Origin of the sequence: Rhizobium sp. Root1204 (assembly GCF_001424965.1) — a bacterium.
Classification (GTDB): domain Bacteria; phylum Pseudomonadota; class Alphaproteobacteria; order Rhizobiales; family Rhizobiaceae; genus Pararhizobium.
On record NZ_LMCZ01000040.1, the window covers coordinates 341,247 to 456,589 of the forward strand.

General features: G+C 60.6%; 105 protein-coding genes (2 of these 105 cut by a window edge). 26 read left to right on the plus strand and 79 right to left on the minus strand.

Annotation, left to right across the window (positions count from 1 at the left end; all coding sequences use genetic code 11):
* From ASC96_RS26025 to speB, 10 genes are all read right to left on the minus strand, one after another.
* A protein-coding gene (locus ASC96_RS26025; RefSeq protein WP_060505937.1) for a ring-cleaving dioxygenase crosses the window boundary here: on the minus strand, positions 1 to 658 show its 5' portion. Its footprint begins 296 nt before the window's first position; the window shows 658 of its 954 coding nt (coding positions 1-658); the start codon lies at positions 656 to 658; its stop codon lies beyond the left edge, outside the window.
* A gap of 177 nt (positions 659 to 835) precedes the next feature.
* Positions 836 to 1,618, minus strand: coding sequence for a carbon-nitrogen hydrolase family protein (locus ASC96_RS26030; RefSeq protein ID WP_060505938.1), 783 nt, complete (start codon positions 1,616 to 1,618; stop codon positions 836 to 838).
* Positions 1,615 to 2,415: an ABC transporter permease gene (locus ASC96_RS26035; RefSeq protein WP_060505939.1), complete on the minus strand. Its 801-nt coding sequence runs from the start codon at positions 2,413 to 2,415 to the stop codon at positions 1,615 to 1,617. Before ASC96_RS26035 ends, ASC96_RS26030 begins: the two co-directional genes overlap by 4 nt.
* The gene (locus ASC96_RS26040; RefSeq protein WP_060505940.1) at positions 2,412 to 3,266 is read right to left on the minus strand and encodes an ABC transporter permease; all 855 of its coding nucleotides are present in this window, start codon (positions 3,264 to 3,266) and stop codon (positions 2,412 to 2,414) included. The genes ASC96_RS26035 and ASC96_RS26040 overlap by 4 nt, the downstream gene beginning before the upstream one ends.
* Positions 3,263 to 4,300 carry an ABC transporter ATP-binding protein gene (locus ASC96_RS26045; protein ID WP_060505941.1) on the minus strand — a complete coding sequence of 346 codons (1,038 nt, stop codon included), beginning with the start codon at positions 4,298 to 4,300 and terminating at the stop codon, positions 3,263 to 3,265. The genes ASC96_RS26040 and ASC96_RS26045 overlap by 4 nt, the downstream gene beginning before the upstream one ends.
* 153 nt (positions 4,301 to 4,453) lie before the next feature.
* Positions 4,454 to 5,542 carry an ABC transporter substrate-binding protein gene (locus tag ASC96_RS26050; RefSeq protein WP_060505942.1) on the minus strand — a complete coding sequence of 363 codons (1,089 nt, stop codon included), beginning with the start codon at positions 5,540 to 5,542 and terminating at the stop codon, positions 4,454 to 4,456.
* A gap of 93 nt (positions 5,543 to 5,635) precedes the next feature.
* Positions 5,636 to 6,283: an amino acid ABC transporter permease gene (locus tag ASC96_RS26055; RefSeq protein WP_060505943.1), complete on the minus strand. Its 648-nt coding sequence runs from the start codon at positions 6,281 to 6,283 to the stop codon at positions 5,636 to 5,638.
* Complete coding sequence (locus ASC96_RS26060) at positions 6,280 to 6,948, minus strand: amino acid ABC transporter permease (protein WP_060505944.1); 669 nt, start codon at positions 6,946 to 6,948, stop codon at positions 6,280 to 6,282. The genes ASC96_RS26055 and ASC96_RS26060 overlap by 4 nt, the downstream gene beginning before the upstream one ends.
* Before the next feature lie 4 nt (positions 6,949 to 6,952).
* A complete protein-coding gene (locus ASC96_RS26065) occupies positions 6,953 to 7,759 on the minus strand; it encodes a transporter substrate-binding domain-containing protein (protein ID WP_060505945.1) in 807 nt (268 codons plus the stop codon).
* A 234-nt stretch (positions 7,760 to 7,993) separates the two neighbouring features.
* Entirely contained in the window at positions 7,994 to 9,055 is a 1,062-nt protein-coding gene (gene speB / locus ASC96_RS26070; protein ID WP_060505946.1) for an agmatinase, read from the minus strand.
* A gap of 64 nt (positions 9,056 to 9,119) precedes the next feature.
* On the opposite strand from speB, the gene ASC96_RS33035 reads away from it, so the two are divergent.
* Genes ASC96_RS33035 through ASC96_RS26080 form a run of 3 tightly spaced genes read left to right on the plus strand, consistent with a single transcriptional unit; the run spans position 9,120 to position 11,572 of the window.
* Positions 9,120 to 9,356 (plus strand): hypothetical protein, encoded by a 237-nt coding sequence (locus tag ASC96_RS33035; protein ID WP_156393926.1) that lies wholly within the window; start codon positions 9,120 to 9,122, stop codon positions 9,354 to 9,356.
* Positions 9,313 to 10,359 (plus strand): LysR substrate-binding domain-containing protein, encoded by a 1,047-nt coding sequence (locus ASC96_RS26075; protein ID WP_156397724.1) that lies wholly within the window; start codon positions 9,313 to 9,315, stop codon positions 10,357 to 10,359. The genes ASC96_RS33035 and ASC96_RS26075 overlap by 44 nt, the downstream gene beginning before the upstream one ends.
* A gap of 34 nt (positions 10,360 to 10,393) precedes the next feature.
* Positions 10,394 to 11,572 carry an aminotransferase gene (locus ASC96_RS26080; RefSeq protein WP_060505948.1) on the plus strand — a complete coding sequence of 393 codons (1,179 nt, stop codon included), beginning with the start codon at positions 10,394 to 10,396 and terminating at the stop codon, positions 11,570 to 11,572.
* 11 nt (positions 11,573 to 11,583) lie between these two features.
* Here the strand turns inward: ASC96_RS26080 and ASC96_RS26085 are convergent, their stop codons facing one another.
* The 7 genes from ASC96_RS26085 to ASC96_RS26115 all read right to left on the minus strand — a co-directional run bounded on the left by ASC96_RS26085 (position 11,584) and on the right by ASC96_RS26115 (position 18,843).
* Positions 11,584 to 12,429 (minus strand): DMT family transporter, encoded by an 846-nt coding sequence (locus ASC96_RS26085; RefSeq protein ID WP_112834582.1) that lies wholly within the window; start codon positions 12,427 to 12,429, stop codon positions 11,584 to 11,586.
* A 231-nt stretch (positions 12,430 to 12,660) separates the two neighbouring features.
* A complete protein-coding gene (locus tag ASC96_RS26090) occupies positions 12,661 to 14,094 on the minus strand; it encodes an aldehyde dehydrogenase family protein (RefSeq protein ID WP_060505949.1) in 1,434 nt (477 codons plus the stop codon).
* 17 nt (positions 14,095 to 14,111) lie between these two features.
* Positions 14,112 to 14,846 (minus strand): MBL fold metallo-hydrolase, encoded by a 735-nt coding sequence (locus ASC96_RS26095; protein ID WP_060505950.1) that lies wholly within the window; start codon positions 14,844 to 14,846, stop codon positions 14,112 to 14,114.
* Between the two features lie 2 nt (positions 14,847 to 14,848).
* Positions 14,849 to 15,943: an ABC transporter ATP-binding protein gene (locus ASC96_RS34470; protein ID WP_060505951.1), complete on the minus strand. Its 1,095-nt coding sequence runs from the start codon at positions 15,941 to 15,943 to the stop codon at positions 14,849 to 14,851.
* Positions 15,940 to 16,728 (minus strand): ABC transporter permease, encoded by a 789-nt coding sequence (locus tag ASC96_RS26105; protein ID WP_060505952.1) that lies wholly within the window; start codon positions 16,726 to 16,728, stop codon positions 15,940 to 15,942. Before ASC96_RS26105 ends, ASC96_RS34470 begins: the two co-directional genes overlap by 4 nt.
* A gap of 1 nt (position 16,729) precedes the next feature.
* Positions 16,730 to 17,593, minus strand: coding sequence for an ABC transporter permease (locus ASC96_RS26110; protein WP_060506092.1), 864 nt, complete (start codon positions 17,591 to 17,593; stop codon positions 16,730 to 16,732).
* 155 nt (positions 17,594 to 17,748) lie between these two features.
* Positions 17,749 to 18,843, minus strand: coding sequence for a spermidine/putrescine ABC transporter substrate-binding protein (locus ASC96_RS26115; protein ID WP_060505953.1), 1,095 nt, complete (start codon positions 18,841 to 18,843; stop codon positions 17,749 to 17,751).
* Positions 18,844 to 18,959: 116 nt separating this feature from the next.
* On the opposite strand from ASC96_RS26115, the gene ASC96_RS26120 reads away from it, so the two are divergent.
* Positions 18,960 to 19,586: a TetR/AcrR family transcriptional regulator gene (locus ASC96_RS26120; protein WP_060505954.1), complete on the plus strand. Its 627-nt coding sequence runs from the start codon at positions 18,960 to 18,962 to the stop codon at positions 19,584 to 19,586.
* 17 nt (positions 19,587 to 19,603) lie between these two features.
* Complete coding sequence (locus ASC96_RS26125) at positions 19,604 to 19,993, plus strand: nuclear transport factor 2 family protein (protein ID WP_060505955.1); 390 nt, start codon at positions 19,604 to 19,606, stop codon at positions 19,991 to 19,993.
* Between the two features lie 72 nt (positions 19,994 to 20,065).
* On the opposite strand, the gene ASC96_RS26130 is transcribed toward ASC96_RS26125, so the two are convergent.
* From ASC96_RS26130 to ASC96_RS26180, 11 genes are all read right to left on the minus strand, one after another.
* Positions 20,066 to 20,254 (minus strand): hypothetical protein, encoded by a 189-nt coding sequence (locus ASC96_RS26130; protein ID WP_060505956.1) that lies wholly within the window; start codon positions 20,252 to 20,254, stop codon positions 20,066 to 20,068.
* A gap of 132 nt (positions 20,255 to 20,386) precedes the next feature.
* A complete protein-coding gene (locus tag ASC96_RS26135) occupies positions 20,387 to 21,130 on the minus strand; it encodes a transglutaminase family protein (RefSeq protein ID WP_348270824.1) in 744 nt (247 codons plus the stop codon).
* 306 nt (positions 21,131 to 21,436) lie between these two features.
* Positions 21,437 to 22,708, minus strand: a complete 1,272-nt coding sequence (locus ASC96_RS26140) for a glycerate kinase (protein ID WP_156397726.1) — start codon at positions 22,706 to 22,708, stop codon at positions 21,437 to 21,439.
* Position 22,709: 1 nt separating this feature from the next.
* Positions 22,710 to 23,024, minus strand: coding sequence for a Dabb family protein (locus ASC96_RS26145; RefSeq protein WP_060505958.1), 315 nt, complete (start codon positions 23,022 to 23,024; stop codon positions 22,710 to 22,712).
* Positions 23,025 to 23,033: 9 nt separating this feature from the next.
* Positions 23,034 to 24,689: a GMC family oxidoreductase N-terminal domain-containing protein gene (locus tag ASC96_RS26150; RefSeq protein WP_060505959.1), complete on the minus strand. Its 1,656-nt coding sequence runs from the start codon at positions 24,687 to 24,689 to the stop codon at positions 23,034 to 23,036.
* Positions 24,690 to 24,912: 223 nt separating this feature from the next.
* A complete protein-coding gene (locus ASC96_RS26155; protein WP_060505960.1) occupies positions 24,913 to 25,686 on the minus strand; it encodes a 3-ketoacyl-ACP reductase in 774 nt (257 codons plus the stop codon).
* Complete coding sequence (locus ASC96_RS26160; RefSeq protein WP_060505961.1) at positions 25,683 to 27,182, minus strand: GMC family oxidoreductase; 1,500 nt, start codon at positions 27,180 to 27,182, stop codon at positions 25,683 to 25,685. Before ASC96_RS26160 ends, ASC96_RS26155 begins: the two co-directional genes overlap by 4 nt.
* Positions 27,183 to 27,190: 8 nt before the next feature.
* A complete protein-coding gene (locus tag ASC96_RS26165; protein WP_060505962.1) occupies positions 27,191 to 28,303 on the minus strand; it encodes an ABC transporter ATP-binding protein in 1,113 nt (370 codons plus the stop codon).
* Between the two features lie 4 nt (positions 28,304 to 28,307).
* Positions 28,308 to 29,189, minus strand: a complete 882-nt coding sequence (locus ASC96_RS26170; protein ID WP_060505963.1) for a carbohydrate ABC transporter permease — start codon at positions 29,187 to 29,189, stop codon at positions 28,308 to 28,310.
* Positions 29,186 to 30,067, minus strand: a complete 882-nt coding sequence (locus tag ASC96_RS26175) for a sugar ABC transporter permease (RefSeq protein ID WP_060505964.1) — start codon at positions 30,065 to 30,067, stop codon at positions 29,186 to 29,188. Before ASC96_RS26175 ends, ASC96_RS26170 begins: the two co-directional genes overlap by 4 nt.
* Before the next feature lie 171 nt (positions 30,068 to 30,238).
* The gene (locus tag ASC96_RS26180) at positions 30,239 to 31,462 is read right to left on the minus strand and encodes an ABC transporter substrate-binding protein (RefSeq protein ID WP_244482333.1); all 1,224 of its coding nucleotides are present in this window, start codon (positions 31,460 to 31,462) and stop codon (positions 30,239 to 30,241) included.
* A 374-nt stretch (positions 31,463 to 31,836) separates the two neighbouring features.
* On the opposite strand from ASC96_RS26180, the gene ASC96_RS26185 reads away from it, so the two are divergent.
* A complete protein-coding gene (locus ASC96_RS26185) occupies positions 31,837 to 32,880 on the plus strand; it encodes a LacI family transcriptional regulator (RefSeq protein ID WP_348270825.1) in 1,044 nt (347 codons plus the stop codon).
* Positions 32,881 to 32,971: 91 nt separating this feature from the next.
* Here ASC96_RS26185 and ASC96_RS26190 read toward each other — a convergent pair whose 3' ends face one another.
* The 5 genes from ASC96_RS26190 to ASC96_RS26215 form a co-directional block, all read right to left on the minus strand.
* Positions 32,972 to 34,483, minus strand: a complete 1,512-nt coding sequence (locus ASC96_RS26190) for an aldehyde dehydrogenase family protein (protein ID WP_060505966.1) — start codon at positions 34,481 to 34,483, stop codon at positions 32,972 to 32,974.
* Positions 34,483 to 35,262 (minus strand): enoyl-CoA hydratase/isomerase family protein, encoded by a 780-nt coding sequence (locus tag ASC96_RS26195; RefSeq protein ID WP_060505967.1) that lies wholly within the window; start codon positions 35,260 to 35,262, stop codon positions 34,483 to 34,485. Before ASC96_RS26195 ends, ASC96_RS26190 begins: the two co-directional genes overlap by 1 nt.
* Entirely contained in the window at positions 35,255 to 36,868 is a 1,614-nt protein-coding gene (locus ASC96_RS26200) for an acyl CoA:acetate/3-ketoacid CoA transferase (RefSeq protein WP_060505968.1), read from the minus strand. Before ASC96_RS26200 ends, ASC96_RS26195 begins: the two co-directional genes overlap by 8 nt.
* Positions 36,869 to 37,108: 240 nt before the next feature.
* Positions 37,109 to 38,110, minus strand: coding sequence for a Gfo/Idh/MocA family oxidoreductase (locus ASC96_RS26210; RefSeq protein ID WP_060505970.1), 1,002 nt, complete (start codon positions 38,108 to 38,110; stop codon positions 37,109 to 37,111).
* A complete protein-coding gene (locus ASC96_RS26215; protein WP_060506095.1) occupies positions 38,107 to 39,156 on the minus strand; it encodes a LacI family DNA-binding transcriptional regulator in 1,050 nt (349 codons plus the stop codon). Before ASC96_RS26215 ends, ASC96_RS26210 begins: the two co-directional genes overlap by 4 nt.
* A 332-nt stretch (positions 39,157 to 39,488) precedes the next feature.
* On the opposite strand from ASC96_RS26215, the gene ASC96_RS26220 reads away from it, so the two are divergent.
* Complete coding sequence (locus ASC96_RS26220; protein ID WP_060505971.1) at positions 39,489 to 40,652, plus strand: dihydrodipicolinate synthase family protein; 1,164 nt, start codon at positions 39,489 to 39,491, stop codon at positions 40,650 to 40,652.
* Between the two features lie 305 nt (positions 40,653 to 40,957).
* Here the strand turns inward: ASC96_RS26220 and ASC96_RS26225 are convergent, their stop codons facing one another.
* The 18 genes from ASC96_RS26225 to ASC96_RS26310 all read right to left on the minus strand — a co-directional run bounded on the left by ASC96_RS26225 (position 40,958) and on the right by ASC96_RS26310 (position 61,470).
* Positions 40,958 to 41,890 carry a TIM barrel protein gene (locus ASC96_RS26225; RefSeq protein WP_060505972.1) on the minus strand — a complete coding sequence of 311 codons (933 nt, stop codon included), beginning with the start codon at positions 41,888 to 41,890 and terminating at the stop codon, positions 40,958 to 40,960.
* A gap of 5 nt (positions 41,891 to 41,895) precedes the next feature.
* Complete coding sequence (locus ASC96_RS26230; protein ID WP_060505973.1) at positions 41,896 to 42,756, minus strand: TIGR01459 family HAD-type hydrolase; 861 nt, start codon at positions 42,754 to 42,756, stop codon at positions 41,896 to 41,898.
* On the minus strand, positions 42,753 to 44,042 hold the full coding sequence (locus tag ASC96_RS26235) for an FGGY-family carbohydrate kinase (RefSeq protein ID WP_060505974.1): 1,290 nt from the start codon (positions 44,040 to 44,042) through the stop codon (positions 42,753 to 42,755). Before ASC96_RS26235 ends, ASC96_RS26230 begins: the two co-directional genes overlap by 4 nt.
* A complete protein-coding gene (locus ASC96_RS26240; RefSeq protein ID WP_060505975.1) occupies positions 44,039 to 45,094 on the minus strand; it encodes a class II aldolase/adducin family protein in 1,056 nt (351 codons plus the stop codon). The genes ASC96_RS26235 and ASC96_RS26240 overlap by 4 nt, the downstream gene beginning before the upstream one ends.
* A gap of 15 nt (positions 45,095 to 45,109) precedes the next feature.
* Positions 45,110 to 46,624 (minus strand): glycerol-3-phosphate dehydrogenase, encoded by a 1,515-nt coding sequence (locus ASC96_RS26245; protein WP_060505976.1) that lies wholly within the window; start codon positions 46,622 to 46,624, stop codon positions 45,110 to 45,112.
* Positions 46,621 to 47,277, minus strand: coding sequence for a class II aldolase/adducin family protein (locus tag ASC96_RS26250; protein ID WP_060505977.1), 657 nt, complete (start codon positions 47,275 to 47,277; stop codon positions 46,621 to 46,623). Before ASC96_RS26250 ends, ASC96_RS26245 begins: the two co-directional genes overlap by 4 nt.
* 10 nt (positions 47,278 to 47,287) lie before the next feature.
* Positions 47,288 to 48,325, minus strand: a complete 1,038-nt coding sequence (locus ASC96_RS26255; RefSeq protein ID WP_060505978.1) for a 2-hydroxyacid dehydrogenase — start codon at positions 48,323 to 48,325, stop codon at positions 47,288 to 47,290.
* Positions 48,322 to 49,899 carry an FGGY-family carbohydrate kinase gene (locus tag ASC96_RS26260; RefSeq protein WP_060505979.1) on the minus strand — a complete coding sequence of 526 codons (1,578 nt, stop codon included), beginning with the start codon at positions 49,897 to 49,899 and terminating at the stop codon, positions 48,322 to 48,324. The genes ASC96_RS26255 and ASC96_RS26260 overlap by 4 nt, the downstream gene beginning before the upstream one ends.
* Positions 49,899 to 51,023, minus strand: a complete 1,125-nt coding sequence (locus ASC96_RS26265; RefSeq protein WP_060505980.1) for an ABC transporter ATP-binding protein — start codon at positions 51,021 to 51,023, stop codon at positions 49,899 to 49,901. Before ASC96_RS26265 ends, ASC96_RS26260 begins: the two co-directional genes overlap by 1 nt.
* Positions 51,020 to 52,138 (minus strand): ABC transporter ATP-binding protein, encoded by a 1,119-nt coding sequence (locus ASC96_RS26270; RefSeq protein WP_060505981.1) that lies wholly within the window; start codon positions 52,136 to 52,138, stop codon positions 51,020 to 51,022. The genes ASC96_RS26265 and ASC96_RS26270 overlap by 4 nt, the downstream gene beginning before the upstream one ends.
* Before the next feature lie 3 nt (positions 52,139 to 52,141).
* Positions 52,142 to 52,999: a carbohydrate ABC transporter permease gene (locus ASC96_RS26275; RefSeq protein ID WP_060505982.1), complete on the minus strand. Its 858-nt coding sequence runs from the start codon at positions 52,997 to 52,999 to the stop codon at positions 52,142 to 52,144.
* A 10-nt stretch (positions 53,000 to 53,009) separates the two neighbouring features.
* Positions 53,010 to 53,933, minus strand: coding sequence for a sugar ABC transporter permease (locus ASC96_RS26280; RefSeq protein WP_060505983.1), 924 nt, complete (start codon positions 53,931 to 53,933; stop codon positions 53,010 to 53,012).
* A 154-nt stretch (positions 53,934 to 54,087) separates the two neighbouring features.
* Positions 54,088 to 55,524 carry an extracellular solute-binding protein gene (locus ASC96_RS26285; RefSeq protein WP_060505984.1) on the minus strand — a complete coding sequence of 479 codons (1,437 nt, stop codon included), beginning with the start codon at positions 55,522 to 55,524 and terminating at the stop codon, positions 54,088 to 54,090.
* Positions 55,525 to 55,722: 198 nt separating this feature from the next.
* Complete coding sequence (locus ASC96_RS26290; RefSeq protein WP_060505985.1) at positions 55,723 to 56,688, minus strand: sugar-binding transcriptional regulator; 966 nt, start codon at positions 56,686 to 56,688, stop codon at positions 55,723 to 55,725.
* Positions 56,689 to 56,907: 219 nt separating this feature from the next.
* Positions 56,908 to 57,900 carry an ABC transporter permease gene (locus ASC96_RS26295; protein ID WP_060505986.1) on the minus strand — a complete coding sequence of 331 codons (993 nt, stop codon included), beginning with the start codon at positions 57,898 to 57,900 and terminating at the stop codon, positions 56,908 to 56,910.
* A 5-nt stretch (positions 57,901 to 57,905) separates the two neighbouring features.
* On the minus strand, positions 57,906 to 58,853 hold the full coding sequence (locus ASC96_RS26300) for an ABC transporter permease (RefSeq protein ID WP_244482335.1): 948 nt from the start codon (positions 58,851 to 58,853) through the stop codon (positions 57,906 to 57,908).
* A 52-nt stretch (positions 58,854 to 58,905) separates the two neighbouring features.
* Positions 58,906 to 60,402, minus strand: coding sequence for a sugar ABC transporter ATP-binding protein (locus ASC96_RS26305; RefSeq protein WP_060505988.1), 1,497 nt, complete (start codon positions 60,400 to 60,402; stop codon positions 58,906 to 58,908).
* Between the two features lie 84 nt (positions 60,403 to 60,486).
* Positions 60,487 to 61,470: an ABC transporter substrate-binding protein gene (locus ASC96_RS26310; RefSeq protein WP_060505989.1), complete on the minus strand. Its 984-nt coding sequence runs from the start codon at positions 61,468 to 61,470 to the stop codon at positions 60,487 to 60,489.
* A gap of 177 nt (positions 61,471 to 61,647) precedes the next feature.
* Between ASC96_RS26310 and ASC96_RS26315 the strand changes: the two genes are divergently transcribed.
* A complete protein-coding gene (locus tag ASC96_RS26315; RefSeq protein ID WP_060505990.1) occupies positions 61,648 to 62,724 on the plus strand; it encodes a LacI family DNA-binding transcriptional regulator in 1,077 nt (358 codons plus the stop codon).
* A gap of 83 nt (positions 62,725 to 62,807) precedes the next feature.
* Positions 62,808 to 63,671: an FkbM family methyltransferase gene (locus tag ASC96_RS26320; protein WP_060505991.1), complete on the plus strand. Its 864-nt coding sequence runs from the start codon at positions 62,808 to 62,810 to the stop codon at positions 63,669 to 63,671.
* A gap of 39 nt (positions 63,672 to 63,710) precedes the next feature.
* On the opposite strand, the gene ASC96_RS26325 is transcribed toward ASC96_RS26320, so the two are convergent.
* The gene (locus tag ASC96_RS26325; RefSeq protein ID WP_060505992.1) at positions 63,711 to 64,193 is read right to left on the minus strand and encodes a class I SAM-dependent methyltransferase; all 483 of its coding nucleotides are present in this window, start codon (positions 64,191 to 64,193) and stop codon (positions 63,711 to 63,713) included.
* Between the two features lie 194 nt (positions 64,194 to 64,387).
* Between ASC96_RS26325 and ASC96_RS26330 the strand changes: the two genes are divergently transcribed.
* Positions 64,388 to 65,578, plus strand: a complete 1,191-nt coding sequence (locus ASC96_RS26330) for a DUF3095 domain-containing protein (RefSeq protein ID WP_060505993.1) — start codon at positions 64,388 to 64,390, stop codon at positions 65,576 to 65,578.
* On the opposite strand, the gene ASC96_RS26335 is transcribed toward ASC96_RS26330, so the two are convergent.
* Positions 65,568 to 66,911, minus strand: coding sequence for a nucleotide sugar dehydrogenase (locus tag ASC96_RS26335; RefSeq protein WP_060505994.1), 1,344 nt, complete (start codon positions 66,909 to 66,911; stop codon positions 65,568 to 65,570). The genes ASC96_RS26330 and ASC96_RS26335 overlap by 11 nt on opposite strands.
* Positions 66,912 to 67,174: 263 nt before the next feature.
* Between ASC96_RS26335 and ASC96_RS26340 the strand changes: the two genes are divergently transcribed.
* The 8 genes from ASC96_RS26340 to ASC96_RS26375 all read left to right on the plus strand — a co-directional run bounded on the left by ASC96_RS26340 (position 67,175) and on the right by ASC96_RS26375 (position 78,405).
* A complete protein-coding gene (locus ASC96_RS26340; RefSeq protein ID WP_060505995.1) occupies positions 67,175 to 68,524 on the plus strand; it encodes an adenylate/guanylate cyclase domain-containing protein in 1,350 nt (449 codons plus the stop codon).
* A 236-nt stretch (positions 68,525 to 68,760) separates the two neighbouring features.
* A complete protein-coding gene (locus tag ASC96_RS26345) occupies positions 68,761 to 70,662 on the plus strand; it encodes an ABC transporter ATP-binding protein (RefSeq protein WP_060505996.1) in 1,902 nt (633 codons plus the stop codon).
* The gene (locus ASC96_RS26350) at positions 70,659 to 72,560 is read left to right on the plus strand and encodes an ABC transporter substrate-binding protein (RefSeq protein WP_060505997.1); all 1,902 of its coding nucleotides are present in this window, start codon (positions 70,659 to 70,661) and stop codon (positions 72,558 to 72,560) included. Before ASC96_RS26345 ends, ASC96_RS26350 begins: the two co-directional genes overlap by 4 nt.
* Positions 72,561 to 72,562: 2 nt before the next feature.
* Positions 72,563 to 73,561, plus strand: coding sequence for an ABC transporter permease (locus tag ASC96_RS26355; RefSeq protein ID WP_060505998.1), 999 nt, complete (start codon positions 72,563 to 72,565; stop codon positions 73,559 to 73,561).
* Positions 73,558 to 74,733 (plus strand): ABC transporter permease, encoded by a 1,176-nt coding sequence (locus tag ASC96_RS26360; RefSeq protein WP_060505999.1) that lies wholly within the window; start codon positions 73,558 to 73,560, stop codon positions 74,731 to 74,733. The genes ASC96_RS26355 and ASC96_RS26360 overlap by 4 nt, the downstream gene beginning before the upstream one ends.
* A gap of 72 nt (positions 74,734 to 74,805) precedes the next feature.
* On the plus strand, positions 74,806 to 76,026 hold the full coding sequence (locus ASC96_RS26365) for a glycosyltransferase family protein (protein ID WP_060506000.1): 1,221 nt from the start codon (positions 74,806 to 74,808) through the stop codon (positions 76,024 to 76,026).
* Positions 76,023 to 77,270 carry a glycosyltransferase family 4 protein gene (locus ASC96_RS26370; RefSeq protein WP_060506001.1) on the plus strand — a complete coding sequence of 416 codons (1,248 nt, stop codon included), beginning with the start codon at positions 76,023 to 76,025 and terminating at the stop codon, positions 77,268 to 77,270. Before ASC96_RS26365 ends, ASC96_RS26370 begins: the two co-directional genes overlap by 4 nt.
* A complete protein-coding gene (locus ASC96_RS26375; RefSeq protein WP_060506002.1) occupies positions 77,260 to 78,405 on the plus strand; it encodes a glycosyltransferase in 1,146 nt (381 codons plus the stop codon). The genes ASC96_RS26370 and ASC96_RS26375 overlap by 11 nt, the downstream gene beginning before the upstream one ends.
* Before the next feature lie 7 nt (positions 78,406 to 78,412).
* On the opposite strand, the gene ASC96_RS26380 is transcribed toward ASC96_RS26375, so the two are convergent.
* On the minus strand, positions 78,413 to 79,090 hold the full coding sequence (locus ASC96_RS26380) for a hypothetical protein (RefSeq protein WP_060506003.1): 678 nt from the start codon (positions 79,088 to 79,090) through the stop codon (positions 78,413 to 78,415).
* Positions 79,091 to 79,128: 38 nt separating this feature from the next.
* On the opposite strand from ASC96_RS26380, the gene ASC96_RS26385 reads away from it, so the two are divergent.
* The 3 genes from ASC96_RS26385 to ASC96_RS26395 all read left to right on the plus strand — a co-directional run bounded on the left by ASC96_RS26385 (position 79,129) and on the right by ASC96_RS26395 (position 83,050).
* Positions 79,129 to 79,728: a hypothetical protein gene (locus tag ASC96_RS26385; protein ID WP_060506004.1), complete on the plus strand. Its 600-nt coding sequence runs from the start codon at positions 79,129 to 79,131 to the stop codon at positions 79,726 to 79,728.
* 8 nt (positions 79,729 to 79,736) lie between these two features.
* The gene (locus tag ASC96_RS26390) at positions 79,737 to 82,454 is read left to right on the plus strand and encodes an ABC transporter ATP-binding protein (RefSeq protein ID WP_060506005.1); all 2,718 of its coding nucleotides are present in this window, start codon (positions 79,737 to 79,739) and stop codon (positions 82,452 to 82,454) included.
* Between the two features lie 125 nt (positions 82,455 to 82,579).
* A complete protein-coding gene (locus ASC96_RS26395) occupies positions 82,580 to 83,050 on the plus strand; it encodes a cyclic nucleotide-binding domain-containing protein (protein ID WP_060506096.1) in 471 nt (156 codons plus the stop codon).
* A gap of 62 nt (positions 83,051 to 83,112) precedes the next feature.
* On the opposite strand, the gene ASC96_RS26400 is transcribed toward ASC96_RS26395, so the two are convergent.
* Positions 83,113 to 84,894, minus strand: a complete 1,782-nt coding sequence (locus tag ASC96_RS26400; RefSeq protein WP_060506006.1) for a metallophosphoesterase — start codon at positions 84,892 to 84,894, stop codon at positions 83,113 to 83,115.
* A gap of 228 nt (positions 84,895 to 85,122) precedes the next feature.
* Here ASC96_RS26400 and ASC96_RS26405 point away from each other — a divergent pair, with 228 nt between their 5' ends.
* Positions 85,123 to 85,953 (plus strand): MBL fold metallo-hydrolase, encoded by an 831-nt coding sequence (locus tag ASC96_RS26405; protein ID WP_060506007.1) that lies wholly within the window; start codon positions 85,123 to 85,125, stop codon positions 85,951 to 85,953.
* Between the two features lie 7 nt (positions 85,954 to 85,960).
* Here ASC96_RS26405 and ASC96_RS26410 read toward each other — a convergent pair whose 3' ends face one another.
* From ASC96_RS26410 to ASC96_RS26445, 8 genes are all read right to left on the minus strand, one after another.
* Positions 85,961 to 86,719, minus strand: coding sequence for a polysaccharide deacetylase family protein (locus ASC96_RS26410; RefSeq protein WP_060506008.1), 759 nt, complete (start codon positions 86,717 to 86,719; stop codon positions 85,961 to 85,963).
* Positions 86,719 to 87,816, minus strand: coding sequence for a glycosyltransferase family 4 protein (locus tag ASC96_RS26415; RefSeq protein WP_060506009.1), 1,098 nt, complete (start codon positions 87,814 to 87,816; stop codon positions 86,719 to 86,721). Before ASC96_RS26415 ends, ASC96_RS26410 begins: the two co-directional genes overlap by 1 nt.
* A gap of 83 nt (positions 87,817 to 87,899) precedes the next feature.
* Positions 87,900 to 88,979, minus strand: a complete 1,080-nt coding sequence (ugpC, locus tag ASC96_RS26420) for a sn-glycerol-3-phosphate ABC transporter ATP-binding protein UgpC (RefSeq protein ID WP_060506010.1) — start codon at positions 88,977 to 88,979, stop codon at positions 87,900 to 87,902.
* The gene (locus ASC96_RS26425) at positions 88,976 to 89,908 is read right to left on the minus strand and encodes a PfkB family carbohydrate kinase (protein WP_060506011.1); all 933 of its coding nucleotides are present in this window, start codon (positions 89,906 to 89,908) and stop codon (positions 88,976 to 88,978) included. Before ASC96_RS26425 ends, ugpC begins: the two co-directional genes overlap by 4 nt.
* A 1-nt stretch (position 89,909) precedes the next feature.
* A complete protein-coding gene (locus tag ASC96_RS26430; protein ID WP_060506012.1) occupies positions 89,910 to 90,932 on the minus strand; it encodes an SIS domain-containing protein in 1,023 nt (340 codons plus the stop codon).
* Positions 90,929 to 91,774, minus strand: a complete 846-nt coding sequence (locus ASC96_RS26435; protein WP_060506013.1) for a carbohydrate ABC transporter permease — start codon at positions 91,772 to 91,774, stop codon at positions 90,929 to 90,931. Before ASC96_RS26435 ends, ASC96_RS26430 begins: the two co-directional genes overlap by 4 nt.
* The gene (locus ASC96_RS26440; protein WP_060506014.1) at positions 91,774 to 92,658 is read right to left on the minus strand and encodes a sugar ABC transporter permease; all 885 of its coding nucleotides are present in this window, start codon (positions 92,656 to 92,658) and stop codon (positions 91,774 to 91,776) included. The genes ASC96_RS26435 and ASC96_RS26440 overlap by 1 nt, the downstream gene beginning before the upstream one ends.
* Positions 92,659 to 92,772: 114 nt before the next feature.
* On the minus strand, positions 92,773 to 94,011 hold the full coding sequence (locus tag ASC96_RS26445; RefSeq protein ID WP_060506015.1) for an extracellular solute-binding protein: 1,239 nt from the start codon (positions 94,009 to 94,011) through the stop codon (positions 92,773 to 92,775).
* 237 nt (positions 94,012 to 94,248) lie between these two features.
* Here ASC96_RS26445 and ASC96_RS26450 point away from each other — a divergent pair, with 237 nt between their 5' ends.
* Together ASC96_RS26450 and ASC96_RS26455 are read left to right on the plus strand one after the other, a co-directional pair.
* Positions 94,249 to 95,475 carry an ROK family transcriptional regulator gene (locus ASC96_RS26450; protein WP_060506016.1) on the plus strand — a complete coding sequence of 409 codons (1,227 nt, stop codon included), beginning with the start codon at positions 94,249 to 94,251 and terminating at the stop codon, positions 95,473 to 95,475.
* 154 nt (positions 95,476 to 95,629) lie between these two features.
* On the plus strand, positions 95,630 to 96,283 hold the full coding sequence (locus ASC96_RS26455) for a VIT1/CCC1 transporter family protein (RefSeq protein ID WP_060506017.1): 654 nt from the start codon (positions 95,630 to 95,632) through the stop codon (positions 96,281 to 96,283).
* Between the two features lie 40 nt (positions 96,284 to 96,323).
* On the opposite strand, the gene ASC96_RS26460 is transcribed toward ASC96_RS26455, so the two are convergent.
* Together ASC96_RS26460 and ASC96_RS26465 are read right to left on the minus strand one after the other, a co-directional pair.
* On the minus strand, positions 96,324 to 96,806 hold the full coding sequence (locus ASC96_RS26460) for an anthrone oxygenase family protein (protein ID WP_060506097.1): 483 nt from the start codon (positions 96,804 to 96,806) through the stop codon (positions 96,324 to 96,326).
* Positions 96,806 to 97,645 carry an NAD(P)H-binding protein gene (locus tag ASC96_RS26465; RefSeq protein WP_060506018.1) on the minus strand — a complete coding sequence of 280 codons (840 nt, stop codon included), beginning with the start codon at positions 97,643 to 97,645 and terminating at the stop codon, positions 96,806 to 96,808. Before ASC96_RS26465 ends, ASC96_RS26460 begins: the two co-directional genes overlap by 1 nt.
* A 111-nt stretch (positions 97,646 to 97,756) precedes the next feature.
* Between ASC96_RS26465 and ASC96_RS26470 the strand changes: the two genes are divergently transcribed.
* Entirely contained in the window at positions 97,757 to 98,407 is a 651-nt protein-coding gene (locus tag ASC96_RS26470; protein ID WP_060506098.1) for a TetR family transcriptional regulator, read from the plus strand.
* Between the two features lie 74 nt (positions 98,408 to 98,481).
* On the opposite strand, the gene ASC96_RS26475 is transcribed toward ASC96_RS26470, so the two are convergent.
* From ASC96_RS26475 to ASC96_RS26515, 9 genes are all read right to left on the minus strand, one after another.
* A complete protein-coding gene (locus ASC96_RS26475; RefSeq protein WP_060506019.1) occupies positions 98,482 to 100,107 on the minus strand; it encodes a GMC family oxidoreductase in 1,626 nt (541 codons plus the stop codon).
* Positions 100,104 to 101,633 carry an FGGY-family carbohydrate kinase gene (locus ASC96_RS26480; RefSeq protein WP_060506020.1) on the minus strand — a complete coding sequence of 510 codons (1,530 nt, stop codon included), beginning with the start codon at positions 101,631 to 101,633 and terminating at the stop codon, positions 100,104 to 100,106. Before ASC96_RS26480 ends, ASC96_RS26475 begins: the two co-directional genes overlap by 4 nt.
* Before the next feature lie 198 nt (positions 101,634 to 101,831).
* Positions 101,832 to 102,674 (minus strand): class I fructose-bisphosphate aldolase, encoded by an 843-nt coding sequence (locus tag ASC96_RS26485; protein ID WP_060506021.1) that lies wholly within the window; start codon positions 102,672 to 102,674, stop codon positions 101,832 to 101,834.
* The gene (locus tag ASC96_RS26490) at positions 102,647 to 104,395 is read right to left on the minus strand and encodes a glycerol-3-phosphate dehydrogenase/oxidase (RefSeq protein WP_060506022.1); all 1,749 of its coding nucleotides are present in this window, start codon (positions 104,393 to 104,395) and stop codon (positions 102,647 to 102,649) included. The genes ASC96_RS26485 and ASC96_RS26490 overlap by 28 nt, the downstream gene beginning before the upstream one ends.
* A gap of 12 nt (positions 104,396 to 104,407) precedes the next feature.
* Positions 104,408 to 105,403 carry an aldo/keto reductase gene (locus tag ASC96_RS26495; protein ID WP_060506023.1) on the minus strand — a complete coding sequence of 332 codons (996 nt, stop codon included), beginning with the start codon at positions 105,401 to 105,403 and terminating at the stop codon, positions 104,408 to 104,410.
* Complete coding sequence (locus tag ASC96_RS26500) at positions 105,400 to 106,416, minus strand: sugar-binding transcriptional regulator (protein ID WP_060506024.1); 1,017 nt, start codon at positions 106,414 to 106,416, stop codon at positions 105,400 to 105,402. The genes ASC96_RS26495 and ASC96_RS26500 overlap by 4 nt, the downstream gene beginning before the upstream one ends.
* Position 106,417: 1 nt before the next feature.
* Entirely contained in the window at positions 106,418 to 107,410 is a 993-nt protein-coding gene (locus tag ASC96_RS26505; protein ID WP_112834580.1) for an ABC transporter permease, read from the minus strand.
* Between the two features lie 28 nt (positions 107,411 to 107,438).
* The gene (locus ASC96_RS26510) at positions 107,439 to 108,977 is read right to left on the minus strand and encodes a sugar ABC transporter ATP-binding protein (RefSeq protein WP_060506026.1); all 1,539 of its coding nucleotides are present in this window, start codon (positions 108,975 to 108,977) and stop codon (positions 107,439 to 107,441) included.
* A gap of 70 nt (positions 108,978 to 109,047) precedes the next feature.
* A complete protein-coding gene (locus ASC96_RS26515; protein WP_060506027.1) occupies positions 109,048 to 110,076 on the minus strand; it encodes a substrate-binding domain-containing protein in 1,029 nt (342 codons plus the stop codon).
* Between the two features lie 315 nt (positions 110,077 to 110,391).
* On the opposite strand from ASC96_RS26515, the gene ASC96_RS26520 reads away from it, so the two are divergent.
* Positions 110,392 to 110,955: a dual specificity protein phosphatase family protein gene (locus tag ASC96_RS26520; RefSeq protein ID WP_060506028.1), complete on the plus strand. Its 564-nt coding sequence runs from the start codon at positions 110,392 to 110,394 to the stop codon at positions 110,953 to 110,955.
* 38 nt (positions 110,956 to 110,993) lie between these two features.
* On the opposite strand, the gene ASC96_RS26525 is transcribed toward ASC96_RS26520, so the two are convergent.
* The 5 genes from ASC96_RS26525 to ASC96_RS26545 all read right to left on the minus strand — a co-directional run.
* Positions 110,994 to 111,698, minus strand: coding sequence for a class II aldolase/adducin family protein (locus ASC96_RS26525; protein ID WP_060506029.1), 705 nt, complete (start codon positions 111,696 to 111,698; stop codon positions 110,994 to 110,996).
* A complete protein-coding gene (locus ASC96_RS26530) occupies positions 111,695 to 113,176 on the minus strand; it encodes an FGGY family carbohydrate kinase (RefSeq protein ID WP_060506099.1) in 1,482 nt (493 codons plus the stop codon). Before ASC96_RS26530 ends, ASC96_RS26525 begins: the two co-directional genes overlap by 4 nt.
* A gap of 69 nt (positions 113,177 to 113,245) precedes the next feature.
* Positions 113,246 to 114,094 carry a sugar phosphate isomerase/epimerase family protein gene (locus ASC96_RS26535; RefSeq protein ID WP_060506030.1) on the minus strand — a complete coding sequence of 283 codons (849 nt, stop codon included), beginning with the start codon at positions 114,092 to 114,094 and terminating at the stop codon, positions 113,246 to 113,248.
* A gap of 4 nt (positions 114,095 to 114,098) precedes the next feature.
* Positions 114,099 to 115,094 carry an ABC transporter permease gene (locus ASC96_RS26540; protein WP_060506031.1) on the minus strand — a complete coding sequence of 332 codons (996 nt, stop codon included), beginning with the start codon at positions 115,092 to 115,094 and terminating at the stop codon, positions 114,099 to 114,101.
* On the minus strand, positions 115,091 to 115,343 hold the end of the coding sequence (locus tag ASC96_RS26545; protein WP_060506032.1) for an ABC transporter permease. 749 nt of this gene lie beyond the right edge of the window; 253 of the gene's 1,002 nt are visible here — the last part of the coding sequence; its start codon lies off the right edge, out of view; its stop codon occupies positions 115,091 to 115,093. The genes ASC96_RS26540 and ASC96_RS26545 overlap by 4 nt, the downstream gene beginning before the upstream one ends.

Consider the following 115,343-nt stretch of genomic DNA (forward strand, 5'->3'; position numbering starts at 1 on the left):
GGCGGGCCGTCGGCAGGCCGGGCTGAACAGCAACATGCAGTTCGGCGGCCGGGCCGCCTTCGCCCATCGAAAACACATGCACCTCGCCATTGCCATCCGGCGACGGGTACTGGCGCTGCTTCGTCATGTTCATCACCTGCTCCAGCACCAGTTGCGTATTGGTGATATCCGGAACGCTCATGGTGATTGGGCCAAGACCCTTGATCTGGTGTTCGGCTGGAACCGGGCTGCGATCCCAGGGATGCGACGGCGCAAGCCCACCATCGTCGATCAGGCGGAACCGCTGGCCCTCGCCGTCTTCAAAATCAAGCGACAGGCGGCCGTCGATCTCGATGACATCGCCGGACGCGACGCTCAGTTCGCCGAAGCGGGCCTTCCACCATTCGATGCTCTCCGGGCTGCCGACACGAAGACCGGTGCGCGAAACACTGTGAGTACCGCGGGTTTCGCGATTGACGGGCCAATCGAAGAACGTCAGGTCGGTACCCGGCGTTGCCTCACCATCGGCATAGAACAGATGATAGGCGGTGGTATCGTCCTGGTTCACGGTCTTCTTGACCAGACGCATGCCGAGGACATGCGTATAGAAACGCACGTTTTCCTTGACGTTCGCAGTGATCGCGGTGAGGTGATGAATTCCTGTCAGTTGCAAGCTCATGGCTGCCTCCATTCGTTATGTCTGGAGCGAATATCGGCTGCATGAGCTGTTTTATAAAGATGCCCTGCGCGGACAGAACGTTCACAATATGTGAACGATGATTTGGGCCTTGCTGCATCAAGCCGGTTTGGACAGGTGTCAGGCTTTTAACCCTGAGCCAAAACATCAGTCGCCGGATCAGGCGCGATGCGTGAGGTCGGTGAGATAGGTATTTTCGGTTTTCGAGACCTGAAAATCGGCAGGGTTGATGCTCGTGAGCATCAAGGCCTCGCCGTGTGGAAGTGCCTTTGCCAGCAGACTGCCATCGGGTGCTGCGATCCGCGACGATCCGGCGAATGTAAATCGGTCATCCGCACCGTGATGATTGATGTAGGCGACGAAAACCTGATTTTCGAAGGCGCGTGTCTGGATCATGTGATCGGCAATGAAGGTACCGGAGTAACCGGCCGGCAACGCCGTCGGCACCAGCACCGCATCCGCCCCCGCCAAGGCAAGACGGCGGACATTTTCCGGGAACTCGACATCGTAGCAGATCAGCATGCCGCATTTGACACCACGGTGATCGAACAGGACGGTGCCCGGTTCGGGAGCCGCAAACAGCCCCCGCTCGTAATCACCATAAAGATTGGACTTGCGATAGATGACGGGGGCCGCCGGACCATCCACATAAACGGCACTGTTGAAGACCGTGCCCTCTGCCCTCTCGGCGAAACCTGCAATGATCGCGATGCCAAGCTCCGTCGAGATCGACTGCAACCGCCGTACCAGAGGTCCGTCCACCGGCTCCGCCAGTTCGCGAATTATATCACCGGCGCCGTAGCCGGTAAGCCCGAGTTCGGGCGTGATCAGCAGGCTTGCACCTTTGGCCGCCGCGTCCCGCGCCGCCTGTTCGATGCGGGTGAGATTGGCGGCGATATCGCCGCTTTCCGATTTCATCTGCAAAGCGGCGATGGTGATCATGTGTCGTCCGATGACATGGCGCCGAGCAGTTTTGGCAGATCGCCGAACCGCGCGACAAGGGAGAAGATGATGGCGGCGGTCGCCACGAACAGGATCGTCACGGATGCCATGGTCGGCGTGTAGCCATAGCGCAGGGCATTAAAGATCTTGATCGGCAGCGTTTCCATGGTGAAGCCGACGGTCATGTAGGCAACGATATATTCGTTGAGCGACAGCACGAAGGCAAAGGCATAACCCGACACGATATAGGGCAGGATCAGCGGCAGCACGACCGTGCGGAAGATCGTCTTGTCATCGGCGCCCATGGTTGCGGCGGCCTCGACCAGCGAGCGGTCGATCGCGGTAAAACCGAGCGACAAGGTCACCAGCGGCAGCGTCACGAAGAAGATCGCGTGGCTGACGACGGCCGTCCACGGCTGGCCGTAAAAACCGGTCGTCGCCCAGAACGTCAAAAGGCCAAGGGCTGTGATCACAGGCGGCAGCGTAAACGGCGCGATGCCAAGAAGCTGAAAGATGTTCGCCCAAGGCGCGATCCGCCGCCAGAGAAACCAGGCGAGCGGCAAGGCGATCGCAACGGCCAGAGCCGCCGACAGGATGGCGAGCGTCAGCGAGGCAAACAGGGCGTTGCGCCACTCCGGATTGAGGAAGATTTCGCCGTACCAGGACAACGAAAACCCCTTCGGCGGGAAGGCCAGCGTCTGCTTGGCGTTCACCGACACACCGGCAACGACGATCATCGGCAAGGCCAGAAACAGGCCGATCAGGAAGAAATAGACTTTGCTGAGCGCACCGGTCATGCGGCTTCTCCCTTGCGTCCGGCAAGAACCGTTAACGCAACAAGGCCGAGCGTCACCAGCACCAGGAACACCGCCATTGCTGCCGCAAAGGGCATGTTCGACTGGTAGATCGCCTGATCGGTGATCAGCACCGACAGCGTCCAGTGCTGCGGCCGGCCGAGAAGCTGCGGCAGGAGGTAAGACCCGAGCGCGAAGATGAAGACCATGATCAGTGTTGCGGTAATGGTGTTGCGCAGCGCCGGAACGACGACCGTGAAGAACGCCTTGATTGGCGAAGCGCCCAGCGTGCGGGCCGCTTCGGTCAGGGTCGGGTCAAGCCGCACGAGGGCCGGATACAGCACCAGGACGGTGTAGGGAAAGGCCTGATAGACCATGCCGGTCAACACCGCTCCGAAACTCGGCAAAAGAGCTTTCGCCTCGCTCATGATACCCGCCATGACGAGCAGGTTGGTAATCCCGGCAGTCCGCGAAAACAGCGTCGACCACGCAAAGCCGATGATGACTTCCGACAGCGACAGAACCGAGAGCAAAGCCACCAGCCAGACGATCTGCACTTTCCGCGTCATGCGGGTCAGAAGATAGGTGAAGGGAACGGCAAGCAAGACGCAGCAGATCGCCACCGTCACCGCCAGCATCAGCGAGAAGCCGAGCACGTTGGCAAAGAACAGGCTGAGAAAGCGCTCATAATTGGCGAACTGGAAGGCAGGTACATAGAAGCCGCCCTGCTGGCGCTGGAAGAACGAGACGGCAATCATCGTCGCGAACGGCACGACGAAAAAAACGATCAGCATCATCGCCGGGAAGAACAACGGGCCGTAATCGCTAAGTTTTTGCGGGGCTTCGCGTCTCATTTGGCCAGCACCACGCAGACGTCCGGCAAAAGCACCACGCCGACCGGCTGACCGACGGTGACATCGGGGCGGGCGCGCGGCGTCGAGACTGCAACGAGCTGACGGCCGGCAATATCCACAAAGGTTTCGATCGTGCCGCCGAGATCGCGCACGAAGGTGACGGTGCCGGACAGCGCGCCATTGCCGGGTGCCGTCAGATGCACGTCTTCCGGCCGGATCGACAGCGTCGCTTTGCGGACACCTCCCCCGAGAGAAACGCCGGACACCGGCTGGCCAAGAACGGTGACGCCACCAGTGCTGTCGGCTTCCGCCTCGAGAAGATTGGTCGAGCCGATGAAGTCGGCAACGAACGTGTCGGCCGGACGGCGATAGATCTCGATGGGCGAAGCGGCCTGGCGGATTTCGCCGCCCTTCATGACGACCACCGTATCGGCCATGGTCATCGCTTCGCGCTGGTCATGGGTGACGACGATGGTGGTGATGCCGAGCTTCTGCTGCAGCTGGCGCAATTCTACCTGCATCGCTTCGCGCAGCTTAGCGTCGAGCGCCGACAGCGGCTCGTCGAGCAGGAAGAGTTTGGGCGAGATCGACAGTGCCCGGGCGATCGCGACGCGCTGGCGCTGGCCACCGGAGAGTTTTGCTACCGGCCGGTCGGCATAGCCGGAAAGGTGGATCATCGACAGAAGCTCATCGACACGCTTCTTCTGATCTTCCTTCGGCACGCCGCGAATGCGCAAGGGGTAAGCGATGTTCTCGCCGACGGTCAGGTGCGGAAACAACGCCAGCGACTGGAACACCATGCCGAGATTGCGCTTGTGCGTTGGAACATGGGTGATGTCTTCGCCGTCAAGCCGGATCGCGCCGCCGGTCGGCAGGTCGAGGCCGGCGATCATCCTGAGCAGCGTGGTCTTGCCGCACCCGGACGGTCCGAGCATGCAGACGAACGTGCCATGCGGCACCGTCAACTCGACATTGTTGACCGCGGTGAAAGTCCCGAATTCCTTCGTGACATTGTTGAGGGCGAGGCCTGACATTGTTTTTGCTTCTCAAACATGGTGGTTAGAAAAGCCCCTCACCTAACCCTCTCCCCGCAGGCGGGGAGAGGGGATGACGGAGCACTCCGCATATCCCTTCTCCCCGTAAACGGGGAGAAGGTGGCCGAAGGCCGGATAAGGGGCTTTCCCCCTTCAACCGACGATCAGTTCGGTCCATTTCTGGTTCAGCCAATCCGACTTCGTCTGGTAGAGATCGTAGCGCGGAATGATCGGCTCGATGTCGGACGAAACGGCTGCGAATTCCGCATCCGTCAGGTCCATCAGCTCGCGCTTCACCGTCGGCGACGTGCCGACCTTGCGCGACAGCAATGCCTGGATCGATGGCTGGCTCATGTAATCGATGAAGACATGTGCTTCCTCGACCTTCGTCGATGCGCGCGACAGCGCCCAGCAACCCGAGTCCTGAATGCCGCCTTCCTTCGGGAAGGTCGAGCGGACAGGATTGCCATCGGCAGCGGCAAGGCCGGTGACGTCATGGTAATACTGGCCCATCGGGATTTCGCCCGATTTCAGCGCCTGCTCGAACTGGGCTTCATCACGATACCAGAGGCGAACGTTCGGCTTGACCTCGGCCAGCTTGTCGAACGCCTTCTGCACGCCTTCTTCGGTATCGAGCGCATTGGTGCCGCCGAAGAACGTCTTCGCCGTCACTTCGAGCAGGAACGAGTTGGACACGAGCGCAAGAAGGCCGAGCTTGTCGGCGTTTGCCGGGTCCCAGAATGCCTGCCAGGATGTCGGGGCTTCCTTGTAGACGTCGGTATTGGTGACAAGCGTGATGTACCAGGAAACGGCACCGATACCGGCAACACGGCCGTCTGGATACTTGTTGACAAAGCGGTCGATCAGGTTGGAGCCGTTCTTGATCTTGGCCATGTCGAGCGGCGCCCAGAGATCGGTCGCCTGGCCCTTCAACATCGCCACCTGCGACATCATCGAGACGTCGGCCGGAGCCTGACCCGCCTTGGCGGCCTGGTCCAGCTGAACCAGCCAGGCTTCACCGGTCGGCTCGGCAATCGCTTCAACGGCAATGCCGGTTGCCTTGGTGAAGTCCGGGAAGATGTTCTTGTCGAACGAATCCTTGAAATAACCGCCGTAGACGCCGACCTTCAGCGACTTGTCCTGCGCACGCAGGATCGACGGCATCGCCAGCATCGATGCACCGGCAAGACCGGCGCCGAGTACGGCACGCCGGCCGATGGGCTGCTTGAGAAAATCTGTCATCATGGTTCTCCTGTTTATGCCGGTGCCGCTTTTGTGGCTTCCGGTCTGTTCCCAAGTTTTGGTCCGGCTTGCAAGCCCCGGACCATGGTTTGATCAGTGTTTTAAAGCACGAAGTTCGAGCATCTTTGCGTAACGCGTCAGCGGAAAGCACAATGCGAAATAGATCAGCGCCACAAAGCCATAAACCTTGAACGGTTCGAAGGTCGCATTGTTGATCGCATTCGACGTTCTGACCAGCTCCTCAAAGCCGATAATCGATGTCAGCGCGGTGCTCTTGATCAGCTGCACCAAAAAACCGACCGTCGGCGCCCGCGTCATCGCAAAGGCCTGCGGCAGGATGATCAGCCGCAATTGCTTCAGATAATGCAGGCCAAGGCTGCCTCCGGCATCCCATTGCCCGACCGGCACCGCCTGCACACCCCCACGCCAGATTTCCGCCAGGAACGCGCTTGCGCAGAGTGTCAGGCCCAGCACCGCCGCCGTCCAGGGTTCGATACGCAAGCCCAGCAGCGGCAGGCCAAAAAACAGCAGGAACAGCTGCATCAGAAGCGGCGTGCCTTGAAACAGGCCGATGTAATATTCGGCAAACCGCTGCACCCAGAGCCGCTTGGAAATGCGCATGAACAGGATCAGCAAGCCGACGATGGTGCCGCCTGCGAAGGCAACGGCGGACAACAGGATCGTCCAGCGCGCCGCCAGCAGAAGATTGCGGATGATGTCCCAGAGGGTGAATTCAATCACGACACGCCTCCGGAGAGGAAGCGGTTACCGCCGGCGACAAGCAGGCGGCGAAGGCCGATACTCATGGCGAGATAAACCAGCGTGATGACGAAATAGGTCTCGAACGCGCGGAATGTCCGGGCTTGCAGCAGATCCGCCTCATAGGTCAGTTCGCGCACGGCGATCTGCGAGACCACGGCCGATTCCAGCATCATGATGACGATCTGGCTGGTCAGCGCCGGATAGATCACCTTCAGCGCCTGCGGCAGCACGATCTTGATGAACACCAGGCGCGGCCGCAGACCGAGCGCAAGTGCCGCCTCGCGCTGCCCTTTCGGTACCGCGTCAAGACCGGCACCGACGATCTCCGTCGTATAGGCCGTCATGTTCAAGGTCATCGCAAGAATGGCGGCGGCTACCGGATCAAGGCGAATGCCAAGACTGGGCAGCCCGAAGAAGATGAAGAACAATTGCACCAGAAACGGCGTGTTGCGGATGAGCTCGACATAACCGGCGATCGCGCGGCGCAGCCACGCATGACGGCTGCGACGTCCTGCGGCACCCAAAACGCTGAGCACGATGCCGGCAACAGCCGACACCGCGATCAGGAAAAGCGTCATGGCCGCGCCGCTGGCGATCAGCGAAACCGCATCGCCCAGCCAGCCAAAATCGAGCACATAGCCCAAAGGATCAATCCTTCAGGTTTTCAGGATTGAGCGGCACTTTCAGCCATGCTTCCGAACTTGCATTCAGCTTGCCGTCGGCCAGCATCTTGGCAACCGCATCGTTGATCGCCGTCTTCAGGCGGTCTTCGCCCTTGTTCAGCGCCAGATGCGAGGGCGAGGTCAGAAGCTGAAACTTCTGTTCCGGCTTCAGGGCTTCCTGACGGGCCAAAACCTGGGCACCGACGTCATTGCCGACCACCATCAGTTCGGTCTGGCCGGAGATGAAGGCCTGGATCACCGAGTTATAGTTGTCGAAACGCTTGATATCGGCATCCTTGGGGGCTGCTTCCGTCAGCGAGGTGTCTTCCAGCGTGCCGCGGTTGACCGCGATGCTCTTGCCGGCAAGATCTTCCTTGCCTTTCACTTCCGTTGCAGCCGGGCCGATCACGGCGATGTAGTATGGCGCATAGGCGGCTGCGAAATCGATGACTTCGGCGCGTTCCTTGCTGAAGCCGACGCTGACCAGCATATCGACGCGCTTTTCGGTGAGGTACGGAATGCGGTTCTGACCGGTGACCGGCACCGGATTGAGCTTCACTTTCAGGCTGTCGGCGATGTATTGCGCGACGTCGATATCATAGCCCTTGAGGCTCATATCGGCGCTGGCCGAGGAAAAAGGCGGGAAATCGGCGAAGACACCGACGTTGAGCACGCCAGCTTTGGTGATGTCGTCGATGGCATCGGCATTGGCAGCCGATGCGAAGCCGAGAACAGCGCCGCTGAGCATCAGGGCGGCGGTCAGGCCGGATTTGAAAGTCGAGAGTTTGGCCATTGTATTCCCCTTTGTGATTTTTGTTTGCAATAGGCACGGCTGAGTGTGTGGCGTCTGCCCCTCACCCCATAATCGGGACGAGGGAAATGTTGGTTGCTGCCTCTTCTCCCCAGCGGGGAGAAGTGCCGAGCGTATGCGAGGCGATGAGGGGCCGCGCATCGAGTATCGAGCGGGCCGCCCCCTCATCCGGCCCTTTGGGCCACCTTCTCCCCGCAGGGGAGAAGGGAAACGTCTCTAATCCCGCGTGCCGTTGACGAACGGGCTGAACACCATCAGGCTCAGGATCTCGAACAGGACCTGCGAGCCAACATGCGCGGTATTGGTGGTCGAATCGTATTGCGGCGCCACCTCGACGACATCGCCGCCGACCAGATTGAGACCCTTCAAGCCACGGATCAGCTCCAGCACTTCGCGGGTGGTGAGACCACCGATCTCCGGCGTACCGGTGCCCGGCGCAAAACTCGGATCGACGCTGTCGATGTCGAAGGAGAGATAAGTCGGACCATCGCCGACGATCTTCTTCGCCTTCTCGATGATCGCCGGAATGCCCATGCCGGTCACTTCCTCGGCATGAACAACGGTCATGCCGGACTCGTAGGAGAACTCCCACAGATATTCCGAGGAACCACGGATACCGATCTGGATCGTCCGGGTCGGATCGAGCACTCCGTCGAGCACTGCGTTGCGGAACGGCCCACCATGGTGGAACTTGGTCAGATCGTAGGCGCCGCCGGTGTCGCAATGAGCGTCGATATGAATCATGCCGACCGGGCGCTTCTTGCCGACGGCCTTCAGGATCGGATGACTGACCGAATGGTCGCCGCCGACAGAAAGAGGAACCACACCGGCATCGACGATCTGGTTGATGCGCTTTTCGATGTCGTCATGGCTGAGTTCCAGCCGGTAGCGGCTCTGGAACGGCACGTCGCCAATATCGGCGACGCGCAGGTCATGCACCGGCGCGCAGCCGAGAACGTGGTTGTAAGGACCGATGCGCTCGATCGTGCGCATGGCGCGCGGCCCGAAACGCGAACCCGGACGATTGGTGACACCGAGATCCATCGGCACGCCGACGATGGCGACCTGAAGATTGCCGAAATCCGGCTCATTGGCATCAACAGGCATATGCGGCGCCATCAGGAAGGTCGGAACGCCCGAGTAAGGCGCAAGACGGGTGCCGTTCTTGGAGAAGATCTTGTCGGCCACCTTGCGGAAGGTCGGATCGAACATCTCGCCGCCATGGGCTTCGCCGTACTTCGCCTTCAGTTCGTTGAGCTTGCTGTCATCCCACGCCATGTCCGCTTGACCTTCTGTTGGGCCTGGAAGACGTGCGATTTTTGGGCGAGTTGGCGAGCGTAAAATGAGACTGCTCGTGGCGCCTAAAGCCGGAAAACCGCCGTTGTTTGCCAGCGATGGTACCGGATGCATGTTCCCCAGGCTTTTGCCTTTGTTGATCTCATTAGGAAACAAATTGATTGGAAAATCAATTGACATTGTTATAGCTTTTGATGTGAGAAAAACTAACATCGATTTCGATGCCGTGGAGCGCATTTTTGTCCAGCCGCCTGCCCCCGTTGAACCCCTTGCGCGCTTTTGAAGCGACTGCCCGGCGTGGTTCGGTTTCGGCAGCAGCCCGCGAGCTCAACGTTACGCATGGTGCGATCAGCCATCAGATAAGAGCGCTGGAACTGTCCTTCAACGCCGCTTTGTTCGAGCGCGGCGGCAAGCGGTTGAAACTGACCTCGCAAGGTGCGCTGCTTTTGCCCGCCGTCACCCATGCCTTCGAGGGCATTGCCGCCGCCACCGCCGCGATGACCCGGCCGACCACCAGCGGCGAGCTGCGCATCGTCTGCGTGCCCGCACTTTTGTCCTTCTGGATGATCCCGCGCCTGCACCAGTTCACCGAACAGTTTCCGGACGTGCAGCTGACGCTGATCGCCTCCAATGACGCCGCTAATCTGTTCTCCGCCGATGTCGATATCTGCCTGCTCTATGGCGACGGCAACTGGCCGGACTGCTGGGCGCGGCTGTGGAGCCGGCTGGAACTGTTTCCAGTGGTCAGCCCCACGCTTCTCAACATGCGGCCGTTGCGGTCGCTACGCGACCTGCGCGATCACGTCATCCTGCACGGTGACGACGGGCGCGAATGGAACACCTGGCTTGCAGCAGCCGACGGCATCGATATCCAGCGTGGCCGCCAGCATTTCATGAGCGACGCCCGGCTTTCGACCGAGGCCGCCCTGCATAATCAAGGCGTAGCGCTCGGCGATACGATTACCGCCGGCAGCCTGATTGCCAAGGGTGAACTGATCGCCCCGTTCGATCTCACCGTTCCGGCCAACGATGCCTTCTATGTCGCCTGCCGCAACGAGGTGCGCGCGGCCCCGATCGTCAAGGTCTTCATCGACTGGTTGTTTTCCGCTCTTGAAAACGACCCGATGCCGGAGTTACAGACCTCGGCACGCACCATCATCCGCGCCCGCACCCACAAGGTCAGTGCGCCGGAACGACAATCCGCCAAGGACAGCTTTCAGCCGGTATCCTCTCCCGCCCGCAACAGGCGTCCGGAACCCGCGCCGAAACGCCGCGCCAAATCTTAAGAATAGCCAAGCCTTATAACCACAGGACAAGCCGATGCCGCATTTCAACCCGCTGATCGCCAAGCTCTCGCCGCCACCGGTGCCATCCGTGCTTGCCTGGGCCAAGGAATATGATGGGTCGCGCGGACCGCTGATCGATCTCAGCCAAGCCGTTCCCGGTTATCCCGCTCATCCGGACATGTTGAACTGGCTGGGTGAAGCCGCCGCCTCCCCCGCATTCACCGGCTATGGCGCGATCGAAGGCGAACAGGTTTTGCGCAGCGCCTATGCGGAACATGTTTCCGGCCTCTACAATGCCAAAGTCAGCGCTGGTAACATCCACATCACCTCCGGCTGCAACCAGGCCTTCATCTGCACGGCCATGGCGATTGCCGGTGCGGGCGATACGATCCTGATGACCAACCCCTTCTATTTCAACCAGCAGACGACGCTGGCGATGCTCGGCATCGGTATTGAACTGGTGCCTTGCGACGCAGGCAGCGGTTTCCTGCCAGATGTCGATGCCATTGCCGCAGCGTTGAAGCCTGGCATTCGCGCGCTGGCGCTGGTGACGCCAAACAACCCGACCGGCGCCGTCTATCCACCCGCGCTGCTGCGCCGAATCTATGACCTTTGCCGCGCCAACCGCACATGGCTGATCCTCGACGAGACCTATCGCGACTTCCTGCCGGAAGGCAGCGATGCACCGCACGATCTTCTGTCTGTCAAGGGGTGGCAAAACAGTCTCGTCTGCCTCTACAGCTTCTCCAAATCATTCTGCATCCCCGGCCATCGGCTTGGCGCCATCACTGCCGGACCGGCCATGGTCGAGCAGGTTGCCAAGATCATGGACAATCTACAGATCTGCGCTCCGCGCTCGGCCCAGGCAGCCGTTGCCAAGGCCATTCCCGCACTTGGCGAATGGAGAGCGGGCAACCGCGCCGAGATCGCCACCCGCGCCGATGCGCTGAAAGAGGTGATGAGCAAGCTCAAAGGCTGGAAGCTGCAGGCGATCGGCGCCTATTTCGCTTACATCCGCCATCCCTATCCGGATATCCGTTCGGAATTCGTCGCCGAAAAACTGGCGAAGATCGCTGGCGTCGTCTGCTTGCCGGGTGATTATTTCGGCGAAGGCCAGGAAGGCTATCTGCGCTTCGCCTTCGCCAATGCCGATGCGCCGACCATCCTGAAACTCGAGGAACGGCTGTCGGGCTTCAACCTGCCGGGAATCTGATCAGCGGAAAATCAGCCCCGGCGGGCGATGAGGATACCGGCAAGCACCACCGCTCCGCCGATGGCCTGCATCAGCCCGACCGGCTCGCTGAGCAACAGCCACGCGAGTATTGCCGCCACGACCGGCTGTAACAGCAGCGTCAGCGATGAAAACGCCGGCGGCAGGAAGGCCAGCGCATAGATGATCAGCCCCTGCCCGCCCGCATGGCTGATGAAGGCAAGGCCAAACAGGATCGCCCAGCCGAACAATGCGGTCGGCATGAAACTCGCCTCGAAGAAGAACGCGATCGGAAGCATGCAGACGGCGGCCGATCCCGTGCTCCAGATCATGATCCGGTTGGTGGAGAAGCGGCTGCGCAGACGGCCGATCGACAGGATATAGCCGGCATAGAAGACCGCAGCCAATGCCGCCGTCGCATCACCCGCCAGTTGGCCGTCACCGAGCGCTGCCGGCCCGCCCTTCAAGATGACGACACCCGCGAGCGCTGTCGCAAGACCCGCAATGAACACACCACTGACATGGGCGCGAAACAAAAGCCATGAGCCGAGCGTGACAAAGATCGGGGCCAGATTGGCAAGCAACGTCGCATTGGCAACCGATGTCATGTGCAGCGCCAGATGCCAGGCGGCGAGATCGACAGCGAGAAAGACACCCGGCAACACAAGCAGAGCGTAATCCGCCAGTCCGGCGGGACGTTGATCGGTCACCGTATTCCCGGCCGTCCTCGACCAGATCACAAGCGGCAGAAGCGCCAGCGCCACTCGCCAGAACGCCGTCGCCATCGGCCCGACTTCCGAAAGGCGCACGAAGATGGGCGAACCGCCGATCGCAGCGCCACCGATCAGAAGGGCAATCAGTGCAAGCCGGTTGGCAGATGGCGAGGCCGTGGAGGATACGGGAAGTGCGGTGTCTGACACGAAAGCTGTCCAATAAAACGGGCGCAGCACGTGCCACACCATAGGGCCCCGAAACTATCAGAACGGTTCGCGGGGAAACAGCAACTTCCATACATGGAATGATCAGAAACGGTGAACTTAGGCCCGCAGACGCTGCGTCTGCGGGCATCGGCTCAAATCAGACGAACGGTCTCAGGCCGCATCCGGCCGGTGAACCGTCTTCACCTCGAGGAAATCCTCCAGCCCGAACATGCCACCTTCGCGGCCATTACCGGATTGCTTGTAGCCGCCGAACGGGCTGCCATAGCGATGCGGCCCACCGTTGATATGGACCATGCCTGCGCGAAGCCGCGAGGCGACGCGCTCGGCACGCTTGGGGTCACCCGTCTGGACATAGGCGGCAAGACCGTAATTGGTATCGTTGGCAATCTCGATCGCTTCTTCTTCTGTCTCGAACGGCATGATGGCCAGCACCGGACCAAACACCTCTTCGCGGGCGATGCGCATGCCATTGTTGACATCGGCAAAGATCGTCGGCTTGACGAAATAGCCGGTCTCAAAACCTTCCGGCTTTCCGGCACCGCCGACGAGAACGCGCGCGCCTTCGGCGATGCCCGCCTCGATCAGCGCCTGCACCCGGCCGAACTGAACGTCGCTGACCAGCGGCCCGATATGGCTGCCTTCCTTGGTCGGATCGCCGACTTTGGCTTCTTTACCCACCCGCGTGGCGATTTCGACAGCCTTGTCATAGACCGACTTCTGGACGAGCAGGCGGGTCGGCGCATCGCAGGACTGGCCGGAATTGTTGAAGCATTCCAGCACGCTGCCTGCAACGCGGTCTTCGAGATCGGCGTCTTCGAAAACGATGTTCGGCGACTTGCCGCCCAGCTCCAGCGTCACGCGCTTGACCGTTTCGGCCGCATCCTTACTGACGGCGATGCCGGCGCGGGTCGAGCCCGTGAACGACATCATGTCGACGTCCTTGTGCTTGGAAAGGGCCGCACCGACATTCAGGCCATCGCCATTGACGAGATTGAAGCTACCGGCCGGGAAGCCAGCCTCATGCACCATCTCGGCATAGAGCATCGCGTTCAGCGGCGTGAATTCGGACGGTTTCAACACGCAGGTCGAGCCGGTCGCAAGGGCGGGAACGACCTTCAGCGCAATCTGGTTGATCGGCCAGTTCCATGGTGTGATCAGCCCGCAAACGCCGATCGGCTCGCGCAGCATGACGTCGCCGTTCGGCAGCACTTCGCGCGTATGCAGACGCTTCAGGGCATCGATGAAGCCCTGGAGATGGCCAACGCCAACATCGGCCTGCTGCTCGGTGCTCATGGTGATCGGCGCGCCGAGTTCCATGGTGATGGTCTGCGCCATCTCTTCATAGCGGCGCTTGTAGATGGCCAGCAGCTTTTCCAGAAGTACCAGCCGCTCTTCCGTCGTCGTCCGGCTATAGGTGGCAAACGCCTTCTTGGCGGCGGCTACAGCGCGATCGATATCGCCTGCCGTTCCCATGGAAATAACCGCAACCGGCTTTTCGGTTGCAGGGTTCAGAACCTCGAGATCATTGGCAACCAGCGGAGCGACCCATTCGCCGTTGATGTAGAACTTGCGTTTATCGAGCATGCTTCTTGTCCTTCCCGTCAGATCGTCTTCTGTTTTTCGTTGAGCCAATCGCTGATCAATTGGCGGTAGCGTTCACCGCTGAAGCTTGGAAAATGACCGCCATGCACAATGCGGACGGGGATTTTCAACAGGCGCTCCATCGAGGAGAGATAGTCTCCGGCGTCGGAATGATAGGTATCCTCGATCAACGGGCCGTCGTAGAGAATATCGCCGGAGAACAGAATTTCGGTCGCCTTCTCGTAAAGCGCAATCCCCCCGGGCGAATGACCGGGCGTATGAATGACCTCGAAAACCCGGTCGCCGAGATCGATCACATCGCCATCTTCAAGGATGCGCGTCGCCGGCGCTTTCTTCACCGCATAGCATTTCGAGCAATACGGCTCCGGCGGCAGCGCATCGAAGATTTCGTCGGTGACATAGGGATCGGCAAGCGTGTTTTCCCGCGTCGGATTGGCGAGCAGCCCGGCCTCGGCCGAGTGCACGGCGCGGCATTCGAACTCGTGATGGCAACCGATATGGTCGAAATGCGTGTGGCTCGCGACAGCGATCAGATCGCGCCCTGTGACCAACGGCACATGTTCCCTGAGCGAGACGACGCCCATGCCGCTATCGACCAGCATGTCGCGGTCCCGGCCGCGCACATGCCAGATGTTACAACGGTAGAATTCCTGGATGAACGGCTCGGAAATGGCGGTGACATCGTCATCGAGACGCTTCACCTGATACCATTTGTCCGCGCTGATGCGTTGCATGTTCAATTCCTGCTCTGGGGCAAGGCTACGATATCGGCGAGACTGACCGCAAGGGGGACGATCTGGCCGTCAGCCACCGCTGCGGATTGCGGCATATGCGCCACGATGGACAGATCCGGAGCCTTCGCCGGTTTCAGATGGCAGCGGTAATGCGTGCCGAAAAAGGCACTGCCGGTGACCTTGGCCTCCCCCAGCGGCACGACCGGATCGTCGGCCTCCCCCGCCCGGCGAAAATGTTCCGGCCGGATACAGAGCACCACCCGCTGGCTGGAAACCAGCACTGAAGCCGTAAAGCTAGTGATCGGCAGCGCTATCGAGCCAACCGCCGTTTCGACGAGAGCAGACGCCGCATCGACGCTTTTCACTTGGCCCGGGATGAAATTCACCTCCCCCATGAAACCTGCGGAAAAGACCGAACGCGGCCGCATGTAGATATCGGCGGGCGGGCCAAAGTCCTCGATCCGGCCCTGGTTCATGACAACGATCCGGTCGGCGATCGCCATCGCCTCTTCCTGATCGTGGGTCACATGCACGAAGGTGGTGCCGACCCGCTTCTGGATCGCCTTCAATTCATCCTGCATCTGCCGGCGCAGTTTCAGATCAAGCGCCCCCAGCGGCTCATCGAGCAGCAGCACATCGGGATCGACGGCAAGTGCGCGGGCTAGGGCGACGCGCTGGCGCTGGCCGCCTGAAAGCTCATGCGGCTTCTTGTCGGCGGATGATTTCAGGCCGACAAGATCGAGAAAGCCGAGCGCCTTTTCGTCCCTCTGCGCCCTTGCCACGCCGCGCATCCTGAGCCCAAAGCCGACATTGTCGCGCAACTTCATGTGTGGAAACAGCGCATAATCCTGAAACATCGTCGTCGTCGGGCGCTTTGCCGGCGGCACGCTGGTCATGTCCTTGCCACCGATCATCACCTTGCCTCTGGTCGGAGACTGGAAGCCACCAAGGATCGACAGCAATGTGGTCTTGCCGCAGCCCGACGGGCCGAGCAGGACAATAAACTCACCGGCCTTGATATCGAGCGAAACGTCATTCAGCGCGGTGAAGGCGCCAAACGTCTTGGTGGCGTTATGAACCGAAACCGCAGCGGTCATGATTTTTTCGTCCTTCCGAACAGGGTCAGTTCCAACACCGCCAGCACCGCGACGGATACAAGGAAGACCAGCGAGCCGATGGCGTTGGTTTTGGGGTTAAGACCGGAGCGTAGCAGGCTCCAGATTTCAACTGGCAGCGTCACGTCGAAGCGCGACAACAGGAACGCGATGATGAACTCATCCCAGCTGAAGGTGACCGACAGGAAGAATGCAGCAAGGATCGACGGCATCAGCATCGGCGCGGTCACCAGCACCATCACCTTGATATCGCTGGCGCTGAGGTCTCGTGCAGCGCGCTCGATGTTGATGTGATGATCGCCCATCGAGGAATAGATGATGGCAAAGCAGAGCGGCAGGTTGATCACCACATGGCCGATCCCGACAGTCCATAGCGACAGTCTGATGCCGAATGTATTGAGCACCGTCAGGAGCCCGAGCGCGATGATCAGATAGCTGACGGTCATCGGCGCTATCAGCAGACCGCGCTGCAACGCCGAACCCGGCAGCTTGTAACGAGCGAGCGCATAGGCCGCGAGAAAACCCAGCAGGCAGGCGATCAGCGACGAGACGATGGCGACAATGAAGGAGTTTCCGAGCGCCGCCATCAGCTTGCGATCGGCAAAGACAGCCTCGTACCATTGCAGCGAAAAGCCGTTGAACGGCGGCACCGGCAGGCGGCCATCCTGAAAGGAGAACAGCACCAGCACCGCAACCGGAAGGAAGATGAAGCCGTAGATCAGGCCAGCATAGGCATATGAGGCGATCCTGGTCATCATATCGCGCATCTCAAGCCCTTTCGATCTTCAGCCAACGGGCGCAGAGCACATAAGCTGCGGTTACGGCCAGCATCAAGATGATCGACAGCGCCGCCGCCATCGGGAAATCCGCCCGGCGGCCAAGCTGCAGCATGACGATCTGCGGCAAGACCAGCTCGTTGTTGCCGCCAAGAATCTGCGGCGTGACATAGTCACCGATGCAAAGGACGAAGGTCAAAAACGCACCGGTCATGATCCCCGGCAATGTCAGCGGCAGGATGACATGCCAGAAGGTCTGCAGCCCATTCGCGCCGAGATCGGCCGCCGCCCGGCGATAGTTCGGCGAGAGCTGGATCAGATTGGCGTAGATCGTCAGCGTCAGCAGCATGACGAAGAAATGCACGAAGCCGATCACCGTTGCCGTCCGGTTGCTGGCGATCTCCAGCGGTTCGGCCACAACACCAAGCGTCATCAGCGTCTGGTTGATCACACCGTTCTTCGACAGCACCAAGAGCCAGGAATAGGACCGCACCACATAGGACGTCCAGAACGGTAAAACCGCCATGATCAGCGCCAAACGTTGAAACCGTTTCGGCACCCGCTCGGCGATGATCCAGGCGAGCGGGTAGGCAAGAAGCACCGACAGCACCGTGACGATCAGGGTGATTTCGAGCGAATTCATAAGTCCCTTGAACAGTGAATCCTTGGCAAAAAAGGCGATGTAGTTGTCGAGATTCCAGGCGCGGACGATCTGTCCGCTCTCCCGCGACCACAGGCTCATCGCCGCCATGAACAGGAACGGCAAGACGAAGAAGGCGATCGTCCACAAGAGTGCCGGCGCGACAAAACCCCAGGCCTTGCGGCGTTCGGTATCTTCGAGGGTGATGGTGGACATGATAATAGCTCCAGTGCCGGAATAGCCCCTCATCCGGCCTGCCGGCCACCTTCTCCCCGTCAACGGGGAGAAGGGAGATGCCGAAATCTCTGTCGTCCCCTCTCCCCGCAAGCGGGGAGAGGGCTAGGGTGAGGGGCAATGCTTGCGCAGTCTTGTTACTGCTGCATCATGTCCGTCCAGGCATCCTGCATCTTCTGGTCAAGCTCGGCGCTCGGGATCGGATAAAGCTGCGTCTTCTTCAGATATTCGGCCTGGTCGTTCCAGCGCAGCGCCGCTTTCTGGGCGTCGGTCAGGTGCTCGCCGGCCTTCATGTTGGCGGGCATTGCCCAGTAGCAGGACGAGGTCGCCAGCCGCGCCTGCCCTTCGGGGCTGACAATATACTGGACGAATTTCAGCGCCAGATCCTGTTTCTTCGATGCCTTCATCACGCCAATCGATTGTGCCCAACGGACCGCGCCCTGATCCGGCACCGTCCAGTCGAGGTTGGGCTTTTCGCCCGAGAGTGCAGCGGTAATCCATTCGCCACCGCCGACGAGAATATCGACCTCACCGGTTGCCAGCGCCGTCTGCGACGAGACGACGTCGCTCACTTGCTTGGAGACTTTCTTCATCTCCGACAGCTTTTCGGTGATAGCCGGCATGTCCGCGTCGGACAGCTCGGCGGTCTTCTTGCCAAGGCCAAGCGCCACAAGGCCGATCATCGGGAGATAATAATCATAGAGCGCGATACGGCCCTTGTACTTGTCTGACCAGATGACCGAGAGGTCCTTCATGTCGGCGGGATCGACCTTGGTCTTGTCAAAGGAGATCGTGTTGTAGCCAAATTTTTCGGTGACGGCGTAGGTCTTGCCGTCCTTCATATTGTTGGCTTCCATCCGCACTTCCGGGAAGATATCGGCCGTCGGCAGCTTGTCGGCGGGAATTTCGGCAAGAAGATCAAGACCGACGGCGCGCTGGACATCGACGCCGTCGATGACGAGCACATCCCAGTCACCTGGCTGCGACTGTTCGAGGATCGACAATGCCGCGCCGGTTCCCTCGTAGTCCTTGAGGTTGACCTTGACATCATTGGCCTTTTCGAACGGCTCGACCAGCGCCGGGTCCGTATGATCGCACCAGACCAGGGCATTCAGTTCTTCGGTCGCAAACGCCGGTGCAGGCGCGGTGACGGTGGAGACGGCAGCGAGCGAGACCGCAGCCACGGAAGAGAAAAATCGACGCGCGAAAGCGCCATTCACGGAAGTGATCATCGCGTTGCCCTCTGGTTTACAGCGCTCATTGCGGCGCCTTCACAAAAAGATTGAATGAATTCAATTTTTAAGTCAATGTCATTTTTGAGGACATTCAAAAAAAGGAAAAAGGCGGCATGACCGGGCTTCGTGCACGACAGAAAGCCGATAGGAACCGGCGCATTTTGCAGGCAGCGACAATCCTTTTTCGGGAAGTTGGTTATGACAGCGCCCGCATCGAAGATATCGCCGAGCGCGCGGAAGTCTCGGTGGGCACGTTCTACAATTACTATCAGAACAAGGGCGATATCCTGGTCGCCGCCGTGTCCATGGAAGTCGAGGAAGTGCTTGCAGCCGGTAAAGCGATCGTTGACAGCCCGCCCGAGACCGTTGGCGAGGCGCTGAAAGTCCTGATTGGTCAATATTACGATCATTCCCTTGTCTATCTCAGCAAGGAAATGTGGCGCACCGCCATGGCGATCTCGATCCAGCAGCCGGAGAGCCCGTTCAGCCGGCGTTATACGGAGCTCGACGGCCGGCTCTGCGACCAGGTCTCGACGCTGATTGCCAAATTGCAGCGGCGTGGCGGTGTCATGCCGGGTATCGACACGGCCGCCACCGGCCAGATGTTCTTCAACAATCTCAACATGATGTTCATCGAATTCGTCAAGGACGAGGCGATGACGCTCGACGCACTGAAAGACATCGTCAGCAGGCAGAACCGGCCGCTGGCAACACTGATCAGTAGTCCGAAACTACAATAACAATCAGGATATCAGGGATGGAACATACAGACACTGCGGTCCTTACAGCTGCCGACAGCCTCGTCGAGGCCTTCTCGAAACATGACCGCGATCGCTATTTCGCGGCCTTTTCAAAGGACGCGACCTTCATCTTCCACAATCTCGATCGCCCGTTGAGAAGCCGCGCGGATTATGAAGCGGAATGGGCGCTCTGGGAACGCGACGGTTTCAAGGTTCTCTCCTGCACCTCCAGTGATCGCAACCTCCAGATGCTCGGGAGCGTAGCGATTTTCACCCATGATGTTGAAACCCGGGCGGAATTCGGCGGTAAAACCATCACAAGTCAGGAACGGGAAACGATCATTTTCGAAAGACAGCCGGACGGCAAATGGCTCGCCGTCCACGAGCACCTTTCCCGCGCCTCCTGAAAATCCAAAGCCCCTGCATCCAGAGGGATCAGGGGCTTGATACAAACATCGATGTTATGCTGTCTGTTAAACTCAGATCGCGCCGCAGACCATTGCGGTCACAAACAGGAAGGCAGCGGCCAATGCAGTGGCCTGCGCTGCCATCGTCCAGGATAAATGCGGCGCAGAATGCGCGCCAAAGCTCACCGGACTTTTCTGCATGACTGGTTTCGAACCTTGCATATTGTCCTCCACGAGAGTGTTGCAGATGTCTGCCGCCATCACGGCCGCAGCGCCATACGTTTTCTCCGTTATTTTACACCAAGTTTATAGATATTATTTTCTGCTTTTGGCGCCCCGCAGGAAAAAACCAACCCAAAGGCCCGTCTCCACCGGATGAAAGCCACCCCGTTCTCAATGTCCCCTCTCAAGCGCCCTCTGCTGGACAAGCCGGGACCAGCGTTCGCTGAACCACGGCGTCAAAAGGGAAACATCCGCCTGACTGTGCGGTTTGGTCAACGCACCGTCCGTCTCGGTGGATGTCCATACCTTGAAGGTCGTCAACTCATGCTTGCCGAATGTCTGGATCAACGGGATATCGGCTGCATCGCGGCCGCGCGCCACGGCAATACGGCCAATACGCGGCACATTGTGGCGGGCATCGAACGTATACCAGCGATCATCGAGAAACACCTCGAACCACGCATTGAAGTCCATCGGTGCCGGATTGTCCGTTGCGCCAATATCGCCCATGTAACCGTTGACGTAACGCGCCGGCATGTTCATGGAGCGGCAGAGCGTCACGGCAAGGTGCGCATAGTCGCGGCACACCCCTGCCCTTTCCTCATGTGCTTCCATCGCGGTGCGTAGCGTTGCCGTGTAGCCGTAACTGAAGGTCAGGCGCTGATGCACGTAGTCGCATATCGCCTGAACACGCGCCCAACCGGGCTCGATTTCACCGAAAAGGCGCCAGGCAAGCGCACCGAAACGGTCGGTTTCGCAATAACGGCTGGCTGACAGGTAGGGCAGGCATTCGGGTGGCAGTTTTTCGACCGGCACAGCCTGAGCCCCTCGGTTCACGGAATCTGGCCACCCGCTATCCTTGATTACTGCATCATAGGTCAAGCGCAGGCCGCCTGCGGGAACAACCATCCGCATACAGACATTTCCGAAGGGGTCGGTAACCTCTCCCATTTTTATCACCGGATCGGAAATCGGCCCGCACTCGCTGACGATATCGTGCCGCCTTGTGCGATCCACAGACAAAAAGGTCATCATAGGGGTCGGTTGACTGCAATTGATGCCTATTTCGTAACCCAACCGAATAAACATGTGCCACCTCCACCACACGGCAGGAACGGACATGCCACCGATTTGTTCCGGTTTCAGATTCGCAAAAATGGCCGGGCGCGCCTCCCGCGCAGGAACACGTCCACACCGTGTCCCATGCCTCCAGACAGGCCGCTAGACGACCAGCATCGCCCGCAGATCATTGACATTGGTGCCAGTCGGGCCGGGCACGAACAGATCACCGCTGGCGCTGAATGCGCTCCAGGCATCGTGGCGGGCGAGATGATCGCGGGGATCGGCGCCCGCCGCCCGTATACGGCTCACAGTTGAACCGTCGGCAAAGGCACCGGCATTGTCCTCCGACCCGTCAATCCCATCGGTATCGGCCGCCAGCGCATGAACACCCTCGACACCGTCGATATCCAGCGCAAGCGAAAGCAGGAACTCACTGTTGCGGCCGCCCTTGCCATAGGCATCGCCCGCAATCGTTACCGTGGTTTCGCCACCGGACAGGATCACCACCGGCTTTGAGAACGGGCGGTTGCGCAGCGCAGTTTCCCGGGCGATGGCGGCATGCATCCGGCCGATATCGCGGGCTTCCCCCTCGATCGCATCCGACAGGATCACCGCCTCGACGCCCAGCGCGCGCGCTTTCGCCGCTGCCGCCTCCAGCGAGACGCTGGCTGATGCGATGACATGGTGCTGTTGATTGCCAAATGCCGGATGATCTGGGGTGGGTGCAGCGGCCTGCTCCGAGCGCAGATGCTGCATCACGGCTTCCGGCAGTGTCATGCCGTAACGGCTGACAATGGCCAAAGCCTCAGCAGGCGTGGACATATCGGGAATCGTCGGGCCGGAGGCAACAAAGGCCGGATTGTCGCCGGGCACGTCGGAGACGATCAGGCTGACGACCCGCGCCGGTGCAGCAGCAAAAGCCAGCCGCCCACCCTTGATGCGAGAGACATGCTTGCGCACCACATTCATCGCCGAGATCGGCGCGCCGGACGCAAGCAGGGCCTTGTTGACGGCAATTTCGTCAGCCAAGGTCAGACCTTGCGGCGGCGCGGGCAACAGCGACGAGCCACCACCGGACACCAACGCCACCACCAGATCGTCCGGTGTGAGCCCCTCGACCAGCCGCAGCAGCTCCGCCGATCCGGCAAGCCCAGCCTCGTCCGGCACCGGATGGGCCGATTGCAGCACGCGGATGCGCTCGCACACGGCGATCGGACCATGACGCGCAACGACAGCGCCCTCCAGTGGCCCATCCCACAGGCTTTCGAACGCCGCTGCCATCTGGCTTGCCGCCTTGCCTGCGCCGACGACGATCGTGCGCCCTTTCGGCTTTTCCGGCAGGTGGGCACGGATGGCGGCAAGCGGATCGGCTGCTTCGACGGCCGCCTCAAACAAGCTCGTCAGGAAGGCACGGGGGTCAGCAATCATCAAATCAGCCTGCAATCTCGAAATCATAAACGAAGACACCATCGACGCCGCCCTCGGTCGCGGCAACGATCCGGCCGCCCGCCTTTTCATGCGCCGGATGGACAAGATAGGCATCGCGCGCCGCCGCATCGGCAAAATCGATGATAAACCCGCTGTTATAGCCCTTGCCCAGGCCTTCCGGACTGACATTGGGACCAGCGGTAAAACTAAGATAGCCGGGAACCAACGCCTGCAGCGCGGCGATATCAGACAGGATCGACTGCCGCTCGGAATCAGCAACGGCTGACTGAAAGCGGATGAAGACACAATGGCGGATCATGGCAGGCTCCTATCGGATATCGGCGCGCGCCCGCGGCCGTTGATCGTTGCGCTCATGGCTGAAGATGGTGGCCGGAAGCGGTTGCCGCTCACGGATAATGTCCGAACCCTTTTCGCCCATCATGATCGTCGGCCCGTTGGTATTGCAAGAGGGAACGCGCGGCATGACCGAACTGTCGCAGACGCGAAGCCCCTCCAGTCCATGCACCCGCAAATCCAGCCCGACGACGGCGTCAGCACCGGTTCCCATCTTGCAGGTCCCGACGGGATGATGATCGGTCTTGGCATTGGCGCAGCCGTATTCGAACAACTCGTCATCGGTCATCACTTGCGGCCCGGGCAGTCGCTCGGCCATGATGTAAGGTTTCAGCGCCTGCTGCTGGAAGATTTCGCGGGCGATTTTCAGGCCTTCCAGCGACATCTTGCGATCATGCGGATCGCTCCAGTAATTCGGATCGATCAGCGGGGCGGCCGCCGGATCGGAAGACGACAGCCGGACGGTACCGCGCGAACGCGGATGCAGATAGGCGGAATTCAGCGTCACGCCGGCATTCTTCAGTTTCTCGACACCGGCCTCGATGCCGGAGCCGAGCCCCAGATGGAACTGGATATCGGGTGAGCGTGCATTCGGATCGGCATACCAGAAGCCGCCGGTCTCAAACAACGATGAGGCGACCGGACCGGAGCGGAACAGCACATATTGTAGACCGGCCCAGACGGTGCGGTGCAGTTTCGCGACGCCGTCATAGGTATGATCGCCGGTGCATTCGGAAATGACAAAGAGGTCGAGATGATCCTGAAGATTGCTGCCGACACCCGGCAGGTCATGTTTCACATCGACGCCGACAGAACGCAGATGATCGGCCGGGCCGATGCCCGATTGCTGCAGCAGTTTCGGCGATCCGATAGCCCCGGAAGAGACCAACACCTCGCGTTCGGCGCGGATGGTTTCCAATCCCTTTGCAGTCGCGACCTCGACGCCAACTGCGCGCATTCCCTCCAGCACAATCCGCGTCACCCGCGCGCCGAGCCGGACGGTCAGGTTCTTGCGATCCCTGATCGGGTTGAGATAGGCGAGCGACGCCGACGAGCGGCGGCGGTTGCGCTGGGTCAGCTGATAGAAGCCGACGCCTGCCTGCTGCTTGCCATTGAAATCGTGATTGTAGGGAATGCCAAGCTCCTGCCCCGCGCGGATATAGGCATCGCAGATCGGCAGGCCTGAGACCGGCATGGAGACGCCGAGCGGTCCGCCATAGGAATGGTAATCGTCGGCAAAACGCTGATTGTCTTCCGAGCGTTTGAAATAGGGCAACACGTTGCGGTAATCCCAGCCGGTGCAGCCGTCCTCGCTGGCCCAGAGATCGTAATCGGCCGCATTGCCGCGCGTATAAAGCTGCGCGTTGATCGACGAGCCGCCGCCGATCACTTTGGCCTGCGTATAGCGCAGAACCCGGTTCTTCATGTGCTTCTGCGGCACGGTCTCCCAGCCCCAGCTGGCGACACCCTTGGTCATCTTGGCAAAGCCAGCCGGCATATGGAACAGAGGATTCCAGTCGCTGCCGCCAGCCTCGAGCAGCAGCACCTTGACATCTGCGTCTTCGGTCAGCCGGTTGGCAAGCACGCAACCGGCCGGTCCGGCACCGGTGATGATGTAGTCATAGGTCATGTCGTCGTCCTTAAAACGTTGTCGCCTTGCGGCGATCTCAAACGGGGCAAGCCGTCTGCTCCCTCTTCTCCCCAGCGGGGAGAAGTGCTGAGCGCAGCGAGGCGATGAGGGGGTGTCGCCGCAAACTCGCGTGTGCTTGGCTCCCCCTCATCCGGCCCTTCGGGCCACCTTCTCCCCGCTGGGGAGAAGAGGATTACGCCCTGCCCTTCCCAGCCAAAATTCACTACAATCGCCCGATCGAAAGCCCACCGTCGGCATTGATCACCGAGCCCGTGGCAAAGCCGAAGCTGCCGTTGGCCAATGCCGCGACCATGCGGCCAATATCATCCGCCTCGCCCCAGCGTTTCATCGGCACCAGCCCGCCATCTATCAACGCGTCGTACTTGGCGGACACGCCGGCGGTCATATCGGAGCGGATAATGCCGGGGCGAACCTCGAACACCGAGATACCGGTATCGGCCAAACGCAGCGTCAGCCCTTGCGAAAACGATGCAAGCCCCGCCTTGCTGATGCAATAGTCCAGACGCTCCGGCGAACTCATCACCGCCGATACGGACGTGATGTTGATTACCGAACGCGGCCCGCGGGCACAGCCCGCCAGCATCGCCTTCACCACCGCCTGAGTGAAAAACACCGTACCACGCAGATTGGTGCCGATGATCGTGTCGAAGTTTTCCGGGGCAAGCTCAAGGAAATCGCCCCGCACCACCGATGCCATGCCGGCATTGTTGACGAGGCAATCGATCCCGCCGAATTCTGCCAGCACCGCATCGACCGTCGCCTGATGACCGGACAACTCGGAGAGATCCCCTTTCAGAAAAATCGCCTTGGCGCCGAGCGCAGCAAGCTCCTCCAGCACACCCGAGACCTGATCGGCATCGCCGATACCGGTGATGGCAATGTCGAAACCGGTTTTCGCCAGTGCCCTGGCGATGCCGAGACCTATTCCGCGGCGGCCGCCGGTGACGATGGCGACAGGGCGTTTGTGATTGCTCATGCCGCCAGATCCTTCGCGATGATGTGATCGGCTACACGCAGCGCCTGTGCGGCAACCGTCAGCGCCGGATTGACGGCGGCCGATGTCGGCAGGCAGCCGCCATCGACAACATAAAGGTTCGAGTGATCAAAGGCCCGGCAGTACGGATCGAGCGGCGCAGACGCCGGGTCGTTGCCCATGCGCACCGTGCCGCATTGGTGCGACGGTGTGCGTTTGTCGAACGGTTGGGACAACACGATCGGATAACCCGCCGCCTTGAAGTGGGCGCGCATCTTCGCCTCAAGCCCGGACAGTGCCTCCATGTTGGAGCGCCGCCACTGCATGATGATGCCCTTGCCATCGACCATGATGCGGCTTTCCGGATTCGGCAGATCCTCTGTCATCATGTACCAATCGATGGCGTGGCCAGCCATGAAATCGAGGGCGAAGCGCGGTGCGTAACGTGGCGCATTGGCCTTGAGGATGTCTCCGTTGATCTTGCCGAGCAGCTGGACATTGCCCAGCGGCAAGCCATCACGCCCACCGGTGAGGTAGTAGTCGTTCAGCATCAGCGTCTTCTGGTAGACGCTGTCGTTGCGCCGGAACGGGTTGATGGCCAGCATGGCGCTGCAATTGTGGTTCATGAAGTTGCGGCCGACCTGATCGGAGCGGTTGGCAATTCCCTTGCCATCGCCGGAGCGCAGCAGGATCGCGGCGGAATTGATCGCGCCGGCCGACAGGATCACCAGCTTCGGGGACAATCGTTTCCTCTCGCCTTTGTGGACGTAGTGGATCGCCTCGATCCGCCCGCCTGGCCCGGCTTCCAGCGTCTCGACATAAGCGGAGGTGATCAGCTCGATATTCGGGTCCTTCAGCGCGACGGCAAGCGGCGCGGTCTCGGCGTCCTTCTTGCCCTTGCCCGTGTTGGGAAAGCCATCCCACGGCGTGCGTCCGCCGGCCAGCCAGGTGTCGATATCGACGCCGAGCGGCAATGTCGCCGGATGCAGTCCCTGCGCCTTCAACTCGGCGCGGGCGCGGGCGATTGCGGGCTCGTCCGGTACCGGGCCGTGAGAATAGGGCGTCGAGTGCGCAGGTTCCGTCGGGTCCTGACCAAGCTCGCCGCGCACCGCAAACAGCCGTTCCGCCTTGCCGTACCATGGTTCCAGTTCCTCGTAGGGAAAGGGCCAGGCCGGCGAGACACCGCCGAGATGCTGCATTTCGGTAAAGTCCTCGGCGCGGTAGCGCAGAAGGACCGCGCCGAAGAGCTTGGAATTGCCTCCGACGAAATAGAAATTCCCTGGATTGAACGCCGTCCCGTCCGGTTCGCGCCACATCTCCTTTGGCCGGAAGTGTCCATCAACGAAGATGGATTTATAGCTGCGCGTTTCCGGCGTGTCGGGAAGGCGCTCGCCGCGCTCGAGGATGGCGATGCGTGCGCCCGACCCGGCAAGCGCCGAAGCGACCGTCGCTCCGCCGATGCCGGAACCGATGATGACGATGTCGGGCTGGTTGACCATGACGGAACTCAGCCGATGCGCTGCTGGTTTTGCGGGTCGAAATACACCGCCTTGTCCAGATTGAAGGCCAGTCTTGTATTCTGGCCGGGCGCGATACGGGCGTCGGCGCGCAGACGCGCCACCACTTCCTTGCCGCCAAGTTTGGTGACTGCGAACGTGTCCGAACCGGCTGGCTCCACCACTTCGATCAAGCAATCGCCTTCCACCAGAGAGCGGGCGTTGCGATCGGCGCCATCGGGATCGGTCAGCGCTTCCGGCCGGATACCGAAAACAACCTGCTTGCCGCTATAGGCGGCAAGGCCAGACACCTGGGCGACCGGCAGATGCAACGGCTCAGCATCTGGTCGAACCAGCGAGACACGCAGATCATTGCCGCCGCCCTCCACCGTTGCGGTCAACAGGTTCATCGCCGGCGAGCCCATGAAATCGGCGACGAACAGGTTGGCCGGATTATTGTAGATTTCGGCAGGCGTGCCGAATTGCTGCAGGATGCCGTCCTTCAGAACGGCGATCTTCGTTGCCAGCGTCATCGCCTCGATCTGGTCATGCGTCACATAGACGATCGTCGTCTTCATGCGCTGGTGCAGGCGCTTGATCTCGGTGCGCATATCGACGCGCAGCTTTGCATCGAGGTTGGACAATGGTTCATCGAACAGGAAGACCTGCGGATTGCGCACCAGCGCTCGGCCCATGGCGACGCGCTGGCGCTGACCACCGGAAAGCTGGCTGGGCTTGCGGTCGAGCAGATGGCCGATCTGCAACATGTCGGCAACCTGCTTGATAGCCTTGTCACGCTCGTCTTTCGGCACGCCACGGATTTCCATGCCGAAGGCGATGTTTCCGGCCACCGTCATGTTCGGATAGAGCGCATAGGACTGGAAGACCATGGCGATGTCGCGCTTGGAGGGATGCAGGCCCGCCACCGACTTGCCGTTGATCGAGATTTCGCCTGACGTGATCGGTTCCAGCCCAGCGATGGTGTTGAGCAAGGTCGACTTGCCACAACCGGACGGGCCGACCAGCACCAGGAAGCCGCCCTCGTCGATTTCCAGATTGATATCTTTCAGGATTTCCAGCGAGCCGTAGGACTTGCGAAGGTTTGTGATTTTCAGAAAGGACATGGCTTTAACCCTTCACGGCGCCGGACATCAGGCCACGGACGAAATAGCGGCCGGAAACGATGTAGACGACAAGCGTTGGCAAGGCGGCAAGGATCGCGCCTGCGAAATGGACGTTGTATTCCTTCACCCCGGTCGAGGAAGAAACGAGATTGTTGAGCGCCACCGTCATCGGCGTCGAATCCGCCCCGGAGAACGATGCCCCGAACAGAAAGTCGTTCCAGATATTGGTGAATTGCCAGATAACCGAGACGACGATGATCGGACCCGACGATGGAAGCAGGATGCGCCGGAAGATCTGGAAGAAGCTGGCGCCATCGATCTGTGCGGCCCGCACCAGTTCGGTCGGAAACGCCTCATAGTAGTTGCGGAAATACAGCGTCGTGAAACCGAGACCATAGATGACGTGCACCATCACCAAGCCAGGGACCGATCCGGCAAGACCGAAGATACCCAGCATGCGCGCCATCGGGATCAGGACGATCTGAAACGGGATGAAGCAGGACAGAAGCAGCATGCCAAAGAAGATGCCGGAGCCCGGAAACCGCCACTTGGTCAAGACATAACCATTGAGCGCACCGATGATCGTCGAGATCGCCACGGCCGGCACGACCATCAGGATCGAATTGATGAAGAAGGGACGCAAGCCTGTCGGCTGCACACCGATCTGCGCCGTCGACCAGGCGGAGCGCCAGGGATCCAGCGTCCAGCTCATCGGCAGGTTCAGCATGCCGCCTTGGCGGATTTCGTCCAGCGGCTTGAAGGAATTGACCAGCATCACATAGAGCGGCAGCAGCGAATAGGCCGCAAACAGGATCAGCACGGTATAGATCAGCGCGCGCGTCAGGCGGCCGGAAGAAATGGCGTTGTCAGGGCTCTGGACACTCATGCGCGCTTCTCCCCTTTGATTTCGGAATAGAGGTAGGGGATGATGATCGAGAAGATCATGGCCAGCATGACGATGGCCGACGAGGCGCCAATGCCCATCGAATTGCGGGTAAAAGTGTAGGAATACATGAAGGTTGCAGGCAGTTCGGTCGCCTGCCCCGGCCCGCCGCCCGTCAGTGCCACGACCAGGTCATAGGCCTTGATGGCGAGATGGGCGAGCACGACGAAGGCCGACAGGAACACCGGACGCATCAGCGGAATGATGATCCGCCGGTAGATCGTCGTGGTCGAAGCGCCATCGATCTGCGCCGCCTTGATGATTTCGTTATCGACGCCGCGAAGACCGGCCAGGAACATCGCCATGATGAAGCCGGTGGATTGCCAGACGGCTGCGATCACCACGCAATAGATCGCGTAGTTGCGATCCTTGATCCAGTTGAAGGTAAAACTTTCCCAGCCCCAGAGATGCATGGTGTTTTCAAGGCCGATGCCCGGATCGAGAAACCATTTCCAGGCCGTGCCGGTGACGATGAAGGACAGCGCCATCGGGTAGAGATAGATCGGCCGCAGCAAACCTTCGGCGCGGATCTTCTGATCGAGAAGAATGGCAAGGCCCAGACCCAGCACTGAGCAGATGAGAATGTAAAGCGACGCGAAGATCGCCAGATTGGAAATTGCCCGCCACCAATGCGGCAGAGCCCAGAGCTTGGAATAGTTGCTCAATCCCACGAAATTGTAGGACGGCAGCATCTTGCTGTCGGTGACCGACAGATAGCCGGTATAGACAATGAAGCCATACACGAAGACAATGACGATCAGAAAGCTTGGGGCAAGTACCAGTTTTGGCACAAGGTCCTGCAGCCGGCTTCGGCTATCCATAGCGAATACCACCGTTGTATGTGAATTGAATAAAGCAAGATGCCCCTCACCCTAGCCCTCTCCCCGCATGCGGGGAGAGGGGATTACAGAGGTCGCCGCCCGGTCCTTCTCCCCGTTACGACGGGAAGAAGATGCCCGAAGGGCGGATGAGTGGCATTATTCGCAGAACGATTACTGCGCAGCAGCAACAGCGGCCGGCAGTTCCTTGACGGCTTCTTCGGGGGTGAGTTCACCGTTGAATTCGCGTGTCACGACGTCGTAGATCGCATTCTTGACAGCAGCCGGATTGGCATGGCCGTGAGCCATGGAACCGAACAGCTTGCCGTTTTTGTCGGCGTCGGCGAGATCGGCGATGGCCTTCTTGCCGCAAGCGTCGAACGCTTCGTTCGATACGTCTGTACGGGCCGGAGCCGAACCCTTGACGACGTTGAAGGCCGACTGGAAGGTCGGGCTTTCGATCGCAGCGGCCATCTGCATCTGGGCCGGAACCTTGTCAGCGGCAACCTTGAACATCGCGAACTGGTCGGAGTTGAAGGTGACGGAACCCTGTGTTTCCGGGTAACGCATGCAGACGAAGTCGGTGCCGGGCACCTTCTTTGCCTTGACGAACTCGCCCTTTGCCCAGTCGCCCATGAACTGCACGCCGGCCTTGCCTTCGATGACCATGGCAGATGCCAGGTTCCAGTCGCGGCCGGAGAAGTTGTCGTCCACATAGGAACGCAGCTTGGTCATGCGCTCGAAGGCGGTCTTCATCTTGTCGCCGCCAAGAGCTGCCGGATCAAGATCGATGAAGGCCTGCTTGTAGAAATCGGTGCCGAGCGAAAGAACGACAGCATCGAACAGGGTCGCATCCTGCCACGGCTGGCCACCGGCTGCGATCGGGGTAATGCCCTGTGCCTTGAAGTTATCAAGCAGAGCGACCAACTCGTCCCAGTTCTGCGGCTCCTTGCCACCTGCCTTGTCGAGGGCTGCCTTGTTGATCCACATCCAGTTGGTGGAGTGGACGTTGACCGGAGCGGCAATCCAGTGACCGTCGTATTTGGAGAATTTCTGCAGGGCGGCCGGAATGACCTTGTCCCAGCCTTCCTTGCCGGCGATTTCGTCGAGATTACCAAGCGCGCCTTCCTTGGCCCAGTCGAGAATGTCGAAGCCGAGCATCTGAACGGCCGTCGGTGCATTGCCCGAGGTGACGCGGGCGCGCAGCACGGTCATGGCTTCCGTACCACCACCACCGGCAACCGGCATGTCGGTCCAGGAAATACCCTTGGTTTCCAGATCCTTCTTCAGGACGTCCAGAGCGGCCGCTTCGCCGCCGGATGTCCACCAATGCAGAACTTCAACGCTTTCAGCAGCCTGCACGGCAGAGCCGCCCATCACCGCGCCACCCGTCATCATCAATGCTGCAATTGCTGTCGTCGTCATAAACTTGCGCATCGTAGTCCTCCCGTTTGCAAGTCGGATAGCGGGAAACTCCTCCCCCGCCGTTGAATGCCATCCCCGCTCAAACAGGGAAGCAATTGGTCTGCGGTCTCCACCGCCGGTTCATTTAAAACGTTATAAATAGGCTCAAGTCAAGCACCGCACACCATAGCCAGACAATTCGAATTAACACTTTGAATTCCAGTGTTTATAAGCCGTGAAATTAATGCCGCACCGCCGCAAATCCTTACTAGCAATGCGCATTTGTAACGTTTGCATAAACACACATTGCGCATGTGTGCGTCTGACGTTACAAAGACGCCTTGTCGTCGCCTCAAGGGAGTATTTCATTGGTTGACACTCCCAAATCCGCCGCTGCCGAAACGAGACCGAAAAGCGGCAAGCCAACGCTGCGCACCCTCGCCGATCTCACCGGCTTTGCCGTGACGACCGTGTCGCGGGCACTCAGCAATGCACCGCAGATTTCGGCCGAAACCCGGCGCCGCGTGCATGAGGTGGCGGCAGAAATCGGCTACCTTCCCGACCGGGCGGCGCAGCGCCTGAAGACCGGCCGAACCAACGTCATCAGCGTTCTTCTCGACCCGCACGAGGAAATCCTCGGCTACGGCACCTCGCTGATGCTCGGCCTTGCCAAGGCGCTGACCGATACGCCCTACCACATCATCGTCACGCCGAATTTCATGAACGACAGCAATCTCGATGCGGTGCGCCACATCGTCCGCAACAGTATGGCTGACGGGCTGATCTTCTCGCGCACCGAACCGTTCGACCCGCGCGTGCGCTTCCTGCTCGAAAACGATTTTCCCTTCGTCTGCCATGGGAGAACGGAGCTTTCCACCCCTCACCCCTATGTCGACTATGACAATTTCTCCTTCGCCTACGAGGCAGCCAAGCGGCTGATTACGCGCGGCCGGCGAAAGCCGACGATCATCCTGCCGCCGAAGCGCATGACCTTCTCGCAGCACCTGATGCACGGTTTCATGACGGCTGTGCGCGAGGCCGGCGTCGCTTACGAAATCCCCGAAGAAATCCATCTCGACAGCCCGATCGACCATATCCGTGACTTCATCAGCCGCCGCGCCGGGCAACCGGACGCGCCCGACGGCTTTGTCTGCGGCGGTGAGGTTTCGGCGCTGGCGACGATCACCGGCATGAGCGATCACGGACTGGCGCTCGGCGTCGAATATGACATCGTCGGCAAACAGACCTCGAAACTGCTGGTCAACATCCAGCCCAAGGTTGAGACGATCTATGAGGATCTGACGGATACCGGTGAACAGATGGGCCGCGTCCTCATGGCTCGGATTGCTGGAACGAACACGGCCGACATGCAAGTCATGCTGAAGCCGACGATCAATTTTCCGGCAACGTGAGACCTTGAGAATGAGGCCAGTGCCCTGTTCCAAACTCGAATTCAGCTCCATGCCCCCTCCCCTCCTCTCATCGCCTCTGCTCAAATCTCCCTTATGAACGCGGCATCCACCAGCCGGTGCGGCCGCCGATATGCATGTTGAGCGTCTTGGTCTCGGTGTAATCTTCCACCGAATGGCGGCCGAGTTCGCGGCCAAGACCGGACTGGCGGTAGCCTCCGAATGGCAGCTCCGAGGCCCCATCCATGAAGGTGTTCATCCAGATCGTTCCGGCCCGCACCTTCCGGCCAACCGTCAGGCAAGTATCGAAATCGCGGCTCCAGACACCGGCCGACAGACCGTAATCGATCGAATTGGCAATCCGGATCGCCTCCGCCGTGGTCTCGAAGGTCAGCACCGAAAGCACCGGACCAAACACTTCTTCCCGCGCCACGGCCATGTCGGGCGTGACGGACGAGAGAATGGTCGGTGACATGAACTGGCCCGAGCCGAGATCAAGTGCGGCGCCGCCATGCGAAACCTTAGCCCCATTGCCGGAGGCGGCCGAAACGTAGCCAACGATCTTGTCCAGATGCTGCGGCGTAATGATCGCCCCGACCTGGGTTTGCGGATCGAGCGGATCGCCGACCTTGACCTTCGCCGAAAGCGCGGCGACACGGGCAATCACGTCCTCAGCGATCTCCTTGTGAACGATCAGCCGCGAACCGGCATTGCAGCATTCGCCGGCATTGAAATAGGCGCCGAACACCGCCGCATCGATGAAATCATCGAGATTGGCATCCGGAAAGACGATCTGCGGGTTCTTGCCGCCGAGTTCCAGCGAAACCTTCTTCAGCGTCTGCGCGGCATTGGTCATCGTCAGCTTGCCGATACCGGTCGAGCCGGTAAAGGAGACCATTTCGACGTCGGGATGCGAGGTCATGATCGCGCCGACATCCGGGCCAGTGCCAGTGATGATGTTGACGACGCCTGCGGGAACACCGGCTGCTTCGAGGATTTCGCCCAGCACCAGCGTCGATCCGGACGTGAGTTCAGACGGCTTGACCACCGTCGTGCAGCCGGCCGCAAGCGCAAACGGCAGTTTCTGGCTGACGATCAGGAAGGGGAAATTCCACGGTGTGATGATCGAGACCACGCCAATGGCTTCGCGCAGGACGACACCGAGCGTGCCATCGCCGAGCGTATTATAGCTTTCGCCGTGCAGATCGCGCGCAAGCGCTGCGGCATAGCGCCAGATATCGGCGGCGCCGCCAAGTTCGGCCTTGGCCTGGCTGATCGGCTTACCGCTCTCGATACAATCGAGATAGGCCAGTTCATCGGCACGCGCCGCGATCATGTCAGCAGCGCGAAGCAGCACAAGCGAACGCTCCGATGCCGTCATGCGCGGCCAAGGACCATCGTCAAATGCCTTGCGGGCTGCAGCGATAGCACGCTCCGCATCCACTTTCGTCGCAGCCGGATAGCGGCTGACGGTGACGCCATGACCGGGCGCCACGCGCTCCAGTGTCCGGCCCTCGGCAGCATTGCCCCATTTGCCGTCAATCAGCATCTGGAAGTCGCGCACCTTCGTGTCAGTCAAAGCCTTGGGCTTCACCAGAACCGTCATTACCATTCTCCCTTGAATTCCGCAGGGCGTTTGCCGCTAAAAGCCGCAACGCCCTCTTTCATGTCACCGGTCTTGGCCGCCAGGATCGATCCCAGCGCTTCCACAGCCGTTCCGTTGTCTTCGCCATTGGCGGACGCGATCATCAGCTTGCAGATTTCCAGTGCCGCCGGACCGCGCTTGGCAATGCGCCCGGCATAGTCCTTCGCCGTATCCCGCACCGTCCCAGTCGCCACGACGGCATCGACCAGCCCCAGTGCCTTCGCCTCATCGGCCGTAAACATCTCGCCGCCCAGCACCATGCGCCGCACCACTTGCGCGCCAAACCGCCGGACCAGACGCTGTGTGCCCGACCAGCCCGGAACCATACCGAGGCTCGTTTCCGGCAGGCCGATCTTCACCTGCTTTTCGGCAATGCGGATATCCGCCGCTGCCGCCAGTTCCAGCCCGCCGCCAAGTGTGTGGCCATTGATCGCGGCAATCACCGGCATGCGCAGGGTCGCCAGCCGCTCGAACACACGGTGGCCGAAACGCACCCAGGCGTGACCGAATTCGTTGGGGCTCATCGCCCCCCAGGCCTTGATATCGCCCCCGGCCGAAAAGGCCTTGCCCTCGCCTGTCAAAATGACGACGCGGATGGTCGCATCGGCCTCGACCGTATCGCAGGCTGCCGAGAGTGCCTTCAGCATGTCGATATCGAAGGCATTCAACTTGTCCGGCCGTGCAACCGTGAGGATGGCGATCGCCCCCTCGGTCTCGATACGGATGCGTTCGTCAGCCATGCGCCGCTCCTTCCAGCGTCCGAACCGGCTTTTGCGGCAACGTCAGCCCGATCGGCGCTTCATGAAACAGCGCCGCATCCATGACCTTCAACTTGTCAGACACGATCAGCGGGAATTCCGACTGGTCGAGAATATGGGTCTGCAGATCGACACCCGGCGCGATTTCGGTGAGCATGATGCCTTCAGGCGTCAGCTTCATCACGCAACGCTCGGTGACATAGGTGATATCCTGCCCCTGCTCAACGGCGCGGCGGCCGGAGAAGGTGACGTGTTCGACCTCGTTGACCAGCTTCTTCAGCTTGCCCTCTTTTTCGATCACCAGCTTGCTGTCGGTCATCGAGAGCTTAGCCCCCGCGTTGAACATGCCGGAGAAGACGATCTTCTTTGCCCGCGCAGTGATATCGACGAACCCGCCCGCCCCTGCGGTCACGTGTGGCCGGAAGGACAGTTTCGAGACGTTGACCGAGCCGGATTTATCGATCTCAAGAAACGACAGAAGCGAGGCATCGAAGCCGCCGCCCTGAAAATAGGTGAACTGGTAAGGCGACGGCATGAAGGCGTCGGCATTCGAGGCGCAGCCGAAGGCGAAATCAAGCAGCGGCACGCCACCGACCGCCCCCTGCTCAATCACCCAGGTGACCGAGCCGTGCAGGCCCTCTTCTAGCAGGATACGCGGCACATTGGCCGAAATGCCGAAGCCGAGATTGACGCAGGATCCACCCTGCAGTTCCTGCGCAACACGGCGGGCAATGACCTTCTGAATATTGAATTCCGGCACCCGAAAACTGTCGAGTGGCCGGAAGATTTCGCCTGAGATCGCCGGATCATAATCCGTCAGCGTCGTCTGCTTCTGGTCGGGATCGACGATGACATAATCGACCAGCATGCCGGGAACCCGCACGTCATGCGGCTTCAGCGAACCGGACTTGGTGATCCGCTTGACCTGCGCAATGACAATACCGCCATTGTTTCGAGCGGCCAGCGCCTGGTCGAGACCGCCGAGATAGGCGCCTTCGTGCTCATAGGTCAGGTTGCCGCGCTCATCGGCGGTGGTTGCCCGGATGATCGCCACCTGTGGCACGATCGCCTTGAAATACAGCCAGTCCTCGCCCTCGAATTCCATCTTCTTGACGACCGGTTCGGCCATGGCCGACGCATTCATGGCACAGCCTTGGCGCGCGGGATCGACGAAAGTGTCGAGACCGGTCTTGGTGAGCACCCCCGGACGCTTTGCGGCCGCTTCCCGGTGCATGTCGAACAGCACGCCGGAGGGGATGTTGTAAGCAGCCACTTCGTTGCTACCAATCATCTGCCAGATCAGCGGCGGCTCGGATGTCGAGGGGCCGGAGGGATAGGAGCCGCCGATGATCTTTTTCAAAAGCCCTTTCTTGGCGATGTAATCGACACCCTTGATGCCGCTCATGTCACCCGCGGCAATCGGGTGCAGTGTCGTCAGATCGCGCGGATGGCCGGTCGCGTCAAAACGCTCTCCGATCGCCTTCAGCATCAGGTCCGGGCAACCGAGCCCACTCGACGACGACACAGAAACGGTCGCGCCATCGGGGATCAAAGCGGCGGCCTCAGCCGGGGTGATATGCTTGCTCATAGACAGAACTCTGTTGAAATCATCATGGTCTTCAGTTGCGGCTGGCCCCCTCTTCTCCCCAGCGGGGAGAAGGTGGCCCGCAGGGCCGGATGAGGGGCGGCTGCCTCGATACTCGATACGCGGCCCCCCTCATCGCCTCGCTCCCGCTCGGCACTTCTCCCCACTGGGGAGAAGTGGGAAGCTGCTATCACCTCCCCCAGGAAAGCATGCAGCCGCTCGACCGTCTCGCCAATCATGGCCTCAAAGCCCCGTTTCGACAGCGACGGCATTTCCGGTCTGCGCCGATTTCATCACCGCCAGCCCCGTCGCCAGCGACCAGATGCCATCCTCGCCGCCACAGAGCGGCTTGCCCTTGCCAGCAATGGCGTTGTCAAAGGCAGTCAGCGTGTTTTCATAGAGATTGCGGTGGTCGAGCGGCAGCTCCGTTTCACCCTCGACATTGCGCAAGGTCACCGTGCCAACCGGCTTCTGGCTCATGCAGTTGCGGGCGATCAGTGATCCGTCCGAGCCATGCACCTCAAAGCCGGTAACTGCATATTTGGTGGTAAAACCATCATGGAACTGAGCAATCAGGCCTGATTTGAACCGCAGGATACCCATCGCCGCATCTTCAAGCCCTGCCTTTGCCATGCCGCCATATTGGCCAAGCGCCACCGCCTCGACCGGATCGTCGCCGAGCACGAAACGCAGCGTATCGGTGTCATGCACGGTAATATCGAGAATGACCCCGCCACCCGCTTCTGGCTTGTCCAAGCGCCAGCCCTGCAGATGCGGCGGCAGGTAACCGGCATGGCAGACGCGGGCCGCCAATGGCTTGCCGATCTTTCCGTCGGCAATCGCATCGCGCATGGCACGATGGGTTGCGGCACCGCGAAGGTGATGATTGGTCGCCATGACGACACCGGCATCCCGTGCCACCTTGACCATGGCATGGGCATCGTCAAGGCTCATCGCCAGCGGCTTTTCGCAGAGAATATGCTTGCCGGCCTTGGCCGCCGCAATCACCTGGTCGCGATGCAGTTCATTCGTGGTGGAAATGTAGACGGCCTGAACATCAGGATCACCAACAAGCTCGTCAACACTGGTCACCGATTTTGCAATGCCGTGGTCTGCGGCATATTTGGCGCCGCGCTCGGCGCTGGTGCTCATCACCGAAACGATCTCGCCACCAACGGCGCGGATCGCGTCGATTACCCATTCATGGGCAATCGTGCTTGCCCCGATCAAACCCCAACGTGTCATAACAAGGATAGCCTTTCCCGCTTGTCGATGGCGGCACCACAGCTTTGGCGTACGACCAGCCGCACCGAACTGACGATCGCTTCCGCATCGGCCCGTCCGGCATTGATCTGTTTCAAAAGAAGCTGCGCCGCCCGGCGCCCCATGCCCTGCGGATCAACCGAAATTGTCGTCAACGCCGGCACCGCCGTCTGCGCCTCGATCACGTCGTCGAAACCGATCACGGCAAAATCCTCACCTGGATCAAGACGATGGGCGCGCAAGCCGTCGCAGACCCCGAAAGCGACCGCATCGTTGAAACACACTGCCGCCGTCGGCCGCTCGCGGAGCAGCAACGCCCGCTCGATGGCAGCGACGCCCCCTGCCCGCGACGGCGCCGAGCTGACCACAAGTTCGTCATGAAGAGCTAGATCCATATCGGACAGCGCGTCGCGATAACCCTGCAGCCGCTCATTGAAAACGGCCGTATCGGGAAAGCCGCCGAGGAACGCGATACGGTGATGGCCAAGCCCGGCCAGATGGCGGACGGCATCGCGCATGCCGGCATGATTGTCGGAGATCAGCGAGGAAACCTTGGCGCCGGTAACCTGCCGGACGACATTGACGACGGGAATACCGCTCGCCACCAGCGGCTTCAGGTCATTGGCATCTGTTCCACGCGCCGGCGACAGGATCAGCCCGGAAATACCGTGCTCACGCATCGAGGATATTACCTCACGCTGGCGGTCGACGCTTTCGGCGGTATTGGCAAGAAACTGCACGTAACCGGCCGACTGCACGACCATATCGACGCCGACAGCAAGCTCGGCGAAGAAACTGTTGGTCAGGTCGTTGACGACGATACCGATGATCTTCGATTTGGAATTGGACTGGCGCAGGTTGGCGGCGCCTCGATTGTAGACATAGCCGAGATCGCGAATGACCGCATTGACCTTGGCGCGGGTGGCCTCATTGACCAGCGGGCTCGCCTGCAGCACGAGCGACACGGTCGACTTCGACACACCGGCGGCGCGCGCAATATCGATCACTGTCACCCGGTCTTTTACCACATCACCCTCCCGGCCAAGGTCTTCCACCTCAGCATGCATGCTCAAAATAATTGGAACGTTCCAATTTTGTCAAGCGGATTTCGCCAAACTCGATCAGGCTCCCCTTTATCCACAGACAGCGAAACCGGATCGAAGAACACAGAAATAGACAAGCCATTGATATTAGCTTGTTAATTTAAAACACGGCGCCTTACATACAACGACAAGAAACTCGACGTCAGTCCAAAAATCTACTCTCTGCGCATTCGAAGCTTCGGTTTGGCACGCAAATTTTCCTTGAAATTTGGAACGATCTAAATTATTCGGCTTTCAATATCCAAGGAGGAGCCCGCATGTCCGCCACCCTGTCGCTGCCACACGCCGATGGCTCGCTTGAGATTTACCGTTTGACGGGAACACCGGTCTCGCGGCCGAAAACGGCCCCCACCTTCAATCGTATCGCCTATGCCGCCGCGCACGTGGTCTCCGATCCATTGCGCGATCTCGATCCATGGGGCCGCCCGGCCATCGACTGGGAGCGGACGATGGCCTTCCGCCATCATCTCTGGGCTCTCGGCTTCAAGATCGCCGAAGCGATGGACACGTCGCAGCGCGGCATGGGGCTGGATTGGGCAGGCGCGCAGGAACTGATCCGCCGATCGCTGGCCGAAGCCCGCACGGTGCCGGGCGCCGATCTCGCCTGCGGTGCCGGAACCGACCACCTTTTACCCACCGATACACGCTCGCTCGACGATGTCATCCGCGCCTATGAAACGCAGATCGGCTTCGTCGAGCAGCAAGGCGGCCGCTCGATCATGATGGCCAGCCGCGCACTCGCCCGCATCGCCACATCGCCGGATGACTACCGCAAGGTCTATGGCCGCATCCTGTCGCAAACCAGGGACAAGGTTGTGCTGCACTGGCTGGGCGACATGTTCGACCCGCAACTGAAGGGCTATTGGGGATCGGAAAACTTCGAAACGGCGCTCGATACGGTCCTGTCGATCATCGAGGAGAACAGGGCGAAGGTCGAGGGCATCAAGATTTCATTGCTCGACAATGCTTACGAGGTCGCCCTGCGTAACCGTCTGCCCGACGATGTGCTCTGCTTCACCGGCGATGATTTCAACTATGCCGAACTGATCGAAGGCGATGGAAAGAAATACAGCCACGCCCTGCTCGGCATCTTCGATGCCGTGGCGCCCTCCGCCTCCAAGGCGCTGGCCTCGCTTGCCGCTGGCGATACCGCCACCTTCCGCGCGGTGATCGAACCGACTGTGCCTTTGTCGCGAAAAATCTTCGAAGCGCCGACGCAATATTACAAGGCCGGCGTGGTTTTTCTCGCCTGGCTCAATGGCCACCAACGACATTTCACCATGCCGGCTGGCATGCAGTCGGCCCGTGGCGTTTTGCACTATGCCAATATCTTCCGTTTGGCCGACAAGGCCAACGTGCTGGATATGCCGGATATGGCTATGGAGCGAATGAAGGCGTTTCTGGTGATGCAAGGGGTTTGAGGGCTTCGGCAATAGCAGACATTCCCCTTCTCCCCAGCGGCGAGTGACGAGCGGCTGCGAGTCGATGAGCGATGTCTTTCCGGAAGTGCTTTGCCATGTCGCCTGATCCCGAATGATGGCATTGAGGATGGGCGGCAGTTTGCGCGTGGTGGTGACGAGGCCATCACGAAAAGCATTGAAATCGGGGGTTTGGACAAGCTTTTCAAAGACGCGTTGTCCTGAGTGGTCGCTGGGCTTCGGGTTCTATCCCATGCCAAAACGCCCGGCATTGCTACCGGGCGCCTGGCCGCGGCGCATCAGGGAGATCAGTTGCGCCGGGAATTGAAGCCCGTATCGATATGCGGCTCCCAGAACTCCACGGATTCGCGGATCATATCGACGACGAGATGATCGGTCGGCTCGCGTTCGCGAAAGGAGAGTTCAAGGCAGATTTCGTTGTCGGTACCACCGCCACGGCGAACCGTGTCGAGCAGCTTTTCAGGCACTATCCGGCCGTCCTTGTTATGGACGGCAATGAACGGCCAGTGCCCTCCCTTGTTCATCGAAGACTGCTTGATGTGGATAATCGGCGATTCCTTCGGAAACGCCTCCGCCCAGGCATAGGGATCGATGTCGTCCGGATTGCTGGAGGTGACGTCACCGTGGTCGATATCGACCATCATCTTCATTGGAATCGGCAGGCCCGACTGCGCCAGCCGCCCGTCGAGCGCGCGGCATTCTGCGATCGTATGGCCGAACTCGCGGCCGACTGACATGGGTTCCCAAAACAGATAGGTGAGACCGGCAACCTTGCCATGCTCGGCCACTTCGGCCCAGCAATCGATGGCGATCCGCATCAGTTCCTCGCGGCGCGCTGGGTCGTCATAGTCCTTGTGGGTGAAGATGGCGAATTGGGTGCCCATGCCGGAAGCACCGAGTTCGGCGGAAATATCGGCAAAGGTCTTGAACCAGTCGATATAATAACGGCGCACATCGATATCGGGATGGCCGAAATGGTTGAGCCGTCCATAAGGCCCAGTCATGCCCGAAGTCACCTTGACGCCGGTTCGCCCGAGCGCCCGCTTGAATTGGCGCAGCTGCTTGACGATCGTTGCAGCCGGCCAGCCCGGATTGACGAACTCGTGGGTCAGCTGGACATAGCCAATGCGGATCTTCTCGGCGATCGTATCGATCAGGTCATCGGCCTCGGCGAAACGGTTGACCAGTGGATTGGTGTTGAGCGACAGCGTGAACGCCATAAGCCTTACCTCTCAGACCAGATGAATGCCGGCAGGATGAAATCGGGAACTGCGCCATGCTCGGCAAACAGCGCCTGGCGATCAGCGTCGGACGCGGTTTCGAGAATACCGGTCGTCACCAGGATCGATGCGAGCCCCGCCCCGGCGGCACCGGCAATATCGTGCTCGATGCTGTCACCGATGCAGCAGATTTTCTCCGCGAAAACGTCCCCCAGAAATTCACGCGCCGTTGTATAGATGTCGGCGAATGGCTTGCCGATCCAGCGCACGGTGCCCCCCAGATCTTCATAGAGTTCAGCAATACGCCCCGCCCCGAAGGCAGTACCGTCCTTCGTCAACATGATCTTGTCCGGGTTGGTGCACAGGCATGGCACACCCCGCGCGGCTGCGGGCGCCAGGAGCGTTTCGTAGAACGTCAGCGGATATGCATCACCTTCGCTTGCCGCCAAGAGGATGAAATCCGCATCCTCGCCGCGATCGGTCCGTGTCAGATCAAGCCCGTCCAGCGGTGAGGTATCGCCATCGCGGCTGATCAACAGACATTTGCGTGCGGTGTTTCCGGCCTCCTGCCGGATTTCGGCCTGAAGGATACGCCAGGCGACCTCGCCGGACGTCAAAAACCAGTCCCAGCTCTGCGGATCAAAACCAAGAGCGGCAAGGCGGCGGTCATTTTCCGCCGAACGTTTTCCCGAGTTCGACAGGATGATGATCATCTTGCCAGCCTGCTTCAGCCGCAGAAGTGTCTCCGCAGCGTGGGGATACGGCCCTTTACCATCCCGCAGCACGCCGAACTGATCGATCAGGAAGGCATCGAAACGCTCTTCGATCTCAGCTAGGCCCGATATTGTCAGTGGCCCGCCCTTCATAGCACGCCCGCCGCTTTCGCGCCGGTCAGGGCAAGTCGCGCCGTTCCCGCAGCCGCCTCTTCCGAAGCCACCGGCAGAAAGGCAATGGATATCTTCCGGTTGCGGATCGCCGTCCAGACCGCGTTCTTCGCACCACCGCCGACTGTGCGGATGGAACCCAAGGCCGGGCTGCCGAGCGACACCAGCCGCTGATAGGCTAAAGCCTCGACGCCCGCGATGCCCTCGAAGATCGCTTTCAGGAATTCGGCATCGCTTTGCGGCCGCGGCGTCATGCGCGGCTTCATCGCCGGGTCGTTGACCGGAAAGCGCTCACCATCCTTGATCAGCGGATAATAATCGAGCCCGGTATCCGTCGCCGGATCGATCTCCGCGGAAAGCGCTGCGATCCTCTCGTTGTCGAAATGGGCGGACAGCACCACGCCGCCGGTATTGGAAGCACCACCAGCCAGCCACATATCGCCGATCCGGTGGCTGTAGAGACCATATTCCGGCGCAAACAGCGGCCGGTCGGACAGCATCTTTACCGTGAGTGTCGTCCCAAGCGCGGAAACGGCATCGCCCGGCTGACCGGCACCGGTTGCCAGAAACGAAGCACAGCCATCCGTCGTCCCGGCGACGATGACGACATCATCCGCAAGGCCGAACGCACTCGCCGCCTCCTGGGAAATCCCGGCGATCGGTGCACCCGCAGGCAGCACGTCCGGGAGCAGATCGAGCCGCGCGCCCGTTGCCGCGATCCAGTCCGGCCAGCGGCGCGATACCGGATCGTAGCCGGTCTTCAGCGCGTTGTTCTCGTCGGAAACATCATAAAGCCCGGTGAAATGCCCGGCTAACCAATCCGCTTGATGAATAATCCGGAAAACGCCGGGAGTGGACTGAAACACCAGCGCTTTCGCCAACCCGGACGTCGCCCCATGCACCGCACTTTCCTTCGGCGCATGGGTGGAGATCCGGGCGAGAATATCCGCATCCTCGACCGGATCATTGTACATCATCGGCGCCGCCAACGGCGCGCCGTTTGGGCCGACTGGCAGCACGGTGCCAGAGGTGCCGTCAATCGCAATTGCCCGGACCCGTGTCCGGTCGATGGCACCAAGTACCTGCCCAAGCGCGGTCTGTACCGCTTGCCACCAAATCACGGGATCGCGATGGTCGGCGGAAAAATCGGCAAGTCTGGATGCCCCGGATGCGGCTATGTCGAAATCCGCATCCATTGCCACAGCGCGGGCGCCGGATGTACCGATATCAATACCGATCACCAAAGGCCTGTTTGCGGCACTGGTCATTGCAGCGTCTTTCCGGCCCGGTTCAGTTCCTGCCGGTATTTTTCCGCGTCCCACCCAAGCAACTCGGCATTCTCGGCATCCGTCAGATAGCGCAACCGCGCGCCTTCGTTGATACGGCCAAGGACGTCCGAGAGGCAACGGGCCATGGCCAGCGCGCCGGCCGTGACCTCCTTGGAGACCAGGACGCCCTTGCCTGGAAACAACAGTGCTGGCGGCACGGACACTCCCTCGCCGCGATGCCGTTCCTCGATCGCGGCGGCCGTTTCGCCGGGCGCTGCAACAAACGATCCGCGGCCGAGGAAGATGACATGGTCCGGATAAAGACTACCACCAGCGGCAATACGGCAGCTTGCCAGATCGGTCGCGGCATCATGGATCAGGCTGTCTTCCGGCAGCGCGAAATTGCTGCCGACGGCAAGCCGCGAGAGGGCCGCAAGGTCGGCGTCCGGCGCCTTGCGCCGTGGCAGGGCCAGCCTGTTTGAGACCTCAGCCAGTAACAATTCCGCCTCTGCAACGGTTTCGGCTGCCACGGCCAGCCCGTGATTGCCGAGGATTAGCACACTGGTATCCGGCCGAATCCGCGTGGCGATCGCCTTTGCCAGCGGCAGGCCGGGTCGTGCATAGGGCACGAACGCATGCGGAATACCCGATAGTTTCGATGCGGCAATGGTTTCGCCGTTGACCTGCACAGCGGTCGCGATCGTTTCGACACAATGCACGTGGATCACGACTTTCTGCGGCATCAGGGCGTGCACCGTCGTTTCGATCGAGGGGCGCAAACCGGATGGATTGCGGTCCGCGATGACGAAATCCTGTGCTTTCTCGGTCGAGGGATCATCACGCTCCAGCGCGTCGAGCAACGCATCGAGCGCCACCGGCACCATCACATCGCGCTGCCTTGCCTGCATCAGCCAAAGGCCCGACGCCTTGATCCACAGCGTGCCGCCCTCCTTGATCGAGGTATTGCCGCCAGCTGCCTGCACCAGCGCCGGATCGGCACCGACCCGGGCCGAGACATCCAGAAGGGCTTCGAATTCAGAACTTCTCACCATTGTCTCCGATATCGTTCAAGCCGCCTGCGACTGCCGCAGACACCAGGCGGCGAAAGCCTCGCGTTCTGCCGGCGTCATGTGCAATCCGTGTTTGGTGCGGCGCTCCAGAATGTCCTGCGGCGTCTGCGCCCATTCGGTTTCGATCAGGAACCGCGCTTCGCGTTCACGCAACAGCTTGCCGAAGGACGTACCGAGATCGTCGAGCGATACCGCGTTGCCGAGCAGGTCATGGGCGCGCGTGCCGTAGAGTCTTGCGTAATGCTTGGCCAAATCGGCCGGAAGCCAGCGATATCGCGCCCGCAGATCGCCGAGAAACTGATCGAAATCCGCCTTTGGCATATCGCCGCCAGGCAGGATACCTTTCGAGGTCCAACCCGGTTTCATCGACGGAAAGAACGGCCTGATCTTCTCCAGCGCATGTTCGGACAATTTGCGGAACGTGGTGATCTTGCCGCCGAACACGGAAAGCAGCGGCGCTTTTCCACTCTCCGCATCAACCTCGAAAATATAGTCCCGCGTTACGGCTGACGGATTTTCGGCATTGTCATCATAGAGCGGCCGCACGCCGGAGAAACTATGGACGATATCGCTTTCGGCGAGCTGCTGCTTGAAATAGCGGTTCACCGATTTGATCAGATAATCGATCTCGTTGGCATCGGCTTTCACATCTTCCGGCCGGCCGTCATAGGGAATATCGGTGGTGCCGATCAGCGCCAGATCATTTTCGTAAGGGTTGATGAAGATCACCCGCTTGTCCGGGTTCTGGACGAGATAGGCCTGCCGACCCTCCCAGAATTTCGGCACGATGATATGGCTGCCCTTGACGAGCCGGACATTGCGGCGGGAATTCAGCCCGGCAATACGGCCGATGACATCGTTGACCCATGGCCCTGCGGTATTGACGACGCATCGCGCCTTCAGTTCGCTCTTGCGGCCCGTGCCGGCCTGAGTCATCTCGATATCCCAGAGATCGCCATTGCGGCGCACCGACGTGCAGGCAGTTCTCGTGTAGACTTTGGCGCCACGCTGCTTGGCATCCAGCGCATTGAGCAGCACCAGCCGGGCATCATCCACCCAGCAATCGGAATATTCGAACGCCTTGCGATAGTCCGTCTTGACCGGCGCGCCCTCCGGCGCCGTGCGCAGGTCAAGCGTGCGCGTACCGGGCAACCGCTTGCGGCCGCCCAGATGATCATAGAGAAACAGACCGAGACGAACGAGCCAGGCCGGGCGGTCGGACGAGCTGTGCGGCAACACGAAGCGCATCGGCCAGATGATATGCGGCGCGGATTCGAGCAGCACCTCGCGCTCGATCAAGGCCTCGCGCACCAGCCGGAACTCGTAATACTCGAGGTAACGCAACCCGCCATGCACAAGCTTTCCGGATCGCGAACTGGTGCCCTGCGCCAGATCATCTTTTTCGCAAAGAACGACGGACATGCCCCGCCCTGCCGCATCGCGGGCAATGCCTGCCCCATTGATACCGCCGCCGATGATAAACAGGTCGATGATGCCGGCTTCAGCACTCACGATCGTTTCTCCTGCAATCCGTAACTCGCAAAGCCCTTCCGGACACCGGCAATTTCCTCTGCCGAAAGCACGACCGGGCCGCCGATCAACAAGGCATGGTAATATTGCTTGGCAATGGTTTCGAGCTCGACCGCCGCCCACATCGCCTTTTCAAGGCTTGCTCCGGTGGCCAGCATGCCGTGATTGGCCATCAGGCAGGCGGTACGGCCCTCCATCGCCTTAAGAATATTGTCCGAAAGCTCCTTGGTCCCATAGCGCGCATAGTCGCAGACTTTCACGTCGTCGCCACCAAAGGCGGCAATCATGTAGTGACAGGCCGGGATCGGCTTGTGGGCGATGGCAAGGATGGTCGAATAGATCGCATGCGTGTGGATGACCGCATGAACCTCTGGCCGGCTCTTCATGATATCGAGATGAAAGCGCCATTCCGTCGAAGGTTTGCGCGGGCCATCCCAGGCGCCGTATTCGCCCTCCAGCGGCAACGAGGCGATCATGTCCGGCGTCATCTCATCATAGGGCGCTGCCGACGGGGTGATCAGCATCCGGTCTTCATAGCGCGCGCTGATGTTGCCGGATGTTCCCTGATTGATGCCAAGCGCATTCATCTTACGGCAATGGTCGATGATCGACTGGCGAACGTAATTCTCTGTCATCGTCCTGCCCTCAGCACGGGTTGACCGGCGGCAGGCCGGCGATATAGCGGCGCACCTCTTCGGCCGCCATCTCGGCGGCATAGGTGACGGTGCGTACCGAAGCCCCGGCAATATGCGGTGTCAGCGTTACGTTCGGCAGTTGCAAGAGCGGCCAGTCCTCCGGCACCGGCTCGACGGCGAACGTTTCGAGCATTGCAGACCCGAGCGGGCCATTCACCAAGGCCTCGTACAGGGCATCATAATCGCAAAGCGGCCCACGCGCCGTATTCACGAAGATCGCTCCCGGCTTCATCTTCGCAAAGCTCTCGGCATTCATCATATGCCGTGTCTCTTCCGACACCCGCGAATGCAGCGTCACGACATCGGAGCGTGACAACAGATCGTCGAAACTGACATGCTCGACACCCGCGTTGCGGTCATCGGCCGAGAGTTGGACATAGGGATCATAGACCACAACCTTGGTTCCAAACGCCCGCAGCAGCCGCACCACCTTGGTGCCGATATTGCCGTAGCCGACGACACCAACCGTCATTTCGGAAAGTTCGCGGCCGGTCTTGTCGGCGCGGTAAAGCTCTCCGCGCCATTCCCCCTTGCGCAGGGACTCGTGACCGGAGCGGATCAGCCGGGTTTCGGCAAGGATGGCGCCGAGTGTAAATTCGGCAACCGCACTGGCATTGCGGCCGGGCGTGTTGACCACCAGAACCTTGGCGTCCCGCGCGGCGCTCATGTCGATATTGACCGGTCCACCGCGCGACACTGCGATGAACTTCAGGCCAGGAAGCTGGGAAAACATGCCGCGGGAAAACGGCGCCAACTGAGTGATGACCATCTCAGCGTCACCAACGAACTCGACGATGTCGTCGGCCTTGCCGACATATTCCTTCAGGCCGTCCATGCCCTCGACGGCATAGCCGTGCTCCATCGGCTCATCCGGCCAGGGCTGTTCGAGAAGCCGGATATCATGCCCGTCGCCACAAGCTTCCACGACTTTGTCGCGAAAGACCGTTGGCAGCATGAACCGGTCTCCAATGATGGCGATTTTCTTCATTTCAGTCTTTCCTGTTCAGTTGCCGGGGCGGTGCCGTGGGAAAGGGCGTGCCAGACCGGACGAAGGGACAGGCGCGATTGCCTGTAGAGTGGAAACGCCGCGTTGAAACGCGCCGCCATGGCTGTGTCGGCCGGTTCCGCCGGCCGCTGATAGGGGGTGACCCATTGCTTGACGCAGTCTTCCATCGAGCCGTAGATGCCGAGCGAAACGGCGGCGATCATCGCCGTGCCGGCAGCGCCCGCCTCTTCGCGCTCGCTGGTCTGCACCGATGAGCCGAGCGCGCCGCCGAGAATGCGCCGCAAGGATGCGCTGCGCGCCGCGCCGCCGGTCAGCCGCACCCGCGACGGCAGCGGTCCCATCTCGACGTAGCAATCACGCGACGCCATCGCGAGACCGTTGAAGACGGCACGGACCATGTCGGCAAAGCCGTGGTTCAGATCGAGCCCGATGAAAGACGCCCGCGCCGAGGCATCGACAAACGGACCGCGCTCGCCTGCCTCGGAAATATAGGGATGGAACAGCAGCGAGGTTTCCTTGGATTCCGACAGCCAGCCTTCGACATGACCGAGCAGTTCGGCCTTGCTCTTGTCGATACCCATGCCCTTGAGCACGCTGCCCGCAAGCGACAGTATCCAGTCGATGTTCAGTGTCGCCGCCATGTTCGACTGCATCTGCGCATAATGGCCCTCAATCGGCAGGCACATCGTGTAACCGGTCAGATCCCTGTTGAGCTGGACATCATCGGCGCTCTTTGCCAGCCGCATATGCATGCCGGTCGAACCGATGATGGAGCAACCGGTATCGGTTCCCGGTTCGTAGAGACCGGCGCCGAGCGACGTGCAGACGACATCGACGTAACCGAGCACGACGGGCGTTCCGGCCAGAAGCCCGGTCAAAGCTGCCGCGGCGTCGCCTAAAGCATGCTGTGTCACCGCACCATCGACGATCTCCGGCAGCAGGTAGCGTTGTTTGCGCAGGTCGAGAAAGTCTATGACATCCTCGGAATACTGCCGGGTACGGAAATCTCCGAAGGTAAAGTTGGCCTCGGAAGGATCGGTCGCGCGCTTTCCGGTCAGCTTGAAATAGAGCCAGTCCTTGCAATGAAACCCTGTTGTCGCGCCATAGATCATCTCCGGTGCGTTTTCCAGAATCCACCGAAGCTGCGAGCCCATCTGGCAGGCGGCAAGACCTGAACCGGTATGGGAAAAGCGGGCGGCATCACCCCTGTCCTGCCGCAGCCGCTCCACCGTATCGCCGGCGCGGGCATCAAGCCAAAGCCAGCCCTTGCCGACAGGGTCGCCGTTCTTGTCGATCAGCCAAGTGCCATCGCCTTGGCCCGTCACCGATATCGCCGCAACCCGGCTGGCAAGATTTTCGACCTTGCCAGCGAGATCGGCAAGCGTCTTTGCAGTATCAGCCCAGGTCCGGTCGAGGTCCTGCACAACGCCCTTACCGCCTTCGCTTTCATAGCTGTTGGCGATGGCGCAAGCCGCGATCTGCTTGCCGCCAAGATCGAAAGCGACGGACTTAATGACGGAGGTTCCCGCATCGATCCCGATCAGGATATCGCGCATCAGGCAAGCTCCTGCCCATGGCTGATCGCCTTGCCGCTATCGCCGTCGAACACATGCAGGCTCGATGGGTCAAGGCGGATACCGACATTCTCGCCGATCGCCAGGTTCGTCCGGTCATGCTCGACCAGCACCATCGTGCCGCCGGCAAAATCAGTGGCGATATGCGTCTGGTCCCCAAGCCACTGGTTGACCGCCACTTTCGCGCCGACCCCGCCCTCACTGCGGCGAACCGCATAGGGCCGGATGCCAAGCACGACCTTGCTGCGCTTCATCAGTTCGGCCCGCACTTCATGGGAAAAGTCAGACGCCTTGTAATCGAGCTTGACACCGTCGTTGAGGCCGAAAGAGACCGTATCGCCAGACCCTGAAATCCCCGCAGAAAATACGTTCATCGGCGGTTCGCCAACGAAAGTGCCGGTAAACAGGTTGGCCGGACGCTCCTTGATCATCTGCGGCGTATCGAATTGCTGGAGTACGCCACCCTCCATGACGGCGATCCGGTCGGCCAGCGCATTGGCTTCCGTCTGGTCGTGGGTGACGAGAATAGCGGTCAGTCCGCGTTCCTTGATGAAATGTTTGATACGGCCGCGCAAAAGTGCGCGCAACTGCGGCTCCAGCTGCCCCATCGGCTCATCGAGCAGATGCAGGTCGGCATCCCGGATCAGCGCCCGGCCGAGCGATGCACGCTGCTGCTGGCCGCCCGAGATCGAGCTTGGATAGCGGCCCATGATATCCTCGATCTCCAGCAACTTGGCGATACTGGCGACCTTCTCATCGACGACACTCTGCGACAGCCTAGAGGCCTTCAGCGCGAAGGCAATGTTTTCACGCACGGTCAGCGGCGGGTAGAGCGAGTAGCCCTCGAACGCCATGGCGACGTTGCGCTTGACGGGAGCGAAGGTCTGAACCTCGCGTCCCTTCATCGAAATCGTGCCGCGCGACACGGCTTCGAAACCAGCGACCATGCGCAATGTCGAGGTCTTTCCACAGCCGGACGAGCCGAGAAGCGCGATGATCTCTCCCTTTTTCACGTCCATGTTCAGCTGTTTGACAGCATGGACGCCATGATCGATCGGGCCATAGAACTTGTCGACGCCCTTGATGAACAGTGCGGTCTCGCTCATGCCGCTTCTCCATTGCGTGTCATCGGGGTTGCGGCGGAACGGATCAGCCCGCCACTCTCCTTGTCGAACAGGAAGGCCGCCCGTCCGTTGACGGCGATATGGGCGGGGCCGGAGACCGGGCCGGGCGTCCCCGCCGGGCGCGACACCAGGATTTCCCGGCCACGTGCGGTCAGGACCAGCGTTACCGTCTTTTCATTGAGCGGCGTTTCGGCTTCCACCGTCACCGGAATAGCCCCCGGCGCACCAGCATCCGTAAAGGCTATGGCTTCGGGCCGAAGGCCGATGACGCAGGCTCTTCCGGCAACGTCCGCCGGCATGCCGGGCAAAACCACCTTCACGTTCGAAAGCTCGACATGGATACCCTCCGGTCCGGCTTTCGGCGTTACATCCAGGAGGTTGATGGTCGGATCGCCGAACAGTCGGGCGATCTCGATATCGGCCGGTGTATTGTAGATATCCTCCGGCGTGCCGATCTGGCGGATACGGCCCTGTGACATGACCGCGATGCGGTCGCCGAGCGCCATGGCCTCCTTGTAATCCTGCGTCACGTAGACAACCGTGGCACCCTGCGCGGCCAGCAGTCGTGGCAATTCCAAACGCATCTCGAAACGCAGCTTGGCGTCGACATTGCGCAAGGGATCATCCAGCAACAGCAGCGGCGGCGAACCTGCCAGCGCGCGGGCCAGCGCCGTGCGCTGTTTCTGTCCATTCGACAGCGCCTTTGGATGATGGGACAGCACGTGGTCGATCTTGAGCAGCTTGGCGACCTTATGCACGCCCGCCGAGATGGCGTCCTTCGTCGAATTCGTCGCCGTCAGCGGGCTGGCAATATTGTCGAAGGCACTCATATGTGGAAACAGCGCGAAATTCTGGAAGGCCATGCCGATGCCGCGATGCTCGGCATCGATATCGGAGACATCCTCGCCGCCGATCAGGATCTGCCCCTCTTCAGGATCGATCACACCGGCAACCAGCCGGAGCAGCACCGTCTTGCCCGCACCCGATGGGCCAAACAGCACCAGCGTTTCGCCATCGGCCACATCCAGCGACAGGTTGTCGAGGACCGTGTTGGTCTTGTAGCGCTTGACGATGTTTTTAAGCTGAAGTGTTGTCATGATTTATCCCTTCACCGCGCCAAGCGACAGGCCTTCGACAAGATAGCGCTGGGCGTAGAGTGCAAGTGCAAGTGTCGGCGTCACCGACAGCACGATGGCCGAGGCAATCTGGCCGTATTGGATGCCGGAAGACGTGACGAAGGCAAGCGCGCCCACGGTCACCGGCTGCTTGTCAGCCGAGGCCAGCACCAGCGCGAAGACAAAATTGTTCCAGGCGAAGATGAAGGCCAACAGACCGGCAGCCGCAATCCCCGGTCCTGCCAGCGGCAGGGCGATCTTGCGAAAGGTGGCAAACCACGAATGCCCTGCGATCCGGTAGGCATATTCGACGTCGGCCGAGATATCCTCGAAATAGCCGCGGACGATCCACAGGATGAGCGGTAGGCAGATCAGCTGGTAAACCCAGATCAGTCCGAAATAGGTGTCCGATAGCCCGAGCCACTGGAAATACTGGGTCAGCGGCAGGAGCACGAGCAGCGGCGGTGCGAACCGGAAGGACAAAAGCGTGAAAGCAATGTCTTCCGAGCCCTTGAACTTGTGGCGGGCAAAGGCATAGGCGGCCGGCACGCCAAGGACGAGCGCCAGGGCGACCGAGGTCACCGAGAGGAAGATCGAGTTGCCGAGATTGCGCATGAAGGCGATGTCGAGCGTGCCGGCTGCCGTCGTCAGCTTGCCGGTGATTAGTGCCGCATAGTTCGACAGCGTCGGCGTGAAGATCACCGATGGCGGGATCGCCAGGATCGTCTCGTTGGTCTGGAACGACATCAGGAAGATCCAGAAGATCGGGAACATGAAGAAGATGACGACGAGCGAGAGCGCGATCAGCCGCAGGGTCTTTTCGAGCGTGGATGTGGTTTCCATGGTTTTCCCCTCACGCTTCGCCGCGGGCGCGTTCGCGCAGCCGCAGCCAGTTCTTGATGAAGATATTGGAGAGCAGGTAGGTGATCGCCCAGAGGATGACCATCAGCGCCGCGGAGCGCCCGACATTGGTCGACTGGAAGAAGTTGAGATAGGCTTCCACCTGGAAAACGGTCAGCGTATTGCCTGGCCCCCCTTGCGTCATCGCGTAGATGATATCGAACTGCTGGATACTGTCGAGCAGACGGAACAACGTGGCCGTCAGGATATAGGGCGTCAGCATCGGTAGCGTAATGCGGAAGAACACGAAGGTCCGTGGCACGCCATCCAGGGCTGCCGCCTCGAACGGCTGGGTCGGCAGCGAGCGCAGGCCCGCCAGCAAAAGGATCATGATGAAGGGTGTATAGACCCAGATATCGACGAGAACGACGGTCAACAGCGCCGTGCTCGGGGAAGATGCCCAGCGGAAATCATGCAGGCCGATCAGGCTGGCGAGGTAGCTGAGGATGCCGAAGCTCGGGTTGGTCATCAGCTTCCACATCAGCGCGGCCAGCGCTGGCGCGATCATCAATGGCAGAAGCAGCATGATCGAGATGAAGTTGTTGACCGTCGAGCGGCGCTGCAGAAGAAGCGCAATACCGAGACCGAGCAACAACTCCAGCGTCACCGTGATCCCGGCATAAAGCAGCGAGACTTTCAGCGTGTTCCAGAAGGCCGGATCGGTAAAAAAGTTGAGATAGTTTTCACCCCAGTTGAACTGCCGCGCCCAGGGCTGGCTGAGCCGGTAGCGCTGGAAGGAATAAATCACGGCCGTGATGAAGGGGATCAGGATGCCGATGCAGACGAGCAGGGCAGGCAGGCTCAGCACATAAGGCAGCATCTTCCGGCTGATGCGGAAACCTGAAGCCGGTTTGCGGAGGGTTGCTGTTGAAGCCATGTCGAGCTCCGTTCTTTGTCTTTGAAGAAAGCGCGCGGCACGCGGTTTGTCCCGCGCCAGTCCATCGGCATCTCACGTTGTCTCAAGGCGGCTGTCAGCCGGTGTGCGGGTGCCCGGCGCTCTATTGAGCGCCGGGCTCTGCTTGGGAGGCAGATCAGCCGAGACCGGCTTCCTTCAGCTGGCGATCGATGCTCTCGACCAGCTGGTCGAGACCTTCGTCGACAGGAACTTCCTTGGCGACCATCTTCTGCAATGTCGCCGCCCATTCGGTGGTGACATCGAAGAACAATGGCTGCGGGGTGAACTTGATCGAAGCGCCGGCCGCCGATGCGTCGAACATGTCGACATAACCCGGATACTTGTTCAGCTTGGTCCGGAAGGCTTCGTCCTTCCAGACCGACTGGCGGACCGGATCGACAAAATCCATCTTGGTGGCGCCGAAGATCGCATGCTCCGGACCGGTCGCCCATTGCAGGAAGTACCAGGTGGCGTCCTTGTCCTTGGAGAAATTGGACATGGCAAGCGACCAGATCCAGATGTTTGGCGTCGAGGCCGTCGCATCCGGGTTGGCGGTGAAGGCGGCATAAGACAGCTGTCCGGCCATCTTGTTGTCGCCGCCGTTCATGAAGTAGCCCAGGCAATCGGCGTCGAAAATCATCGCCGAGGCACCGGCGCCGAGATCGGTACCGACCTGATACCAGGTATAGGTCGACCAATCCTTCGGGCCGCTTTCCTGGATCATCTGCACCCATTTGGCGTGGAAGGCCTTGGAGCCTGCCGTTCCCATCGCTGCCGACAGCTTGCCGTCGGTGACGTTCAGGTCCTTCTCGTTGAAGTTCGAGTAGGCGGACAGGAAGCCCGGATGGATCGTCGCCCAGGAGCGCGAGCCACGCACGCCGATACCGTAGATACCGCCGACATCCTTCTGCAACTTGGCCGCCACGGAAATCATGTCATCGAGGTTCTTCGGCACGGAAACACCGGCCTTGTCGAACATCGACTTGTTATAGGTGATGTTGTTCTGCTCGAACGCCCACGGAATGCACCACTGCTTAGCGTCGTCCGAACCCAGCGCGCCGCCGGGCTGGCCGTTCCAGGCGCAGGAATTCTTCACGCCCGGCAGGAAGTCGTCCCAGGCGTAGTTTGGGTTGGTCTTTTCCGGATCGTTGATCCATTCCTTGAGGTCGGTGATCCAGCCGGCCGGACCATAGGTCCAGGTCATGTAGGCGCCGGTCATGAACGCATCATATTCGGTGGAGCCGGATGACAGGGCAGCGGTCACCTTGTCGAAATAGACGTCTTCCGGAAACACGTCATACTTGACGTCGATGCCGGTCAGGTCCTTGAACGACTGCAGGTTGGCAATCATCGCATCGGCATAGGGATGCTTGTTCAAAAGCAGCTTTACGGTCTTGCCGGAATGTTTCTTCCAGTCGAAATCGGCAGCCATTGCCCTGGTGGACATCATGTTGAGCAGCGTGCCCGCCGCACCAGCCGTAACGCCCATGGCGCCGAGGCCCTTCAGCATTCCGCGGCGGTCCACCTCTCCACGCAGGAATGCACTGATCAGGTCTTTCTCTTTCTCATGCATTGGTCTTCTCCTCCTTCACGGGCAAAACATGCTCAATCCATTGAGCCGTACCGGCTTACCCGACCGGTATTTCCTCCAGATCGCAGCGCGTGCACCCCGCGGCACGGTGCCGGACGGGATGCAGCTGCGAAAGGCTTGAACCGAACCACTCCCCGGATCAGTCGCAAGCCGTCACTCCCTATGCGGGACAGCGCCGTTTCAGGCGGCATCCTCCATCAATGTCTGCGCCGTCTTCTCGTCGGTGATCAGCCCGCTCAGAAACCGGCTTTCCAGCACGGCACGAATGGCGCGCGCCTTCACCTTGCCGCCGGCAACAGCGACCGTACGGCGGTTTTTCAGGTCCTCACGGCTCAGCGTGAATGTGCGGTTCGATAGCGACGTCTCGATCGGCTGGCCCCTGTCGTCGAAGAAATGGCCAAGCAATTCGCCGGCACCACCACCATTCTTGATTTCCTCGATCTCGCTCTTTTCGATCATGCCGGTGGAGACCAGCGATGCTTCGCGCTCGACCGTGCCGATGCCAACCAGCAAAAGGTCGGCGCTGCTGGCAAGATCGAACACTTCGCGCACGCCGCGCTGATTGAACAGAACATCGCGATCCTCGACGGTATTGGCAAAGAACGGCACCGGCATCACATAGGCCTCCGCCCCCGTGCGCTCGGCCAGCCGGTGGATAACGTCATGGGGATTGGCGGAAAACCGGCGGGTCAGGCCACCGAGCAGCGAGACGAAGCGGACGTCGTGATTGGTGGTGCGCGGCAGATATTCGACGCAAGCGGCCAGTGTGCGGCCATGCCCCATGCCGATCAGCACCGGTCCCTCTTTCTCGATCTCCCGCTTGAGGAACTGCGCACCGGAGATACCGAGCGCTTTCAGCGGCAGGTCCTCCGGATCGAAATCAGGAACGACTTCACAATAGTCGAGGCCATAACGCGCCGACAGTTTCTGCTCCAGTTCAACGCATTCGGAGACTTCGCCGTCGATATAGACCTTCACCAGACCTTCCTGGTTGGCCTTGGTGATCAGACGATGGGCTTTCAGCGATGTCAGACCGAGGCGCTTGGCAACTTCGGACTGGGTCAATCCACCGGCATAGTGCAGCCATGCTGCACGCGTCGCCATGCTTGACTCATCGTCCTTGAAGGAGCCACCGCCCTGAACCATACCCCGCCTCCCGTTCCTGCTATTTTTTTCACTAGGTGATATTTTTATCTGTTGATGAAAGAATTTTCACGCAATGAAAAATTTGTCAAGCACGTTCGATGCGGCGGCGCACCAATTCGATATGCACCTGCAGCCTTAAAGAGCGTGACTGTGGACAAACGCAAAGCGCGCCCGGTTGCCCGGACGCGCTGGAAAAAAGAGAGGCGTGGAAGACTAGGCTTACGCCTCGGTCTTTTTCATCAGCCGGGCTTGCAGTACCACAACGACGAGAAGGAAAGAGCCGCGGATAACGGACTGCCAGTAGGCCGAGAGCGAAATCCAGCCGAGACCGTTTTCAAAATTGAGGACGTTGAACACCATGGCGAGCAGCAGTGCCCCCGCCAGCGTCGCGCCGACCGAACCGGAGCCGCCGGTCAGCAACGTACCGCCGACCACGACAGAAGCAATAGCAAACAGTTCCCAGCCCACGCCCTCTGTCGGCTGCCCCGCGCCGAACTGCGAGGCAAGGATAACCCCGGCAAGACCGGCAAGCAGACCGGACAGCGCATAGACGGCAAAAAGCGTTTTTTCGACCTTTAATCCCATCAGATTGGCCGTCGCCTCACCATCACCGATCGCCAGCACATGCCGCCCGGCAGGATGCCGCTCCAGAAAGACCCAGCCGAGCACATAGGCGAGCGCGGCAATCCAGGCAGGAATCGGAAATCCGAGAAAATCGTCCTGCCCGATCATCGTGAATCCGGTGTCATAGGACACCGAAACAGACTGGTTGTTGGCCAGCAGCAACGCTGTCCCGTAGGCAGCCAGCATCATTGCCAGCGTTGCGATAAACGGCTGGATCCGCATCCGGGTGATGATCAGGCCATTGATTGCGCCAGCAATCAGCCCGGCAACCATACCGCCGGCCAATCCCGGAAACCATCCATACGGCGACAGATAGGCGGCAACCACGCTCGCCATCGCCGCCACGCCGCCGACCGAAAGGTCGATGCCGCCGGTGATGATGACAAAGGCCATGCCGAGCGCGATCAGCGCGAACATCGAATTGTAGCGCAGGAAACTCAGGATGTTGAACGGCGAGATGAAATTGTCATAGCGCAGCGCGCCGAACAGGATCAGGCCCGCCAGCGCCAGAAGCACGCCGAGGCGGGCGAAGTCGCCGGAGGATTTGGCCATGAAGGGCCGCGAGAGGGTTTTCAGCATGGAGGTCATATCCGTTATGCCTTGGCACGTTGCTGGATGAAGACGGCGACGACGATCAGGCCTGCCTTGACGATCAATGCCGCCGCATCCGGCACGCCGTTGGCAAGAAGCGTATAGCGCACCAGCTGGATGACGAAGGCGCCCAACACCGTGCCGACGATATTGGCCCGGCCGCCCGTCAGCAGCGAGCCGCCAACGGCAACCGCGGCGATGGCATCAAGCTCCATCCCGAGCCCAACCAGATTGGCGTCGCTCGCCGAATTGCGGGCAACGACGATCAGCCCGGCAACACCGGCGAGAGCACCACTGACAATGTAGACAAAGGTTTTGACCCGCCGCACCGGAATACCTGTCAGCCGCGCCGCCTTCTCGTTACCACCGACGGCGATGATCTGGCGGCCGATGACCGTGTAGCGGATCAGGCAATGAGCGAGCACCGCGACAATGATCATGATGATCACCTGCGCCGGAATACCGGCGATACGGCCCATGGCGATGAACTGGAAATCCGGGTTCTTGAAAACCTGCAGATTGCCGTTGGTGGCGACCTGGGCAATTCCCCGCCCCGCAATGAACAAGACAAGTGTGGCAATGATCGGCTGGATCGAAAACCGCGTCACCAGCACCCCGTTGAACCAGCCAAATGCCATGACCAGCAGAACCGGGAGGATGAACGAGAGAAGAATGAGAATGCCCATGTTCTCGATCGGCAGCACCTTGCCCATGAAGATCATCGGTGCAACTGTACCCGCAATCGCCATGAGAGACCCGACCGACAAATCGATGCCACCGGTGGCGATCACCAATGTCATCCCAACGGCGACGATGACGATGGTTGCCACCTGCGTCAGGTTGACGTTGAGCGTCTGCCAGGAAAGGAAGTTCGGCGTGACGATCAGGTTGAACAGCACGAGCAGGATGAAGGCTGCAAATGTGCCGTAACGGCTGAGAAACTGCGCCATATTGGGGCGGGCGGCACGCTCTCCTGGAGCGGATGTATCGATCGTCGTCATGTCAGTTCACCTGATGGGCCATGGCGGAAAGCAGCGCCGTCTCACTGAGTTCGTTCCGGTTCAACACCGCAACCGAGCGGCCGTCGCTGAGCACCGTGACACGGTCTGCGGCCGCCAGAAGCTCCTCCAGCTCCGAGGAGATCATCAGCACGCTCAGGCCTTCGTCGGCTAGGCTGCGCAAGAGCTTCAGGATTTCCGCCTTGGCACCGATATCGATGCCGCGCGTCGGCTCGTCGATGATCAGAATGCGCGGATCGGTGCAGAGCCAGCGGGCAAGCAGCACCTTCTGCTGGTTGCCGCCCGACAGCTCCTTGATCGGCTGATCAGGGGAAGCGCATTTGACGCCCAATGCCTTGATGTACCGCGTGACAATCTCCTGCTGACGGGCACGGTCGACAATGCCGGCCTTCTTCAGCTTCGGCAGCAGCGCCAGCGTCATGTTCTCGCGAATGCTCATGTCCGGGATGATGCCGTCGATCTTACGATCCTCTGACACCAGCCCGATCCCGTCGGCAATGGCATCGGCCGGCTCGGAATAGCGGCGCTCCTTGCCATCAATCCGGATCGCGCCCTTTTCCATCCGGTCGACCCCGAAGATGATCCGCGCCGTTTCCGTGCGGCCAGAACCGAGAAGACCGGCCAGACCGGAAATTTCACCTTCGCGCACACTCATGCTGACATCGCGGACCCGCACGCCGGACCCGGCACTTTCAACAGAGAGCCGCACCGGTTTCATCTCGCCGTCATCGCTATCGCGTGCAATCGCTTGAAAGGCCGCCAGTTCCTTGCCGAGCATATGGCGGACAAGTTCCATTTTCGGCATATCTGCCATGGCGCTATGCGCCACCGTCTGGCCATCGCGCATGATGGTGACGCAATCGCAGATTTCATAGAGTTCATCCAGCCGGTGGCCGATAAACAGAACGGAGACGCCGTTCCTCTTCAGCGTCCGGATCGTTTCGAACAGAATAGCGACCTCACGCTCGTCAAGGGACGATGTCGGCTCATCCATGATCACCAGCCGGGCCTTCTGCGTCACGGCACGGGCAATCGCAATCATCTGCCGGGTGGCGGCGCTGAAATGTCCGACGGGAAGATCGACATCGATATCAAGATTGAAAGTCTTGAGCACGGAGGCTGCCCCCTCGCGCATCGCCCGCCGGTCAAGCAGCCCGAGGCCCGTTCTCGGTTCACGTGCCAGATAGATATTCTCGGCGACTGAACGCTGCGGCGCCAGATTGATTTCCTGATAGATCGTCGCGATGCCTCGCGCCTGGCTGGCGCCGGGCGTTGCGAAAACGACGTCCTCACCCTCGAAGCGGATCAGTCCGGTATCGCGCTGATAGGCTCCGGTCAAAATCTTGATCAGCGTCGATTTTCCAGCGCCGTTCTGGCCGACCAGCGCCATGACCTCGCCCGCGGCGATTTCAAGCGAGGCTGATCGCAGGGCGGGCACGCCGGAAAACGCCTTGGAAATATCCTGCATGGACAGCAGCATGTTTCCTCCATCCTCAATAAGCAGACATGAAAAGCCGGCCGGAATGGCGATGCCACCCCGGCCGGAAGCGACAGTCTTGGGAGATCAGTAAGCGCTCGACAGTTCGGCCGATGCATTGGATGCATCGTAGAACTTGTCTGTGTTGATGACCCATGGCTCGATCTTATCACCAGCGGCGTAACGCGTCATCGTTTCAAAAGCCTTTGGCCCGAAACGCGGATTGCACTCGACCACGGCATTGATCTTGCCATCGACCACCGCCTGAACGGCTTCCTTGCCACCGTCGATGGACAAGACGAGGATATCCTTGCCCGGCACCTTGCCGGCAGCTTCGATGGCTGCAATGGCTCCAATCGCCATTTCGTCATTGTGCGCATAGACAATGTCTGCATCCGGATGTGCCTGCAGCAGAGCCTCGGCAACCTGACGGCCCTTGTCACGGGCAAAGTCACCGGTCTGCGATGCGACAATCGTAAAACCGCCGGCAGCGGTGATGGCTTCGTCAAAGCCCTTCTTGCGATCGTTGGCCGGCGATGAACCGGTGGTGCCTTCCAGCTCGATGATCTTCGACTTGCCGTTGGCGTTCTTGGCCAGCCACTCGGCTACACGCTTGCCTTCGTCGATGAAGTCGGAACCGATGAAGGTGACATAATCTTCACCTGCCTTGGCAAGCGACTGATCGACGTTGCGGTCGAGCAGGATGACCGGAATGCCGGCTTTCTTCGCAGCCATGACGGCCGGGATCAGCGGCTTTTCTTCGCGCGGGGCAAGGAAGATCACGTCGACACCCTGGGCGATCATCGAGTTGACGTCGGCCACCTGCTTGGCAGCAGACCCGGCAGCGTCTGTATAGACCAGCTGGTAGCCCATCTTCTGGGCTTCCGCCTTCATGCTTTCGGTCTGGGCAATGCGCCAGGGATTGTTGGATTCGGTCTGCGCGAAGCCGACCTTATAGGTATCTTTCTTGGCCAGAGCCGGCAGCTCCGCGTAAGCGACGGTGCCGGCAAGCGCGATGGCGCCCATGGCTGTTGCGGCAGCCAGGAACGTGCGGCGTGAAATCATGGACATCGGTATTTTCTCCTCCGAAATTTACCGGTACTCCTCTACCGGGCAGTGAGCATTTTCCGCTTCACATACGTAAATCTTGCGCTAATAATATTATCAGTCAAGCGCTAATTTATTAGCATGCGCACAAAAAATAATTCTGCATCGCAGCAGAAACCGGGATGGAAGCGAGACAGGACGATGGCACGAGGAAACGGGCGGAACAGCGCTTCCAACAAGCAGGGAGAGACAGGCCGGCCAACCATGACGGACGTGGCGAGGATTGCCGGCGTGTCACAATCCAGCGTCTCACTTGTGCTCAACGAGATGTCCGGCGCCCGCATTTCAGCCGAGACCCAGATGCGGGTGCGCGAGGCAGCTCATAAAATTGGTTATAAATTACCAATGACGCGAAACGAGGTTGATACCGTCCCGCATGTGGAAAAGGACACCATCGCCTTCATCGTCGACGAGATTTCCACCAGCCCGCATCCCGTCGTCAGCCTCGACGGTATCCGTGACTATGCATTCGAACAGGGGCTGCTGGTCTCTGCCCATGCCACCCGCTCCAATCCCGACCTGCAGGATGCCGTTCTGCGCTCGGTCCTGCGTGACCGCTCCATCGCCGGCGTCATCTACGCGACGATCTTCACCCGCAAGGTCACCGTGCCGCCGCAGCTGAAGGGCATCCCGACGGTGCTGCTCAATTGCTATTCGGAACCGCGCCAGCATATGGCAATCGTGCCCGGAGAAGTCGCCGGCGGCTTTACCGCAACCGCGCATCTGACCAGTCTTGGCCACAAACGCATCGGCTTCATCAATGGCGAGCCCTGGATGGATGCCGCCATGGATCGCCTCAAGGGCTACAAGCAGGCGCTTGCCACCGCCGATATCGCCTTTGACGAAACGCTGGTGCGCGACGGCGACTGGTTGCCCTTACGCGGCTACGAGGCAGGACTTGACCTGCTCTCGATGCCCAATCCCCCATCCGCCATCCTCTGCGGCAACGACCTGATGGCGATCGGCGTCATGGAGGCGGCCGCCGAAAAAGGGTTACGCGTGCCGGAGGACCTGTCCGTCATGGGCTATGACGACCAGGAACTGGCCCGTTACACCCACCCGCCCCTCTCCACGCTTGTGCTGCCCAACTACGAGATGGGCCAGAAGGCCGCCGAAATCCTTATCGACATGGCAATCCACGGCAAGCAGCCACGGCCGATGACAATCAAGGTCGATGGCCCGCTGGTGCGCCGCGGCACGACAGGGAAACCGGCATAGCCTGGCGTTTTCGCAGAAACGCCTTCATTTCCCGCTCAATCTCGTGTTGAAGAAGATCAGCACACGATGGAGACGGGCAAGGCATGCAAGTGACGAAATCCTGGAAGCGCCGGCTGCGCAAGTGGCGCAATCGCATGGCAAAACGCCTGCTCGCCACCCGCATCGGCCGCGAAATGCTCGTCAACGCAGTGAGCCCGAAAATCCTGTCGATGACGGCAGATTGCGGCGACCATCTGATGACCTTCTCCCCACACGACTACATTGGCCGGAAGATCTACCGCAAGGGCCATTTCCAGCGCGAAAATGTCGTGCGGCTCCTCAGCGTCCTGCGGCAAAGGGCCTTGCTGCAACCGGAAAAGGTTCTGCTCGAACTCGGCGGCAATATCGGTACGCAGACGGTCTATTTCGCATTGAGCAAAGCCTTCCGCCACATTGTTACGGTGGAGCCAGACCCGCGCAACTTCAAACTTCTCCGTACCAATATCGACCAGAACAATCTCCATGAAGAGATTACGGCGATCAATGTCGCTGCCGGAGAAAGCGAAGGCACGCTCGATTTCTTCATGCACAGGGATAACCACGGCAAGAGCAGTGCGCTTCGTCAAAGTGAGCGGGACATCCAGATCAAGGTTCCCGTAAAACCGGTTACCGCCATGCTGACAGAGGCAGGCGTTGCGCCTGACGATATCGGCCTTATCTGGATGGATATCGAGGGTTACGAGCCGGTTGCAAGCCGGTCCATGCAGCCGCTTCTTGCCAGGCGCGTGCCATTCTATATGGAATTTTCGCCGGTCTTCTACGGACCGGCGGGATCACAGGCATTCGTCAATTATCTGGCAGGCTTCTATGAAAATTGCATCGTTTTCTATGAAGACAGCCAGGTGGACATGAAGGTCAAAGCCCTGCCCATCGGCAAGGATCAGTTCGACGTTTTGCTCCTGCCCTGAGCAACCCGTCCGCCAGATAGACGGGCAGCGGCAGCCAGATTAGCGCTTCCGGTAGAAATAGGTCCGGCCCGGATCGGCACCGGCAGGCAGTGGCAGCGGCTCAAGTTCAGGATGATCAAGCGGCAACCCGCTTGCGGCCACGCCACCGGTTTTCAGCGCGGCGGCGATCGACTGCGGCAGCCAAGTCAAGGTCTTGGCATCCTTTTCCCGATACGCCGTGCCGATATCGGCATGTGCGAACGCGATGCCCTTTCCGGAAAACTGGGCGATCGTCTCCTTGATGTCGCCAAGGATAAGGTCCGCTTCCGGCGGTGTCGAATCCGGATGCGACCCGACGGCGCGGTCGAAAACGATGATCCGGTTGTCCGGAAACAGTTCGCGGATATGGTCGTAGGTCCGGCCGTTGCCAAGGCCGATTTCAAGAATCACGCCATCTGGCGCGACCATCGAAGCCTCCTTGATATGGTTGAGAACAGCGCGCTGCGAGTGCATGCGGGAGATAAAACCATCAAGACGACTCATCTATTTCCATCCATCCATTCAAATCATGCCAGTCGCCTCGCTTAACACGAGTGCCCGCGCCTGGTCGACCATGAGAGCGGGAAAATATCGGTAAACTCAACCAGACGCTCGTGGGTCGGTTTCCCGTGTGATTTCCCGGTTCCTCCTTATCAAACGACATCGCCTGCCCTTGGCGAATATGTTAGCCTTCAAACATGAGCCAGCTTTCCAGCGAAACATTCTTCAGCGCGCTGCCGGTCTTCGTCGAATTCGAAGGCGTCGCCAACAGCGACAACTACCGGGCACTGCCCGCTGACTGGGCGCTGGCAACGGCCGACATCGTCGATTCCACCGGTGCGATCGAGGCGGGCCGCTACAAGGCCGTCAACATGGCGGGAGCCAGCGTCATCTCCGCGATTCTCAATGCGCTGGGCAATAACGACCTTCCCTTCGTCTTTGGCGGCGATGGCGCCATGGTCGCCGTGCCGCCGTCCGGCGTAGAGAAGGCACGCGATGCGCTCTCGGCAGTGCAAGGCTGGGTCGGCGAGGAATTGCAACTGACGCTGCGCGCAGCACTGGTGCCCGTAGCCGACGTCATCGCAGCGGGCCTTGCCGTTCGTGTCGCCCGGTTCCAGGTGAACCCCGATGTGTCCTACGCGATGTTTGCCGGTGGCGGTTCAAGCTGGGCGGAAGCGCGGATGAAGGAAGGCCTGTTTGCCGTGCCACCTGCACCGTCAGGCGCACGGCCGGACCTGACCGGCCTTTCTTGCCGATGGAACCCGATACAATCCCGGCATGGCGAAATCGTCTCCATCATCGCAATTCCTGCCGGATCGGACAACCTAACCGCCTTCCAGGCTCTGGTGGCCGACATCGTTGCGCTGGCCGCAGGCGAAGAACGGGATGGCCATCCGGTCGCAGCCGAAGGCCCGCAGATCGGACTGTCGATGGCGGGGCTGGCTGCGGAAACGAAAACAGCTCCGAAGGGAAAACGCTTCACCCACAGGCTGTTCATTTTGGCGCAATATCTCCTGATCGTCGGCCTTTATCGGCTTGGCCTGACACTTGGCCGTTTCGACCCAAGGGCATACCGGCAGGATGTTGCCCGCAATACCGATTTCCGCAAGTTCGACGATGGCCTGAAGATGACCATCGATGTTGATGCGGAACGGTTTCGCCTGATCGAGGCGCGGCTTGAGCAAGCCGCACGCGCCGGTATCTGCCGCTTCGGCCTGCACCGGCAGGATTCGGCGCTGATGACCTGTATCGTACCGACACCGCTCAGCCGCGACCACATGCACTTCATCGATGGTGCAGCTGGCGGTTATGCCATGGCCGCCAGCCGGCTGAAGAAGCATATGCCGGCCCCTTCCCCTATCGCGGCGGTGCGGCCAGCTATGCCTTGAGAATATTGGCGCCTTCGATCCCTCTGCGGGCAAAGGCGTTGCGCGTGTCGACGATCAACGGCGACCAGCGGGCAATCGCTGCATAGTCGACCGCATCATGATCAGTCGCGATCAGAACCGCATCAAACCCCTTGACCGATTGCTCGTCCAGCGACACCGATGTCCGCCCCTTCAACGCCATGTATTCGCGTGTCTTTGGAATCTCGGTGACATGCGGATCGTGATAGGCGGCATTTCCGCCCCGTTCCTCGATCAATTCGATCAGCTTCAATGATGGGCTTTCGCGGATATCCGGCACGTTCTTCTTGTAGGCAAGACCGATCACCAGCACCTTCGACCGGCTGAGCGCCTTGCCGCAATGGATATCCAGTGCCTCGGCAAGCCGCCCGACGACATGCTTTGGCATGGCCGAATTGATTTCGCCGGCAAGCTCGATGAAACGCGTTGGCAATTCGTATTCGCGCGATTTCCAGGTGAGATAAAAAGGATCGATCGGAATGCAGTGCCCCCCGAGCCCCGGGCCGGGATAGAACGGCATGTAGCCGAAAGGCTTGGTCTTGGCCGCGTCGATCACTTCCCAGATGTCGATGCCCATCGCCTCGTAGACGACCTTCAACTCGTTGACGAGGGCAATGTTGACCGCGCGAAAAATGTTCTCGGTCAGCTTGACTGCCTCGGCTGCCGCGGGAGACGACACCGGCACGACCGTGTGGACGACGGCGCCGTAAAAAGCCTTCATCAGCTCCGCGGCCGCCTCGCCGTCACCGGCCACGACCTTCGGGATGCTTGACGTGTGGAAATCGCGATTGCCCGGATCCTCGCGCTCCGGCGAGAAACCAAGGAAGAACTCCTGCGCCGATTTGAGACCAGTCTTTTCCAGGATCGGCCTCACCACCTCGTCCGTGGTGCCGGGATAAGTCGTCGATTCCAGAACGATCAGCTGGCCGGGCTTCAGTGTCTCGGCAATGCGATCACACGTACGGGTGATGAAAGACAGATCCGGATCGCGATGTTTCGTCAAGGGCGTTGGAACGCAGATGACGATGACGTCGCAGCCGGACAGCTGGCTGAAATCGGTCGTTGCCCGGAACCTCCCCTCCCCGGTTTCCGTTGCCAGGACAGCATCCGGAACCGCATCGATATAGGATCGTCCTGCATCGATCGCGACGATCTTCTGCGGGTCGATATCAAAGCCTGTGACAGAAAAGCCGTTTCGGGCAGCGGTGATCGCCAGCGGCAGGCCGACATAGCCAAGCCCGATCACACCCGCACGGGCGCTACGGTCTGCGATCTTCGAAAGGAGGGCCTCGCTCACGGAAGAATGGACGGTCAAATGCGTGTTCTCGACTGATCGTGGCGCACTGAAGCGCCTTTGCGGATGGGGGTCAGTTGAGGATAAATTGGCCCGAAGTCAAGAACCGCACCGGTTTCACCTGTTAGCGCGGCCGGAACAATTATCCAATTTTTGTCGGGCTGGAATCTGGTTTTGCCATTTTCGCCACTTATATGGGGAGGGTGCAAACGCCTGATCTATCGCGACGCAGACCGGACTTCGGGCGGCGCCGGGATTTCGTTGAGAAAGCGATACGCCGCCCAATGAATATTCACAGAACCACTGTTTCCACTCACCTGCTGGACCGCGTATCGAACTGGTTGCAACAGGCCGCCCTCAATGGTGAAACGCTCGAAACGGTCGTTACGGGCTTTTGCGAAAGGCTGGCCGCCTCCGGCCTGCCGCTCAACCGCGTCCACTTGAGCTTTTCGATGCTGCATCCGCTCTACGACGCGCTCGGGTTCACCTGGTTGCGCGGTCAGGGCGTCACAGTCGAAGGTTATCGCGCCGACCCGTCCGATGAGAAGCCGGACCGGTTTCTGCTCAGCCCCTATTATTATCTCCTGAGCAACAATCTCGAACATATGCGCCGCCAGATCGACCTCACGGGTCCGTCCGAGTTTCCGATATTCGACGAGTTGAAAGAGATGGGCGTCACCGACTATATCGCCTTCGTCCAGTCTTTCGGCGAAACCTCCGGCCAGGGCATGATCGGCTCCTGGTCGACCGATGCCCACGGCGGTTTCAGCGACAATGTCATCGAGGCACTACTGCGTATCCAGAACAATCTGGCCGTCGCCGCCAAGATGGCCGTTCTCGGCAAGCTCGCCGACAATATGCTGACCACCTATCTCGGCGCCAATGCCGGCAAACGCGTGCTCTCCGGTCAGACCCGGCGCGGCGATGGCGAGACCATCCGCGCAGCCTTGGTGATGGCCGACATGCGTCAATCGACCGTGCTCGCCGAAAAGGAGGGGCGGCAAGTCTATATCGACACGCTCAACCAGTTCTTCGATGCGATCGCCACCCCGTTCAGCCGCAATGGCGGTGAAATCCTCAGTTTTGTCGGGGATGGTTTTCTTGCCGTCTATCCCTGCGGCCGCCATCGCGAACCATCGCAGGTCGCAGCCCTTGCCGCGATGGCTGCCGTGCGTCAGGCAGCAGCGCATATGGGCGAACTCAATGCCGGCCGCCTAAGGCAGAGCCTCCCGGAGGTCCGATACGGCATCGGGCTGCATGTCGGCAATGTCATGTTCGGCAATGTCGGCCTCAACGACCGCCTAACCTTTTCCGCCTTCGGCGCTGCCGTCAACGAAGTGGAGCGACTGCAGGGGCTCACGAAGAAGTATGCCCAGCCGATCGTGGCCAGCCAATCTTTCGCAACCTATTGCGGCGGCGACTGGGTGACGCTTGGCCAGGAAAAGCTGCGCGGCGTTGGCCAGAAGGTCACCGTGCTGCTGCCGGGGCAGGACAATATGAAGCTCGACGATGGCGAAGCCATCCGCAACAATGCAATGGAGACGCGATCCGAGGCAGAGCAGGTCATGCTGCTCTACCGTAACAGCAAGAAACCGCAGCCGCGAGACCTGCTCTGGAACAAGCTGCTGCAGTAAAGATCAGCGCTTGATTGGCGGGATAGAGAGCAGAAGCATCCCGCTCGAATGATTGACATTTCCCCACCGCGCCGGTCAACCGCCGCTGCGAGTATATCCGTGCGCACTTTACCAGCCGAAGGTCATGGACACGTCAATTTCCGTGGGATAGTCTCCTTTTTTGAGGAACCGGGTTAAAGCCCGGAAGCGCGCTCCGCAAGATCGCGGGCCGCCGTGAAACAAGGACACTTGCTCGCATGAAATCAGGCGCGGACCTGCTGCGGATCGAGAATTTGAATATCTCGTTCGCGATGCTCGGTGGGCAGATCGATGCCGTCCGCAATGCTAGCCTGCGCGTCCTGCCAGGCAAGGTGACTGCGCTGGTCGGCGAATCCGGCTCCGGGAAATCTGTGATCAGCCAGGCGGTGATGGGCATCCTGCCGAAATCCGCCACCTGTAGCGGCCGCATTCTCTTTTGCGATCCTGCCCAGGACGAACAACCGGTCGATCTTCTGGCCATGCCGCGCGACGGACGGGAAATCCGCAATCTGCGCGGCAACCGCATCGGCAAGATCTTCCAGGAGCCGATGACCTCGCTGTCGCCGCTGCACACGGTCGGCAATCAGATCAGCGAGTCCCTGAAAATCCATACGCATATGTCCAGCCGCGAGCGGCGCGACCGCACCGAGGAAATGCTGGGACTGGTCGGGTTTCCCAAGCCGTCACGCGCCTTCGATATGTACCCTTTCGAGCTGTCGGGTGGCATGCGCCAGCGCGCCATGATCGCCATGGCGCTGATCTGCAATCCCGCGCTTCTGATTGCCGACGAGCCGACGACTGCGCTCGATGTGACCATCCAGGCGCAGATTCTGCAATTGTTGCGCAGCCTGCAGACCAAGCTGAACATGGCGATGTTGCTGATCACCCATGATCTCGGTGTCGTCGCCAATGTCGCCGACGAGGTTGTGGTCATCTATCACGGCGAGATCATGGAAGCCGGACCGGTGGAGGCGATTTTCCGCAATCCCTCGCATCCCTATCTCAAAGGCCTGATGGCAGCCGTTCCGCATTTCGACATGAAGCCCGGCGAACGCCTGAAGGCACTGCGCGAGGTCCCTGTCAATACAAGCAGCCTGCTTGGCAAGAAGAAGATCATTGCTGCCGACGAAGCGCTAAAGCCGGAAATCCTGCTATCCGTGCGTGATGTCAGCAAGACCTTCACCACCCGCAAATCGAGCTGGATGAGCAAGGACGCGGCAGCCGCTGTCAAGGCCGTCGACGGCGTCAGCTTCGACATCATGCGCGGCGAATGTCTTGGGCTGGTGGGCGAAAGCGGCTGCGGCAAGACCACGCTCAGCAAGATCCTGATGCGCGCAGTGACGCCGGACACCGGCGCCGTGATGCTCAACAGCAGCGACGGCCCGATCGACGTGTTGAAGGCGGAAGGTTCGGAATTGCAGGACCTGCGCACCAAAGTCCAGATGGTGTTCCAGGATCCGGTTTCCTCGCTGTCGCCACGCATGACGGTGCAGAACATCCTCAGCGAACCACTCGAAATCCATGGCCGCGGCAATGGCAAGTCCCGCGTGGAAAGAGTGACCGCGCTGCTGAAAGCGATCGGCCTCAGCGAACGCCACCTCAATCGCTATCCACACAGCTTTTCGGGTGGCCAGCGGCAGCGCATCGGCATTGCCAGAGCACTGGCGCTCGGACCTGACCTGTTGATCTGCGACGAGCCTGTTTCGGCGCTCGATGTGTCGGTTCAGGCGCAGATCCTCAACTTGCTGAAGGATCTGCAGAAGGAGCTGGGACTTACCTACCTGTTCATCTCGCACAACCTCGCCGTCGTCGACTACATGGCCGACCGGATCGCGGTGATGTGTGGTGGCCGCATTGTGGAAATCGCCCCGCGCGAGACGCTGATGGAAGCGCCCGTTCATCCCTACACCAAATCGCTGCTCGCCGCCGTGCCCTTCCCCGATCTCGACCGGCCACTCGACTTTTCGCTGCTCAATCCCAGTGGCGCCGCCGACAAGCGCAGCTGGGGCAAGCATTTTTCCGATGATGGAGACGCAAATGTGCTGGGGACGGCAGACCTCGGCAACGGTCATCTTGTTCTGGCGCGAAAGAGCGCCGATGTCAGGGAGCTCGTACCATGATCACACGGCGCACTACCCTTGGCCTGCTTGCTACCGCCCTCGTACCCGGCATCGCACGAGCGACACCGGAGCCGCCATTCCTGAGGCCCTTTCTGCGGGCTCAGGCCCTGCCTGACCTGCCGGATCGCCTGCCGAAAAACCCACGGCGCGTCAATCTCGCCGCCATGGGCCGTGAGCCCGGAAAGTATGGCGGCACCGTCCGGATGCTGATCGGCAGCCAGAAGGACATCCGGATGATGACGATCAACGGCTATGCCCGTCTGGTCGGCTATACCGAGGACCTGAAATTCCAGCCCGATATTCTGGAAAGCTTCGACGTTCAGGAAGGCCGGATCTTCACCTTCAAGATCCGTGATGGCCACCGCTGGTCGAACGGCAGCTACCTGACCTCCGAGGATTTCCGCTATACCTGGGAAGATGTCATCCTCAACAAGGATCTGCGCAAAGGCGGCGTCCAGCGCGAACTTCTCGCCGATGGCGAAGGGCCGACTTTCGAGATCATCGACGAACTGACCGTACGCTATACCTGGAAAGTGCCGAACCCGGATTTCCTGCCGGGCCTCGCAGCCGCTTCCCCGGTCGTCATCCTGATGCCGTCGGCCTATATGCGGCATTTCCACAAGAAGTATCAGGACGATTTCCGCCTCTCGGCGCTGATGAAACGGTATCGCGTCAAGAAATGGGCCGATCTGCACATCAAGATGTCGCGCCAGTACCGGCCTGAAAATCCCGACCTGCCGTCGCTGGATCCGTGGATTCCGCGCACGGCCCCGCCAGCCGAGCAGTTCGTGTTCGAGCGCAACCCGTTCTTCCACCGGATCGACGAAAACGGCTTGCAGCTGCCCTATATCGATCGCTGGCTGCTCAATATCAGCTCGTCGGAAATCATCGCGGCCAAGACGGGTGCCGGTGAAACCGACCTGCAGTCCACCGGCGTCGATTTTTCCGACTACGCCTTCTTCAAGGATGCGGAAAAACGCTATCCCGTGAAGGTCAATCTCTGGAAACGTATTCAAGGCTCCCGCCTTACCCTTCTGCCGAACCTCAACTGTGCCGACAAGGTCTGGCGCGATCTGTTCTGGGACGTCCGCTTCCGCCGCGCCCTGTCTCTGGCGATTGACCGGCACGAAATCAACATGGTCAGCTTTTACGGCCTTGCCAGCGAAAGTGCCGATACCATCCTGCCGGACAGCCCGCTGTTCAAACCGGAATACGCGGCGGCCTGGGCCAGCCATGATCCGGATCAGGCCAACAGGCTGCTCGACGAGGTCGGCCTGACGCAACGCAACAGCGACGGCATCCGTCTCCTGCCCGACGGACGGGAAGCCCAGATCGTCGTCGAGACCGCCGGTGAGAGCACGCTCGAGACCGACGTGCTGGAACTCATCAAGGACCATTGGGCGAAAATCGGTTTCGCGCTTTTTATCAAGACCTCGCAACGGGACGTTTTCAGCAGCCGGACGATGAGCGGCGAGATCATGATGTCGATGTGGTCAGGCATCGAAAACGGTGTGCCCACAGCCGATATGAACCCCGGCGATCTTGCACCCAGCAGAGACGACCAGTTTCAGTGGCCGGCATGGGGCATGTACTACCTGTCCATCGGACAGAACGGCAGTGCGCCAGAGTTGCCCGAAGCAATCAAGCTGATCGATCTGCTCAAGGAATGGCGAAAAACCGTCGAAAAGGAAGACAGAACGCGTATCTGGCACGAAATGCTGGAAATCTATACACAGAACGTCTTCTCGATCGGCATCGTCAACGCAGCACTCCAGCCGATCATGCACTCCGCCTATATCCGCAACATTCCCGAAAAAGGCCTCTACGGTTTCGACCCGACCTGCTATCTCGGGGTCTACATGCCAGATACGTTCTGGTACAGCGAAGAGGTTAGCTGACCATGTTGCGTTACATTTTCTGGCGTATCCTGGCGATGATCCCGACGCTGGTGATCATCTCAGCGCTGGTCTTTACCATCATCGAACTGCCGCCGGGTGATTACTTCGAGAGCTACATTGCCGAACTTCGTGCCCAGGGCGAAGCCGTGGACACCGCCGAGATCGATGCTTTGCGTAAGGAATACGGCTTCGATCAACCCCCGGTGATGCGTTATTTCCATTGGGCCGCGGGCCTGGTGCAGGGCGATTATGGCTATTCCTTCGAATACCAGCTGCCGGTCAACGAGGTGGTGGGCGACCGGCTGTGGCTGACCGTGCTGGTCTCCTTCGTTACCATCCTGTTCACCTGGCTGATCGCCTTTCCGATCGGCATCTATTCCGCCACGCATCAATACAGCTGGGGCGATTACGGCCTCACCTTCATCGGACTGATCGGCATCGCCATTCCGAACTTCATGTTCGCGCTGATCCTGATGTATTTCGCCAATATCTGGTTCGGCACCTCGATCGGCCATCTGATGGACCAGAAATATCTGGCCGAACCGATGAGCTGGGCAAAGGCGAAGTCCATTCTCGAACATCTGTGGATACCGGTGCTGATCGTCGGCACGGCAGGCACTGCCGGCATGATCCGCCGTTTGCGCGCCAATCTGCTCGACGAACTGCAGAAACAATATGTCGTGACTGCCCGCGCCAAGGGCTTGCATCCGTTCCGCGCACTGGTCAAATATCCGCTGCGCATGGCACTGAACTTCTTCATTTCGGATATCGGCTCGATCCTGCCGGCAATTATTTCAGGGGCGGAAATCACGGCGATCGTGCTTTCGCTCGAAACGACGGGACCGATGCTGATCAAAGCGTTGCAAAGTCAGGATATGTATCTTGCTGGTTCGTTCCTGATGTTCCTGGCCTTCCTCACCGTGATCGGCGTGCTGATTTCAGACATCGCGCTCGCATTGCTCGATCCGCGCATCAGACTGCAAGGCGGTAGCACCAAGTGACGGTATCCCTCCCTCAATCCGGCGAACCGCTGTCGCATTACGTTTCAACGGCACCGTTCGATCCGCACTCCGTCGATGCGATGACGGAAGAGCAGTCGCGGATCTATCAGGCCTCGCAATTGCGGCTGATGTGGTGGAAATTCAAGAAGCACCGGCTGGCGCTGTTTTCCTTGTATTTCCTGGCCTTCCTGTACGCGACCATTGCGATCGTCGAGTTCCTGGCCCCGTACAACCTGCATACCCGCAACGTCGATTTCATCCATTCGCCGCCGCAACGCGTCCATCTTTTCCACGATGGAAAATTCGTCGGACCGTTCGTCTATGGCCGCACGATGACGCTCGATATGGATACGCTGCGCCGCATCTACACCGAAAAGCCGGATCAGGTCGAACCGATCCGCTTCTTCTGCCGCGGCGATGGCTATAAATTCTGGAGCCTGGTGCAGACCAATGTGCATCTGGCCTGCCCCGCCAAGGACGGGCAAATGTTCCTGCTGGGGAGCGACCGGCTCGGCCGCGACGTGCTGTCACGTATCCTTTATGGAGCGCGGATATCGTTGACCATCGGCCTGCTCGGCATCACCATGAGCTTTGTGCTGGGCATCACCATTGGTGGACTTGCAGGCTACCACGGCGGTGTCTTCGACCTGATCGTCCAGCGTATCATCGAGGTGCTGCAATCGATACCGAGCATTCCGCTATGGATGGCGCTTGCGGCCATCATGCCGGTGACCTGGAGCCCGATCCTGATCTACCTCGGCATCACCGCCATTCTGGGCCTGCTCGACTGGACAGGGCTGGCGCGCGCGGTGCGCTCCAAGCTTTTGGCCTTGCGCGAAGAGGACTACGTGCAGGCAGCCCAGTTGATGGGCGCCGGCTCAGGCCGCATCATCGGCCGCCACCTCGTGCCGGGCTTCATGTCGCACCTGATTGCAACGGCGACGCTCGCGGTCCCCGGCATGATCCTGGGCGAGACGGCGCTAAGCTTCCTTGGCCTTGGTCTTCGCCCGCCGATCACCAGCTGGGGTATTCTTCTGACCGAAGCCCGCAGCGTCAGCGTCATTGCTTTTTATCCATGGCTGTTGTTTCCAACCATCCCGGTCATCCTCGTGATTCTGGCGTTCAATTTCCTGGGCGACGGATTGCGCGATGCAGCCGATCCGTACAAGTGAAGTGGATACCCATATGCTAAGGACGCTCCTTCCGGAGATTGGCAACGCCATGGGAGATAAGAGGCCCCGCTTATGACGCGCCGGATCGAAGACGCCCGCATCCTCATGTACAGCCATGACACGTTCGGCCTCGGTCACCTCAGACGGTGCCGGACGATCGCGCATTCGCTGGTCGAGGACTATCGCGGCGTCAATATCCTGATCATTTCAGGCGCGACCATAGCCGGTGCCTTCGATTATCGGGCCCGCGTTGATTTCGTCAAAATCCCCAGCGTCATCAAGTTGCGCAACGGCGAATACACCTCGATGGACAGGCATATCGACCTGCACGAGACGATGAAGATGCGCAAATCGATCATACGTCACACGGCAGAGACATTCCAGCCGGACATCTTCATTGTCGACAAGGAACCAATGGGGCTGCAGGGCGAAGTCGAGGACACCCTCGCCTATCTGAAAAAACAGGGAACGACCCTGGTTCTCGGCCTGCGCGAAGTCATGGACGCGCCGCATCTGCTCGATGCGGAATGGAAGCGTAATGACGTGATGCGCAAGATCGGCCAGTTCTACGACAGCGTCTGGGTCTATGGCCCACCGGATTTCTACGATCCCCTCGTCGGCCTCGACGTACCCCCGACCGTGCGCAGCAAGATGGATTTCGTCGGCTTTCTGCAAAGAAGCGTCTCGCAGGATGTCGAATCCGAACACAAGCCCAAGGGCGACTATATTCTGATCACCACGGGCGGCGGCGGCGACGGCTCCGACCTGATCCACGATGTGATCGATGCCTACCAGGAAGACCCGACCCTGACGCACAAGTCGCTGGTCGTGCTCGGTCCCTATATGCCGGTCAAGCAGCGCCACAAGCTGTTGATGAAATGCGCGAAGATCCCTTATCTCGAGGTGATCGAGTTCGACAACCGCATGGAAGAGCTGATCGCTGGCGCCAAGGCCGTGCTCGCTATGGGCGGCTATAACACCTATTGCGAGATTCTGTCCTTCGACAAACCGGCGCTGATCGTCCCGAGGGTCATGCCGCGCGAAGAACAGCTTATCCGCGCCAGCCGCGCCGCAGAGCTTGGGCTGATCGACATGCTTCTGCCCGAAGAGGCGGCCGACCCGATGCGCTTTGCCGCCGCACTCAAGGCGTTGCCCGAGCGCGATCCACCCTCAAAGAGCGCCAAGGGCATGACGCTTGAAGGTCTTGCGAACATCTCGCAGATCGTCGGAGAATGGCTTGGCCGCCGCGACCGCGAGCATTTGAAGGTCGTTAAGGGATTGAGCCAGAATTGACTGAACGCCGCAAGATCGTCGTGGTGCTGAAGGGATATCCGCGCCTGTCGGAAACCTTCATCGCCCAGGAACTGCTTGGACTGGAACGCGCGGGCTTCGACCTTGAGCTGGTGGCACTGCGCCGGCCGACGGACAAGAAGCGCCATCCGATCCATGACGAGATCCGCGCTCCGGTCCATTATCTGCCGGAATATCTGCACGAGGAACCGCTTCGGGTCGCGCGTGCGCTCTTCCGCTGCCTGCCCAAACCCGGTTTCTGGAGCGCCTTACCCACGTTCGTCAGCGATCTTTGGCGCGACCGGACACGCAACCGGGTTCGCCGCTTCGGCCAGGCGATGGTTCTGTCGGCCGAATGGCCAAAGGGCGGCGAATGGCTGCACGCGCATTTCATCCACACCCCGGCCTCCGTTGCGCGCTATGCCAGCATGATCACCGGCATCGGCTGGACCTGTTCGGCCCATGCCAAGGACATCTGGACATCCCCGGAATGGGAACTGGCCGGCAAGCTCGCCAGCACCCGCTGGACGGTGACCTGCACGCAAACCGGCTTTGAGCACCTGCGCCATCTTGCCGGCGGCAAGCCCCATGTGCACTTGAGTTACCACGGCCTCGATCTCAGCCGTTTCGGACCATTTGACGGCGCCCGCCCAGACTATGACGGCTCCGATCCGGCTCGCCCCGTCACGATCGTCAGCGTCGGCCGCGCGGTCGAGAAGAAGGGCTTCGATATCCTTTTGCGGGCGCTGAGCCTCTTGCCTGCCGGTCTCAACTGGCGGCTCGTCCATATCGGTGGCGGCGATCTCTTGAAAAAGCTGCAGGCATTGGCATCCGAACTCGGCATCGCCGAGAAAATTGTCTGGCATGGATCCCTGTCGCAGACCGAAGTGCTGCAGCAATATCGCACCGCCGATATCTTTGCGCTTGCCTGCCGCATCACCGCCGATGGTGACCGGGACGGATTGCCAAACGTGATCGTCGAGGCATCGAGCCAGGCGCTGGTCTGCATATCAACGGATATTTCCGGGATACCCGAGCTTCTCACCGATGGCGAAAACGGCTTTGTTGTCCCGCCGGAATGCCCACAAGCGCTTTCACGCGCGCTGGAGCAAGCCATCCGCGATCCGGCGCTGCGCAAGCGTCTCGGTGAAGCTGCCGAACGCAAGGTCCGTGGTCACTTCGACCATCAGACCAGCATCCGCCAATTGAAAGACCTGTTTGAGAGTGAGTGGCGGAATGACCGATAGCAGACCAAGAGGCCCCCGCGCCTTTTTCTATGTGCAGCACCTGCTCGGCATCGGCCATCTTGCCCGGGCAAGCCGTATCGCCCGCGCGCTGGCCGAAGACGGTTTCGAGGTGACGGTCGTTACCGGCGGCACCCCGGTGCCCGGTTTCCCCGGCCCACTCGTCCAGCATGTCGCCCTGCCGCCGATCACGTCAGGTGATGCCGGCTTTTCGGGGCTCGCCGATATCAATGGCAATCCGGTCGATGACGCCTTCAAGGAAAGCCGCAAGGAACAACTGCTCGCCGCCTTTCACCAAAGCCAACCCGATATCGTCATCATCGAAGCATTCCCGTTCGGCCGCCGTCAGGTCCGGTTCGAACTTTTGCCGCTGCTTGAGGCGATCGCGGCGATGGAAAACAAGCCGCTGGTCGTCACGTCGCTGCGTGATATCCTGCAGGAACGCTCCAAGCCCGGCCGCGACGAAGAAACGGTTGCCTTGGTGAAGCAATACTTTGATCGCATTCTGGTGCATGGCGACCCGGCCTTCGCCCGGCTGGAAGACACGTTTCCGCTGGCTGCCGAAATTACGGACAAAGTCATCTATACCGGGTTGGTCGCAGCCCCCGCCCCTGCGCAGCCAACAGAGCGTTTCGACGTTATCGTCTCGGCCGGTGGCGGCGCCGTCGGCAATGCCTTGATCCGCGCCGCCCTCGAAGCGGCAAAATCGATCGGCGGTTCACTGTCCTGGGCCTTGATCACCGGCCCCAACCTGCCACAGTCCGATTTCGACGCGATCTCGGCCGATGCGCCGGCCCATGTCAGCGTCTACCGCTTCCGTCCGGATTTCGCGGGCCTTCTCGCCGGTGCGAAACTGTCGGTATCACAGGCGGGCTACAACACGGTTTGCGACATCCTGCGGGCCGGATGCCATGCCCTGCTCATCCCCTTCACGGCTGGCGGCGAAACCGAGCAGACAGTTCGGGCCGAGCGCCTCGAAAAGCTTGGGCTGGCCCATATCCTGACCGAGGACGATCTGTCGGCAGAAAGCATGACGCGGGCGATCGAAACAGCGCTTGCAGCGACGAACCGCCCGCCGCACACGCTCGATCTCGACGGCGCCCAGCGCACCGCCGAAATCCTGCGCGGATTGATCTGATCGAAGATCAGACCGTCCCGATCACCATGAAGCGAGTATATTTCTTCATCTTCAGCGACCCGGCAAAGGCGACGTGCGAAAGCGATGTTTGCTCCTTGAAGGCCTCCAGCGACGGCACGCAGTTGATGTGGGTCGGCTCGCTGAAATAATCGTTCGACTGCAGCAGCACCTTGGTGCCGCGTGGCAATAGAGCCAGCCATGCCGGCAGATCGGCAATGTGCTCGCAGCTGGTGTTGATGACGAGATCGGCGCCGCGGGTGCTGTAATCGACAGTATACATATCGTGCGTGGTCGTGCGGAAACGCTCACCAACTTTGGCGTTCAACGTCTCAGCGATTTCGGCGACGGCCGGATCGATGTCGATGCTCTCGAACAGGTCGATGTCGAAGCGGCTGTCATCGAAACACATGGCCGGAAGCACACCGTACCAGCCGCCGAGCAGGACGATGTGCTTAAATTTTCCGCCAAGGCTTTCAAACAGCTTTTCGCGTGCCCATATCTTGCTTCCAACCTGCTTGTGGTTGAAGGCCGTGCCGAGGTCCGCATCCGGATATTTGGCGATGACTTTCGCAAGGCCTTCTATCAGAGAGCTTCCCGTATAGGCGGACAGACCGCGGATGATATCGAAGGCACTCTCGTGCCAATCTGTTGTGTTTGCTTCGTTTGATCGGGTGGTTTTCATCATGCGCGTGTTGTAGTCTGGACTTTTCTGGAGTGCAAGGAATGCAAGTCAACCTGAAGGATGCCACCTCCGTTTCGCCGCCCCTGGAGGCGGGAAAGGACATACCGCATCTGGCAGGACTGGGCGCAACCATGCGGCAGGTCTTTGCTGCCCACTTCATGCGCGACTGCCCGCACATCCTGGAAATCGGCGGCCATATCCGGCCAATCACCCCTTATCTGACCCATCATCCGCTATCGGTCACCTCCGTCGATCCGAAGACGGAGGCCTATGAGGCAAACGAGCTGAACGGCCAGCAATGCCATGTGCGGCATATTCCGGCCAAGTTCCAGCAGATCGACTATCATTATCAGCCCGGAAGCTATGGTCTCGTCCTGCTCGGCTATTCACTCAAACCGTTCGGCCGCAAGGATCCGCTCGGCGAGCTGCTGTTCTCGCTGATCGAAAACGCCAAGATCGTGGTTATCGAATACGCTCCGGAACTCGAACGCGCCGCCTCCCAGGTCCCGCATATCGTCAGCCGTCCGGCGGTGACGGTCCGTGGACAATTCGATCTTCATCTGCACGACCCGGAGATCGCCGGCACACCCTATGCTGCCCGGCGCTTCTACGTCCTTGACACCCGCTATACGGCCAGTTGAATCTCCCCATGGAAAAAAGCATAGCCCGCTACATCTGGACGCACACGAGAGGCCAGCAGCTCTGGATCCTTCTGGTCGTCGCCGTCTCGATGATCCCCTATTTCCTGTCGTTCGACCTGCCCAAACAGATCGTCAACGGGCCGATCCAGGGTCAGGGGTTTGACCAGCCGGGTGCCACCCAAACGTTCATGAATATCAGTTTCGACCTGCCATGGCTCGGAACCGTGACGCTGTTTGACGGCGTCGAACTGACCCGCATGCAGACCCTGTTTGCCCTCAGCATGGTTTTCCTGCTGCTGGTCATCATCAACGGCCTCTTCAAGTTCTATATCAACACCTACAAGGGCCGGCTCGGCGAACGCCTGCTGCGCCGCATCCGCTTCGAACTCGTGGACCGGATCCTGCGTTTCCCGCCCGGCCAGTTCAAGCGGATGAAGGGCGCTGAAGTGTCCAGCATGGTCAAGGACGAGGTCGAGCCGCTTGGCGGCTTCACCGGCGATGCCTTCGTCCAGCCCGCTTTGCTCGGCGGCCAGGCCTTGACGGCCCTGTTCTTCATCTTCATGCAGAATACCTGGCTTGGCCTGATCGCCGCTGTCATGGTCGGCGTCCAGGCCGTGATCATTCCGCGCATGCGCCGGCGGCTGCTGGTGCTCGGCCGCGAACGCCAGATCACCGCCCGGGAACTCGCCGGCCGCGTCAGCGAGATTGTCGACGGCATCGGCACCATCCACGCCTATGATACATCCAACTTTGAGCGCGCCGATATCGCCTCGCGCCTCGGCCGCATCTTCAAGATCCGCTACGACCTCTACCAGTGGAAATTCCTGGTCAAGTTCATCAACAACTTCCTCGCCCAGCTCACCCCCTTCCTGTTCTATTGCATCGGCGGTTACCTCGCATTGCAGGGCCGTCTCGACATCGGTCAGTTGATCGCCGTGATCAGCGCCTACAAGGACCTGCCCGGCCCGCTGAAGGACCTGATCGACTGGGACCAGACCCGCCAGGATGTTCAGGTCAAGTATGTTCAGGTCGTCGAGCAATTCAGCGTCGACAAGACCATCGATCCGGCCATCCAGGCCATCGCCGTCAAGGACGCCGGTTCGCTGAAGCATCCGCTGGCAGCCGTCAACCTGTCGCTGGCCGACGATAGCGGCGCCAAGCTTCTGGAGCGCGTGTCGGTCCAGATCCATCCCGGCGAAACCGTTGCCATCGTCGGTGGTGCCGCCGGTGGCGGCGACATGCTGGCGGAAGCGTTTGCGCGGCTCACATGGCCAGAGAGCGGCAAGGTAACGGCAGGTGGCGATGATCTGCTGGAAATACCGGAATCGGTCACGGGCCGGGCGATCTCCTATGTTTCCTCCGATGCCTATTTCTTCTACGGAAGCCTTCGCGACAATCTGCTTTACGGCCTCAAGCACGCGCCTCTGAAGGAAGCCGTTTATGAAGGCAGCGGCGCTGCGCATCGCAAGTGGCAGATCGCCGAGGCCAAACTCGCCGGCAATCCGGACTACGACGTAAACAGTGACTGGATCGACTACGAGGCCGCCAACGCGACGAACCGCGACGATCTCTTCACGCCCGTCCTGTCGGTGCTCGACACGGTGCAACTGTCAAAGGACATTCTCGACCTCGCGCTTCGCAGTACCGTGTCCCCTGACGAGCACCCCGGCCTTGCCGAGGGCATCGTCGAAATGCGCCACGCCCTTCGCGACGAATTGGAAGAGGCTGGCCTCAGCAGCCTCGTCGTCTCCTTCGAGCCCGGCGCTTACAATACCGAGGCGACAGTCGGCGAAAACCTTCTGTTCGGCACTGCAACCGGCCCGGCATTCATCGGCAAGGCAATCGGCAAGAACGCCTATTTCCGCTCCGTCGTCGGCCGTTCCGGCCTAGACCGCATCCTGTTCGACATGGGCTACAGCATCGCCGAGAACGCGGTGGAACTGTTCGCCGACCTGCCGCCGGATCATCCGTTCTTCCAGCAGCTGACCTTCATGACGGCGGATGACATTCCCGATTATCAGCTGCTGCTGCAGAAGTTGAAGGGCAAGGGCTTTGATGCCGCCTCGGAAGATGATCGCGGCCAGATCATTCGCCTGAGCTTCCGCTATGTCGAACCGCGGCATCGTTTCGGTCTTTTGACGGACGAACTGATGGCCAAGATCGTCGATGTGCGCCGTCAGTTCCACGACGGCCTGCCCGACAATATGCGTGGCGATATCGAGCGCTACGACCCGGAACACTATCTGGCGTCAGCAAGCCTGATGGACAACATCCTGTTTGGCCGCATCAGCCACAAGCATAGCGACGGGTCGAAGCGCATTCGCTCGATCGTCAGCTCGCTTTTGAACTCGCTCGGCCTGCTCGAACGCGTCATCGATATCGGCCTGGATTTCAATCTGGGTGCCGGCGGCAAACGGCTGACTGCAGTGCAGCGGCAGAAACTCAATCTGGCGCGTGCCCTGGTCCGCAAGTCTGAATATTACATCTTCAACCGGCCCCTGCCCGGCCTCGATCACCGTCTTCAGGATGAAATCGTCCGCGACGTGCTGAAGCTGGTGCGCCGGGACGGGCGCGATCCGGCAGTCGTCTGGGTCCTTTCAAACACTGCGCTGTCCAGTCTGTTCGACCGTGTGCTTGTCTTTGACCGCGGCTTGCTTGTGGAAGAAGGAACGCATGCGGCGCTGGTCAAGAATAACGGTATCTTTAAGGAGCTTGTGTCATCATAATGCCAGTGGAGAAGTCCAAGCGTGCGACGGGGATGCAGGCAGGGCAATCCTCGCGATGCCAACGCCGGTGACCGTCACCGGCGGATGATCCGGGAGGAAGAAAAAAATGGGGAATGGGCACGACTATGCTGTTGAAGGATGAAGTTCAAATGCTGCGGCGCGTGCCGCTGTTTTCGAATGTCGAACCGGGCAAACTGAAACTTCTCGCGTTCACCTCCGACCGCGTGAGTTATGATCCGGGCGAAGCGCTTTTCCATCAGGGCGATACCGGTGATGCGGCCTATGTCGTCTTGGCGGGCAGAGCGGATATCCTGGTCGATTCCTCGACCGGCCCGATCAAAATCGCCGAAGTCGAGACCAACTCCATCGTCGGCGAAATCGCCATCCTTTGCGACGTTTCGCGAACCGCCACAGTGCAGACAACGACGCCGCTGGAAGCCCTGCGCATCCGCAAGGAACATTTCCTCAAGCTGCTCACCGACTTCCCCGAAATCACCATCGAGATCATGCGCGTCCTGGCTGATCGCCTCAGCCATACGACCAGCGAGCTGTCCGAAGCCCGCAGCCGTGCACGCAAGGACTCTGACCTGCACTGAGTGAGCACCTGTCTTCTAAGCAGGTTGTCGCAGGTTCGAACTCCGCAAGGGTCGCCAAAGCGTCAGCCTGCGGGAGGCTTCCACAGTTCGATCACTCCGCTTTTCCGGTCGATGCTGAAGTTTCGCGACGGCAGGCCGGAGAGGTATTTCGCCAACATCCGGAATATCACGGCGAACTGCGTCTGCACTGCGCCCGGCTCCTTGTTATCGCGATCCGAAAACAGTTGCCCGACGGCCAGGTAGGCTGAAATCTTGTCTGCGCCGATCCAGTCCAGCGCAAGTTCGCTTCCCATCCGGACCCGGTACCAGTCCGCCAGAAATGCCAGCGCTGGCATTCCGCGGAGTGTCCCGATCTCCGTTCCGCGTTCAGTCAAGCGCGTGGCCAACCGCTGCTGCAGCTCCGTGTCGTCGCGGGCAGAGGTGATTGCCATCATTGCATCCTCAGCGCCAACCGGCACATTGATCAACGCCAGAGCCGCCAGATCGGCGAGATCGAGACCGCGGATCAGCGCGGCAATATCCTTCGGCCATTCCCGCTTGAGATAACGCCGTCCGACCAGATGGCCGATATGTTCGAACAGGAAATCACCATAGCTGTCCACATCCAGCAGGCCGCCGGTTTCCAGCCGCGACGGTAAAATCTCCCTGCCATAAGCCTGCCGCAGATCATCATCGAGCGGCATCGCCTCGAGGCCAACCGTTTCGATGCCGAAATTGCATTCTCCGATGGTGATGATCTTGTAGGCGCCCGGAAATGCCACAAGCGACGGCATGGCGATATTGGTGAGGAAGCGCTCGCCGCTGCGGTACTGCGCCGTATCGTTGACATGCAGATGCCCACTGAAATGGATATCGATACCCGCGTCGATCAACGCCTCTGCAACGTCGATGCGGGGAATGCGTTCCGCCATGCCTGTCCGGCCAAGCAGTGCCACCTCGTCATCGACAGTTGCGTCAAGCGGATCCAGAACCGGATAGTGTGAGAACGCCAAAAGGCATTTGCCCTCGTCCCGCGCCCGGCGGGAAACATCGGCCATCCAGTCCAGAACGAACCGCTTGTGTACCAGCATCGCGTTCCAGCCGGCGCTGGTGCTGTCAGCGAGATCGCCGGCTTCGCCGGGGACGACCCCATCGACAGGCGCAAAGACATTGGCATCGATCATCAGCAGCCAGACGCCGGGAAAGGGCTCGACCAGATAGGACGCATCCATCAGCCGGCGCGTGGTGTTTCCATCCGGCGAATGGACCGCGTAGAACCGTGCTGCTGGATCGCCATCGATGCCAAACGGCGTTTCCCAGTGCAGATCGCCCGGCCGCGGATAAAACCCAAAATCCGCCATGGCATCCAGCCCGTCCGGATAACCCTGGCAATACATCCGATCACTGGCGATGACCGCATGCGCACCCCGGTCGCGCAGATGCGGGTCGCTGCTGAGAATGCTGTAGCCACCGTCTTCGTTGAGGAAGCGCTTGGCGCGGTGGCGCCCATCCGCCCCGAAAATATCGTGATTGCCGGTGGTGGCATAAAACCGCATGCCAAACCGCTCCGTGTAATTGTCGAGCACCCGCTTGACACCCTTGACGGTTTCCACCTGCCCGTCATCGGAATAATCGCCAAGCAGCACGACATGGCGGATGCCTCGTGCCGCGATATCATCAAGCGTGTAATGAAGCGCGAAATAACTTTCGTTGAAAACCCGCGTCGAGCGGGCCGTGTCGGCCAACAGCCGGAACGTCAGCCGGCGGTCATCCTGCATGATACCGGCAAAGCCGTAGTCGGCATAGAGATCATGGAAATGCGCATCGGCGACAATGGCGATGCGCGGGTGCTCTGCGGTCGGCATTCTGTCGGTATTTTCCGTCTGCACGTTCAAACCGGATTCGTTTCTCTCCGTCTCTCGCATATGTGGAAAGAAAAAGCGAATTGAAGTCTCGCTTAACCCAAGCAGTTTAGCTAACATGGCGGAAATGCGGCTTGGTTAATCAAGCACGACAAAAAGACGACCTTAAGAGTTAAGTGGGACAGTTGCAGACGGAAAGGCAAGATAGTTTTCCGTGACTGAGGCGAGAGAGTGAACGAAAACGTGTTTCGGGTGCGGTTATGGGGTGTGCGTGGCAGCCTCCCGGTCTCGGGGGCCGAGTTCCAGAATTATGGCGGCAACACCATCTGCATCGAGATGCAATGCGGGCCGCATAGGCTATTGTTTGATGCCGGCTCCGGCCTGATGCCTGCCGGCCAGGCGTTGAAATCCGAAGGCGTTTCCGACTTCAACCTGTTTTTCACCCACTGCCATTACGATCACATTGTCGGCCTGCCCTATCTGCCGGCGCTGTTTGACCCGCATGCATCGGTAACTCTCTGGTCGGGACATCTGGCCGGACGCATGTCCACCCGCCAGATGATCGGCGAATTCATGCGGCCGCCGTGGTTCCCGGTGGAGCCGGATATCTGCCGCGCCTCGATCAACTGCCGCGATTTCCGCTCCGGCGATGCGCTTGTTCCCTATCCTGGTGTGACGATCCGTACGGGCAGTCTCAATCATCCGGGCGGCGCCATCGGTTACCGCGTCGAATGGGGCGGCCGCGCCGTGGCGCTGGTCACCGATACCGAACACAAGCCCGGCACGCTCGATCCCGCCGTGCTCGACCTGATCGATGGCTGCGACCTCTTCCTCTACGATTGCATGTATACCGACGACGAAATGCACCGCCATGTCGGCTACGGCCATTCCACGTGGCAGCAAGGCATCCGGCTCGCCAAGACGGCAAAGGCCAAGCAGGTCGCCTTCATCCACCATTCGCCGCTGCGCACCGACACCGAACTCGACGAAATCCAGCGGCTGGCTGGCCGGGAATTCAACGGCGCGATTACCGCCCGTGACGGTCAGGTGATCGATCTCTGAGGCAGCCTTAGACGGTTGAGGCCTGCTGCTCCCGAAGGATATCCGCAACCGGGGTCCACCGGCAGGCGGGATGGCCTGCGGTCACGGCAAACAGTGCATTCATGAAATCCCAGACCGCCGCGTCATGCACCAGATGATGGGTCAGAAGCCCCATTGCCCCGCCATGATCGAACATGAACCGCAAGCGCGCGGCAATCTCGATAGCCAGTGCCTGCCGGTCACGTCCTCCCCGCGTCCCATGCCAGTCCATCACATCCACATGCGTATTGATCAGCGGCAAGGCGGTCGGCTTTTCCGGGCCATAGACCGACAGGGCTTGAAATCCAAGTCCCGTCAATTCCGGCAGAAGTATTGCATCGATCCGGTTCCACGGCGGCACCAGCATCGGCACAAACTGTCCGCCATAGAGCGCGGCAAGCTGGTCGAAACCCCGCTTCAACTCGCCAAGGACGTCCTCCGCCGGGCGATGCCGGCCAAGTTCCTGCTTCTTCTCGTCGGCGCTTGCATGGTTGCGGTGTGACCAGCCGTGTACTACAACGGAACACAATGGTTCCGCCTGCAGCCGTTCGGCCAGCGCCGTGCCGGTATGCGCCGGAATGACCGCCAGCGTCAGCGGCACTGCGAACTTGTTTGATACATCCAGCAACCGGTCGAGGGCTCCCGTTGGCTCGATGGCATCGTCATCCCGCAGCCAGAACTGCGCCACCTTACCCGCCTGATGCCAGCGATCCAGTTCGCCAACGATCGCTGCTTCGAATTCACCCATCATGTGGTACCCGCTTTTATATATTCGTCGAGGATCGCACTTAACCGCACCGCCGCCCGCTCAAGCGAACGCTCCTCAACAGCAAAGGATCTAGCCGCGCCGGCAAGCGCCTGCCGCTCGCCGTCATCCGTCAGCAGCCGCCCGATCGCCTGCGCATAGGCATCGACATCTCCCGGCGGTGTCAACAGGCCCGTTTTCCCCTGCACCACCACCTCAGGCACGCCAGCAATCTCCTGTGCGATAACAGGCAACCCTGCGGCTTGTGCTTCGAGATAGGCTAGACCATAAGCCTCGCCGCACCCCGGCCAAACGTAGAGCGATGATCCCGACAGGAGATCGGCGATTTCGGTTGCCGATTTTTCGCCGTGCCAGACAATCCGGTCCGCATCGAACCCGGCAAACAATGCACGCACATCGGCAGCACGCGGTCCGTCGCCAACGACGGAAAGCTGCCAGGGCAGATGCGTCAGCCGCAAAAGCGCATCGGCCAGCATGACATAACTGTCCATCTTGTCGCCGGAGCGCATCATCGCAACCGTGACCAACCGTCCGTGTTGAGGGTGCGGTTGCGTCTCAAGCAATAGTGCCGGGTCAATGAACGGCGGCAAAAGCGCCAGGCGTGCCTCCGGCCCTGCCGCTGCAAGCCCATCGAAATCTCGCCGGGTCAGGCAGATATTCACCGATGCCTGTTTCACGGCATCCAGCACCTGTTGCTGCATATCCGCCCAAAGCCCTTGATTGCGCCGGGCAGAATAGGACGCTTCCGCCGTCACATAACCCAGGCCAAATTTCCGGGCGAGCGCCGGGCCGATCAGATCCGGCGCCTTGTAATAGGGGTGGTAGCAAAACCAGAGATCCGGTGCGCCGCGCTCGCGCCAGAGCGCCGAAATCCGCGCGCGTTCTGCGGCCATCGCTGCGGCCCGTGTTTCGATTGCATCAGCCGAAGCATCCGGCAGGAAAGCCCGAAGCTCTGAAGCAATTTCCACCTGATGGCCTGCCTTGACCAGCGCTGCCATCAGCAGGCGCGCCATCAGCCGGTCGCCGGAGGGAACGGGGTGATTGGGGGATTTGAGCGGGCTATAGAATGCGATCTTCATCAGATGCGTTTCTAGAACATAGCACCACCGTTGGGAACCAGCCCTGCCGGGTAGTTTGCAAACTGCGCTAACCGGGTGCCCGGTCAGCCGAGTGCGAGTTCCGTCTGCGCATCGAACAGATGCAGAGCGTCGTCGTCGAACCCAAAGGCCTGTTTCATGCCTACCGTCAGCTTGGTACGCGGCGGCAGGCAGGCGGTGACCTTTTGTCCACTGACCCGACCCGTCACCACCAATTCCGGGCCAGTCAGCTCGACAACCTCGATCTCCACCTGCAGCACGGGATTGTCCGCCGCATCATCCGTCAGGCGAAGCGCTTCCGGACGGACACCCAGCTTGACGCGCCGCTCGGCTGATGCTGCATTTTTGAAGCGCGCCGGCAGAGTGATGACCGTAGCCGATCCGTCCAGCTGCACGCCCTCGCCCGTGACCACACCATCCAGCACGTTCATCGGCGGCGAGCCGACAAAACCAGCGACATAGAGCGTCGCCGGATGGTCATACACCTCTTCCGGCGTGCCAAGCTGTTCGATCCGGCCGTTGCGCATGACAGCGATCCGTGTCGCCAGCGTCATCGCCTCGATCTGGTCATGGGTAACGTAGACGATCGTCGTGCCGAGCATCTGGTGCAACCGTTTCAGTTCGGTGCGCGTCTCCATTCTGAGCTTGGCGTCGAGGTTGGACAGCGGCTCGTCGAACAGGAAAACCTGCGGCTTGCGCACCAGCGCCCGGCCGATCGCCACACGCTGACGCTGGCCACCGGATAGCTGGCCGGGCTTACGATCCAGCAGATTTTCGATCTGCAGCAGTCTGGCTGTTTCCTGCACCGCCTTTTCCCGCTCCGCGGCCGGAACCTTGCGCATCTCCAGCCCGAAGCCGATATTGCGATGGACCGTGAGGTTCGGATAAAGCGCATAGGACTGGAACACCATGGCGATGTCACGGTCCTTCGGATGCACCCCCAGGATAGAGCGCCCACCGATCCGGATATCGCCGCCCGATGCCTCTGCAAGACCGGCAATGATGTTGAGCAAGGTCGACTTGCCGCAGCCGGAGGAACCGAGCAGCACCAGGAACTCGCCGCTTTCCAGCGATATGTCGATGCCTTTCAGCGTCTCCAGCGCGCCGTAGGTCTTGCGGATATTCTCGATTTCGAGCGCGCTCATGCGGTCTCTCCGGTCGCGGCCAACAATGGGCCGCCATAGTTGCGGGGAAGCGTGGAAATGGCGCGCGAGGCAACAGTGGTTCCGGCCTGCAAACATTCCTGCAGCGGCAGGCCTTCGGCAAGCGCCGCCAGAAACGCAGCATTGAAGACATCGCCTGCACCGATCGTATCGACGACCTTGACCGGCGGTGCCGGTGCAGACACCAGCGCACCATCGGCGCCGATCGCAAGAGCCCCATCCGGACCGCGCTTGACGACGACAATGGCATCCTTGGGCATATGGCGTTTGAGTTCACGGGCAGCTTCAACGGGGTCGGCAAGGCCGGACAGTGTGGTTGTTTCCACCTCGTTCAATAGCGCGCAGCCGCAGCGCGATAGCCATCCGCGCGTCGCCTGCCGGTTTTTCTCGGTCCACCCGTCGAGCGGCCAGCCGGTGTCGAGCGCCAGCGTGATGCCGTGTGTATCGGCCCAATCGAACAGATAAGGGTAATCCGCCGCCAGATCATCGGTAAGGAAGGAGCCGCAAAGCAGCGCATAGCCACCGGACAGCCGGGCGCCGTCAAGGGCTGCAAACACGCAGTCGAGTGAAAACCGCGGCAGATGTCCGCGGGTCGTGAAAAACGTCCGCTCGCCGTCGGGATGGGTGATGCCGACCGAAAGCGTCGTCCCTTCCGGCCGAACCGGCCATTTCTCCGCCTGAGAGCCGAAGGACTCGCGTAGCCAGCGGCCAAACTCGTCGGTGCCGGTATTGGCGGCGATCTCGAAATCGACCCCGAGCGCCTTCCAGGCAAGGGCCGCATTGCCGGCTGAACCGCCGACACGCAATTCATCGTGATCGACGATGATCTCGGTGCCGGCCTTCGGCCAGGGCTCCGCCGGTCCAAGGATCAGGTCGACATTGACGTTTCCGATCACCGCAAGCGGACGCATGTCATTCGCTCCGGGTAATCTTGGTGGAGCGCACCGGCGTTCCGGCATTCTCGACGCGGGCCTCGGCAAAGGCGATCATGAAGCGCTGGGCAACCGGCAGCATCGAGAAGATGGCCGCAAACCCCGTCGCCGGCGCAAAGCTCAGCGTCGTTGTCCCCGCCACCGGCGCTTGCCCCGACGCATCGAAAACAACAACCGGAGAGCCTGTCTCCACCGCCGATACAGCCATCGCCGTCACCAGATCGGCGGTTGCGTCATCACCGCGAAACAGCACGACGCCAATCTTCGGACCCAGCATTTCCATCGGACCGTGCCGAAGCTGTCCGCCCTCCAGCGAGAAACAGGGATAACGCGAAAGCTCCGTCAGCCCAAGCGCCAGCGCTTCCGCCAGCCCCTGCAGGCGGCGCCCCGAAGTGACCACCGCGCCGATGTTTTCAAAAGCCGTAAGCGCTGCCGTCACATCATTTTCAACAGGCGCCGAAAGCACAGCCAGCGCCGGGGCCGGGTCCTCGCCGAGCGCCGCGAGAATTGCCAGATGCAGCGCGAAACTGACCGTCAGGCTGCGTGTCGCGGCAAAGGCCAGTTCCGTACCACCGGCACCGACAAGGCAGGGCGTGGCTCCAGCCAGAAAGGACGTCCCCTCCAGCGTCAGTCCGAATGTATCTTCCGATCCACCGGTTTCTGAAAACCAGCGCAGGACCTCAGCACTCTCGCCGGACTGCGAGGTGATCAAAACGGTGCGGCCTTCGATCGCCAGCGGCATGCCGAGCTGTTCGGACAATGTGACGGCAATCGCCTCAATGCCAAGCGCACGATATAACGGTTCCACGGCGCGATTGACCGCATGCGACCCGCCCATGCCGAGCAAAAGCAGGCCGCCGGTCTCGCGCAGTGACGCGGCGATCACTTTGGCTCTCTCGCCTGCGCTCTCGAAGGAGGCAATCGCATCGGCATTCTGCCGTGCCATTTCGCGATCGATCGCTTGCAGTCCGATCGGGCGATAATCGTTGGAGGTCATGGTCATCCCTTGACGCCGCCGCTGGTGAGCCCGGAGATCAGGGCGCGTTGCATGACGAGGCCGATCACCACGGGCGGCAGGGCGGCAAGCACGCCCGCGGTTGCGATCAGTCCGTAATCGGAAACACGGCCACCGGCGAGATCGGCGATGGCAACGGTCAGCGTTTTGGCGCGCAGGTCGGAGGTGAACAGCAGTGCATAGAAGAATTCATCCCAAGCAAGCAGGAAGGCAAACAGCGCCGACGTCGCCATCACGGGGGCAGCCAGTGGCAGGGTGATGATCCGCAGCGTTGCAAACAGCCCTGCCCCGTCCATCATCGCCGCCGCCTCGATCTCCCTCGGGATGGCATCGAAGCCGGATTTCATCAGCCAGGTGGTGAAGGGGGCAAGGATGGTCAGATAGACCAGCGCCAGCCCGAAAACGCTGTTGAGCAGGCCAAGATGCGCAAGGCCGAAATAAAGCGGCACCGCCAGCGCCACCGGCGGCAACATATAGGTGGCGATCACCATATAGAGCGACCAGCCGACCGATGGCGTGCGCGATACGGCCCAGGCCGCGGGAATGGCAAGCGCCAGCGCAGCGATGGTCGCCATGCCGGCAACGAGAATGCTGTTGGTCAGCGACGCCACGAAGGCGGCACCGGCGCTGTTTTCAACGCTGGAAAGCAACGTCGCATAGCGTGAGAAGTCCACCGACTGCGGCCACCAGACAAGCGGCTTTGCCGTCAAGTCAGCGGCCGGTGAAATGCTCATGACGAACAGCCACAGAACCGGTGCAAGGATAATGACCGCAAGCAAGAGAGCGCAGGCATGGATGAAGAAGGAGAAGAGAAAACTCTTGCGTTCCATTATGCCGTGCTCCCCGCTGTGCGCCGGACAAGCATGGCATAAACAGCTGCCAGAACAGCCACCAGCAGCGTGACGATCAGCGCCAGCGAGGCACCGGATCCCGCCCGCTGGAAGGAAAATGCCTCCTGATAGACGAGGATCGACAGCGTGCGCGTGCTGTTGGCTGGTCCGCCCCGGGTCATCACCCAGATGATGTCAAACACCTTGAACGCCTCGATGGTTCGAAGCACCAGCGCCACGATCAAAGGCCCGGCCAGATAGGGCAGGATGACGAAGCGGAAACGGGCAAAGGGGCCGGCGCCATCGACCAGCGATGCGGCGGTGATGTCGCGCGGCACGGCTTGCAGGGCGGCCAGCGCAATCAGCGCCACCAGCGGAAAATTCTTCCAGCAGTCTGCGATGATCAGCGAAGCCAGCGCCGTGCCGGGCTCACCCAGCCAGGAGCGGTAGGCATCGAGCATGCCGATCTGGGTCAACGCTGCGTTCAGCGCACCATATTCCGGATTGTAGATCAGCCGCCAAAGCGTGGCGTTGACGACGGTCGGCAAAGCCCAGGGCAGGATCATCAGCGCACGCAGGACGGTGCGTCCATAAAATTGCTGATTGAGCAGAAGTGCCGCCAGAACGCCGAGAACCATTTCGGCAAAGACGGAGATGACGGCAAAGATCGTCGTCGTCGTCAGCGTGCGCTGGAAATTGGAGCTGGTCAGCGTCTTCACGTAATTGTCGATGCCGACGAAATTACCGGCCGTACCGACCAGCTTGGCATCGGTGAAGGAGAGCCCGACAGTATCGGCGAGCGGCCAGCCGATGACGGCGATCATGACGGCGAGCAGCGGTAGCATCAGCAGCCATGCACGTGTGGTCATCGATGTCCCGGACATGGGGCAACTCTTCCTGAAAATATCATGGGATGCAAGGGGGGCGAAAGGCCGGGCGGCAGACATGGTGCCGCCCGGAGATCGGTGGATGCACGGCGAAGGGGTGACCCCGGCGCCTTAGAGACCGCTATTCTCGGCGGCAGTCTTCAGGGCATCTTCCGGACTGGTCTGGCCAAGCAATGCTTCCTGAATGGCCTGCTGCAGGGCTGTCGAAAGCTCCTGGTATTTCGGCGTCGTCGGACGCGGATACATGGCGGCCAGCGACAGCTTGGCAGCCGCAATCAGCTCTTCCTGATCCTTGCTGACGGACGCATCTTCATAGGATGAAGCCCAGATCGGCAGGCTGAGCTTGGCATACTGGTTCTGCACAGCTTGCGAGGTCATGAAGGTGATGTATTTCCAAGCTTCGTCCGGATGCTTGCTGGTCGCCGTGATACCGAGGCCCATCGAACCGTTGACGGCCGAAACCTCGCTCTTGCCGGCAACGCCCGGAGCCGGAACGACGCCGACCTTGCCTGCCACCTTGCTGTCCTTGCCCGCGTTGGCGAGGTTGTACATGTAGGTCCAGTTCAGCGCGAACGCGGCTTCGCCGTTTTCAAACACCTTGCGGACGTCTTCCTCGAGGAATTCCTTGGAATTCGGATTGGAGATACCGGACGAATAGCTCGACACCATATACTTCAGCGCATCAAGGCCGCCACCGGTCTGGAAGTTGGGCTTGCCGTCCTTCAGGAAGTCGCCGCCATAGGCGCTGACCAGCGTCGTGTAATCGCAGACCGCAGCTTCCGCCTGCGACCAGCTCCAGGCGACCGGGGTGGCCAGAAGGCCCTTGTCCTTGATGGCCTTGGCCTGTTCGGCCAGCTCGTCCCAGGTCTTCGGCGGCGTCTTGATGCCTGCCTTTTCAAGGATTTCCTTGTTGTAGAACAGGTATTTCGTATCAAGGATCCATGGCATGCCATAATAGGCGCCGTCATACTGTACCGTCGTCCAGGCGCCGGGCAGCACGTTCTTCTTCATGTCGTCGGTGACGCGCGAGGACACATCAACCAGAACCTTGTTGCTGGCATATTCGGCAGGCCAGATCACGTCGAACAGCACGACGTCATAGCCGCCGCCGGAACCCTGCGCCAACACGGTCTTGTCGTGCAGGCCTTCGTAAGGCACGAATTCGAGATTGACCTTGACGTCCGGATTAGCCTTGGCAAAGGCATCGGTCATGGCCCGGACATCGGCTTCGCTATAGGCGGCCTGCGCCATGAACAGAGCATTGAGCGTGGTTTCAGCATAGGCATTGGTCGCAAAAAATGCACCGACCAGAGCGGCGCCCATGAGCGCATTACGTTTGGCTTTCAACATGTCTTTTCCCTCCATTATTAAACAACAGTCGTCTTCTCGGCCCGCAAAACGCGCGCCTCTCCGCGAAACCGCGTGAAGCGGCTTCCGGCATGCCTTGTCGAAGTGTTGTGCGGCCACTAGGACTTGTCCCGTAATGCCGTTTGTTCCCGAAAAGCTCTGCGGCTCTTTTTTATTAAGTCAATTGCTTTGACTTAATTCTTGTTCAATATTCTAATGGTGTCAAGAGGGTTCCGCGGGATGAACGAGATGCGACCGATCCGGGCCAAAAGCGGCACCAATCAGGAGGGCACCAGCGCCCATAACCGCCGCGTCATGATCGACGCGCTGCGACTGAACGGGCAGTTGTCGCGTGCCGATCTCGCGCGGGCAACAAAACTCACCAAGCAGACAGTCTCCAACATCATCGAGGATTTGGAGCGCGACGGACTGGTGGTCTCGCTGGCGGCAGTCCGCAACGGCCGCGGCCAGCCCTCGACGCCCTACCGGCTGGTGCCGGACGGTGCCTTTGCCATCGGCCTGCAGATCGACCGGCATGTGACGCGGGCCATCGCGGTTGATCTCGTTGGCACCGTTCTGGTGCGCGCCCAGGCAAACCTGCCACCGGGCGGCCCGGCCAATGGCGCCAAGGTCATTCTCGACCTGATCGAACATGTGCGTACCGAACTGGCTGGCATTGCCGATCAGGCCGAGAAACGGCTGGTCGGCCTTGGCGTCGCCATGCCCGGCCCGTTCGGGCTGGCGACCGACAACGACGATCAGTGGATGATGGCCGCCTGGCAGAATTTTCCGCTGCTCGAGACACTGGCCGCCGGCACCGGGCTGGAAGTGGCACTCCAGAACGACGCCGCCGCCTGCGCCACTGCCGAGCGCATGGTTGGTGCTGCCCATGGCATCGATCATGCCGTCTGTCTGTATGTCGGTTTCGGTATTGGCGCCGGCCTTATTCTGAATGGTGAACTCTATGCCGGAACCAACGGCAATGCCGGTGAAATCGGCATGGTGCTGTTACCTCCCACCCAGCGGCGGCCGGACCAGACGTCGCTTGAGCACCGCGCGTCGCTTGCCTCGCTCTACGAGCATCTCGGCGCCGACCCGTCCGATCCCGGACTGCCAGAACACCTGAACATGCTGGTGAACACCGGCGATCCTGCGATGGCATCGTGGATCGATGCGGCCGCCGAAGAATTGCGCTGGGGGGTGCAGATCATCGAGACAATCTTCGACCCCCAGACCGTCATTCTCTGCTCAACCGGGCCGGAAGCGCTGACCCGCAAACTTCTGGAGGCCATCCACCCCCTGCTTCCGTCCAACGCCAACCGCCCGGGCCGCCCGATACCCCGCCTGCAACTGGGCATGACCGACCCCTGGTCGGTGGCGCTCGGTGCAGCCGCCGAACCGATCAGCCGCGCCTTCGACCCGCGTTTTTCGGCGATCCTGAAAACGCGGGCCAACGCGCTGGATTGAGGGCCGGGCCGCATGAACTTGCACCAAAGGACGGTCAGCTTTCGGCCCGAAGCGGTCAAGCAGCCCTGCCAGTGTATCGGTCTCACCGCCAGGTGGATGACGAAGGCACGAACGGTAGAACGAGTTTCTTCGAAGCGGGATAAAGGGATTTTCAATGACGATTGTTGAGCGTGCCCGGCCTGTTCTTGATCCGGTCGACCGGATGTCCGAGATTGTCTTCGGATTACTGATGGCGCTTTCCTTTACCGGAACGATGAGTGCGGCCGTAGCCGATGGGGAACAGGTCGGCGGCGTGCTGGTTGCCGCGCTGGGATGCAATGTCGCGTGGGGCATCGTGGACAGCGTGATGTTCGTGCTTGCGGTCGCAGTGGAGCGGGCGAGAAAACGACATTTGATGACATCGATCCGAAAAGATGCTGTGCCTGAAGCCCGCCAGGTTTTTCTTGAGCACCTTCCCGATGAGATCGGATCATGCCTCGACAACAGCCAGGTTGAGGCATTGTTCTCATGCATGCGGGCGAAGCCGGAGGTACAAGGCGGCAGAGTGGTTACGCTTGGCGATTTCAAGGCTGCTGTGCTGATTTTCGGACTTGTCGTCGCCTCGACACTGCCTCCGAGCATCCCTTTCTTTTTTATCGACGAATTGCGCTTGGCCATGCGCGTGTCCAACGCGACATCGCTAGTCATGCTGTTTATCATCGGCGCTCAGATCGGCAGATATACCGGACGGAAACCTTGGCCAACGGCCTTTGCCATGGCTTCGATCGGCAGTGTCCTCGTGCTCGTCACCATCGCGTTCGGCGGATAAACGGCGCGAAAAGGCAGTTTAGCTCACGGCACTGACGTGTTCAGGCCGTGCGGAAAGCCATCACAAAACACCCCAATGCACCGATCGACGACAATGTGCGCACATGGTTCCACCAGACCCAGTCGACGAGCGTGGTGGATGCCCACAGGCGGGCGGCTTCGTCGCTGCCCGGTTGCAGTGCTTCCAGCGCATTGTTCATCGGCACATTGACGATCATCGTCACCAGGATGACGCCTGCGAGAAAGAGCAGCCCGCCAGCGATCAGATAGAACCGCGCCGGCCCGCCATGGATGAAACCGCCGGCAACGAGGATCAACGACAGAACCGCCGTTCCCATGAAGACCAGCAGAAACCATGGATTGAGGATCACCACGTTGATCGCCTGCATTGCGGCGATGCCCTGCTCGGCCGGCAGCCGCGCCAGCGACGCCATGATGCAGACCGAGAAGATGAAGAACAGGCCGGCATTGAGCCCGGCGCCGATCACGGCCGAAAAGATCAGCCAGGGAAAAAGTGCGGCAATCATTTCGGCTCCTCCCAGACACCGGTTGCAACAGTTTCACGCACGAAACCGGCAAAACCACGCGGCGGACGGCCAAGCGCCTGGGCGACACCGTCCGTCAGGCTCTCGTTGCGGCCATCGAGAACGCTGGTGAACAGATACCGCACCAGTCCGATATAATCAGCCGGAATCTGCGCCTGTTCCAGCATGGCGGCATAGTCATCGATACCGACGGTAGTGAAGCGGATATCGCGGCCCGTCTGCCGGGCGATCTCCGCCACCGCCTCACCGAACGTCATCAACTGCGGCCCTGTCACCTCGTAGGTCTTACCCGTGTGCCCCGGCTCCGTCAAAGCGGCAACCGCAACATCGGCAATATCATCGGCGTCGATGAAGGGCTCCTTCACAGCGCCGACCGGCAGGAACAACTCGCCGGACTGGATGCCGTCGAGCAGGAAAGCCTCGCTGAAATTCTGGAAGAACCAGCTGGCGCTGATGATGGTATAGCCAACGCCGGACCGTTTCAGCGTCTCTTCCGCCGCCAGAGCCTCGTCTTCTCCGCGTCCAGACAGCAAGACCAGATGTTTGACGCCCTTGTCGGCCGCCATCCGGCAGAGAGTCCCGATCGCCTCGACGGCACCTGGAACAGCAAGGTCCGGCTGGTAGCTGACATAGGCGGCATCGGCACCGTCGAGCGCAGCCGCCCAGCCCGAAGGATCGGTCCAGTCGAATGCCGGAGCGGTCGAGCGCGACGCAAGCCGCACGTCCTTGCCCTTTGCCGCCAGGCGCTCCGCCACCCGCCGCCCGGTCTTGCCGCCACCGCCCAGGATCACAATCGTTCCGCTTGCTTCTGCGCTCATCAACCTGCTCCCTTTGGCCTCAACAATATGAGCAATCCTCACATTTGCTAAATGTGATAAACCCTCGTATTTTGATCGTCAAGCGAAATATCGAAAGGATGACCCTTGGCCCTGGACCAGACAGCCCCCTCGCCGGCACCGGAAGACGAAGGGGCAATGCGCAAATCGCCGACGCAAAAGCGCAGCCGCGAACGGGTCGAGCTTATTCTGTCGAGTGCCTCACGGCTGATTGCCGAGCGTGGCAGCGACACGATGCGGATGAGCGAAGTGGCCGAGCTGAGCGGCATTTCGATCGGTTCGCTCTATCAGTATTTTCCCGACAAGGCGGCGATCATCCGGACGCTGGCCGAGCGTTACAATGCTATCTCGCGCACCTGCATCACCGATGGCCTCGCCGATGTAAGGACGATGGCAGACCTGCAACGGGCCTTTTCGGCGCTGATCGATGAGTATTACGGGATATTCCTGGCCGAGCCGGTGATCCGCGACATCTGGTCGGCAATGCAGGCGGACAAGGCATTGCGCGAGATCGAGCTTGAGGCCAGCCGGCAGAATGCCATCCTTCTCACCAGGGCGCTGAAGCGCGCGCTGCCGGGCGAGAACGTGGACAAGCTTCAGGCGTCGGCCTTGCTGGTGATGTATTTTTGCGAGTGCGTCATGCGGCTGGCGATCTCGACCGGCGAGCCGGAAGGCCGCGCCCTCATCGAAGCCTATAAGCGCATGGCCTATCGGAGCTTTGCTGACGCCCCCGATACGCCGTGAAATCCCGGCGCATCAGGTTTGCCAGCAGGCTTGCCGCTCAGGCAGAGCCACTCGTCGCTCGCCGTATCGGATGCCTATCGAGCCGAGGCAATCAGCTCCGCCGCCTTTTCCGCGATCATGATGACGGGCGAATTGGTGTTGCCCGAAACGATCGAAGGCATGATCGAGGCATCGACCACCCGCAGTTTTGAGAGGCCATGCACCCGCAATTGCAGATCGACCACCGCCAGCGGATCGCTGCCCATCTTGCAGGTGCCGACCGGATGGAAGATCGTCGTGGCGATATCGCCGACACGGCGGATCAGGTCCTCTTCGCTCTGATACTGCGTACCCGGAAGCATTTCCTGCGGCCGGTATTTGGCGATGGCACCGGCTTCCATCAAGCGCCGTGCATGGCGGATGGAATTGGTCGCAACAATCCGGTCCCCGGCCGTCGAAAGGTAGTTCGGGCGGATTTCCGGAGCGACGGAAAGATCAGGCCCGGCGACATGCACGGTCCCCCGGCTTTCCGGCCGCAGGTTGCAGACCGATACGGTGACGGCCGGATACTTGTGCAGCGGTTCGCCCAGCCGGTCGGTGCTCAGCGGCTGCACATGGTATTCGAGATCGGCCGTAGCCACCGCCGGATCGCTCTTCGCAAAAATGCCAAGCTGGCTCGGCGCCATCGACAGCGGCCCGGAGCGGCGCAACATGTATTCGAGCCCCATGCCCGCCCGGGTGAACAGGTTGTGGTAGAGCTGGTTCAGCGTCTTGGCGCCCTCGATGCGGAACACCGTGCGGATCTGCAGATGATCCTGCAGGTTTTCGCCGACACCCGGAAGATCATGGGTAACACCGATGCCAGCGGACGCCAGCACATCCGCCCTGCCGACCCCGGAAAGCTCCAGAATCTTCGGCGAATTGATTGCACCGGCCGACAGGATGACCTCGCGGCTGGCGCGGGCAACATGCGCCTGCCCGTTCATCCGGAACCGCACGCCGGTCACCATTCTGCCGTCGAACTCCAGCCGCTCGGTTTCCGCCCCGGTCAGCACCCGCAGATTGGCCCGCTTCATCGCCGGGCGCAGGAAAGCCTTGGTGGTGTTCCAGCGCAGGCCGCCGCGCTGGTTGACCTCGAAATAGCCGGAACCCTCGTTGTCGCCATCGTTGAAATCGTCGGTTTTCGGAATGCCGAGTTCTTCAGCCGCATCCCGGAAGGCATCAAGGATCGGCCAGGACAGCCGCTGTTTTTCCACCCGCCATTCGCCACCCGCCCCGTGCATCCGCGACTTGCCGCGATAATTGTCCTCGGATTTGAGGAAATAGGGCAGCACATCGTCCCAGCCCCAGCCGGTATTGCCTGCCTGCCGCCAGCCGTCATAGTCGGCCGCCTGGCCGCGCATATAAATCATACCGTTGATCGACGAGCAGCCGCCGAGCACCTTTCCACGCGGATAAGGCAAGGAACGGCCGTTCAGCCCAGCCTCGGCCGCCGTCTTCATCATCCAGTCGGTGCGCGGATTGCCCATGCAGTAGAGATAGCCGATCGGCACATGCACCCAGTGATACCGGTCGCTGCCGCCAGCCTCGAGCAAAAGCACGCGGTTTTTCGAATCTGCAGAAAGCCGGTTGGCCAGCACGCATCCCGCCGATCCAGCCCCAACGACGATGAAGTCGTAGGTTCCCGCATCCAAGGTCTGGTCATTCACATGCATGTTCACGCCGCCACTCCAGCAACAACCGGCTCAACCGCTGTCAGACGCCGCCAGAGCGGCCCCATCGCCTCGGCAATATCGGTATAGAGAGCGTAGCGCCGGGCATAATGTGCATCAAGCGAGACGTTCGGACGATAATGCCGCTCGGTGCGCACCATGGCTGCGGCACCCGCACCGAAATCCTCAAAGATACCGACGCCGGTTCCAGCGGCGATCGCAGCTCCCAATGCACCGGTTTCGCGCGAGCGGGCAACGGTGACGGGAACGCCGAGCACATCGGCGAAGATCTGCGGCCAGATCAGGCTGCGCGACCCGCCACCGGAAAGGACAGCCTCGTTGAACACGGCACCGGCCTTGCGGATCGTCTCGATATGCTGGCGATGACCGAAGGCAACGCCTTCCAGCAGCGCCCGTACGAGATGCCCCTTGGTGTGCCAGCCGGCGATGCCGTAGAAACCGGCCCGCGCATGGCCGTCCTGCTGGGCGCCGTAAAGATAGGGATGGTAAAGCGGATCGTCGGCCGTGGGCTCGACTGCTCCGGCCAGCGCGCAAGCTGCATCAAAGGGCGAAACGCCGTCCGCATGCTCGCCTTCAAAGAACTCCCTGACCAGCCATTCGAGATTGGCGGCCGAAGTAGCGCTGTTTTCCATCGCCATGTACCGGCCACGGTCGAAAGTGGAGGACATGAAGACCGGCCCATCGAGATCGGGACCGTCGATGATCACCTGGTTGATGCTCCAGGTCCCGGCGATGATAGAGGCGCTGCCGGTGCGCGTGACGCCCGACCCGAGCGCCGAGGCGACCACGTCGAACAGCCCGCCCACCACCGGCGTGCCGGCGGCAAGACCGGTCTGGCTCGCCACCTCTTCCGTTACCATGCCGGCAATATCGGCACTTTCGATCAGCGGCGGCAGAAGGTCCATGCAATCGCCGAGGCCATAGGCCTCCATCAACGCCTTGTCGTAGCGGCGTTCGGCAAGATCAAGCAGCCCCGCGCCGGACATGTCGGAAACCTCGCTGACCCGCTCGCCAGTCAGGCGGTTGACGATGAAATCCTTGGAGAAGAACACAGTGCCGATACGGCTGAACTGCTCCGGCCGGTGGCGCTTCAGCCAGGCGAGCAAGGTCGGCGTCTGCGACGGCCAGGGACGCTGGCGGGCAATCGGATAGGTCCGCTCGCCGACGCCAGTTCCACGCCATTCGTCGACCAGGCCGGACGCCCGTGTGTCGAGCGACTGGATGCCGATGAGCGGTGCGCCATCGCGATCGAGCGCATAGAGACCGTTGCCATGCCCGGCGCAACCGATCGCGGCAATTTCCTCGGGCTGGATCTTCGCTCTCTCAATGCAGGCGCGAATAACCTGCCGCGCATTGGTCCACAGTTCATCGAGACCGCGCTCGACATGGCCCGGGTGCGGCATGCGGCTATGGCCTTCCTCGGCAGCGGCCGCGATTTCGTTGCCCGCCCGGTCAAAAATCACCGCCTTGATCACGGTGTTTCCGGCGTCGAGCCCCAAAAGATAGTCTTTCATTCTAAACCCCTCCCAAGGCTCTGACAGTTTTGCGCGGATCGGGCCGAAAACACAGGCCTTACTTCCTCTTCTCCCCAACGGGGAGAAGGTAGCCCGAAGGGCCGGATGAGGGGGCGGCAGGCTCTGAACTCGCCGCCCCCTCATCGCCTCGCTAAGCTCGGCACTTCTCCCCGTTGGGGAGAAGAAAGAACCTGCTCCTTACCCCTGCTGATAACGCGCAAACGCCTGTTCGCCGCTGGCATTCTCATGAATGATCGCCATCAGTCCGCGCACCACGGCACTCGGATTGGCATGCTGATAGATGTTGCGCCCATAGACCATGCCCATGGCGCCCTGCTGCATCAAGGCCGCCGATTTATCGAACACAGCCCGCAAATCCTCCTTGCCGCCGCCACGTACCAGAACCGGGCAGCGCGCCGCCTCCACCACCCGGTGGAAATCCGCGGCATTGTCGGTCGGGTCCGCCTTGACGATATCGGCACCCATCTCGCGGGCAAGACGCGTCAGCGTGACGATCTTGTCGGCATCGCCATCCACCATGTAGCCGCCTTTTTCCGTGACCGGCTGCATCACCAGCGGCTCGATCATCAGCGGCATGCCATACTTGTCGCAATCGGCCCGCACGCGGGAAATATTCTGCACGCACTGGCGGAACAGGTCCGGCTCGTCCGGCAGCATGAACAGGTTGACGACGACGCAGGCGGCATCCATCTCGAGCGCGCCGATCAGCGGCTCGGCCTCGTTCTGCAACACCGCCCACATGTCGCGGTGGCGGATGCGGTTATAGGGGTTGCCCATGTCGATGCGCATCACCAGTGCCGGCTTGTCCTTGCCAGGGATATCCTGCAGCAGGTCCGCCTGGCCGTAGTTCATCTGGATCGCATCCGGCCCGGCAGACACCAGCGCCTTGACGACCGCTTCGATGTTTTCCAGTCCATCGAGGAAAGACGGCTCGTTGCATACGCCGTGGTCTATCGCCACGTCGAGGCAGCGGCCATTGCCGAACAGCCGGTTCATCCGGACTTTGCTGTTGTTTCGCATTCTGTGCTCCTTGGTTCGTTCCTTGCGGAAAGCATATCTTCATCGACGCCATGGCGCCCGTTGAGAAGGGTGAGAAAACGGCTGCGCTCCTGAGCGCGCTGCGCCGGTGTCCAGTGTTTTTCCTGCGCCAGCAGATCCAGCACCGCATCGGCCATATCCAGCGACAGTTCGCCCGAAATCGCCAGCGCCGTCCGGCGCAACAGCAGATCGTCAAGATGCTCGACCGCTTCGCCGCGGATCAGGAACTGCAATTCGCGTACCGAATAACCGGCGTGCGGCAGCGCTGCGTCGGGGCCTGCCGCAATGAAGGCTGCAACGGCCTCGGCATCGGTGCCATAACGGGCAAACAGCTCGGCCATGCGCGCTCCGGAAAGCCCCTTGGCCGTGGCAGTGTTCGCAAGCCAGACCGGCGCATTGGCCGGAAAGGCCCGCCCGCCGCCGATTGGCCGGTCGGTTGTCGAAACACGGCGGCGTTTGCCTAGCCGTTCGAGCGCCATATCGGCGGCCATCTCCCCGAACGACCGGAACGTCGTCCACTTGCCGCCAATCATGCACAGCACCGGCGGACCACCATCCTTCGGCTCCACGACCGTGCAGAAATGATCGCGCGGAATGCGGCCGGTAAAGCTATCGGTGCTGGCAGGCAGCGGCCGCACACCGGCAAACTGGAAGACGATCTCCTCCGGCCTGATCTTGATATCCGGCAAGACGAAGGCGAGCGATTGCAGGATGTAATCGCGCTCGTCGGCTTCGCAGCGCACGGTTTCCGGATCATCGACGCGGATATCGGTGGACCCGACCAGCACCTTGCCGAGATAGGGAAACAGGATGCAAATCCGCCCGTCCTCATTTTCGTAATAGATCATGTGATCGGCGAGCGCGCCGCGCAGCGCGTCATTGTCGATGATCAGATGCGATCCCTTGGTGCCGCCCATCAGCGGTGCGGGGAGCGCGTCCGGCGAAAACAGGCCTTGGTTGGCGATATCGATCCAGCCACCAGTGGCATTGATGATCAGCGCCGGTTCAACGGCAACGGATGCACCGCCAATCTGGTCTTCCACGCGATACCGGCCGTCTTCCGTGCGGCGCAGCTCCGCATAGTTCAGCGCCTTGGCCCCGGGTGCCGCCAAAAGACCGTCCTGCAACAGTTCCATGCCAAGCCGTTCCGGATGACTGACCCAGGCGTCGAAATAGGTGGCAGAACTCTTGATGCCCGGATGAAGGGCTGGCCATTTGCTGAGCGTCGAACGCCGTCCGCGAAACTGATGGCGCGGCATCATCGCCCGCTTGCGTGTCAGGAAATCATAGATACTGAGACCTGCCTTGATGGCAATGGCGCCCCTGCGGCTCGGGCTGCGGCTCAAACCCAGAAACCGGACGAGACCATTGCCGAGACCGGAAAAGATATCGAAGACCGGCACCGTCGTCGGTAGCGGCGCCACGTAATGCGGCGCGTTGCGCAACAGCCGGTCCCGTTCGGCGAGCGATTCCTGCACCAGCTTGAACTCGCCATTTTCCAGATAGCGAAGCCCGCCATGCACCATGCGCGACAGCGCGGCACTGGCACCCGAGCAGTAATCATGCTTTTCGACGAGCAGCACGTTCAGCCCCTGCAGCGCCAGTTCCCGAAAGACGCTGATGCCGTTGATGCCGCCGCCGATGACACACACGTCCACCTTCGGGCTCTGGCGGAGCCCGTCCAATATTTCTTCACGTTTCATGATGGCGATCCGCTACCTGTCCATATCAGTCAGTTTCGCCGCTATCGCCGTATCGATGGCCGCGAGATCGGCCGCGTCGAGCCGGATGGTGCCTGCCCGCGCGTTGTCGATCGCCTGCGCCGGATTGCGCGCGCCGCACAGCGCGAAGGTCACGCCAGGCTGCGCCAGTGTCCAGGCAATCACGGTCTGGGCGATGCTGGCCTCATGCTTTTCCGCAACCGGCCGGATGGCGTCGGCCAGAGCCGCTGCCTTCTTCCGATTCTCGACTGAAAAGCGGGGATTATCCTTGCGCTGGTCGTCGCCGGAAAACACCCGGTCCGGACCGATCGTGCCCGACAGAAGCCCGAGCGCCAGCGACGAATAGCTGAGCGTCGCGATGCCGTTGGCCTTGGTCATTGGCAGAAGATCCACCTCGATCTCCCGATCGATCATGCTGAACCGTTCCTGGATCGCATCGAGACCACCCACCGCAATATAGGCATTGAGATCATCGCGGCTGACATTGCTCGCCCCGATGGCGCGGATCTTGCCGGAGGCGCGCAGGTCTTCCAGCGCCCGCATGGTCTCTTCGACCGGCGTCGTCGGGTCTTGCCAGTGGGTGATGTAGAGATCGATATAGTCGGTTCCGAGCCGCTTCAGGCTCTCCTCGACCTCGTGCAGGATTGCGTCCCGGCCGAGATAGCGATGAACCGGCTTGCCGTCCTGATCGAAGAAGTGGCGGCCTTTCTGCGTGTGCCAGACAAGACCGCATTTGGTGGCGATGACGGCCTTGTCGCGGCGGCCAGCCAAGGCCTTGCCGACGATCTCCTCCGAACGGCCAAGCCCGTAGGCCGGCGCCGTATCGATCAGCGTTACGCCGGCATCGAGCGAAGCCTGGATTGCGGCGATGGATTCCGCCTCGTCCGTCCCGCCCCACATCCAGCCGCCGATCGCCCATGTGCCGAGCCCGACCGCCGAGGCGGAAACGCCGGATGCACCGATCTCGCGTGTCAACTGTTGTCCGCTCATGCCCATTTTCCTTCGCAATTCGCCAATGCCAGCACGCGCGCACCGGTCGCTTCGTCCGTCACCAGCGTATCGAGATGATTGCCTCTCAGAACACTGAGGATCGGTCCTGCCTTGTTTGGTCCGCTCGCCACGCCGATCTTGGTGGGGATCGAGGCAAATTCCGGCAGTGTCAGCGACACCAGCGACCGGTTGAGGCTGTAGTCACAAACCTGCCCCTGATCGTCGAGCAGATGCGCCAGCAGTTCGCACGATGCGCCGGAACGCTCGATGGCCGCGCGGTCGGTGCTCGAAGACGGATGCAGGTCGTAGTAACTCGAGTCGTCCGACAGGATCGAGCCGATGCCGACCACGGCGATCTTCGCCTCGCGGGCCCGCTTGAACACGTCGGCAACGGAGCGCATGTTGATCAGCATGCCGCGCTCGGCCGCACTATCGGCAAACAGCGGCGCATGGATCTGGTAGGAACGCCCGCCCAGCCGGTCGGCCATCATCGTCGAGACGTGGTTGACGTCGGTGTAATGTTTGCCCTGGACGCAACCGGTCGCGGGGATCACCTCGACATCAAAGCGGCGCTGCGCTTGCAATCCGGCAACGACGGCGCTGACGCCCTTGCCACCGGTAATACAGATCGTATCGCCATCGATAATCTCTTCCAAAAGCAGCCGGGCCGCCGCCTCGCCGACCGCCTGCAGCGCTGTCTGCGGATTGTCCGACACCGTCGGCACCACCACGGCGCGGCCGATACCGCCGAGCGCCAGCAGCTGTTCTTCCATATCGACCAGCGGCTCGACCGGCGACTTGATCTTGATTTCGACGAGGCCCAGCTGGCGGCCGCGCTTGATCAGCCGATTGACGGTGGCGTGCGAGATGCCGAGCTGATCGGCAATCTGCGCCTGCGTCAGCCCTTCGAGGAAATGCAGAACCAGCGCCTGGTGCATCTGCCGCGCAATGACGATCTCCTCGCGCGGCGCATTGGCGGGTTTCAGTTTGGCAATCGGCCTATTGGGCGACATATCAGGCAGCCTTCCGCTTGTGCAGGAAATGGTCGATTGAAACAGCGGCGAGCAGAATGCAACCTTTGATCATGTCTTGCCAATAGACGGACACGTCGAGCAGGATCAGCGAGCTGGTGACAACAGAGAGCAGAGCGATGCCGAGGATCGCCCCCAGGATCGTGCCGGAGCCACCGTTGAGCGAAGCGCCGCCGATCACGGCCGCTGCGATGATGTTGAGTTCCATGCCAACACCGAACGTCGGGGTCGCGGCACCGAAGCGCGACATGTATATGACGCCGGCAACACCGGACAGGGTGGCGCAGAGCACGGTGACCCAGAATTTCACCTGGTTGGTCTTGATGCCGGAATACAGCGCCGCCTTCTCGTTGCTGCCGGTATAGAACACCTTGCGGAACGCGGTTGCCCGGCGCAGCAGGAAATCGAACAGCACGACGACCGCGACGAAGATCAGGATGACATAGGGGATGCCGTAGAACGTCCCCTGCCCGACCGCCTTGAACGACGGTGGCAAGGTAAACAGCGACAGCGGCGTGCCCTTGGTGATGATCAGGCAGATACCGCGCACGATCACCATGGCCGCAAGCGACGTAATGAAATGGTTGAGCCCCACCACCGTGACGAAGAAGCCCATGACGCAGCCGATCAGGCCGCTGGCAATGATGCCGATCAGCGATGCACTCCACGGATCAAGCCCCATCAGGAACAGCGATCCCGACAGCACCATCGAGAAGCAGACGACCGAACCGACCGACAGATCGATGCCGCCGACGATCAAAAGGATGGTCATGCCGACGACGACGATGCCTTCGACCGAAAAGGACATCATCATCGCCCGGAAGTTGCCGAGCGTCAGGAAGTGCGGCGAGGCAAACGTCATGGCGATGCAAAGCGCCAGGATGATCGCGATCAGTCCTGCCTCGCGCATCGTCCCCAGCCGCTTCCAGCCCGGCGCCCGCGCCTGATGTGCCGTTGCCAATGTAGCATCCGCCATGACCTTGTCTCCTGCCCCTGCTTGTTCTTTATGCGGCATGCTCTGATGCCTTTGAAGTGTTGTGATCGCCGACCCCCGATGCGAGCCGCATGATTGCCTCCTCCGTCATCGCCTCGCCCTCGACCTCACCGGCGACCGTGCCTTCGCGGATCACCAGAACCCGGTCGCAAAGGCCAAGGAGCTCCGGCAGTTCCGACGAAATGACGACGATGCCGATACCGGAGCGGGCGAGATCGCGCAGCAGCCGGTGGATTTCCGATTTGGCGCCGACATCGATGCCGCGCGTCGGCTCGTCCATCAGGATGACCTTGGGATTGACCGCCAGCTGCTTGGCAATCGCCACCTTCTGCTGATTGCCGCCCGACAGCGACGAGACCGGCATTTCGATACCGCCCATGCGCACGCCGAGCCTCCTGGTCAGATCACGGGCGCGCTCCGCCTCCGTCTTCGAATTCAGAAGCCCCAATGGTCCCGTCAGCGACTTCAGGTCGAGAACGGCAATATTCTGGGCGATGGACAGATCGAGAAAAACGCCAGAGCCCTTGCGATCTTCCGAGAGATAGACGACACCAGCCTTGACGGCCTGAGCATAGGACCGGGCGTTCAGCCGCTGCCCATGCAGCGTCACGTCGCCCTCTGTCACCGGCCGCAAGCCGCAGATGCCTTCCGCAATCTCGGTGCGGCCCGATCCGATCAGACCGCCGATCCCGAGAATTTCGCCCTTGCGCAAGTCGAAGCTGACATCGTGAAAGCGACTGCCATCGCCCAGCTTGCCGAGGCTCAAAATGGTTTCGTTCGTCCGCTCGCTCGCAGTCTGCTTTTCCGGATAGAGCTGCGTGATCTCGCGGCCAACCATGCGGCGGACGATATCGTCCGGCGTCAGATCCGCGACCTTCTCCGTCGAAACATAACGTCCGTCGCGGAAGACCGTGACCCGGTCGCAAAGGCTGAAAATTTCGGCCATGCGATGGCTGATATAGATGATTGAAATACCCTGTGCCTTCAGATCACGGATGATCCCGAACAACACCTGGGTTTCGGATTCCGTCAATGCGGCCGTCGGCTCGTCGAAGATCAGCACCCGGCAATCGAGCGTCAGCGCCTTGGCGATCTCGACCAGCTGCTGGCTGGAAATTGGCAACTCGGCCACCTTCTGGCGCACGTCGATCGGTGTCAGCTGGTTCATCACGGCCTGAGCCTCGCGCTCCAGCCTGCCATAATTCATGAAAGGCGAGCGACGCCGGTTGGTAGCTGCCATGAACATGTTTTCCGCCACCGTCGCATCGGGGCAGAGCGCAATTTCCTGATGCACGAGGCCAAGCCCGAGCGATTGCGCCACCGACGGCGACGTCACCTTCACCGGCACACCATCGACGAGAACTGCGCCCTCGGTCGGCTGCAATACACCGGCGATGATGTTCATCAGCGTCGATTTTCCCGCGCCGTTTTCGCCACACAGCGCATGAACCTCGCCCTTCTCCAGGCTGAAGCTCACATCCGTCAACGCCTTCACGGCACCGAAGTGCTTGCTGACATTGCGAATTTCCAAGACCGGCACCGGCGCCATGACATTCTCCCTGATACGCTTGCGGTGGCTGCCCGGAGCATCATGCCCCGGGCAGCCGGCACGAAAAGGCTTACTCCTCGATGCCCTTCGTACCACGCCGCTTCAGGTACTTGTCCCAGTAGAAGTCGTCGGCATTGTCGGCAGTCACGATCGACAGGCCGTTATCGACGAAGGGAATGCTCATCGGGTTGAAGCCGGCGCGCTTGGCGTCGTTCATCGGGTCGATGAGTTCCGGATGCTTGGCGAGCCACAGAAGCATGAAGCCCATGTAACCCTGCATGCCCTGGTTCGGGTTGATCGAGCCGAACACTTCGCCCGCCTTGATCATGTCGAGAATGTTGGCGTTGACGTCGGCGCACATGACGAGGATCTTGCCGCCGTTTTCCTTGCTGGCCTGCGACGCGCCGATCGCCGAGTTGGCTTCCGGCATGAACACGGCACCAAGGTTCGGATTGGCCTGGATGAGGCTCGACAGCGCCTGATAGGCCTTGGTCGGATCCTGGTTGGAAGCCGCACGGCCGACCAGCTTCATGTCCGGATATTTTTCTCCCATCCGGGCGATGAAGGCGGCGATACGCTTGTCGTGGTTGTCCTGGCCTGGATTTTCCAGAACCGCATATTCGCCCTTGCCGCCCATCTTTTCGGCAATCGCGTCGGCGGCATAGGTGCCTTCGCGGGTGTTGTCCGAGGTGATGAACGAGATGCGCTTGGAAAGCGGCGCATCGGCGGCGAAGGTCACGACAGCCGTGCCCTGGTCGATCGCGCGGTTGATCGGCTCGATGAACGGGTCGGAGTTCATCGGGTGAACGAGGATACCGGCCGGGTTCTGGGCCAGCGCCTGGTCGAATGTGGCAATCTGCTTGTTGACGTCATATTCCGGCGTGCCGGTATAGGCGGTTTCACAACCGAACTGCTGGCCCGCCTGCTTGAACATTTCATAGACCGGGAACCAGTATTCGACGCCCGAGACCATGACGTTCATGACATACTTTTCGCCCGGCTTGCAGCGGAACGGATTTTCCGTTTCAGCGCTGGCAGCGCCGGCGAACAGCGTGGATGCAAGGACCGCCAATGCGGTCGTGCTTAGAAATTTGCGCAAGATTCCTCCTTGAGGCCGAAGCCCCTCCCAAATACCCGGCGGCGCCTGAAAGGCGGCCCGATGATCCAATGAAGACCGGAGTTCCTCCTCGAAGTCCGGTATGGGCAGATAATCGCAACGGCGAAGCGCTGTCAATATAATTCATACTTTGAAATATATTTCACATATTCGGATAACGAAGCTCCGCCTTTTACTGTCAACGCCCCCAGCAAGACCACTCCCGTCCCGGCATCTCATCCATCATCACACGGCGTTCAGGCTGCTGTCAGCCCAAAACGTCAGAGGTGGCTGATCGAAACAGCCGTTGGTGGAACGATGTACAGATTTTTGAAGCTGGCCGGGCTGGCAGGTTGCGCCGCCGCTGTGGGGCTTGGAACCTATCTCTTCACCATTCAGGCCACCGGCAATTTTTCCGAGGTTGTCCCCGGCGCGCTTTATCGTTCAAACCAGCCAACGGCCCTGCAAGTGGCCGATTATGCTGAGCGCTACGGTATCAAAACCATCGTCAACCTGCGCGGAAGCAGCGAAGACGCCGCATGGTATAAAAACGAAGTTGCAGCAGCCCAGGCCCTCGGCATCAAACATATCGACTTCAAGATGATTGCGACCCGAGAATTGAGCGTGGAAGAAGCCCACAAGCTCGTCACAGTCTTGCGCGACGCGCCCACGCCCATTCTCATCCACTGCAAATCCGGCGCCGACCGGACCGGCCTTGCCTCCGTCCTTTATCTCAACCGCATTGCCGGCGTCGATGAAGACATAGCTGAGCGGCAACTGTCGATCCGCTTTGGCCATTTCAGCATCCCTTTCCTCTCGCCCACCTATGCGATGGACGAGAACTGGGAAATGCTCGAAAAGGTCTACGGTCTTTCCGGCTGATCAGCGGCACCGGCCAGTTACAGACGTCACCCGGCGGCTCAGGACACCAGGCTCTTCGGCCGGGCGATATCGTTTACCCCTTCCGCATCCGGCGCATGGCCGTAACTCATCTTGCGCATCTGCTCGATCACTCGCGCCATCTCATCGTCCGGCAACACCGGCGGCTCGCCGAGCGTCAACGCCTGCACATACATGCGCGACAAGGTTTCGATTTCGATCGCCAGCCAGAGCGCGCCTTCCAGCGTCTTGCCAAGCGAAATCTGGCCATGCTGGCCGAGCAGGCAGGCGAGCCGGTCCTTCAGCGCCACCAGTGCATGATCCGAAAGAGCCTGCGTGCCGAATGTGGCATATTCCGCGCAGCGTACCGTCGTACCACCGGCGACACCGGTCATGTAATGAAAGCTCGGAATGGTCTTGTGATGGCAGGCAAGCGTCGTGGCGTAGATCGAATGGCAGTGTAGCACGACATTGATATCCGGCCGGTTCTTCAGAATGTCGCGGTGGAAGCGCCATTCCGAAGACGGCCGGCGGCCGGTATAGGTGCCGTCGAAATCCATCTCCACCAGATCGCCCGGCGTCATCGTGTCGTAGGCAAGTGAGGATGGCGTGACGAGGAAACCGGTGGCCGTGCGCACGGAGAGGTTCCCCGCCGTTCCCTGATTGATGCCGCTGGCGTTCATCTTGCGGCAGGTGTCGACCATGTCGCGGCGCAGCGCGGCAATATCGGTGTGTTGAGTGCTCATAGGGAGGACCTTTCGTAAAGCACGTTGAAATTTGTGGCCTGTCTGGCCGTGGCCTGCCAACGGCGGGCATAGGCCGCCAGATCGGCGGATGGATGGTTGAAGACCGGTGGTTTTTCGAGCGCGATCGCCGCCCGGGCGGACCGGGTTCCGTGGCTGGCGAGCAGCGCCGTGCCCGAGGCAACGCCATAGGTATCGAGGCTGGAAACCGTGTCACCCTGCGGCCGCAACGCCGCAACCAGCGCCGCATACAGAGGATCGCGCAGAAAGCTTCCGTCGAGGATCACCCGGCCACTGCTTCTCAGCGCATCCAGGCATTCGACCGTCAGAAGCGCCGTATAGAGCACCGCCAATGCCTTGCGTTCCGCCGCATCGGCCGGAGGCGGCCCGGCAATATGCCCCTTGCCCGCGCTGCCGGGAAACAGCCCATCGTCATCGCCAAAAGATGGCAGCGCCATCGTGCCCTGCCCGATCATCCGGCTGACGGCAGCCGCTTCGGCATTCAGGCGGTTATCGTCACGCCCGGCAACATGGGTGAACTCGCGCCCGCCCATGGTCAGCGCCCCGCCGACCGGGTTGCCATCGACATCGCTGTTGCAAGTCATGCCGCGATGTTCGTCCAGTCGGTCAAGCGGCGTCTTGCCGCTCAGCGCAACGATCCACGTCCCGGTTGAAACCACCGTCGCATCATCGAACCCTGCCGCCTGATAGCGATAGAAGTTGGCGCTGCTGTCATGAATGCCGGCGAGAACCCGGATGTCCGGTGGCAGATCGTATCGCTTCGCGACAACCGAACGGATCGTCCCGAGCGCCTCCCACCCCCTGGCGAAAGGCGGCAGCAGGTTTTGCCAGCCCTGCGATGCAACGATAGGCGACCAGTGCTGCTCTGCCACATTCCAGAGATGCGATTGCGCACCGAGAACTGTGGCTTCTGACACCGCCACACCCGACAATCGCCAGGCCCAGTATTGCGGCACGCCCAGAAACCACTTTGCCCGGGAAAAACCTGCAGGATCGGCCTGCTGCATCCAGAACATCTGGCGGGCATGATGGGTGGCGCCATGCATCATGGCGCTGCCCCGGTCGAAGAACGAGCCGGACAAGGCGGCATAACGCCGGCGGATATCGTCCGGCAGAGCCTGTTCGTAATCGATCATCGGCAAGGCGGTACCGTCGCCGGCATCGGGATCCGGTCCAACGAGAACGCCGCCGGAGCCATGGCCGGAGGAAACGAAGGTCGATAGGGGATGGCGCTTTGCAAGACCGGCAAGCGTGCCGAACACCCAATCGCTCAGCGTATCCAGATCGTGATGCCGCCACGGCCCGTCTTCAGTCACCGGATTGGCAACCGACAGCGTTTCGAGAATGGTGCCGGATGCTGTGACCGCGTTAAGCTTCACATTGGTCTTGCCGACATCGAGGACCGCGACAGTTGCTTCCTGCCCGTCCCCCCTTCCTTCGCTCCACCGCCCGTCCGCCATGTCCGCATCCCGCATTGTCTGTCAGTTAGCGGCTGTTCCCGCCCGTGCGGGAACAACCCGGTCCTGTTGTCAGATCAAACCGTATTGCCGCGCCTTGTTGCGCAGGAACGGCAGGCCGTTGCCCATCACTTCAGCCTTGTCCTTGGCCACCGGCCGCCAGACGGCAAGCCCATAGGCCACCTGCGGCGGCATGTTGATGAAGCTTTCCATGGCAAGGCCGCCCTTGAAGCCAATGGCAGCGAGCGCTGCATAGATCTCGTCCCACGGCACGTTGCCGTAACCGGGCGTACCGCGATCGCTTTCCGAGAGATGGATATATTTCAGGTGCTCGCGCGCATCGAGAATGCCGTTGGCAGCGCCCTTTTCCTCGATGTTCATGTGATAGGTATCGAGATGCACGAAGACATTGTCGGCACCGACCCTCTCGATCATATCGACCGCCTGCCAGCCGGTATTGATCAGGTGGTTTTCGTAGCGGTTGACCGCCTCGACGCCCAGTTCGATGCCGCGCGTCTTGGCGTGCTTGGCTGCCGCCTGTAGGGCGCGGGCGATATTGTCATATTCCTTTTCGGTCGGCGGAACGCCGGTGCGCTCGCCGATACCGCCGAAGATGACCCCGGACAGAGCTTCCGCCCCCATATCCGCCGTCTTGTCGATGGCGACCTTCAGGTGCTCGACGGCCTTTTCCGGATGCACCGAGGCCCAGGCATGTTCCGGCAGCCCGAGCGAGCAAACCGAACGCAGCTTGTGTTTTTCGAGCAGCTTGCGGCTATGTCCAGCATCGACCGCAGGCGCATCGAGAAGCGCGATTTCGATGAAATCCATCTCGTATTTGACCGCGGCGGCAATCGCCTTTTCCGCTCCCGCATGGTCCCATTTCATGGTCCACATACTGGTATGAACGCCAAAACCTTCCATGGTTCTATCCTTTTTTACGCTTGAGAGATTGGAAGTGGCCTGCGGCAAAGCGCAGGATCATCACGGTGATGAGCAGGATGCCCCAGACGGCCGTCGCCAGATGTTGATTGGCGCCGAGGATGTTGAGGCCCGAAGACAGGAGCTGCAGCACCACCAACGCCACGGCCACCGGAATGACACGGCCAAAGCCGCCGAACGGATTGACCCCACCGAGGAAGCAGGCAAGCACGGTGATCAGCAGGTAGGACTCGCCGTGGCCGACACGCACCGAGTTGAACCGGGCGAGCATGATGATGCCGGCAATCGCGCACATCGCCCCCGACAGCGTATAGACCAGCACCAGCACCTTGCGGGTATTGACGCCGGAATACCGCGCCGCCTCGATATTCGAGCCGATCATGTAGGTGTTGAAGCCGAGCTTCATGCGGGTCAAAAGCAGATGCCAGATCAGGACACAGCCGATGAAGACGAGCAGCGGCACCGGAAAGCCGAGAATGCTGCCATGGCCGAGCGGCTGCAGGAAGGCTGGAAAACCTGAGACATCGCCGCCACGCGTCAGGAACTCGCCAAGCCCGCGCAGGAAGATCATCATCGACAGGGACACAAGGATCGGGTGGGCGCGGGTATAGGCAATCACCAACCCCATCACCACGCCACTCAAAGCTCCGACGCCAATCCCCAGGACGGAGCCGAGGAAAAAGGCAAACGGTCCGGCATCAGCACCGCCATTTTGCTGCAGCACCCAGGCAACCGTCAGCCCGGCAATATTGGCGGTAAAGGTGATGGCAAGGTTGAGGCCGCCTGTCAGCACCGGCAAAAGCATCGCCAGGGTCAGAAGCCCGAGTTCCGGCAGCTGGAAAGCCACCGAGCCGAAGGTCGCCCAGCTGAAGAATTGCGGCGAGGCCAGGCTGAAGATCACCAGTACGGCAATGAGCGCAAATCCCGGCCCGGCCATATCCGGCCCGAGTGCCACCTTGATGCGATTGAGGATTGCGGTCATTTGCGGCCCTCCTCATGGCGCATGAACGGCAAGAGCTTTTCGATGCTGGTATTGGACAGGGTAATGGCGACGAGAATGATGGCGCCGACGATCATCTTGAAAGCGTAGGGCGAAACACCTGCCAGATTGAGCCCGTTCTGGGTAATCGAGATCAGAAGAACGCCGAGCACGCAGCCAAGCACCGAGCCCTTGCCGCCGCCGAGCCGCGCACCACCGAGAACAACGGCGGCCAGTACGTCCAGTTCTCGG

Coding starts and splice junctions, on each gene's coding strand:
- ASC96_RS26440 (WP_060506014.1), bottom strand. CDS start 92,658: ATGTCCGGGACATCGATGACCACACGTGCATGGCTGCTGATGCTACCG.
- ASC96_RS26355 (WP_060505998.1), top strand. CDS start 72,563: ATGTTGCGTTACATTTTCTGGCGTATCCTGGCGATGATCCCGACGCTG.
- ASC96_RS26280 (WP_060505983.1), bottom strand. CDS start 53,933: ATGGCTTCAACAGCAACCCTCCGCAAACCGGCTTCAGGTTTCCGCATC.
- ASC96_RS26465 (WP_060506018.1), bottom strand. CDS start 97,645: ATGAGCGCAGAAGCAAGCGGAACGATTGTGATCCTGGGCGGTGGCGGC.
- ASC96_RS26095 (WP_060505950.1), bottom strand. CDS start 14,846: ATGCAACGCATCAGCGCGGACAAATGGTATCAGGTGAAGCGTCTCGAT.
- ASC96_RS26505 (WP_112834580.1), bottom strand. CDS start 107,410: ATGGCGGATGCTACATTGGCAACGGCACATCAGGCGCGGGCGCCGGGC.
- ASC96_RS26540 (WP_060506031.1), bottom strand. CDS start 115,094: ATGACCGCAATCCTCAATCGCATCAAGGTGGCACTCGGGCCGGATATG.
- ASC96_RS26300 (WP_244482335.1), bottom strand. CDS start 58,853: ATGGCGCAGTTTCTCAGCCGTTACGGCACATTTGCAGCCTTCATCCTG.
- ASC96_RS26275 (WP_060505982.1), bottom strand. CDS start 52,999: ATGGAAACCACATCCACGCTCGAAAAGACCCTGCGGCTGATCGCGCTC.
- ASC96_RS33035 (WP_156393926.1), top strand. CDS start 9,120: ATGAGACTGCTCGTGGCGCCTAAAGCCGGAAAACCGCCGTTGTTTGCC.
- ASC96_RS26180 (WP_244482333.1), bottom strand. CDS start 31,462: ATGATGACGGGTGGCGCGGTGATGGGCGGCTCTGCCGTGCAGGCTGCT.
- ASC96_RS26455 (WP_060506017.1), top strand. CDS start 95,630: ATGACGATTGTTGAGCGTGCCCGGCCTGTTCTTGATCCGGTCGACCGG.
- ASC96_RS26040 (WP_060505940.1), bottom strand. CDS start 3,266: ATGAGACGCGAAGCCCCGCAAAAACTTAGCGATTACGGCCCGTTGTTC.
- ASC96_RS26380 (WP_060506003.1), bottom strand. CDS start 79,090: ATGATGAAAACCACCCGATCAAACGAAGCAAACACAACAGATTGGCAC.
- ASC96_RS26425 (WP_060506011.1), bottom strand. CDS start 89,908: ATGCGTCCGCTTGCGGTGATCGGAAACGTCAATGTCGACCTGATCCTT.
- ASC96_RS26265 (WP_060505980.1), bottom strand. CDS start 51,023: ATGAGCGAGACCGCACTGTTCATCAAGGGCGTCGACAAGTTCTATGGC.
- ASC96_RS26530 (WP_060506099.1), bottom strand. CDS start 113,176: ATGGCGGACGGGCGGTGGAGCGAAGGAAGGGGGGACGGGCAGGAAGCA.
- ASC96_RS26390 (WP_060506005.1), top strand. CDS start 79,737: ATGGAAAAAAGCATAGCCCGCTACATCTGGACGCACACGAGAGGCCAG.
- ASC96_RS26195 (WP_060505967.1), bottom strand. CDS start 35,262: ATGGCTGACGAACGCATCCGTATCGAGACCGAGGGGGCGATCGCCATC.
- ugpC (WP_060506010.1), bottom strand. CDS start 88,979: ATGAGCGCGCTCGAAATCGAGAATATCCGCAAGACCTACGGCGCGCTG.
- ASC96_RS26050 (WP_060505942.1), bottom strand. CDS start 5,542: ATGACAGATTTTCTCAAGCAGCCCATCGGCCGGCGTGCCGTACTCGGC.
- ASC96_RS26080 (WP_060505948.1), top strand. CDS start 10,394: ATGCCGCATTTCAACCCGCTGATCGCCAAGCTCTCGCCGCCACCGGTG.
- ASC96_RS26165 (WP_060505962.1), bottom strand. CDS start 28,303: ATGTCCTTTCTGAAAATCACAAACCTTCGCAAGTCCTACGGCTCGCTG.
- ASC96_RS26520 (WP_060506028.1), top strand. CDS start 110,392: ATGTACAGATTTTTGAAGCTGGCCGGGCTGGCAGGTTGCGCCGCCGCT.
- ASC96_RS26385 (WP_060506004.1), top strand. CDS start 79,129: ATGCAAGTCAACCTGAAGGATGCCACCTCCGTTTCGCCGCCCCTGGAG.
- ASC96_RS26130 (WP_060505956.1), bottom strand. CDS start 20,254: ATGGCGGCAGACATCTGCAACACTCTCGTGGAGGACAATATGCAAGGT.
- ASC96_RS26320 (WP_060505991.1), top strand. CDS start 62,808: ATGCAAGTGACGAAATCCTGGAAGCGCCGGCTGCGCAAGTGGCGCAAT.
- ASC96_RS26115 (WP_060505953.1), bottom strand. CDS start 18,843: ATGATCACTTCCGTGAATGGCGCTTTCGCGCGTCGATTTTTCTCTTCC.
- ASC96_RS26090 (WP_060505949.1), bottom strand. CDS start 14,094: ATGCTCGATAAACGCAAGTTCTACATCAACGGCGAATGGGTCGCTCCG.
- ASC96_RS26210 (WP_060505970.1), bottom strand. CDS start 38,110: ATGACACGTTGGGGTTTGATCGGGGCAAGCACGATTGCCCATGAATGG.
- ASC96_RS26260 (WP_060505979.1), bottom strand. CDS start 49,899: ATGCGCGATATCCTGATCGGGATCGATGCGGGAACCTCCGTCATTAAG.
- ASC96_RS26535 (WP_060506030.1), bottom strand. CDS start 114,094: ATGGAAGGTTTTGGCGTTCATACCAGTATGTGGACCATGAAATGGGAC.
- speB (WP_060505946.1), bottom strand. CDS start 9,055: ATGGCGTGGGATGACAGCAAGCTCAACGAACTGAAGGCGAAGTACGGC.
- ASC96_RS26135 (WP_348270824.1), bottom strand. CDS start 21,130: ATGCGGATGGTTGTTCCCGCAGGCGGCCTGCGCTTGACCTATGATGCA.
- ASC96_RS26325 (WP_060505992.1), bottom strand. CDS start 64,193: ATGAGTCGTCTTGATGGTTTTATCTCCCGCATGCACTCGCAGCGCGCT.
- ASC96_RS26175 (WP_060505964.1), bottom strand. CDS start 30,067: ATGGATAGCCGAAGCCGGCTGCAGGACCTTGTGCCAAAACTGGTACTT.
- ASC96_RS26365 (WP_060506000.1), top strand. CDS start 74,806: ATGACGCGCCGGATCGAAGACGCCCGCATCCTCATGTACAGCCATGAC.
- ASC96_RS26255 (WP_060505978.1), bottom strand. CDS start 48,325: ATGAAGAAAATCGCCATCATTGGAGACCGGTTCATGCTGCCAACGGTC.
- ASC96_RS26150 (WP_060505959.1), bottom strand. CDS start 24,689: ATGACCTATGACTACATCATCACCGGTGCCGGACCGGCCGGTTGCGTG.
- ASC96_RS26510 (WP_060506026.1), bottom strand. CDS start 108,977: ATGGCGCCGGTGCCGGTCTTGGAAATTCGCAATGTCAGCAAGCACTTC.
- ASC96_RS26490 (WP_060506022.1), bottom strand. CDS start 104,395: ATGAAACGTGAAGAAATATTGGACGGGCTCCGCCAGAGCCCGAAGGTG.
- ASC96_RS26045 (WP_060505941.1), bottom strand. CDS start 4,300: ATGTCAGGCCTCGCCCTCAACAATGTCACGAAGGAATTCGGGACTTTC.
- ASC96_RS26240 (WP_060505975.1), bottom strand. CDS start 45,094: ATGGTGAGAAGTTCTGAATTCGAAGCCCTTCTGGATGTCTCGGCCCGG.
- ASC96_RS26315 (WP_060505990.1), top strand. CDS start 61,648: ATGGCACGAGGAAACGGGCGGAACAGCGCTTCCAACAAGCAGGGAGAG.
- ASC96_RS26190 (WP_060505966.1), bottom strand. CDS start 34,483: ATGACGGTTCTGGTGAAGCCCAAGGCTTTGACTGACACGAAGGTGCGC.
- ASC96_RS26125 (WP_060505955.1), top strand. CDS start 19,604: ATGGAACATACAGACACTGCGGTCCTTACAGCTGCCGACAGCCTCGTC.
- ASC96_RS26030 (WP_060505938.1), bottom strand. CDS start 1,618: ATGATCACCATCGCCGCTTTGCAGATGAAATCGGAAAGCGGCGATATC.
- ASC96_RS26160 (WP_060505961.1), bottom strand. CDS start 27,182: ATGGTCAACCAGCCCGACATCGTCATCATCGGTTCCGGCATCGGCGGA.
- ASC96_RS34470 (WP_060505951.1), bottom strand. CDS start 15,943: ATGACCGCTGCGGTTTCGGTTCATAACGCCACCAAGACGTTTGGCGCC.
- ASC96_RS26270 (WP_060505981.1), bottom strand. CDS start 52,138: ATGACAACACTTCAGCTTAAAAACATCGTCAAGCGCTACAAGACCAAC.
- ASC96_RS26500 (WP_060506024.1), bottom strand. CDS start 106,416: ATGTCGCCCAATAGGCCGATTGCCAAACTGAAACCCGCCAATGCGCCG.
- ASC96_RS26200 (WP_060505968.1), bottom strand. CDS start 36,868: ATGAGCAAGCATATCACCCCGGCTGAGGCCGCCGCTTTGATCCCCGAT.
- ASC96_RS26220 (WP_060505971.1), top strand. CDS start 39,489: ATGTCCGCCACCCTGTCGCTGCCACACGCCGATGGCTCGCTTGAGATT.
- ASC96_RS26340 (WP_060505995.1), top strand. CDS start 67,175: ATGAATATTCACAGAACCACTGTTTCCACTCACCTGCTGGACCGCGTA.
- ASC96_RS26350 (WP_060505997.1), top strand. CDS start 70,659: ATGATCACACGGCGCACTACCCTTGGCCTGCTTGCTACCGCCCTCGTA.
- ASC96_RS26400 (WP_060506006.1), bottom strand. CDS start 84,894: ATGCCGACCGCAGAGCACCCGCGCATCGCCATTGTCGCCGATGCGCAT.
- ASC96_RS26065 (WP_060505945.1), bottom strand. CDS start 7,759: ATGGCCAAACTCTCGACTTTCAAATCCGGCCTGACCGCCGCCCTGATG.
- ASC96_RS26375 (WP_060506002.1), top strand. CDS start 77,260: ATGACCGATAGCAGACCAAGAGGCCCCCGCGCCTTTTTCTATGTGCAG.
- ASC96_RS26415 (WP_060506009.1), bottom strand. CDS start 87,816: ATGAAGATCGCATTCTATAGCCCGCTCAAATCCCCCAATCACCCCGTT.
- ASC96_RS26310 (WP_060505989.1), bottom strand. CDS start 61,470: ATGTCCATGATTTCACGCCGCACGTTCCTGGCTGCCGCAACAGCCATG.
- ASC96_RS26035 (WP_060505939.1), bottom strand. CDS start 2,415: ATGACCGGTGCGCTCAGCAAAGTCTATTTCTTCCTGATCGGCCTGTTT.
- ASC96_RS26295 (WP_060505986.1), bottom strand. CDS start 57,900: ATGACCTCCATGCTGAAAACCCTCTCGCGGCCCTTCATGGCCAAATCC.
- ASC96_RS26495 (WP_060506023.1), bottom strand. CDS start 105,403: ATGAGCGGACAACAGTTGACACGCGAGATCGGTGCATCCGGCGTTTCC.
- ASC96_RS26225 (WP_060505972.1), bottom strand. CDS start 41,890: ATGGCGTTCACGCTGTCGCTCAACACCAATCCACTGGTCAACCGTTTC.
- ASC96_RS26285 (WP_060505984.1), bottom strand. CDS start 55,524: ATGCATGAGAAAGAGAAAGACCTGATCAGTGCATTCCTGCGTGGAGAG.
- ASC96_RS26105 (WP_060505952.1), bottom strand. CDS start 16,728: ATGCGCGATATGATGACCAGGATCGCCTCATATGCCTATGCTGGCCTG.
- ASC96_RS26305 (WP_060505988.1), bottom strand. CDS start 60,402: ATGCTGCTGTCCATGCAGGATATTTCCAAGGCGTTTTCCGGCGTGCCC.
- ASC96_RS26435 (WP_060506013.1), bottom strand. CDS start 91,774: ATGGAACGCAAGAGTTTTCTCTTCTCCTTCTTCATCCATGCCTGCGCT.
- ASC96_RS26250 (WP_060505977.1), bottom strand. CDS start 47,277: ATGACAGAGAATTACGTTCGCCAGTCGATCATCGACCATTGCCGTAAG.
- ASC96_RS26290 (WP_060505985.1), bottom strand. CDS start 56,688: ATGGTTCAGGGCGGTGGCTCCTTCAAGGACGATGAGTCAAGCATGGCG.
- ASC96_RS26170 (WP_060505963.1), bottom strand. CDS start 29,189: ATGAGTGTCCAGAGCCCTGACAACGCCATTTCTTCCGGCCGCCTGACG.
- ASC96_RS26445 (WP_060506015.1), bottom strand. CDS start 94,011: ATGTTGAAAGCCAAACGTAATGCGCTCATGGGCGCCGCTCTGGTCGGT.
- ASC96_RS26485 (WP_060506021.1), bottom strand. CDS start 102,674: ATGCGAAACAACAGCAAAGTCCGGATGAACCGGCTGTTCGGCAATGGC.
- ASC96_RS26145 (WP_060505958.1), bottom strand. CDS start 23,024: ATGATCCGCCATTGTGTCTTCATCCGCTTTCAGTCAGCCGTTGCTGAT.
- ASC96_RS26235 (WP_060505974.1), bottom strand. CDS start 44,042: ATGACCAGTGCCGCAAACAGGCCTTTGGTGATCGGTATTGATATCGGT.
- ASC96_RS26155 (WP_060505960.1), bottom strand. CDS start 25,686: ATGAGCAATCACAAACGCCCTGTCGCCATCGTCACCGGCGGCCGCCGC.
- ASC96_RS26345 (WP_060505996.1), top strand. CDS start 68,761: ATGAAATCAGGCGCGGACCTGCTGCGGATCGAGAATTTGAATATCTCG.
- ASC96_RS26410 (WP_060506008.1), bottom strand. CDS start 86,719: ATGGGTGAATTCGAAGCAGCGATCGTTGGCGAACTGGATCGCTGGCAT.
- ASC96_RS26120 (WP_060505954.1), top strand. CDS start 18,960: ATGACCGGGCTTCGTGCACGACAGAAAGCCGATAGGAACCGGCGCATT.
- ASC96_RS26450 (WP_060506016.1), top strand. CDS start 94,249: ATGAACGAGATGCGACCGATCCGGGCCAAAAGCGGCACCAATCAGGAG.
- ASC96_RS26525 (WP_060506029.1), bottom strand. CDS start 111,698: ATGAGCACTCAACACACCGATATTGCCGCGCTGCGCCGCGACATGGTC.
- ASC96_RS26430 (WP_060506012.1), bottom strand. CDS start 90,932: ATGACCATGACCTCCAACGATTATCGCCCGATCGGACTGCAAGCGATC.
- ASC96_RS26480 (WP_060506020.1), bottom strand. CDS start 101,633: ATGAAAGACTATCTTTTGGGGCTCGACGCCGGAAACACCGTGATCAAG.
- ASC96_RS26395 (WP_060506096.1), top strand. CDS start 82,580: ATGCTGTTGAAGGATGAAGTTCAAATGCTGCGGCGCGTGCCGCTGTTT.
- ASC96_RS26230 (WP_060505973.1), bottom strand. CDS start 42,756: ATGAAGGGCGGGCCACTGACAATATCGGGCCTAGCTGAGATCGAAGAG.
- ASC96_RS26110 (WP_060506092.1), bottom strand. CDS start 17,593: ATGTCCACCATCACCCTCGAAGATACCGAACGCCGCAAGGCCTGGGGT.
- ASC96_RS26330 (WP_060505993.1), top strand. CDS start 64,388: ATGAGCCAGCTTTCCAGCGAAACATTCTTCAGCGCGCTGCCGGTCTTC.